The sequence below is a fragment of the Pseudomonas rhizozeae genome, assembly GCF_031583775.1.
Classification (GTDB): domain Bacteria; phylum Pseudomonadota; class Gammaproteobacteria; order Pseudomonadales; family Pseudomonadaceae; genus Aquipseudomonas.
Genome location: NZ_JAVLSB010000037.1, coordinates 115,343 through 229,231, shown reverse-complemented (window position 1 = coordinate 229,231; position 113,889 = coordinate 115,343). Strand labels below are relative to the sequence as shown.

The following is a 113,889-nucleotide window of genomic DNA, read 5'->3' as shown; positions in this document are numbered from 1 at the left end:
AGGCGCCGTAAGGGCGCAACCCTAAGTGGCCGTTACCGCAGCAATGGATATGTACACAAACCACAAACCACAAACCACAAACCACAGCGAAACGCACGAACGATCAAAAGAAACCATCAAGACTTCGCCCGATCCCCCTTAGGCTTGGGAAACAAATTATCCAAAGTCTCCAACAACCTCACGTGATAAATCGGCTTGCGAAAAAGGTCCAGCACCTGCAAGCGCAACATATCACTCACATCCTCCATATCCGCATGCCCCGACGTCACGATCACCGGTAAATGCTGGCGCGAGGTGTGCTCACGCAAACGCCGGATCAACGACATGCCACTCTCTTCCGGCATACGCAGATCGGTGATCACCAGGGCGATATCAGGATGTCGAGTCAAATGATGCAGGGCCAGCTTGACCGAAGTCGCGGTGAAGCAACTGAACCCTTCACCTTCGAGCAATTCGGCCAATTCCAGCAGTGCATCTTCTTCGTCGTCGACCAATAGCAATTGCTGACGGGCAGAGTCGGTCATGGGGTGTTTCCAACTACCGATAATCCAAAGTTAAAACCACCATAGCCGACTCTTGCCGACGAAGCAGGTTTTCTACGGCGTCGGCCGAGTTTGTGCAGCGCCACCCAACCCGGTCGTGATGTTGTTGAACATCGCCAGCACCCGATCACCCAGCGGGCCAACGAATACCAATACCACCACTGCGACCATGGCGATCACGATCGCGTATTCAATCGCTGAAGCCCCTTCAGTGCGATCAAAAAACAGACGAGCCTTGATCCATAAATAGTGAAGGTTCATCAGACTTCTCCTTGCGCCAGAGGCGCTGCTGTAACAGGTTCGCAACAGAATTGCGCTGCGCCACTTCAGCATTGTCAACAAACCCGGGAGCCACAACTGTAAGAACGGATTAATCACAAAGTGTTAGTTAGAAGGTTGACGTCAGAAAACACGCCAAAATCGAAAGCCAAGCTCCTACTTTCGTGAGGTTTTTTGATGCCGTTCATGGCTTTTTGCATGAGCTGGGCTACCTTCAAATAGCGAAACAGTCACTTGTTCATAGCTACCTGATTGCAAAAGTAATCTCGTTGAAAGTGACGAGTTGGAGATGCAGCAGGAAAGGGAGAGCCGTCATGAACAGCCGTTTCACCATGGGATTGGCAGGGTTGCTATTAGTCGGCGCGATCATCGTCGGCTATTGGGGCCTGGTGCTCAGTCGGCAACCGACGCCCGTGGTTGAAGCCTCTCCCCCCTCGGCACCGCTTACTACCGCCAACGTCATCGACAAAACCGTGGCGACCGCTGAAGACCAGACCCGTCAACCGGTGGTGGTGTTGCTGCACGATGTACCGCCCTTCACCCCGCTGACCGCCGCCGACCTGGCCCTGGAGCAACTGCGCGCGGTACCGGCCGGCAGCCTCAACAGCCTTGACCAGGCAATCGGCCGGACGCCGTGGCGCCACCTCAGCGCCGGCACCTGGCTCAGCGATGAGAGCTTCGAGGCCGGTGGCTCGCTGGCGCGGATGATCCGCAGCGACGAGCGCGCGCTGGCCGTGGCGGTGGACGAAGTGACCGGCGCCGGCGGGCAGTTGATTCCCGGTGACTACGTCGATGTGCTGCTGTACTTGCGCCAGGATCAGGACAACCCGCAGCAATCGGCGCAAATTGTAGTGCCGGCGTTGCGCGTGCTCGGGGTCGGCGATCAACTCGGCCTGACCAACGACGGCAAACCCGCTTCACCGGCCCTCAGCGCCGATGACAAACTCAAGCAGGACCAACGCCGCCTCAGCGCGCGCAGCGTGGTGCTGGCGGTGCCCGAGCCGCTGCTCAGCCGGTTGATGCTAGCGACCCAGGTCGGCACCTTGCGCCTGGCGGTGCGCAGTAACGAAGAGCAACGCCTGGCGCGTTATTGGGCGGGTGAAGAACAGGCGCCTCAGCATCTGCAAGCCGTCAATGGCCAACTGTTCCAGTTCAACCAGTTGGCCATGGGCAACGCGCCCAAAGCAGCCGCCAGCGGTGCCGTCAACCCTGCGCCACGCCGTGCGATAGAAGTGATTCGCGGCAATCAAATGACTCAACAAACCCCGTGATCGAGCAAGGATGCTGCTAAATGCCCAGTCGTTACCTGCCGCTGTTTCAGCGATTGATGTGCACCCTGCTGCTTGCTTCGCCTTTATCGATGCAGGCCTGGGCAGCGTCGAGTAATTGCACGGGGCCGTTCGATTTGCCTGCCACGCTGGAGATCGGTGAGGGCCTGCAAACCGAATTGCAATCAAGTGCGGCCATTACCCGGCTGGCGGTCGGCGATCCGAAAATCGCGGACGTACAACCCAGCGGCAACAACGCTTTTCTCCTCACCGGCATGGCGCCCGGCGCCACCAGCCTGATGGTCTGGACCACCTGTTCAAGCAACCCACGGCAAAGCATGGTGTTCGTCCAGGGCAAAGCCACTGCGGCCCTCACCGCTGCAGCACTGCCCTCGGAAGATCCGATTTTGCCGAGCCAGGTGCAAACCGACATTCGCTTCGTCGAAGTCAGTCGTACCAAACTCAAGGAAGCGGCAACCTCGATCTTCGGCACCCGCGGCAATTTCCTGTTCGGTTCACCGCGCACGCTGCCCACCATCGACGGCGTAGTCCAGCCGAGATTGCCGGTGGATAACAGCCAGTTCAACTTCTCCTGGATCGGCGGCAAGACCATGGTGATGATCAACGCCCTGGAAGGCAGCGGTTTCGCCTACACCCTGGCGCGGCCGAGCCTGGTGGCCCTGAGCGGGCAGAGCGCGAGTTTCCTGGCGGGCGGCGAAATCCCGATTCCGGTGCCCAGCTCCGGCAGCGATAACGTGTCCATCGAGTACAAGGAATTCGGCATTCGTCTCACGCTGACGCCGACCATCATCGGCCGCAACCGCATCGCCCTGAAGGTTGCGCCCGAAGTCAGCGAGCTCGATTACAGCAACGGCGTGAACATCGCCGGCACCTTGGTCCCGGCACTGACCGTGCGCCGCACCGACACCAGCATTTCCCTGGGCGATGGCGAAAGCTTTGTCATCAGCGGCCTGATCAGCACCCGCAACAGTTCGCAGGTGAACAAATTTCCAGGCCTCGGCGACATCCCGGTGCTCGGCGCCTTTTTCCGTGACAGCAACATCAGCCGCGAAGAGCGCGAGCTGCTGATGATCGTCACCCCGCACTTGGTGCAACCGCTGGCCGCCAATGCGCAATTGCCGGCGCTGCCGGGAGAAAAACTGCGCAACTACGACCCGAATTTCTACCGCATGTACTTCCTCGAAAACGGCAATTTCGATAAGCGCAGCGGGTTATCGCAATGAGCCAGAGCCTGAGCCAGACCTTTCTCGCCATCACCCGCAACGAGACTGATCTCGAATGGCTGCAAGGCGCTCTCGCGCCCTTGGGCCAAGTGGTGAGCGCCGGCAACGGCAGCCTCGACGAGTTGCTCGCGCTGGTGGACGTAACCTTCGCCAACCTGGTGTTTGTCGGCCTTGATCGGGAACATGTGGTGGCGCAGAGCGCGTTGATCGAAGGCACCCTGGAAGCCAAGCCGATGCTGGCGATCGTTGCCCTCGGCGACGGCATGGACAACCAATTGGTGCTCAACGCGATGCGCGCCGGCGCCCGGGATTTCGTCGCTTACGGGTCACGTTCCAGCGAAGTGGCCGGACTGGTACGGCGCTTGAGCAAACGCCTGCCGCCGGTGACCCCGAACACTCACCTGGGCGGGCTGACCGTGATGTACGGCGCGCAAAGCGACGCCGACGGCGCGCTGCTGTCCACGCACCTGGCGCTGGTGGTGCAAAAGAGCGGCCAGCAAACCCTGCTGCTTGACCTCGGCTTGCCCACCGGCGACAGCCTGGCGCTGCTGGGGCTGGAGAGCTCGTTTCACTTCGGCGATGCCGTGCGCCACTTGCGTCGACTCGATGCGACCTTAATGGACAGCGCCTTCACCAGCACCGACTCCGGCCTGCGCATCCTCGCCTACGCCCGCGATGACGAACCGCTGGAACGCACCAGCGCCGCCGAGTTGTACATGCTGCTCAGCGCCCTGCGCCAACACTTCCAGCACATTGTGGTGAACCTCACCGGGCAGCCCGACAGCGAAGCGCTGCGCACTTTCGTCAGCCATTGCGACAAGTTGCTGTGGTACACCGACCAGAGCGTGCTCGACTGCCGCCGCAACCTGGCGATCCTCAACCTCTGGCGGGAAAAAGGCATGAAGCTGGACCACGCGCGGTTGCTGGTCGACCGCTATTTGCGCAACGTCGCGCCGGACGCCGATGCCCTGGGCAAGAGCTTTGGTCTGGAGGTGATCGCCAGCCTCGCGTTCAGCCCGGAACTGCGCTTGAACGCGAAAAACCAGGGCGTGACCCTGTTCGAACTGGCGCCTCGCGAGGCGCTGACCCAAGGCCTGCGCACCTTGGGTGATCGGTTGGCAAAACGCTCGGAAGGCCTGGCCAAGCCGAAAACCCGTTGGTTTGATCGTCTGCGAGGTGGCTGATGAAAGGCGAAAAACTGTTCGGCGCACCGTCCCGCGGCTCGGCCGGCAACACCGACCACGAAGGCCTCAAACTGGCCTTGCACCGGTACATCATCGACGCCATCGAGGAGTCCGGAAAGAACCTGCTGGAGGGTTCGCGGCAGGTGCTGGCGCAATTCGTCACCGAGAAAGTCGCCGAGTACATCGGCCGTTTGCACCTGGCCATTTCGCGTTATGAGATGGAGCGCCTGGGCGAAGAAATCGTCGATGAGCTCACCGGTTTCGGCCCGCTGGAAGTACTGCTACGCGACCCGGCCGTGACGGAAATCCTGGTCAACGGCCCGCACCGCGTGTTCCTCGAACGGGACGGCGTGCTGCACCAGAGCGATCTGCGGTTTATCGATTCACACCATGTCGAGCGAGTCATGCAGCGCATCCTCGCGCCACTGGGCCGGCGCCTCGACGAATCTTCGCCGATGGTCGATGCGCGCATGCCGGACGGCAGCCGAGTCAATGCGATCATCCCGCCGATTGCCCTCGATGGGCCGTGCTTGTCGATCCGTAAATTTCGCAAGGACATGCTCAAAAGCAGCGACCTGGTCGCGATGCGCACCATCGACCAACCGATTTTCGAGTTTCTCCAGGAAGCCGTCGGCAAGCGCTGCAATGTGCTGATCAGTGGCGGCACCGGCACCGGCAAAACCACCCTGCTGAATATTCTCAGCCAGTTGATCAACCCCCACGAACGCTTGGTGACCATCGAGGACGTCGCCGAATTGCAACTGGTCCACCCGCATGTGGTGCGCCTGGAAACCCGCCCGCCCAATGCCGAGGGCCACGGCGAAGTGAAGGCCAGCGACCTGATTCGCAACGCCCTGCGGATGCGCCCGGACCGCATCATCCTCGGCGAGATCCGCGGCGTCGAAGTGCTCGACGTACTGACCGCGATGAACACCGGCCACGACGGCTCAATGAGCACGGTGCACGCCAACAACGCCCAGGACGCGTTGCTGCGCCTCGAGACGCTGGTAGGCCTGACCGGGCGCACCGTCGCCGAGCGCACTTTGCGGCAGATGATCTGCGCGGCGCTCGACGTCATCATCCAGCTGTCGCGCATGCCCGATGGCCGACGTTGCGTCAGCGAGGTGGTGGAGGTGGTCGGTGTGCGCGATGACATCTACGTCACCAACACTTTGTTCCGGCTCGACCGGCGCACCGGTTTCGGCTTCCTGCGTGAGGCGGTCAACCCCGCCAGCGACAAGTTGCGCCGCGAACCCGGCGTGATCGTGGACTGACCGCCATGTACGCGCCGACCGTCCTCACCGCGCTGTGCCTGCTGCTGCTAGGGCTGTCGATCCGCCTGTTCTACCAAGGCATGCGCAAGAACGATACGGAAAAAGTCCTTAGCCGACTGGCCGAAGGGCAACCGCAATTGGTGGCGGAAAAACCACTATGGGTTGGTCTTGAACGGGCCTTTCTGCGCGCCGGTCTCGGCCGCCCCACTGAACGCTTGGGGCTGTGGTTGATGCTGTGGGCCTTTGGCATTCTGTTGGGTTTTGCCTTGGGCGGCTGGCTCGGTTTGCTGGCGCTGATCATCCTTCCGCCACTGGGCTTGCGCCTGTATGTGGCGTGGCGTTACCAGCGCAGGCTCAAGCGCATGATTGAACAACTGCCGCAATTGCTCGACCACACCGTGCGCAGCTTGAAGTCCGGCCGCACCCTGGCCGATGCCGTGCTGGGTGGCATAGAAAACAGCACCGACCCACTGAAAACCGCCATGGGCCGGGTGCAGCGCAACATGCTGTTGGGGGTCAATCTGCCGGACGCGGTGCATGACTTTGCCGAGCTCTACGACCAAGACGAACTGCGCATGTTCGCCCTCGGCTTGAAGGTCAATCACCGCTACGGCGGCAACGCCAGCGAACTGCTGGAGAACCTGATCAAACTGATCCGCGAACGCGAGCAAGGCGCCCGGCAACTCAGCGCCATGACCGGCGAAACCCGCATGACCGCGTGGGTGCTGGGGTTGCTGCCGGTGCTCCTGGTGGCCTATTTCATGTTGACCAATCCCTCATACATGGTCGGCATGTGGCGTGACCCCAGCGGGCAGAACATGCTGATCACCGCCACTGTGCTGCAGGTGATTGGCAGCCTGGCGCTGTGGCGCATGTTGCGGAGTATTTGAAATGGCGATTCTGGCGAGTGTGATGTTATTGCTCAGCGCGCTGGTGCTGGTGCTCGGCCACTTGCTGCAACAACGTCGCCGCGAACGGCAGATCGCCCAGCGCCTGCAAGGCCACATGCTGCGTGAAAACAGTGTCGGCGACTGGCTGCGGCAATTGGGCAGCAGCCGTTTTGGCCAGCGCTCGGTGAGCATCGACAGCGAAACCCAAATGTTGCTCAGCCGCCTGGGGTGGCGCAAAACCAGCGAGCGTTCGCTGTTCGCCGCCAGTCAGGTCGGCACCCCGTTATTGGCGATGGGCGTGGCGATTTTTGTGCAGCAAGTATTCTTCCCGACGGCGCAGCACCCATGGGTTGCGCCGATGCTGGCGCTGGGCGCCGGCTACCTGTTGCCCAAACGCGCCCTGGCGTTCGCCGCCAAGCGTCGACAACAACAAATCGCCACTGAGATTTCGACCTTTATTCCGCTGCTGCGCATCCTCTTCGAATCCGGGATGGCCGTGGAGCAAGCGCTGCGCGTGCTGAGCATCGAAGCGCAAAAACTGCTGCCGGAACTGACCCACGAACTGCGCCTGATGCTCAGCCGTGTCGACTCCGGCCTGGAACTCGGCCAGGAACTGCACAACACCGCGACGCTGTTGGCGGTGGATGAATTCACCGATACCTGCGTGATCCTCCAGCAACTGATCCAACAGGGCGGCGGCGCGATGAAATCGCTGTTGGCGCTCAAGCAATTACTCGACGACCGCCGCCTCACGCGCTTGCAGGAATACATCTCGAAAATGTCGGCAAAGATGTCGGTGGTGATGATGCTGTTCTTGTTTCCAGCCTTGTTGATTGTCCTGGGCGGGCCGGGTTTCACCGCCATCGCCCGGGCGTTTTCGTCCTAGAGGGAAGCTGATGAAAACTCTATTCGTGGTCGCCGGTTTGCTGCTGCTCAGCGGATGCGCCAGTATCGGCCAGGTGCCTTGGGCCGGGTTGAGTGCCGCCAGTTGCGGCAAGCTCAACCAGGATCAGGAACTGGCGCTGAACCTGGCGGACGACATGGCCAACGACGGCAAACTGCACGCCAGCCTGGCCAACCTGGAAAACCTCCCCGACGACCTCGCCCAAGTCAAACTGCGCAAAGCGCGGGTGTATCGCTTGCTCGGGCGAAACGAGGCGGAACCGTTGTATCGCAACCTGCTGGGCAGTTGCGTGGCCGCCGACGCCGAACACGGCCTCGGCCAGTTGTACGCCGCACGCGGTGACAACGGCCAGGCCCAGGCCCACCTGCAACGTGCCGCGCGCCTGGCGCCAACCAATGAAAAAATCCGCAACGATTTGGGCGTGGTCTACCTCAACCAACTGCGCCTGGACGATGCCCGCTTCGAATTCCTCACGGCCATCGAACTCAAGCAAAGCGATCAATTGGCCTCGGTGAACCTGGTGACCCTGCTGCTGTACCAAAACAACTGGCAACAAGCCGCCGAAGTCGTCAGCCGCGCCGGCCTCAGCCCCCAGCAATTCACCGATGCCCAGGCTCACGCCGAAAGCCTCAAACTGCCGGCAAGACCAACCGCACCCGCCAGCGACAAAGTCGCCGCCGTCGCCGCTCAACCCTCCTCCAACACCCTCAAGGCGCCGTGATGATGAACATCAAAATTTTGTGCGTGCTGAGCCTGCTCTTCACCACCCCACCCGCCCTCGCCATCGACCCCGGCCCGGCCTCAGCACAACAACAAGAAACCGAAGGCTGGCTGCTACTGCAAAGCCGCAACCTGGCCTCCTCCCCCATCCCACAAACCCAAACCGCCACCGAGCGCGAACAAGCCCTCGACCGCTGGCTAAAGAAATACAAATACGAAATCCCGGATTTCTACGATGCGGATGCGGGGGGGAAGGTTGATAGCAAGTGAGGGTTAATCCTGCCGGTAGCCGACGGCGTACATCCCGCACAGGATGAGTCAACTGTGAGGCCATTTTCGTCAGAACGCCGCCCGACGCCAACTCGCTTCCCCATCTTGGTTGGCGTACATGCGACAGTGATGATCAACCGGCAGGGCGCCTTCGCGAGCAGGCTCGCTCTCACATTGGAGCTGGGTTAATCCTTGGGTGATGTATTGGCTGTGAGGACGTCATCGCTGGCAAGCCAGCTCCCACAGAGGTTGGAGGTGTGCGCGGTAATTGTGTACGCCATCAGGTCGAGTGTCAGCTCGCCGCGCTTCTGATCTTGATCTTGCTGTTGCTTTGGCTTTTGATCCACCCGCCCCGTCGGGAGGCTGAGTGGAGGCGTTCATCCGGGGATTGGCGCGCAGCGCCGCACGACTCAGTCGGGCTCATCGCAAGTAGGTGCAGCGAAGCCAACCGGAGGGCGATGCCCCCGGATGAATGCCGGAGCGAAGGTACACCGAGCCTTAGCGAGGGGCCGTACGTCAGGGGCGAGCCTTTTGGGTTACCTTTTTGCTGGGCCGGCACACCGGCGTTTGAAAAAGGTGACTCGCCGTAAGGGCGAAACCATAAGTGGCCGTTACCGCAGCAATGGATATGTACTCAGGCGACAACGGCTAGGTCGCCAGTCACAAAGCCTTCGTCAGAACGCCGCCCGGAGCAAACTCGCTCCCACAGAGAAATGCGAACCCGCGAAAAACTCAGTGCGCCGTCACCCGCTGCTGCCCCCCCACCTGCCGGGGCGACAACGCCAGCGCCAACTGCGTGCGGTTGTGCATATGCGTCAATCGCAACACCTGCGACACATACAACTTCACCGTGTTCTCGGTAATCCCCAACTCACAGGCAATCTGATAATTGGTCTGCCCCTTGCCCACCAACCGCGCCACATCCAGTTGCCGCGGCGACAACTGATGGAAAATATCTGGGATGTCGACCTCATCTGAACCCGCGCCCGCAGAATCCCGCGACACTGCGGCCGGGCTGCGGCGAACCTTGTCGAGGTCCTGGTACAAGTCGTCAATGGAGGAAGAAAGGTCCTGCAACTTCTGGTTCAGATGGCCGAGCTGCACGTTCTTCTGCCGTTCCTGCAACGCGGCTTCCTGGCGCTGCAAACCTTCCAGCAGTTCATCGAGGTCGATGGGTTTTTGGTAGTAGTCGGAGATGCCCGCGCGCAAGGCTTTGATCACGTCCTGCTTGTCCGCGCGACCGGTGAGCATGATCGCCTCGAACGCACGGTGCTTGCCGGCGATCTGCTGCAGCTGCTGCACCAGCTGGATGCCGTCGAGGCCGGGCATGTGCAGATCGCAAAGCACCAGGCCGATGTCACCATCGCCCCTGAAGCGCTCGACCGCTTGCTGACCGGATTCACAGGGCACACAGCGGTAACCGCTGCTTTCCAGAAATTCGCAGAGTTCTTCAACAATCAGCGGCTGATCGTCGACCACTAGAACCTTTACTGCCGATGTAAGCTTGCTCACGCGCCACTCCATGCCTTTGGCCTAAAACTGACTGACCTTCCTGTACCCACAGTCGTGAGTTGTATAACTACTGGTTTGAAAGTAGCTGCACTTCGCCACTCTGTACATAGCAGCGGCGCTGCCCGACGACTAATGGATCCAAGCAAGGGTCAGGATCAGACCGGCCAGCACGAATGGTGCGAACGGTGTTTTTTTTGACAGTCCCGGCGCCATCCAGGCAACTCGCGCCCTAAGTCCTTGACTCATAGACGACCAGACCCTTAACCCCAGCAGCCGCCACAGGACACTTACCAGCCCGGCGCCGATAAAACAGCCGAGTAGATGCACCGGATCGCTGGCAAGACCGATCGTCGCCATGAGCTTCACATCGCCGGCGCCCATCTGCCCCAGCGCATAGCCCGGCAGCGTCAACAACAATGCCAAGAGCAATGCCCAGCCGCCTTGCGCGGCAGTGGCGCCCAACCAAGTATGACCGGTCCATAACATCCAGATAAGCGCCACCAGCCCCACGCCCACGGTCAGGCTATTGGCGATATGCCGCTGCCGCGCATCCTGAATCGCGCAAATCGATAACCAGACCAATAAAGCCGCACTGTGCATGAGGTAAAAAACATCCGTTTCGGCTGAATGATCCTATGCTGATATTAAGCAGTAACTGTCAGGGTAGACGCTCGCATGAAGAACAGCCCCCCACGCCAGCAAAAAGGTGCCGTCGCGATCGAGTTCGCGCTGGTGTTCGTGGTGTTTTTCGCGGTGTTTTACGGACTGGTCGCCTACAGCTTGCCGCTGTTGCTGATGCAGTCGTTCAACCAGGCAACGTCCGAAGCGGTGCGTCGCAGCGTGGCGATGGACCCCAACACGCCGAACTACAGCACGGCGGTGGTCGAGCGTGCGTATCAGGTGCTGGACCAGCAATTGAGCTGGGTGCCCGCGCGTTTCAATCTGGTGCAACGGGTGGATACCAACGCGGTGTACAGCGCCGGCACGCTGCGGGTCAGCATCACCTATCCCAGCGCCAAACTGGCGCAAGTGATTCCGCTGCTGGTGCTCCCCGGCATCGGCACCGTGCCGAATCTGCCAGTGAATCTCCAGGCCCAATCGAGCCTGACATTTTGAGTTCCGCCGACCGATTATTCGCCCGCCTGCTCAAACGGCAAACTGCTCCCCCCGGCGAATGGCCCGACGCCCTGGTGGCGCCCAGTGTCGGGCTGCAAATTCACCTGGACGCTGAAGGTCGAGTGTTGCACCTGGCCGGACCGTTACGGCATTTATTGATGCAGCAGACCACGCTGATCCAAGGTCCGCTGCTGGCCGATTGCCTGGTGCCGGGCAGTCGCCTGGCGATCGAAGGTGTGCCTGCCGACTGGGTGGCGCACAGCCTCGATCTGGACTTCCTCGGCCTCGGCGGGCACGTGCTGCACCTGCGCGGTTGGGTCCAGCCCTTGGCGGATCAGTGGCTGCTGCAATTGCTGGACATCAGCGACTTGCTCTTCGAGCGCCAGCAGACCGAACACCGCGACCAGGCGCAGCGCTTTGCCGCGCAGATGAGCGAGCGTCTGCGGGTCTGCAGCCTGGGACGTTTGCCGGAGGTCACCGGCGAGCAACTGCACGAACTGGCACAGCGCTGGGGCATCCCGTGCGTGGCCCTGGCCCTGCTCGACCAGCAAGGTCACGGCTGGCAGGTCCATCGCACCCACAGCGCCAAGGCTGCGCCGCAATTGTGGCAGCCCGGCCAGCAACTGGGCACCGGCCTCGACAGCCTCAACGGCATGACCCCGGTGCAGTTGCGCCCCGGCGAGCACCCGCGCCTGCAAGGCCTGTTCGGCAACAGCGAGGGCTTCGCGGTGCCCTACAGCAACGATCAGGGCGTTGCGGCGTGGTTGCTCTGCGGTTATTACTCGGCGCGCCAGCATGCGCCGTATCTGGGCGAGCGCGACTGGCTGCAACTGACCGCGTCCCTGGCCGCACCGTTGATCAGTCGGCTGCGTGAGCAACATCACCATCAACAACTCGAACGCCTGGAGTCATTGCAGGAATTGCTCGGCACCGGTTGGTGGGAGCTGTCGAGTGACGCCGGTCATGTGCTGTTGGCACCGTCGCTGGCCAAAGCGCTGCACCTTGAAAGCGCACATCTGTCCCTCGAAGAGTGGCTGGCTCTGGTGCACCCGGCGGACCGTCAGGAATTGCACAGCCGCCTGCACAATTTGCAGCGCGACAGTCAGCCGTTGCAGTTGAGTGTGCGTCTGCATCGGACCGATGCCAGCGCAACGCCACTGTGGTATCGCTTGCAAGGTCAGGCCCTGGGCGTCGGAGAAAAGCGCCGGCTGGTGGGTTTCATGCTCGACATCAGCGACATCAAAAACCAGCAGCAACAGGCCGCCGTCGCCCATGCGCGGCTGGACAACCTGATCGCCAGTTCGCCGGCGGTGATCTACGTGCAGCGCTATGTAGAAGGTGCGCTGCAACCAACGTTTTTCAGTGCCAGCCTGTTACCGCTGCTGGGCTGGACCCTGGTCGATTGCGTCGACGGGGGGCTGATCGAGCGCGTGCATCCGGACGACCGCGACCTGTACTTCAACCGCACCCGGCATTTGCTGCGCGAGGGGTCGGTGCAGGCGCGCTATCGTCTGCGCGATCAGCGCGGCGACTATCACTGGCTGCTCGACGAAGCCAAGTTGCTGCGCGATGACCTGGGCCTGCCAGTGGAAGCGGTCGGCCTGTGGCTGGACGTCACCGAAGCAACCCTCGCCGCCGAGCAGGTCAAGCACAGTGAGGAACGCTACCGAATCCTGGTCGAAGACTCGCCGGCGATGATCTGCCGCTACTTGCCCGACCTGACCCTGACTTTCGGTAACCGTCCGTTGGCGACGTACCTTGAGTGCACGCCCGAACAATTGCCGGGGATCGACCTCGGCCAATGGATGTCGGACGACCAGCGCGCCGCGTTCCACGAGCGCCTGAGCCAGCTGAGCCCCGAGCATCCGGTGAGCACCGCCGAAATCAGCCTGCAACTGCCGGGACGCGAGTACGCCTGGTGGGTATGGTCCGATCGCGGCGTGTTCGACGAGCAGGGGCGTCTGACCGAAGTGCAAGCGGTGGGCCGCGACAACACCGAACTGCGGCGCTCGCAGATGCAGCTGACCCAGAGCGCGAAAATGGCCACCCTCGGCGAGATGGCCACCGGCCTCGCCCATGAAATGAATCAGCCGCTGAACGTGATGCGCATGGCTATCGTCAACGTGCTCAAGCGCCTGAGTAACGGCGAGGTGCAGATCGATTACCTGCAAGACAAACTCAACCGCATCGACACCCAGGTCCAGCGCGCCGCGCGGGTGGTCGACCACATGCGGGTGTTCGGGCGCCGCTCGGAAATCGAAGCGCAACCGTTCAACCCGGCGCATGCGGTGGAAGGCACCTTGTCGCTGCTGGCCGAAGGCATGCGCGGCAAAGGTGTGGAGTTGCGTATCAGCGAGATCGACTTTGAGGTGCAGGTGCGCGGGTTTGCCGATCAACTGGAGCAGGTGCTGATCAACCTGCTGGTCAACGCTCGCGATGCGCTGCTGAGCAAGCGCGAGGCCAACCGGGATTTCAATCCGTGGATTGCCCTGCATGCCGAACGGGATGAGCACTGCGTTCGGCTCTGGGTCGAAGACAACGGCGGCGGTATCGACCCGCGCCTGTTGGAACGCATTTTCGAGCCGTTCTTCACCACCAAACCGGTGGGCGTGGGCACGGGCCTGGGCTTGTCGGTGAGTTACGGCATCGTCGACAACATGGGCGGCCGCCTCAGTGTCAGCAACGCGGCCGAAGGCGCACGGTTCTGCATTGAACTGCCGATTGCGATCGTCGATTAGATCACCAGATACGCTTTGCCTGGTTGGCCGCAACTGAGGTTGGCGCCGACATCCACCGCCATCAAATTGATCCCCAACAGCTTCAGTACGTTGTTCAGTAGCGGGTCGAGCAACGGGCTGAGCAGCCCGGTGATCACCGGTTGCAACAGCGTGACCACACCGCTGATCAGGCCGGCGGCAATATTGGCAATGGTGCCGAACGGATTGGCATTTACCGGCTTGTACGCGGTGACTTTGACCCCGGCCAGGGTGCTGGAAAGGCCGCCGACGATATTGCTGCTGGGGGTCGCGGTCTGGTAACTCGGCGGCTGCTTGAGATTGGGCGGTATCGGAAACGGCGTGACGTTGCTGGAGAACACCAGGTCCTGAGAGGTTTTTACCACGCTGCTGTCCGCCACGATCGCCAGGCCGCCGGCGGCGTAATGGCGGACCGGGTCGCAGTGGCCCGGCAGGACCAGAAACTGGTAGCAAGTCTGCAGGCCGAAATCCACCAGTGGCAGGGGCGTGACCGTGGGTGCCGCGCTGGACGAGAACGCAGCGGCGCCGTCGATGCTACCGAGTTTGATGTCGGCCACCGAGGTGGTGGCGCGCGCGGTCAGGCTTTTGCTGCCGACGTCGTCCACCGGGCAACGAAAATCGGTCACGTAACTGGTGGCCCCACCGGCATCCAGGCTGATGTCAATTTGCGAGGTCGGGGCGATCGCGGTTTTCAGCTGATCGCAGCCGGCGCCCAGCAGACACAGGGTCGAGCTTAAGGTCGCCACCAAGTTCAGGCTCAACAAGCTGCTCAGCACAGGGGTCAGCGGCGCCACCAGATTACCCACTGCCGCGCCCAATCCGGTGATGGCGGGGATATTGACGTTAACCAGGGTGCGTACTTGCGCGGTGCGTACGTAGATGCGGTCCGGGCCCAAGGGGTCGGCCTTGGCCAGGCGCGGATCGCCGATCGCCGACAGTTGCGGCGGCTCGATCACCTTGACCTTCACCGTCACCCCGAGCAGGCCAAGCACGCTCACCGGCAAGGTAGCGGCGGCGGCGTTTTTGTTGTTGGACAGTTGAATCACCGCTTGCACCAGGTCGAACACCGCCACGTTAGCGTCCAGCCCGGTGGTGCTGGTGCCCGTTTGCAGTTTGAGGATGTCGCCGAGCCGCACGGGCGTAGCGTTGGTCGCGGCGATTTGCAAATTGCCGAGGGCGGTCGTGACGTCGGCGGTCGGGCCATTGGCCTGAATCACGGTCGCGGCGGCGTGGATCAATTGGGTGACGGTGGCGGCGGTGTTGAGCAGTTGCGTGTAATTGCCGGCCGAGACGTGCAGGTCGATCGCCAGTTGGTCGAGGTAGCTGAGCAGGTTGATCTGGGTGTTGAGCAAGCCGTTATAACCGGCGGCCGTCAGGGTCACGTTGCCCCCAAGCAAGGCGCCAAGGAGCGGGTTCAGCAGGTTGGATTTGGCGGTGTCGACCACCCCCAAAGTGCTGCGGATGGTCAACTGCGCCAGCGGCGGCATCGGTACGGCCGCCACCGCAACGGCGTTGACTTGCGTGGTGAGGCTGACCGGCCCGGCGCTGAACAGCGCGCCGATACCGCGCGCCACGCTGGTGGCGACCGTGTCGACGACGGTGACCTGGATTGCCGAGAACTTGCTGGGATCGACGGTGAAGGTGCGCAGGTTGTCGGCGCCGGTCAGCAGCGAACCGCAACGGGCCGTGACGGTGCTGTCCGCATCAATCACGAAGCCGTTACGCGCGGCGTTCTGACTGGCGTAAGCAGCGGCGGTCAGGCCTGCCAGGCAGGTGCCGCCACGGCTGACCGCTTCGAGGGCGGCGTTGTCGGCGATCCGCTGCAACTTGCGCTGCTCCAGATACAACCGGCCGCTGTCGATCACCAGCAACATAAATACCAGCGCCACCCCGAGGGTCAGCGCCGCCACCAGGCCAATCGCCCCCCGTTGCCGGGCCGGGCCGCGAAACTGCATTGCCGGGGACATCCCGCACTCCTTTGCCGGCCCGGGGCCGAGCACATCCTCCGTGGGTGAGGTTGAGTGTAGTCAAGGGATCCACACAATCCATTGCGGTAGCGGGGTTGCTCGCGAAAGCGGTTTGCCTGACTTAGCGATGTTGAATGTGCCGACGCCTTCGCGAGCAGGCTCGCTCCCTCACATGTGTATTGCATCAACGCGGTGGATAGTTGCTGAGGATGCGCGCGACGGTTTCGCGGATGGCGGTGCTGCGGTCGTTGGGGTTGGGCGAGCTGCTGAGGATTTGTTCATCGCTGCCGCGCCAGACCAATTTGCCGTCCTTACCGTCGAGCAAGTCGACCTGGATGGTCGCGACTTTGTAGGTGATGTTGCGCGTTTCGTTGTACATCGGCGCGCCCCAATAGCCATTCCACGGGCCGCCCCAACCGCCGCCGTAGTTGGTGGTGACTTGCTGCTGACGGTCCTCGACGATCAGGTAGGTCTGCACATTCACATCACCCTTGGCACCGCTGGCCGCCGGGCGCAGACCGCGCTGGTCGAGTTGATCGGTGACGGCCTGGCGGATGCGCTGCTCGGTGAGGTCGCTTTTGATCCGGGGATCATCCGGGCGGTATTGCAGCGCCGGGTCTTTCCAGCTCCAGCTGCGATACGCCGCGAAATCGCGGCTGGCATCGAAGTCATGGTTGACCTGCTTGCCGGCACAAGCGCTGAGCAGGGCGGCCATGGCCAATAACGCAAAACGGCTGAGCATGATGGATCTCCGGTTGAGAACACGCGCAAACAAGAATGGTTGTTAACTGGGAGGATACGCCGACATGGCTTTTTCCACAGCCTCGCGGATGGCATCGGCGCGATTGCTCTGGCTGCCCTTGGTGTCGGTCTCGGCGCTGGCGCTCCACACGGGCTGACCGCTGCCGGCGTCGAAAAGGTCGACCCGTACCACCAACACTTGCACCTGATAGGTCCGCACGATAGGCACCGAAGCGTAGGCCCCGTAGCCATTGCCATAACCACGGCCATAGCGGTTGTAGCCGCCATAACCACCATAGCCACCGTAACCGTCGTAATAATCATCGCGCACCTGGCGCACGCGGCTTTCGACGCGCATGTCGGCGGTGACAAAGAGGTCAGCCGGGCGATTGTCATGCAGCGGGCGCAAACCACGCTGGTCGAGGGCGCTGCTGACCGCTTCGGCGACCTGCGCCGAATCGGCGAACGCAGTGCCCGGCGGCAGGCGCCCGTCGCGCCAGGCCCAGCTGCGGTAGCGCCCGTAATCACGGGGTGGCGCCGGATAGGCACTGCGATCAAAGACATTCGCCGCGCCCGGCGGTGCCGGTGGCAGGGGTTTGGAGGTCGCGACATAGGGATTGCTGCCTTGGCAGGCAGCCAGACCCAGGCACATCAGCAATATCCCGCAACGACTGTTCATGGTGCGCTCCGATCAGATCGGCCGGCAGATCCAGTGCAAGTAACGCCCAAGCCCGGCAAAGCTTGGGTGACGACGGTGGGCCAGCTCCATTTCCAGCAAGTCCACCAGTTCCGCGCGGGCCTGGAATTCCACGGGCATGTAATCGTGGAAAACCCGCACCCCGCTTTGGCTTTCGACCCACCATAGCCCATCAAGTTGCGCCGCCAGTTCTCGCGGGTCGAGCGGCTGCTGCGGGGTCAGGCTCTGTTTTTCGCCGGCCATGTCGTTCTTGCGCATTTTGCGGAAGTGGCCCTTTAGCAAATTGCGGTAGATCAGCGCATCGCGGTTATAAAACGCCAGGGATAACCAGCCATCGGGCTGAGTCAGTTGGTGCAGCACCGGCAGGATCGCGTGGGGTTCGGCCAGCCATTCCAGCACCGCGTGGCACAGCACCAGGTCGTAGGGTTCGGTGAGTTGGCCGAGCAAATCCTGCCACGGCGCCTGGATGAAGGTCGCGCTCTGCCCGGCCTCGGCAAAGCGCTGGCGCGCGCCGTCGAGCATCGGTTGCGCGGGCTCGGCCAGGGTCACCTGATGCCCGCGCTCGGCCAGCCACAACGACATGTGGCCCAGGCCTGCGCCGATGTCCAGCACCCGCAGCGGCCGATCCGGCAAGGCTTCCGCGAGGTCGGCCTGCAACACCGCGAGTCGGATCGCGCCCTTGGCCCCGCCGTATATTTTCTCGGCGAAGCGCGTGGCCAACTGGTCGAAATGACGGTCGCTCATTGGCTGAACCGCTGTTCGCTGTCCGCCAGTTTGTTGCGCACCACGTCATTCATGTCCAGGCCCAATTCGCTACACAACAGCAGCAAGTACAGGACGATATCGCCCACTTCCTGGCCGGCGTGGGCCAGTTCCTCGGCGGGCAACTGGCGCGACTGGTCTTCGCTCAGCCACTGGAAAATCTCCACCAACTCGGCCATTTCCACGCTGGCAGCCATGGCCAGGTTCTTCGGGCTGTGAAATTGTTGCCAGTCATTGCGATCACGGATGGCGTGCAGGCGTTGCGTCAGTTCTACAAGGTTCATCGGGTTCTCCTGAAGGCCTATAGCTTCGGGGGGATGGCCGGGGAAGGCAAGTGGAGCGGCCGAGCTTCTGTGGTGAGGGGGCTTGCCTGCGCGGCTGCAATGCTGTCGCAAACTCACACGGAGTGTTCTGCATGACGCCGGGAGCGCTTCGCACTCCAACGGGGGCGAGCCCCCTCACCACAAGAAACAGCTCCGGCAAAGGTCTGCGTAAACCCTCTATGCTGTCAGGGAACTTGGCACCTCGATCCATGGCCCAAGCCTCAAGTCCGGCAACTGCCCTCCTTACTTCAGGATCAACACATGCAGGTAGAAAGCTTTTTTGAATGGCTCGGCCAGGCGCTGGGTTCGGTCATCCGTTTTATCGTCGATGGCCTCAGCGGGTTGTTCAATGTGCTGGCCAACGCTGGCGGCAATTTTGTCGAAGGCTTGTCCCGAGCGCTGGGCATGGACACTTCTATCATCAGCATCATTGCCTTGGTGCTTGGGCTGATCCTGTTGTGGTCGGCGATTCGCGCGTTCATGAGTGCGTCGATCGTGATGGGGATTATCTGGCTGGTGTTGGGCTTGTGGCTGTTGAGCTGGATTATTCACTAAGACCGCGCCTCGATCGCCGCTACAATCCCCGCTCCGCCAAGGAGCCCGCATGTCCAACTTGATCGCCGACTGGCGCGACCGCCCTACCCACCGCCGGGTCTGGGCGCTGGCCGCGCCAATGATTCTCTCGAATATTTCCGTGCCGCTGGTGGCGCTGGTCGACAGCACCGTCATTGGCCATTTGCCGCACGCCCATCAATTGGGCGCGGTGGCGGTGGGCGCCAGCCTCTACACTTTTTTGGCCTGGGCCATGGGCTTCCTGCGCATGGGCTCCACCGGGTTCGCGGCGCAGGCCGCCGGGCGTAATGACGGCGCAGCCTTGCGCCAGGTGCTGCTGCAAGGGTTGCTGCTGGCGCTGGGCCTGGCGATCGTGCTTGGCGCTGTCGGGGTGCCGTTGAGCGGCGTGGCCCTGCACTGGATGCAGCCGTCGGCGGAACTGGACCAGATGACCCGGGCGTTTTTCCACACGCGATTGTTCGGTTTGCCGGCGGCACTGGCCACTTATGCGCTGGTGGGCTGGTTCCTCGGCACGCAGAACGCCCGCGCGCCGCTGGCGATTCTGCTGACCACCAACCTGGTGAACATCGCGCTGAACCTGTGGTTCGTGATCGGCCTGGACTGGGGCGTGGTCGGTTCGGCCCGGGCCTCGGTGATCGCCGAGTGGACCGGCGCCCTGCTCGGCCTGGCGCTGACGCAACCGGCGCTGCGTGCTTATCCGGGGCAGATTGCCTGGGCCGCGCTCAAGCGCTGGCACAACTGGCGCCCGTTGCTGGCGGTGAACCGCGACATCTTCATCCGCAGCCTGGCGCTGCAATCGGTGTTTTTCCTGATCACGGTGCAAGGCGCACGGCTGGGTGATGCGACGGTGGCGGCCAATGCGCTGCTGCTCAATGGTTTGCTGCTGACCGCCCATGCCCTCGATGGCCTGGCTCATGCGGTGGAAGCCCTGTGCGGGCACGCCATTGGCGCCCGCAACCGCGACGCCCTGCGCCGCTCGATGGTGGTGGCGTGCGGTTGGTCGTTGCTGGCGAGCGTGGCGTTCGCGGTGGCGTTCCTGTTTGGCGGGCATCTGTTCGTCAATCTGCAAACCGACATCCCGAGCGTGCGCGACACCGCATATGCCTACCTCCCGTACCTGGCGGCGCTGCCGCTGATCGCAGTGGGCAGTTATCTGCTGGACGGCTTGTTCATCGGCGCCACCCGCGCCCGGGAAATGCGCAACGGGATGTTACTGACGGTGGTCCTGCTATTGCCCTTCGCCTGGGCGCTGCGGGAGTTTGGCAATCACGGTTTGTGGATCACCTTTTTGCTGTTCATGGTCTTGCGCAGCCTCACGCTCGGCCTCATCGCCTGGCGCCTGCGCCGCAACGACGTCTGGTTCAGCGGGCATGCTCGTTGACCGGGGTGTCGCGTACGAACGCCGTGACCTGATCCAGCACCGGCCCAAGCCAGCGCAGCGGCCGCGACAAGGTGGCCACGAGCGTCGTGTGGCGGGTGCGGGAGAAATACAGGTCCTGCACTGGCACCCCAGCCTCACGCAGCTTGCGGGCCAGGCCAGCGCTGTTGCGCAGCGGGTCGACCAGTTTGTCTTTCGATGCCGCCATCAACAGTGCCGGCGGTGCCTGGGCGCTGATGTGGTTGATCGGCTGCGACTCCGGCGGCGAATCCGGGAAAAAGAACACCGGCTTCACCTCGGGGTTTTCGATCGGCAAAAAATCATAAGGCCCGGCCAGGCCGATCCAGCCGCGCAGGTCCTTGGGCGACAACCCCACGGCCGCCAGCAAGGTCGGATCCAGCGCCAGCATCGCCGCGTTGTACGCGCCGGAACTGTGGCCCATCAGGTACAGCTTGCGCGGGTCGCCGGAGAACTGGCGAATGTTCGCGTGAGTCCAGGCCACGGCGCGGGCGCCATCCTGCAAAAACGCCGGGTAGCGCACTTGTGGATACAGCCGATAATCCGCCACCACCGCAACGATACCCCGGGACGCCAGCGCTTCGCCGACGAACTTGTAGTCGCTGCGTGAACCGCTGTTCCAGCTACCGCCGTAGAAAAACACCACTACCGGCGCATCCGTCACCGCCGGGCGCGGCGTATAGACATCAAGGGTCTGCCTTGGATCGTCGCCATAAGCGATGCCTTCACTCAGCGCGAAGGTGTCCTCCGGGGTCAACGTGTTGAGCAGCGTGATCGGTGAACAAGCTGCAGTGGCGGCCAGCAGCGCACTGCCCAACGCCAACTTCAGGTATTGCCAGACGGATGTGCGCTGCATACGGCCCCCACTCAGGTTTGATTGTTCTGCCATCGCTGGCGCAGGTTATCCAGGCGCGCCTGTTGGGTCTGACCGGTGAGCGGCGTAACAATTCGACTGGATGGATACTGCAAGCGCAGCCACAACCAGCCGTCCAGTACCGGGCGCTCGCTGAAACCCAATGCCAGGCCTTCCTGAAGGTGCGACCACAGGCTGTGATAGTCCGCGCCGGTCGAACGGCTCCAGCGCCAGGCGTGTTGCTCGAGCAAACACTGCTGGAGCTTCTCCTGCTGCAGCGGGCTCAGGCTTTGTTCGATCGCCAGGGGCTCCACGCTCAGGCCCGGATTCAGCAGTTGTTGCCAGCCAAGGCTGCCGATCGCCCGATCGGCCCAGGTGCCACCGAACCAGCGCACGCGACTCAAAGGCCCGAGCCACAGGCTGAGCGCTCGCGCGTCGCAGGCATCGAAAAAGTAGCTGGCGGTCTGCGGGTTGTAATAGCTGAGCAAGGCTTTGTGGTGCAGGCCCAGGGTGACGGTCAGCAGCCGGCGCAGGTGATCAAGCATGCTGGTCAGCGGTGCCTCGCACGTCAGCAGCAGGCCCGGCCAGGCGTGCGGCTCATGGTGGCAGGCGCGAGCCAGTGCCGGGCTCTGGGCCAAATCGATCAAGCGCGGACCGTGCTCGCGCCACTCGTGCAGCTCGGTGCCTTCGAACAGGGCAATGCTGTTGTCGTCCGCCAGATACCGCCGTAGCTCGGCCCTCGCTGGCGGCGCGCCCGGTACGTCGAGCAGCAGCCATGGGGACTCCAGACTCATGCCGCACCGTTCCCATTGAACGTAGTCAGCATCCGGCAGGTGCACACCGCTTCGCCGCACTGGCTGAAACTGCCGCCACCGGGCAACAGGCATAACAAAACCAAGGGCGGACTGGCTTGCAGCAGTTTCACCAAGGCATCGGGGGCGGGAGCAGTATCGGACGCGAAGGCAGCGGCGGTTGATTCGCACGGCGCCACCTGCTCCACGGTCAACGTGGACGGAGTAGTGAGCAAGCCACTGATCAGCGGTTGATCCGGATCGCCCTCGATAAAACTCACCAGCACCTCGGTGCCCTGATCAAGGGGCAACTGGCCCAGTTCCGGCGCCAGCGGCAACCAGCAATGGCTGCGGGCCGCGCCCTCGCCCTGGTACAACCAGTCGAATTGCACAGCAATCCGTGGCTCGGCGGCGGGTGCAACGTCGTCGTCAACCGCCACCACCCAGGCTCGTTGCAAGCTGTCCATCCGTGGTTTGGCCAAGGGCTGTGCGGCGATGAAGGGGGCATCAGCGGGGCTGGCCCAGAAGCGATTGCGGTAAGTGTCCGGCGAGCCGGAATGCTCGATCCGCGTCAGCAACCAAAGCTGATTCCACTCGGCAATCGGGTGCCCGCTCAGCGCCATCCACTGGCCGCTGCGCAACGCCGCGACATGGCCGCTGCCCTCCGCCATCCGCGCCGGCGGCTGCTCCAGTCCTACCAGCCCGAGGGAACCGCTGACCTGAAACTGGCCCACCGCACTCGGCCCGTCGCCGACCTCGAAACGCACCTGCGGCCCCGGATCAAACGACGCTTGCCCGTCACTCAACACCAGGCAATGACCCTGGCGACGATGGCGGAAGTGGTAATGAATGCCAGCCTGGGCGCACAGGCGCTGGACGAAGGCCAGGTCGGATTCGCGGTACTGGGTGCAAAAGTCCTGGGCCGGGTAGTGCCGCTCCAGTTCAAAACTCCGCGCCCGGCCAACGATGCCGTGTTCGCCCAGTACTTGATCAATGATCTGAGGCACCGAGCAGGCCGTGAACATACGCTGGCTGATGCGCAGCCCCAGACAGCTCAGCCGCGGGCCCAGGCGCACCCGGCAGTGGCGCGCCGATTCGCCGTGCTCGCGCTGTTCCACTTCCTGCAAGTGGCCATGAATGCCCTGCCCCTCGCGCCCGAACGACAACCAGGCCGAACGGTACAACAGGTTGGCGAGGTCGAGTTGCGGATCGGCGATCAGCAGGTCCAGATCAAAGGCGAAGGGTTCGCTGATCGATTCGCTGCCGGTAAAAGCCTGGACTTCAAACGCGTCGGGCTGACCCGCGACCTCCAGACGAAATGACGGCTCGTTGGCTGGATCGGACATCGGCAATTCTCTACGGGAGGGGCGGCTGGGGATTCTCGCCGAGAGCCATGGCCGAGTAGAGGGCCGAAGTACAAGAAAGGAAAGTCCCTACACGAAATAGAGACAAGTTCGGCTGGAGAGGCCGGAAGGAGATTGGTTTCTGTCGAAAAAACAGACACACCGCACCGGTTTATCGGAAAAGTCTGAATGGCTCAGAGCTTTTTCCGACAAACCAGTGGCAGCGGCTATTTACCTCAAGACGAGAGGTAGGAAGAACGGGTCAGGCCCAGGCGCAAGGCGTCGAGGAACTGCGTCCGTTCGGCGACGCTGATACGCGCGCTGGCGCACTTGTCGCGGTAGTGGGTCATCAGTTCTTCCGGCGACAAGTGCACGTAGCGCAGCATGTCTTCTATGGTGTCGTGGGTCTCGATGCCGGCGTGGTACACGCTGCCATCGGCGTTCTGGTAGATGTTCACCGAGTCGGTGTCGCCGAACAGGTTGTGCATGTCGCCGAGGATTTCCTGATAGGCGCCCACCAGGAAGATGCCCAGCAGATAGTCCTCGCCTTCATTCAAGCTGTGCACCGGCAGGCTGGTCTCGATGCTCTGCTCGTCGACGTACTGCTTGATCTTGCCGTCGGAGTCGCAGGTCAGGTCTTGCAGCACGGCGCGGCGCAGCGGCTCTTCGTCGAGACGGTGCAGCGGCAGGATCGGCAATACCTGGCCGATGGCCCAGGTGTCCGGCAAGCTCTGGAACACCGAGAAGTTGCAGATGTACTTGTCCGCCAGCTTGTCGTTGAGTTCGTCGAGCACCTGGCGATGCGAACGTTGGCGCGCCTTCAATGAGTTATGCAGGCGACGGCACACCGCGAAGTAGCACTGTTCGGCCAAGGCTTTTTCCGCCAGGGTCAGCTTGCCGTCAGCGTACTGGGTGGCGACATCGCTCATGTAATGCGTGGCGCGCCAGTAGGTTTCGGTGACCATTTCAATGTCGGTCGGGCCCAGCAGGTCCACCAGCCATTGCACGGTTTCCGGCAGGGCCTCCTTGTTGTCGATCTGCGGCACGTCGTCGTTGTGTTTCTCGACGTCGGTCACCTGCACCACCAACATGGCGTGGTGCGCGGTCAGAGAACGGCCGCTCTCGGAGAAGATGTGCGGGTGCGGCAGGCTCTGCGCATCGCAGAACTCCTTGAGCATGCCGACCACGACACCGGCGTAATCGTCCATGTCGTAGTTGATCGAACTGGCGTTACGCGAGTGGGTGCCGTCGTAATCCACGCCGAGGCCGCCGCCGACGTCGATGTGATCCACCGGCAAACCGAGATTGCGCAGTTCGCCGTAGTAACGGATCGCTTCCTTGAAACCGTGTTGGTAGTCCGCCAGGTTGGCGATCTGCGAGCCCATGTGGAAGTGCAGCAGACGGATGCCCTGGTCGAGGCCGGCGGCACGGAAGCGCTCGACCACCGACAGCAATTGCGCCGCCGACAGGCCGAACTTGGATTTCTCACCACCGGTGTCCGCCCACTTGGACGACGCCAGCGACGACAAGCGCACGCGCAGGCCGACCTGTGGCTTGACCTTCAGCGCGGCGGCTTCTTCGATCACCAGGCCGACTTCGGATTCTTTCTCGATCACGATGAACACGTTGTGGCCGAGCTTCTGACCAATCAGCGCCAGGCGAATGAACTCGCGGTCCTTATAGCCGTTGCAGACGATGGTCCCGCCCTTCGGCGCCAGGGCCAGCACCGCCAGCAGCTCTGGCTTGGAACCGGCTTCGAGGCCAATGGAGACGTTTTGCGTGGCGATAATGTTCTCGATCACCGCTTCCTGCTGGTTGACCTTGATCGGGTACAGCGCGGTGTATTTGCTCTGGTATTCCAGGCGCTCGATGTTGGCGTCGAACGCGCCGGTCAACTGACGGACGCGGTCTTGCAGGATATCGGGGAAGCGCACCAGCAGCGGCAAGGACAAACCGCTTTTACGCAACTGGTCGACTTGCTCGAACAGGTCGATGGACGGGCTGCTCGGGCCGTTCGGACGGACTTCGACGCGACCGGCGTCATTGATCGCGAAATACCCGGCCCCCCAATGGCGAATCCCGTAAACACTGCGGCTGTCCGCGACTGTCCATTGGCTGCCATCGTCTTTGCGTGTGCGTCGTACGGACATCGAAGTCCCCTATAAAGAAGTCATAGTGCGTCGCCTGGATTCAGGCCGGCGCAGTCTAAAGAATGAAAATGACGGTTCGTCAACGAGGGGGTAGACCCCGCTGACCGCAGTGAGTTTAGAAACCGGTCAGAACAGGCTCTGTGAAAACCATGGCGGCGACGCCAGGCCACGAATGCATCCGGTGGCAGCCGCCGAGGGTGGTTTTCACAGAGGCTGCTAGCCGCCGGATTTCTTCGCCTTGAATCCGAGCTTGAGCAGTTCCGCCAAGAGTAGCTCGACGTGGTCGCCCTGGATTTCGATGATCCCGTCCTTCAACGCGCCCCCGGTGCCACAACGCTTTTTCAGCGTAGTCGCCAATTCCTTGAGCGCGTCTTCGGCCAGTGGCACGCCGGTGATGGTGGTCACCGTCTTGCCGCCACGGCCCTTGCTTTCACGGCGCACGCGGGCAATGCCGTCGCCGGCGGGGATCAGGGTCTGTTTGCAGATACAGGCGTCCACCGGTTTGCTGCAATCCGGGCAATGACGACCTGCGTCGGTGGAAAATACCAGGCCACCAAGGGCGGCGAAGGATGCGGCTTTTTTGGCCACCGGCAATCCTCTTGGGAGGACAAAGACTGGTCGCGGCCACAGGGGGGCCATCGACCGCGAAGCCCCACTCAGGCAGGGGCAGCGCTACTGGGCCGGACGTCGCGGGTAAAAGCGGGGCCGGTTCAGCTTGAAAAGGTCGCGCAGTGTAACGACAAAAACGTCGATTGCTAAGAGCCAATCAGCGCCAATTTATGCCTCTTTTGCGACGTCATCCCCACGCGCCCGCAGATAGCGCCTGAGCGCCGCCAGGGAGTCCGGGCAGTAAGGCTTTTGCTCGATTTCCCGCAATACCTGCTCGATCGGGATAAAGCGTGCCTCGATAACTTCCTCGGGCTGCAGAATCAACGGCCCGTCCCACACGGCGGAGAACGCCGAGCACCAGAGCCGGTTGCCGGTGTCTTCGAAGAAGAAATGGTCGTGGGCGACCAGTTCCACGCCGCTCACGCCCAACTCCTCGTGCAGCTCACGGGCGGCGGATTCGGCGTAGGACTCGTCGGCCGAGACCATGCCGCCCGCCGCCACGTCCCAATAACCGGGATAAATCGCTTTGCTCAAGGTACGCCGATGCACGCACAGCTCACCGGCAGAATTGAACAGCATGATGTAAGTGCCACGGCCAATCAGCCCGCGTTCGCGCAAGTCGGAACGCACCAGAGCGCCGAGCAGGTTGTCCTGCTCGTCGACCCAGGCGATGAGTTCGGCATCCGAGGCCGCGCGGTGGGCGGCCTCTTTGGCAGCGTCGGCCATGGCTCAGCCCTGATTGAGCAACTGACGCAGATCGATCACCGCAGCGTTGGCGCGGGATATGTAGTTGGCCATCACCAGCGAGTGGTTGGCCAGCACGCCGAAACCGCTGCCGTTGAGGATCATCGGGCTCCAGACCGGTTCCTGCGAGGCTTCCAGCTCACGGATGATCTGACGCACGCTTACTGTGGCGTTCTTCTTCGCCAGTACGTCGGCGAAGTCGACTTCAATGGCGCGCAGCAAGTGCGACAAGGCCCAGGCCTGGCCACGGGCTTCATAGAACACGTTGTCGATCTGCATCCACGGCGTTTCGACCACTTCTTCGTCGACTTGCGGCACTTCGCCCGGCGCCACGACTTCAGTCTTCAGCGCGGTGTTGAGTTTGACCCGGCCAACGCTGGCCGACAGCCGTTGCGACAACGAGCCCAGACGCGTGCCGACATCGCCCAGCCAGTTGTTGAGGTTGTCGGCACGGGCGTAGAACAAGGCGTTTTTCTGGCTTGGGTCGGACAGGCGCGCCTGGTAGCGGCTCAGGGAGTTGATGCCTTCCTGGTATTCCGACTCACTGGATGGCAGGACCCAGCTGCGGTTATCGAAGTTGAAACGCGGCTCGGCCTTGGCCAGGTCGGAATCTTCGGCCGACTGCGACTGCGAACGGGCGAAATCTTTACGCAATGCGCGGCTAAGGTCGCGGACCTGGACCAGCACGCCGTATTCCCAGCTCGGCATGTTGTCCATCCACAGGCCAGGTGGGAAGCGGTCGTTGGAGATGTAGCCGCCCGGTTTGGTCAGCAGAGTGCCAGCCACGGTCTTCAGGGTCTCGACCGTGGTGTAGCCGATGACCATCTGCTTGCCTTCACGCTCGGCAGCCTGTTGCGAGATCTGTTGCACCGGAAACAACGCCGGCTCCTGGCTCCAGTACCAGCCCAGGCCGATGGTCACCAGCAGGTACAGACCGACCAGCGTGGCCAGCGCCCGGCTGAACAACAGGCCGCCGACGTAACTGCGGGTGGCCGACTTCGGTTCAGCGGCACGTTCAGGCGCGCTGCCCGCGCGGTTCTTCCAGTCCAGCATGGCGATATCCTTTCAATCACTTGAGTTCATCGGTTCGACCACAACCCTACGCCATCGTGCCTTCGTTTGCCGCGCATTCTCCAGCATCAAATCATGGCCACCCAGCGGCGCAATCGAGGCGCCACTATAAATGAAGGCTGGCCGCGAGCCTATGCGACCAGTCGGTCGCAAACTGAATGAGGTCGCTTTGCAGATTATTGACGTGCGACACTCATGCAATCGAAAAGAGGTGCTAGCATAGAGCCACCATTCGATCTCAGCATGCAGTCTCACTAGTAGTCAGGATATGACCGAGCCAGAAGATCCCAGCCGCGAGCGCCTCAAGCACCATTTTGCCCAGCGGGTCATTCATCAAGCACGTCAGATTCTTGAGATATGGCAGCGCCTGCAGCGCAGCGAATGGTCTGCCACCGACCTCAGCGACCTGAGCGAAGCCAACCTGCGTCTGCTGCGCTTCGCCGAGCGCTTTGAACAACCAGAACACACCCAACTGGCGAACAGCATCGGCCTGGCGCTGACCGCGGTCGAAGCCAACCGCGGACGCCTGAGCAGTGGCCTGATCACCGATCTCAACCGCTTGATGCAGCGCCTGTCGCGCACCGGCCTGCGGCATGGCGACCAGCTCGAACAAACCTTCTTGCCGCCGCTGCGCAAGCCGATCTACGTGCTGTTGCAGGATCACGACCGGGCCGAGCGGCTGGCCAAACAGCTGGAATTTTTCGGGCTGAGCGCGCAGTCGCTGGACAGCGTCGCCGCGTTCCGCTCCTCAATGGTCGAGCGCCTGCCGGCGGCGATTGTCATGGACGTCGACTTCAGCGGCCCCGGCATCGGCCTGAAACTGGCCGCCGAAGCCCAGGAAGGTCTCGACCAGCAATTGCCGCTGCTGTTTTTCAGCCTGCTGGAAACCGACACGCCGACGCGTCTGGCGGCGGTCCGCGCCGGTGGCCAGGAATTTCTGACTGGCACTCTTGAAGCCTCGAGCCTGCTGGAAAAAATCGAAGTGCTGACCTGCGTCGCGCAGTATGAACCTTATAAAGTGCTGATCATCGATGATTCCCGCGCCCAGGCTTTGCACACCGAGCGACTGCTGAACAGCGCCGGGATTGTCACCCGGACCTTGATCGAGCCGATCCAGGCGATGGCCGAACTGGCGGACTTCCAACCAGACTTGATCATCCTCGACATGTACATGCCGGCCTGCACCGGCACCGAGCTGGCCAAGGTGATTCGCCACAACGACCGCTATGTGAGCGTGCCGATCATCTACCTGTCCGCCGAAGACGACCTGGACAAGCAGCTCGACGCCATGAGCGAGGGCGGCGACGATTTCCTGACCAAACCGATCAAGCCCCGACACTTGATCACCACGGTGCGCAACCGCGCGGCGCGGGCGCGCAATCTCAAGGCGCGGATGGTCCGCGACAGCTTGACCGGTTTGTACAACCACACGCACATATTGCAACTGCTCGAAGACTGCAGCTTCCGCGCTCGACGCGAAAGCAAGCCGCTGAGCTTCGCGATGCTCGACATCGACCACTTTAAACGGGTCAATGACAGCCACGGTCACCCGATGGGCGACAGGGTGATCAAGAGCCTGGCGCTGTTTCTCAAGCAGCGCTTGCGCAAAACCGATTTCATCGGCCGTTACGGTGGCGAAGAGTTTGCCATTGTCATGCCGGACACCGATCTCGTGGCGGCACATAAAGTGCTCGATGAAATCCGCCAGCGCTTCGCCGAAATCCATTACCCGGCACAGCCGCAAGATTTGTGGTGCACCTTCAGCGCCGGGGTGGTGGAGCTGCGCGAAAATTCCGACAGCCTGATGATGGCCAGCCAGGCAGACGAGGCGCTGTATCGCGCCAAGGACGCCGGGCGCAATCGGGTGCATGTGGCGCAAGACCCAAAGCAAAGTGCCATCTTTTCATCGGAATCCAGCCGATCGGTCATAACCCTGTAACACAACAGCAATAAATTCAGACGCTTACCATTCTGCCGTTGGTAACCACGATGCGCCTGAAACTGCTGACCAATCTCAATACCCTGCTGCTGGTGGCCGTGTGCCTGGCCCTCGGCGCTACGCTGTGGTGGTCGCAAACCGCGCTCGAACGCCCGTACCTGTTGATGGAGCGTTACCTGGGCTTGTCGCAGCAATTCCAGAACGACGTGGCGCGCAATGTCGACGATTACCTCGGCAGCGGCGATGCCTTGCGCCTGAGCAGCGCCACCCAGGGCATCGACAGCCTGCAACAACAACTCGCCGAGCTGCCGCCAGCGCTGGCCGACAGTCTGCGCCCGAGCCTTTCCGAACTCGATAGCTTCAGCAAAACCGACCTGTTGGCCGCCGGCAAACTGGCGGGCGATCCGCAAGCGTTGCTGCTGCAAGCCGAGCGGGAACTGAGCGCCGGCCTCGAACAACTGAGCCAGTACGCCAGCGGCAACGCGAGTTACCTGGGACCGCTGCTGATAGCCTCGCAGCACTTGGGCAAACTCTCGCTGGCCCGGGACAAACTGGTCAGCAGCGGTCGCAGTGAACTGGCGGCGGACGTCGAGCGCGAAGTAGCAAGCATGCGCGCCCAAGCCGAACAACTGAGCACCCTGCCCTTGCTCGGCGTGGCGGAGAAGAATGAATCCGGCAACGACGACTTTGCCGCGATGATGGGCCTGGAGAACAACGAAAAAGCCGCCGCCGAAGATGCCGGCGTCGGTCTCAAGCGCGAGCTGAACAGCCTGCTCACGCGCTACCCGGCGGAGCTGGAGCGCACCCGCGAGCAGATCCAGAAACGCAGCGATTTGAGCGCCGCGACTCACCTGAAAATCGCCGCCGTGCAGCAAGCGCTTGCCGCGCTGGAACCCGTGGTGCGTGCGCAGCATGGGCAAATCCAGGGCGAAGTGCGCCTGATTCAAGGGGTGATGATCGGCCTGATTCTGCTGATCGCGTTGCTGATCGACACGCTGCAACGGCGCCTGGCGCGGACCTTGACCAACCTTGCGCCAGCGTTGTCGACCTGGGCCGAGGGTGACTTCAGCCAGGACATCCAACTGGGCAAGACCAATCGCGAGCTGCACGACATTCAAGCCTCGCTCAATCGCCTGCGGGCGTATCTGGTGGACTTGGTCGGCACCATCCGACTCAATGCCGAACAGGTCGCGGGCAGCAGCCGCACCTTGGCCGAACTGAGCAGCAATCTGCACACCGGCGCCGAGCACCAGGCGGGTGACACCGCGCTGATTCGCGACTCCCTCGGCGAACTGGAAGCGACTATCCAGCAAGTGGCGGGCGACGCCAGCGAAGCCGCCGATGCCAGTCGTCACGCCGGACAGGCAGTGGAGCACGGGCAACGGGTGATCGGTTTGAGCCTGACCGGGCTGCATGCACTGGTGGGCGAAGTGCAAGGCAATGCGCAGATGATCGAACACCTGGCCGAGGAGTCGGCGACCATTGGCGGCGTGTTGACGGTGATCCGTTCGATTGCCGATCAGACCAACTTGCTGGCCTTGAACGCCGCGATCGAAGCGGCCCGCGCCGGGGAGATGGGCCGGGGCTTTGCGGTGGTGGCTGAAGAAGTTCGCTCGCTGGCCCAACGCACGGCGGGAGCCACGGCGCAGATCCAGACCTTGATCGCCGGCCTGCAATCTGCCGCCCGGCAATCGGTGGAAGGCATGCGCGCCCAGGTCGAACACGCCGAAGCCACTGCCAACCAGGCTCAGGCCGCGGACGGTGCGCTGGATAAAATCGTCGGCGCGATCCAGACCATCGCCGACACCGCCGTGCGCATTGCCGACGTCACTGCGCAGCAGAGCGGTGCCGTCAGCGAAATCCGCGACCACAGCGAACGCATTCACCAACAGGGTGGGGACAACTTGCAGCGCATTGGCGAAGGGCGTGAGCAGGGCGAAAACCTGTTGGTACTCGGCGGGCGGCTGCACACGGCGGTGCAGGCGTTTCGCGTGTAACTTCGAGCCTCGCATCTCTTCAGCCGCGCACTGACCAACTGTGGTGAGGGGGCTTGCCCCCGTTCGGTTGCGCAGCAACCGCTAAACCTGCTCACTCGGTCCGCCAGCCGACAGAGAGGGCCCGCTTCGCAGGCCAACGGGGGCAAGCCCCCTCGCCACAAAAAGCGCTTTCGCAGGCCTTTCGGATCATCGGCGAAATCTATTCCGCAGACTTCGTGCCTCCCGGCAAATGACCGGATCTGATGGGTCGGTCACATATTTTGCGCAAACATCGGACATCGTGCTGGCTATTGCAGAGAACTGGACAGTCACAAAGGCTTTGCGGCATAGTCGCCGGGTTCTGACAACTGCACACCGATAACGAAGGAACAGCCGATGGCGACGCTACTGGTTCTGCACGGACCTAATCTGAACCTGCTGGGCACCCGCGAACCCGGGACCTACGGGGCGACGACCCTGGCGCAGATCAATCAGGATCTGGAACGCCGCGCCCGTGAAGCCGGTCACCATCTGCTGCACCTGCAAAGCAATGCCGAGTACGAATTGATCGACCGCATCCATGCCGCTCGTGGCGAAGGCGTTGATTTCATTCTGATCAATCCAGCAGCTTTTACACACACAAGTGTCGCATTACGTGACGCGCTGCTGGCGGTGAGCATCCCATTCATCGAAGTGCATTTGTCTAACGTGCACAAACGCGAACCTTTCCGCCATCACTCTTACTTCTCCGACGTAGCGGTGGGAGTGATCTGCGGCCTTGGCGCCAGCGGTTATCGACTGGCCCTGGAGGCCGCACTAGAGCAGCTTGAAAGACAGGCAACGACTTGAACAACAAGCGTTAAACGCCCCTGACCGACCCTTGGGAGTTGATGATTCATGGATATCCGTAAAGTTAAGAAACTGATCGAATTGCTGGAAGAGTCCGGCATCGACGAGCTCGAGATCAAGGAAGGCGAAGAGTCCGTTCGCATCAGCCGTCACAGCAAGACCCCGGCCCAGCAATACTACGCGCCAGCCCCGATGCAACAGGCACCGGCCGCCGCACCGGTGGCAGCTGCCCCAGTCGCCGCTGCCGCCGCCGCGCCTTCCGCACCGGTCCTGAACGGCACCGTGGCCCGTTCGCCAATGGTCGGCACTTTCTATCGCAAATCCTCGCCGTCCTCGCCGTCCTTCGTTGAAGTCGGCCAGACCGTGAAGAAAGGCGACACCCTGTGCATCGTCGAAGCCATGAAGATGATGAACCACATCGAAGCTGAAACCAGCGGTGTGATCGAGTCCATCCTCGTCGAAGACGGCCAGCCGGTTGAGTACGACCAACCGCTGTTCACCATCGTTTGAACCGCGGAGAGCCAACGATGTTGAAACCTGCGAAGTTGGAAAAAGTCCTGATCGCCAACCGCGGTGAAATTGCCCTGCGGATCCTGCGTGCCTGCAAAGAGATGGGCATCAAGACCGTCGCCGTGTACTCCACGGCCGACAAAGAGCTGATGCACTTGGGCCTGGCAGACGAATCGGTCTGCATCGGTCCAGCCTCGGCCTCCAAGTCTTACCTGCACATCCCGGCGATCATCGCAGCGGCTGAAGTGACTGGCGCCACCGCCATTCACCCAGGCTACGGTTTCCTTGCGGAAAACGCCGATTTCGCCGAACAGGTGGAAAATTCCGGTTTTGCCTTCATCGGCCCGAAAGCTGAGACCATTCGCCTGATGGGCGACAAGGTATCGGCCAAGCACGCGATGATCGCCGCTGGCGTCCCGACCGTTCCAGGTTCCGATGGCCCGTTGCCCGAAGACGAAGAAACCGCTCTGCGCATTGGTCGCGAAGTGGGCTACCCGGTGATCATCAAAGCCGCTGGCGGCGGCGGCGGTCGCGGCATGCGTGTGGTGCACAAGGAAGAAGACCTGATTTCCTCGGCGAAACTGACCCGCTCCGAAGCGGGCGCAGCGTTCGGTAACCCGATGGTCTATCTGGAAAAGTTCCTGACCAATCCGCGTCACGTGGAAGTCCAGGTACTGTCTGACGGCCAGGGTCACGCGATCCACCTGGGCGACCGCGATTGCTCGCTGCAACGTCGTCACCAGAAAGTGCTTGAAGAAGCACCGGCCCCGGGCATCGACGAAACCGCGCGTCAGGAAGTCTTCGCCCGCTGCGTCAAGGCGTGCATCGACATCGGCTACCGTGGTGCCGGCACCTTCGAGTTCCTCTACGAGAACGGTCGCTTCTACTTCATCGAAATGAACACCCGCGTTCAGGTCGAGCACCCGGTTTCGGAAATGGTCACCGGCATCGATATCGTCAAGGAGATGCTCAGCATCGCCGCCGGCAACCCACTGTCGTTCACCCAAGATGATGTGGTCATCCGCGGTCACGCCCTGGAATGCCGGATCAACGCTGAAGACCCGAAAACCTTCATGCCGAGCCCTGGCACGGTCAAGCACTTCCACGCACCGGGCGGCAACGGCGTTCGCGTCGATTCGCACCTGTACAGTGGTTATGCCGTTCCGCCGAACTACGATTCGTTGATCGGCAAGCTGATCACTTACGGCGCCAACCGCGATGAAGCCATGGCGCGCATGCGTAACGCCCTGGACGAAATCGTGGTCGACGGGATCAAGACCAACATCCCGCTGCACCGCGACCTGACCCGCGACGAAGGCTTCTGCCAAGGGGGCGTGAACATTCACTACCTCGAGCACAAGCTGGCGGACGAGAAGCACTAAGCGTCTACCGCGATCAACAAAGCCGCCTCCGGGCGGTTTTGTTGTTTCTGGAGATGACTGACCTATCGAGGCACTCATCATCACAGCAATGCCTGCGGTCACGATCTCGGGCATCCCGGTCGTCTTCTGCCCCGCGCTCGCGTAAACTTGCGCGCTTCTCGCAGCCCGCTAGGCTGCAATCAATATTTTTCAAAGGTGCCCGCCATGCCTTGGCTGCAAGTCCGTCTCGCCATCAGCCCAGAACAAGCCGAAACCTATGAAGACGCGTTCCTCGAAGTGGGTGCCGTGTCGGTGACCTTCATGGACGCCGAAGATCAGCCGATTTTCGAGCCGGAACTCAACACCACGCCGCTGTGGTCGCACACGCACCTGCTGGCGCTGTTCGAAGGTGGCACCGAGGCTGCCAGCGTGCTGGCGCATCTTGAACTGCTGACCGGCAGCCCGCTGCCGGAGCACCACAGCGAAGTCATCGAAGACCAGGATTGGGAGCGCAGCTGGATGGATAACTTCCAGCCGATGCGCTTCGGCCAGCGGCTGTGGATCGTGCCGAGCTGGCACGCCGCGCCAGAGCCGGATGCGGTCAACCTGCTGCTTGACCCGGGCCTGGCATTCGGCACCGGCACTCATCCAACCACCGCTCTATGCCTGGAATGGCTGGACAGCCAGGACTTGAACGGCTGCAACGTGCTGGACTTCGGCTGCGGCTCGGGGATTCTGGCGATTGCCGCGCTCCTACTGGGTGCCAAGGAAGCGGTCGGCACCGACATCGACGTGCAGGCCCTGGAAGCCTCCCGTGACAATGCCGGGCGCAACCATATCGCCGACGCGCTGTTCCCGCTGTATCTGCCGGAAGATTTGCCGCAGGTGAAGGCCGATGTGCTGGTAGCCAATATTCTCGCCGGGCCTTTGGTGTCGCTGGCGCCGCAGTTATCCGGGCTGATCAAGTCCGGCGGGCGTCTGGCGTTGTCAGGGATTCTCGCCGAGCAGGGCGAAGAAGTGGCAGCGGCCTACGCCCAGGACTTCGATCTGGACCCGATCGCCAACAAAGATGGCTGGGTGCGCATCACCGGTCGTCGGCGCTAGAATGGACGCCTGCATAAACCGGATTGCCGCATGACCGATAGCTTCGTCACCCAATGCCCGCATTGCCAGACCAGCTTCCGCGTCAGCCACGCTCAATTGAGCGTGGCCCGTGGGGTGGTTCGCTGTGGTTCGTGTTTGCAGGTGTTCAACGCCGCCAAACAATTGCTGGAGCAACGCGCAGGCAAGGATGACGTGGCGCCCGCGCCAATGCCGACACCGCTTGAACAACCAACCGAGCCGCCAGCCCCTCGGGCGATCAGCCAGAAGCAGTGGTCCGCCACCGAACTGGACCTCGACACCCTCGACCTCGACGAGGAGCTGGCGCGCCTGGAACAGCGGGAAATCCAGCCCACCCAAGCGTTCGGCCAGCGCCGCGAAGACAGCCTCAGCGCGCGCCGCGACCAGAGTACCGACGAAGAACCCTGGTCCGACAGCCTGTTCAGCGAGTCCCCCGCCGACCGCGCCGACCAAGAACAGGAACCGCCCCTGGCCACCGAGCGCGAGTTTTCACCGCTGCGCCCGGCCCGCACCGAACCGTCGGTGACCCTGACCTTGGTCGATCTCGAAGACGAACTGCCGACCCCGCCGATGCGCCTGGACACGCCTTTGGTCAGTGAAGCGCGGCCAAGTCGTCTGTCCGCCAGTGACGAGTCTGACGCTCTTGACGACGAACCGCTGGTGATCGAACCCCCGCGCAAACGGCGCGAACGTAGCGAACCGGGCATGCACGATGGCGCCCTGCACGATCTGACCGATGATCCGTTGCACTTGTATTCGCAGAAACGCCGCTCACCCTGGGGCCGGCGCCTGCTGTGGGGGCTGTTGATCCTGCTGGCGGCCGGCGCCCTCGCGTTCCAGTACGTGGCGTACCATTTCGACGAATTGGCCCGTCAGGACCAGTACCGTCCCTGGTTCCAGCAGTTGTGCCCAACCCTTGGTTGCACGGTGCCCTCCAAGGTCGACATCGCCAAGGTCAAAAGCAGCAACCTGGTGGTGCGCAGCCATCCGGAGTTCAGCGGCGCGCTGGTGGTCGACGCGATCATTTATAACCGCGCGCCTTTTTCCCAACCGTTCCCGCTCCTGGAATTACGATTCGCCGACCTCAACGGCCATCTGATCGCCAGTCGTCGCTTCAAACCCGGCGAGTACCTGGGCGGTGATCTGGAAGGCATGGCCGAGATGCCGCCGCAGACCCCGATTCACATTGCCCTGGACATTCTCGATCCCGGCGCGAAAGCGGTGAATTACAGCCTCAGCTTCCACTCTCCCGAGTGAACCGCTTCAGCCGGACTAAGCCGATCAGCGATTGACGGCGGTTTTCTGACTGTCGGCGACTGAACCAAACCGCTGGCGATAACAGAATAACTGTTCAGATTTTGTTCAATTCAGCCTTTATCCAGTCATCGAGAGCGGGTATCATGCCAACCCTTTTTCGAACTCTCATGATCCGGCCCCACAACAGGGAAGTCCTATGTCGGCGGTACGCATCGGCCCTTATACAGTGCACAACGGCTTGATCCTCGCCCCTATGGCGGGTGTCACCGACCAACCCTTTCGTCAGTTGTGCAAACGTCTGGGCGCGGGGTTGGTTGTGTCGGAAATGGTCACCAGCGACATGAGTTTGTGGAACACCCGCAAATCGCGGATGCGCATGATTCACGAAGGTGATCCCGAGCCACGCTCGGTGCAGATCGCCGGCGGTGACGCGCAGATGCTGGCGGACGCAGCCCGGGCCAACGTGGAACTGGGCGCACAGATTATTGATATCAACATGGGCTGCCCGGCCAAGAAGGTCTGCAATAAGGCCGCCGGCTCCGCGCTGTTGAAGGATGAAGCACTGGTGACCGAGATCCTGCAGGCGGTGGTGGCCGCAGTGGATGTGCCGGTCACCCTGAAGATTCGCACAGGCTGGGATCGCGATAACAAGAATGGCCTGACCGTGGCGAAGATCGCCGAGCAGGCCGGGATTACGGCGCTGGCGGTGCATGGCCGGACCCGCGCCGACCTGTACACCGGCCAGGCCGAGTACGACACCATTGCCGCGATCAAGCAGGCCGTGTCTATTCCGGTCTTCGCCAACGGCGACATAGATTCGCCGGAAAAGGCCCGGCACGTCCTGGACGCGACCGGTGCCGATGGCCTGCTGATAGGCCGTGCCGCCCAGGGGCGGCCGTGGATTTTTCGTGAGATCGAGCACTACCTGTGTACCGGCGAAAAACTTCCGGCACCGGAAATGATCGAGGTGGAACGTATTCTGCTTGAGCATCTGGCTGCACTGCATGCCTTCTACGGCGATGTGATGGGCGTGCGCATTGCCCGCAAGCATGTCGGCTGGTATCTCGCAACCTTGCCGGGCGCCAAGGAGTTTCGCGCCCACTTCAATCGTTTGGAAGATACGGAAGCACAATGCGCCAACGTTCGGGGCTTTTTTGCCGAACGTTACAAGAGCCTGTCAGGGGACGGAGAAGGGGTGGCCGCATGACGATGATGACCGAGACTTTAGTGAGTGGAACAGCACCCGTGAGCGACAACGTGAATTTGAAACAGCACCTCAACACGCCGAGCGAAGAAGGCCAGACCCTTCGCGGCAGTGTCGAGAAGGCGCTGCACAATTATTTCGCCCACCTTGAGGGCGCTGCCGTCACGGATGTGTACAACCTGGTGCTCTCCGAAGTCGAGGCGCCGCTGCTCGAAAGCGTGATGAACTACGTCAAGGGTAACCAGACCAAGGCCAGTGAGCTGCTCGGACTGAACCGCGGCACCCTGCGCAAGAAACTCAAGCAGTACGACTTGCTGTAAGCAATCATTCAAACCAGAAAGGCGCCCGCGTAAAACCGGTCGCCTTTTTTGCTGACTTCCTTTGCTTTTGATGGACATTGAAATGACCGACCAGACTACCCGCCTGCCGATCCGCCGCGCCTTGATCAGCGTTTCCGACAAGACCGGGATCCTCGAATTCGCTCAGGCGCTCGAAGCCCTGGGCGTCGAGATCCTCTCCACCGGCGGAACCTTCAAGCTGCTGCGGGACAACGGCGTGGCCGCAGTGGAAGTCGCGGACTACACCGGTTTCGCAGAAATGATGGACGGTCGGGTCAAGACCCTGCACCCGAAAATCCACGGCGGCATCCTCGGCCGTCGCGGCATCGACGACGCGATCATGAACGAGCACGGCATCAAGCCGATCGACCTGGTGGCGGTCAACCTCTACCCGTTCGAAGCCACCATCAGCAAGCCAGGTTGCGACCTGCCGACCGCCATCGAGAACATCGATATCGGCGGTCCGACCATGGTGCGCTCGGCAGCCAAAAACCATAAAGACGTGGCGATCGTGGTCAATGCCAGCGACTACGCCAGTGTCCTCGAAAGCCTCCAGGCCGGCGGCCTGACCTACGCTCAGCGTTTCGACCTGATGCTGAAAGCGTTCGAACACACCGCCGCCTATGACGGCATGATCGCCAACTACATGGGCACCGTTAACCAGACCGCGGACACCCTCAGCACTGAAGGCCGCAGCGAATTCCCGCGCACCTTCAACAGCCAGTTCATCAAGGCCCAGGAAATGCGCTACGGTGAGAACCCGCACCAGAGCGCGGCGTTCTACGTGGAAGCCAAACCGGCCGAAGTCGGTATCGCCACCGCGACCCAACTGCAAGGCAAGGAACTCTCGTACAACAACGTGGCCGACACCGACGCCGCGCTGGAATGCGTGAAGAGCTTCGTCAAACCGGCCTGCGTGATCGTCAAGCACGCCAACCCATGCGGCGTGGCGGTCAGCCCTGATGCCGAAGGTGGTATCCGCCAGGCTTACGAACTGGCGTATGCCACCGACACCGAGTCGGCATTTGGCGGCATCATCGCCTTCAACCGCGAACTGGATGCCGAGACGGCCAAGGCTATCGTCGACCGTCAGTTCGTCGAAGTGATCATCGCCCCGAGCGTCAGCGAAGAGGCACGCACCATCGTCGCCGCCAAGGCCAACGTGCGCTTGCTGGCGTGCGGCCAGTGGGACGCCAACCGCGCGCCGGCCTGGGACTACAAGCGCGTCAATGGCGGCTTGCTGGTGCAGAGCCGCGATGTCGGCATGATCGGCAGCGAAGACCTGAAAGTGGTAACCAAACGCGCACCGACCGAACAGGAAATCCACGACCTGATCTTCGCCTGGAAAGTGGCCAAGTACGTCAAGTCCAACGCCATCGTTTACGCCAAGAACCGCCAGACCATCGGTGTCGGCGCCGGCCAGATGAGCCGCGTCAACTCGGCGCGCATCGCCGCGATCAAGGCTGAACACGCCGGCCTGCAAGTGCAGGGCTCGGTCATGGCTTCGGACGCGTTCTTCCCGTTCCGCGACGGCCTGGACAACGCGGCCAAGGCTGGCGTGACCGCTGTGATCCAGCCGGGCGGCTCGATGCGCGATGCGGAAGTGATTGCTGCGGCTGACGAGGCCGGCATCGCCATGGTCTTCACCGGCATGCGCCATTTCCGTCACTAAACGCGATCGTCATGTGGGAGCGAGCCTGCTCGCGAAGCGGGCGTCACATTCAATGATGATGTGACCGAACATCCGCCTTCGCGAGCAGGCTCGCTCCTACAGAAAAGCACACCACTGTGCTCACCAGAATTAGCGTCATCCGAGGTTTTTGAAATGAATGTGTTGATCATTGGCAGCGGCGGTCGTGAACATGCCCTGGCGTGGAAAGTCGCTCAGGACCCGCGTGTGCAGAAGGTGTTCGTGGCACCGGGCAACGCTGGCACTGCGATTGAAGCCAAGTGCGAGAACGTCGCCATCGACGTGCTGGCCCTGGAGCAATTGGCCGACTTCGCCGAAAAAAACGTCTCTTTGACCATTGTCGGCCCGGAAGTGCCGCTGGTGGCGGGCGTGGTCGATCTGTTCCGCAGCCGTGGCCTCGATTGCTTCGGGCCCACCGCCGGCGCCGCGCAACTGGAAGGTTCGAAAGCCTTCACCAAGGATTTCCTCGCCCGTCACAAGATCCCGACGGCCGATTACCAGAACTTCACCGAAATCGAGCCGGCCCTGGCGTACCTGCGTGAAAAAGGTGCACCGATCGTGATCAAGGCCGACGGCCTCGCGGCGGGCAAAGGCGTGATCGTCGCCATGACCCTGGCCGAAGCCGAAGACGCCGTGCGCGACATGCTCGCCGGCAACGCTTTCGGTGACGCCGGTTCCCGCGTGGTGATCGAAGAGTTCCTTGATGGCGAAGAAGCCAGTTTCATCGTCATGGTCGACGGCAAGAATGTCCTGCCGATGGCCACCAGCCAGGACCATAAACGCGTCGGCGACGGCGACACCGGCCCGAACACCGGCGGCATGGGCGCTTACTCGCCAGCCCCGGTGGTCACGGCACAGGTGCATCAGCGGGTCATGGACCTGGTGATCTGGCCGACCGTGCGCGGCATGGCCGAGGAAGGCAACGTCTATACCGGTTTCCTCTACGCCGGGCTGATGATCGACAAATCCGGTAACCCAAAAGTCATCGAGTTCAACTGCCGTTTCGGCGACCCTGAGACCCAACCGGTGATGCTGCGTCTGCAGTCGAGCCTGGTGCTGCTGGTCGAAGCGGCCCTGGCGCAAGCCCTGGACAAGGTCGAAGCGCAATGGGACCCGCGTCCGAGCGTCGGCATCGTGTTGGCCGCCGGTGGTTATCCGGGCGACTACGCCAAAGGCGTGGCGATCAACGGTCTCGATGCTGCTGCAGGCCTGGAAGGCAAGGTGTTCCATGCCGGTACGGCGTTGAAAGACGGGCAAGTGGTGACGGCCGGTGGTCGGGTGCTGTGTGCCACCGCCATGGGCGCCAGCGTCGATGCCGCGCAGCAGCAAGCGTACAAGCTGGCGGCCAGGATCGATTGGGAAGGCAGCTTCTACCGCACGGACATTGGCTACCGCGCCATTGCCCGCGAGCGCGGTGAAAGCCCGCAATAAGCAGGCAATCGGCAAGGCAGGGGCGCAGGCCCTTGCCGGACTGTTCCGGGGCCGCGCATAGTTAACACCTGGCATCAACCTACGAAGGGATTTCGCCGTGCGCTGGCTCAGGATTGCCATCAGCCTTACCGTCACTTTGCTGACCTTGCTCTGCATGCTCCCGGCCCAGGCCGCGCCTGGCAGCGGCTGGTCGGTACTGCTCGACGAACAAGGCAGCCTGCAACTGAGCGACATTCGTTCCGCCCGCTATACCAACCAATTCAGCCCCATCGACCTCGAAAAACTTACTGCCGCCAACCCTGAAGGCGCGCTGTGGCTGCGCTTCAAACTGGCCCCCGGCAAACACGAGCAATTGCTGCGCGTGTTCGCCCCGGACCTGTCGCGCCTCAGTCTCTACGTGCTGGACGGCGACACACTGATCGAGCACCGCAACACTGGCACACAACAGCCCCAGGCCGAGCGCCCGCTGCCCAGCAGTGACTTCATGCTGCCGCTGCCGCAAAGCGACAAGACCCTCGATGTGTACGTGCGCCTGGTTTCCGACCATCAATTGCGCCCCTACATCACCCTGCAACCGGCGGTACAAACCGCCGCCAACCAGACCCAGACGCTGGTCTACGGCCTGCTGTTCGGCTGCCTCGCGATGCTGATCCTGCATAACCTGGTGCGCTACGCCTACACCCGCTCACGCAGCAGTGTGTGGCTGGCAATCTGCGAAGGGCTGTTGATGCTCAGCCTGCTGCTATTGCTGAACCTGGCCGGGCCCTGGTTACCGGACTGGCACGCGGTGCAAACGCCGGGGGCCTATCTGGCGCTGCTGATGACCGCCCCTTGCGGGTTGATGTTCGCCTACCGGTTCTTCGCCCCCCTCGGCCCGCACCCGCTGAACAGGCTGCTGCTGGTCAACATCGTGCTCATCACCGTTTGCGGGCTGTTGCTGTTGTTCGTCAACACCCTGCCGCTGAACCTGATCACTTACGGCCTGGTCGCCCTCGCGGGCCTGAGCATGTTGTTTGTCAGCGCCTGCCACTGGCAACAAGGCTACCGTCCGGCGCGGCTGTTCGTTGCGGCGATGCTGGTGTTCAACCTCGGTACCCTGATCATCCTGCCCGCCCTGCTCGGCCTGACCATGGTGGCGCCGCAAGGCCTGATCATCACGTTGCTGGTGTTTATCTGCATCAGCGGCCTGCTGATGAGCATTGCCCTCGGCGAGCGCCAGCGCAGCATCACCGAAGACCGCTTCAGCGTTAGCCGCGACCTGGCCGCCAGCAATGCGGAAATCAACGCCAAGGCCGAGTTCCTGGCCAAGATCAGCCACGAGATCCGCACCCCGATGAACGGCGTGCTGGGCATGACCGAACTGCTGCTCGGCACGCCGCTGTCGGTCAAGCAGCGCGACTATGTGCAAACCATCCACAGCGCCGGCAATGAACTGCTGACGCTGATCAACGAGATCCTCGACATCTCGCGCCTGGAGTCCGGGCAGATCGAACTGGACGACGTGCAGTTCGACCTCAACGCGTTGATCGAGGATTGCCTGAGTATCTACCGCGCCAAGGCCGAGCAGCAGAACGTCGAGCTGATCAGTTTTATCCAGCCGCAAGTGCCACGCGTGATCAGCGGTGACCCGACACGCTTGCGCCAGACCCTGCTGAGCCTGCTGGAAAACGCCCTGAAGAAAACCGATGAAGGCGAGGTGCTGATTGTCGTGGCCATCGACGACCGCAACGCCGCGCCACGCTTGCGCATCGCCGTACAGGACAGCGGCGTGCCCATGGATCCGGAGGAGCGCGACGCCCTGCTGCACTCTGAACTGCACAGCAAGAACTTCCTTTCTGCCACGCCCCTGGGCGGCAACCTTGGCCTGGTCATCGCCCGGCAACTGGTGCGCTTGATGCAGGGCGAATTCGGCCTCAAGAGCGGCGCCAACCAGGGCAGCACCCTTTGGCTGACCCTGCCCCTGGACCCGGAGCGACTGGAACATCCGACTTCCGACCTCGACGGCCCGTTGCAAGGCGCGCGGGTGTTGGTGGTGGACGACAACGACACTTGTCGTAAAGTCCTGGTGCAGCAGTGCAGCGCCTGGGGCTTGAATGTCAGCGCGGTGCCCTCGGGCAAGGAAGCGCTGGCGCTGCTGCGCACCAAGGCGCACCTGCGCGACTATTTCGACGTGGTGCTGCTGGACCAGAACATGCCTGGCATGACCGGCATGCAGTTGGCGGCGAAGATCAAGGAAGACCCGAGCCTGAACAACGACATCCTGTTGATCATGCTCACTGGCATCAGCAATGCGCCGAGCAAAGTCATCGCCCGCAACAGCGGGGTCAAGCGCATCCTTGCCAAACCCGTGGCCGGCTACACCCTGAAAACCACCCTGGCCGACGAACTCACGCAGCGCAACAAAGGCCTGGCGCTGAACCAGTCCTCGGCCGCCGGCACGCCGTTATCGGTCAAGGTGCCGAGCGATTTCCGCATTCTGGTGGCTGAAGACAACAGCATTTCCACCAAGGTCATCCGGGGCATGCTCGGCAAGCTCAACCTGCAACCCGACACCGCCAGCAACGGCGAAGAAGCCTTGCAAGCGATGAAAGCCCAACGCTACGACCTGGTGCTGATGGACTGCGAAATGCCGGTGCTCGACGGTTTCTCCGCGACCCAGCAGTTGCGCGCCTGGGAAGTCGGCAACCAACGGATTCGCACGCCGGTGGTGGCGTTGACGGCGCACATCCTCACCGAGCATAAGGAACGTGCGCGCCAGGCCGGCATGGACGGACACATGGCCAAACCGGTGGAGCTGTCGCAATTGCGCGAGCTGATCGAACATTGGGTGGCCCAACGTGAGCAGCAGACCCGCAATTCGGCTCACACCCCCTAAGCCGACAACCTAACGTTGGCCTGATAGACTGCCCCTCGACTTTTCTCGCCGTGAGCCATCACCATGCTCCACGTGTTGTTCAGCGTTTACCTGAAGATGCTGGTGCTCTATAGCCCGTTCTTCGTCCTTTCCTGCTTCATCAGCCTGACGCGCGGTTATTCGCGCAAGGAACAACGACGCCTGGCCTGGAAAGTGGCATTGGCCACGCTGGTCTCCAGTGTGCTGCTGTACCTGTTCGGGCGAGTGATTTTCAGTGTGTTCGGGATCACCGTCGACGCGTTCCGCATTGGCGCTGGCAGCGTGCTGTTCATCTCGGCGCTGGGCATGGCCCAAGGCAAAGCGGTGGTGCAGACCGACAATGTGCAGCAGGACGTGACCATCGTGCCGCTGACCATCCCGCTGACGGTCGGCCCCGGCACCATCGGTGCGCTGCTGGTGATGGGCGTGAGCCAGCCGCATTGGGATGACAAGCTCACCGCGATCCTCAGCATTGCCATGGCCAGCCTGACCGTAGGCGTGGTGCTGTACTTGTCGAACAACATCGAACGACTACTCGGCGATCAGGGTTTGCAGATTGTCAGCCGTTTGATGGGCCTGTTCGTGTGCGCCCTGGCGGCGCAAATCATCTTCACCGGGGTCAGGGGTTACCTGGTGCCGTGACGGGTTGCCTTGTACAACAAAGCGCCGCCGGTTGATTAACCGGCGGCGCTTTTTTATCGGCTGTGCACGGTCTACGCCGAGGCGATGCTCGCCACCAGCGCCGCCAGCGAATGGCTGGCGGCCTCGGCCTCCAGCGCTGCCAGCAGTTGCTCGAGGCTCAGGCTGTGCCTGGCGCCAAGGACCTCAACGCTGAGGGTCAGTGAATCCGCAACCACCCGGCCGCCGGCGAGTACGTCTCGCAGAATCAGGCAGTGGCCATTGTCCGGATCGGTGAACAGCACATGCTGCTCGACCCGTTCAACCCGCCAGTCATCCTGCGCCCCCGTTTCCAGGCTCAGTGTGCCGGGACGCGGCGCCTCCCCCGCCGGACGCCCATCCAGAACCACGCATTCCAAACGCTGCCAGAGTGCCTTGGACACACGGCAACTGATTGCATCCTGACTGTCGCTCAGAATCAACCGAGTGACGCCGTCCGGAAGCACCCGCAGCAGATCATCGGGTGCGCCCTCGGATTGCAGCGTCAACACTTCGGCGTCCCGGCGTGCAAGGCTGTTCGCCAGCCAGATGTCTTTCGAAGTGCTGTAGGTCAGCCGGCTGGGCACCTCATGCAGTAACGCCACATTCTTGTTACGCACGCCCAGGATCCGCGTCTCCAGTTGTGTGTTGGATTCACCCAGCACGCGATCCAGTTCGCTGACGTACCAGTGATAGCCCTGATAGCCACCCACTTGAATGAAAGGCGCGTGTTTGAACCGATGGGTCAACGCCTGCAATGCCAGCCTGGCGGGTGCATCGTAAGCATGCTGGCTGCCGTTTTTCTTCAGCCACTGCGCCGTGACGCCGACCACCCGCGCCGGTTCGCCCCAATACATCTCGACCTCAACACCGTCAGCGGTGCGCCCGCGCAAGCCGTCCTCATGACCCCAGGCCTGGACGAACGACCATTCAGGCCAGACCTGTTGCGGTGTCGGTAACTGGCCTTGGCCGTGAAGTCGCAGATCGTTGGCAAACGCTGCCGACAGTTCTTCAGGCCCGACAAAGTCCTGGCGATAGATATGCCCGCCGGACACGTCCAGCAGCCACGCCGCCTCCTTGTCCGAGGTCAACGCCAGCAACCGCACCACTTTGCCGCCGCCCATGTCCGCCACCAGCGGCCGGCCCTCGACGTACCAGGCGCAGAGCTTTTCATTGCCCACGCCGTTGCCCAAGCCGATGATTGCCACGCTTGAGGCGTGATGCTTCGTCGCCACGGCGGCGACTTCGGTCCACCACTGGAAGTCGATGCCCAGCGGTTCCCGAATGCGCGCCAGCCAGTCCTCGGTCACGCCGGCCAGGTTCAACTGCCCCTGTTCGTCGATATCGAAATACAAGCCGTCTCGGGTCAATGCCACGTAACGGCCTTCAGTGGCAATCACGTCCATGACATTCGCTATTTCAATGCGCTCGGCCGCGCCCATTGCCTGTACACCCAGGGTTTGCCGGTAGAGGCTGCGGTTGTTTTTGTCATAGAACACAAAGGTGTTGCCATGGCTGGTGGGCGGCGTGAGCAGTAACGGGTTGACGGAACCGCCGGGGCCTTCGACCGCCGCCACGTTGGGCCGGATCAGCAGGCCATCGCGGCTGCGCACCCAAGTGCTGAGAGGTTCTTTCTGGCCCTCACTAAAACGCGTGATCGAAGCGAACGGCGCAGGCTGATAATTCACCACCGGCACGTCGCTGCGCGGTTGCAGTTTCGAGCGGCGTACCAGCAACTCGTAATCCCAGCAGAAGTTCGACCAGGCCAGGCTGGCATTGCCCAGCAAGGCGTTCTGACGCGGCGTGAGTCGCCCGGCCAGCGCCAGCAGCAGCAAGTCGTCGTCCCCCAGCAGATACGTGGCCTCGACCTCATGGCCGCTGCGTTGCGTCAGGTGTTGCACGATGCGCATCGCGCCGTGGCCAAGGTCCTGGAACAAGGAAATCCTTGAGCCCGGCACCGGGTCCATCAGTTGATAGAAGCGAGCTACCTGGCCGGTGACCACATCGACGCGCCACACCAAAGCTTGCGCCGCGGCATAGAAATACGCCCACTGACCCACCACCGCGCCGAGGCTTGCCTCAGCTCCCAACCCAGACGGCAAGTCACGACTGTAGATGAACCGGTCACGGGCCTGCTCGTAATACGCCGTGGTGTGTTGCGGCGCTTCGGGATCCCCCAGCGGCACCCGAAAGTTCTGCACGGTGGTCAGCGGACGGGCCAGGCGTTTGGCCCGGGACAGGGCGCGCAGCAAATCCCGGGTGGCTGGCGTATCGGCGTCCGGTTCGAGGGCCAGGTCATCGACCAGCAGACTGTTATCCGTCCAGTCCACGCGCAGAGTATCGTCCGCGGTCTGAATCAACAGCTCTGGCGTACCCTCGACCTCGACCACCAGCTCACCCAACCGCAGGCGTCCCGGCTCGACGACGATCCCCGCGTCACCAAGCCACAGCGCCCGCAGCGTCCACGAAGAGGCCTGCGCCGCCGCAGCCTGCATCAGATGCACCGCGCGTACGCCGGCGTCGACGGCCAGTACACAATGGCCGCCATTGCCTTCGAGTACATAGGTCAGTTTGCCGTGCAGGGCCTTGGGCAACTCCGGCACCAACAGGGCACGGGGCACCTCGTCGAGACAGACCTTGATTGTCGTCTCAACCTCCACCGGGTAGAGATTGTGCAAGATGTATTCGGTGGGGAACCGATAGAAGGTGAACCAGAATTGCCGGTTGCCGTCGGCATCATTTTCAAGGGCCAACGCAGTTTCAAAGTGCTCGCTGCGCGTGGTCGAGAACGGCAGCGCCGAGTAGTCGAAACCAAACCAGGTTTTCGCCACGCAGGGCAGCACCAGGGTCTGGAAATTCGACACGTCGCCCAGGGCGGCATGTTCGGCCAGCCCGAAGTGCCGGCGAATATTGATGGCTTTGGAGCGATCGGGATTCTGGTTCGGCACGTGCAAGACCGAGTAATCATCGGCGCCGAGAATTTCCTGGCTGCCGAACGTCAGGCGCTTGTTGCGCAAGTCGATTTCTTCAATGTGCGCATAGGGGCTGGGGTAGAAAATCCCATCCTTGACCGAATGGCTGTGCGACTCATAAGCCCGCTTCACCCGATTGAGGTATTTGCCAATCTGCTGGCCGCGTTCGAGTATGCCGTTGAACCCCTCCACCAGCGCGCTGATGCCGATCGCCAAGCCACTGAAGATCACCCCGGCGCCGCCGAAAAACGCTGCCGTTGTACTGGCCCCGGCCAACCCGGCACCGATGCCGGCGGCCGACAGTGCCAGGCCCGTGGCATCGAAGGCCAATTGCGTGCCGTACTGGGCTCGTTCGAAGTCATTGCGCGCGTTGACCAGCAAGTAGATATCAAAGCCGACCGTCGCCAGTTGCAGCACCGTGGCCACGCCATCGCGAGCGATATGACTCAAGGCGTTGACCACCACCGACGTGGTGGTCCGGGCCACCAGTGGCGCATCGCTGAGCGCCACCCGTACCAACGTGACCAATTCCACCAGATCGACCACGTTGCCATGGGCCAACTGGGCATAACTGAGGTAACCGTGCATGCGCACGGCGGTGGTCAGGGCGCGGTGTTCGCCGAAACCGTTGCGTTGTTCATAATCGTGCAACGTCAGTAACAACGCCTGGACGGTAAACGCTGCGTTCAGGGTGTGTATCGGGCTGATGTCCGTCGGGTCGACTACGCCGGGGATTGAAGGCTTGACCGAGAGTGTCTGGAAGGTCTCGGTCAGGAACGACTTGATGCGCGCCAGGGCGCCATCGGTGCTCACGAGCCGCACCGTGCGCTGCGGATCGCCGAGGTGCACCAGGCTGATGTCGTAGTGGCCACCGGGCATTTCCCGCACGCTCTCGAACACCGGCACATACTCGCGGCCCAGTTTGCCCTCGGCTTGCAAGCGCGCCGAACTGCGCTCGATTTGCGTCGCCCAGTGCCGCGCATCCAGTTCGCACAAGCCGCGACCCAGCCGGGCGTTTTCCGATAACGACCGCACGCGCAACCCGGCATGCTGCCGCCACGGTGCCAGGGCCGGACCGGAACCGATCGGGCCATGGTCGAGCAACGCCGCGACGCTGATCTTCGAGGGCAAGCTCAGGTCGGCAATGCCGGCGCCATTGAGGTCGATCACGTTAAACGTCGCATCCACCGAAGGCGCGATGCCGTACAACCGCGCCACTTGGGGATTGCCAAAGAACTGCTCCAGGCCACGGCGCAACCCCTGCATCTGCTCAAAGCCAAAGACCCCGAAATTCGGATCGTAAAAACGGTAGCTGCTCAACTCGCCGTCCATCACTTTCGCCACCAACAGCGAATGATTGTCGGTGTTGAGCATCAGGCTGCCGGTGGTTGTTCTGGCCTCCAGCATTTGCAAAATCCGATCAAGCCGGGCGGCGCCGTGGATCGCCCCGGTCTCGCGCATCGGCACCGTGCGCAACTCGCGCAACGCCCGCAGGAAGGCCTGAGCGTCCGCCGCATTCGGCTCCAGATTGGCGTTGGCCAACCGGCCGCTCAGCGCATCGACCGCCGACGGCCCTTTTTCCAGCGCGGCGGCCATGCTCAACACCAGCGGGTAACAATGCCGCGCCAGGTCGCCCTCGCGGCGAATCAACAAGCCTTGCGGCATCAGTTTCGCAGTCGAGGCCCCCGACTCGATGAAGCTTTCAAGCACCGCGGCACTGCGCGCAAAAATATCGCTGCGTAATTCCCGTTCGGCCTGCTGGCGAATTCGCCCCACATGCTCGCCCCACTGGCGCAGGGTCAGGGGCTGCGCCAGGGCCAAGGCCTTGAGCGCGCGGACGTTGTCGCCGCTGACGGGCTGTGCGGCCTGCGCCGCCGCGAAACCCTCGGCAAAGGCGCGAGGCTGTTGTTTGAGCAACGCTTGCTCGATGCCCAGATAACGTTGGTCGAGCCCCCGCTCGGCGGTGTCCCGCGCCAGCGTCAGGGTGTCTGCCCACGCCGTGGCGAAGCCTGCCTCGTCCAGGCTTTCAGCGCCGAACAAGCCGCCGAGAAACAACCGATGAGCCGGGCTCAACTGCTCTAGCGGCAACGAACCATGGGCGATGCGCGCCAGCACTTCGTTCCAGTTGCCCAGCGGCTCGGCGCCCAGCGACAGCGGCAGTTCGGCGGCCGGTTGCGCCAACGCCAACTGACGGTCATCGAAGGTGACGCGCAAGGGTCTGTCGAACCGCACGTCGCCGCTCAGCTTGTCGTTCATCGCGCGGATAAAGGGCTCGCCCAACTCATCGGCCCAGCGCTGCAGCAAGTCGGCGTGCAGCACCGTTCGGCCTTCGATGACCGGCCAGCCTTTTTCGAAGGTCAGGGTCTGCTCTTTGAGCAGCGCCGTGAAATCCCCGAGGTAATGGGTCCGGTAACGGCCGGCAGCCCATTTTTCCTGCTCCAGCTTCAGCCATTCTTCGGGGGTACCGGCGTTGACGGTCCAGCCGGAAATCTTGTCCTCTTCAGTGGCGTCGGTGAAGCCCTCGTGCAACCTCGACATTTCCCGGGCCTTTAATGCGCCGAGCGGCGACAGCTGAGCCTTGGCGTAGGTTTCGAGGCCGGTCACCGTCGCGCCGGGCCCGGTCAACGCGATGGTGCCACGGGCATCGGGGCGGATGCCGTCCATGAAATAACCGAGCAGTCCGCTGGCGACTTTGCCTTGGAAATCCGGATTGAACCGCGAATTCAGCGGCAGCTTTTCGTAGTGCTCGGCCAGGACCTCGAGGATCACCCCCAGCGTTCCCTCGGAATCAGTGAACCCTGCGCCCGCCGCCACCAGCCTGCGCTCGATCTCCAGCAAACAGTCGTAGTTGAAGCGAATCAGGTCCAGCGTCGCACGCACCGCTCCGCTGCCTGGCTGGGCGATGATGTGCGAATTCATGTCACTGCCCAGTACCCCGGCCAGGCGCATGCCATCCAGTGCGGCCCGATTGTCTTCGGGGGCGACGAACAACCGATGAACACCGGGTTTGCTGTCCGCAAACCGTTGCAAGGCGTCCCGATGCTCCGTCGGTATGTACGGTGTCCGGTCGTCATAGCGCGCCGCGTTGCGACCGGGCAGCAAGCTGTCGTCAGCATTGAGCAACAGTTGCAACACACCGATGCGCGCGCGTTCATCGAAACTGGAAATGTCGACGCCGCCGAGGTTTTTCGACAGGCCCGGCAAGTAGTCCAGATCGCTGTAGCGACCGCCCTCCAGATCCATGGCTTGCAGGCGCACCACGTCGCTGGCGGCGGCGAAGTTGCCACGCAGGGCGACTTCGCGCTCATACACGTCCCACAGCGCATCCGCCCTGAACACCTGGCGAACATCCCGCAGGCGGGTCGTTTGATCGACCATGGCGACGTGGCTGTCCAGGCACTTCTGCCGGAAGGCGATCAGCGTGTCGCGGTCCTTGCCGTAAGCGCGAACCATCAGATCGATCCGCGCGTCATCGGCTTTACCCAGCCATTGTGGCTGAGTGAGGTGGGCGAACATCTGTTGCTTGAGCACCCGCGCCCGATCTTCGATCATGCGCGCCAGTTCGCCAGGTGAGACCGCTGCGGCGCCGCCGGACTGCATCGCATGCACCCGCGCGCTCTCCAGGATCGTGCGATTCATTTCGAAGGCCAGCAACGCATCGCTGTCGTACCAGAGGTTGAACACATGCCCCTGCGGCGCCATGACCTGGCGCCAGATGTTCATGTAATCGCGCTGGATCGGCCCGAATTCGCTGCCGCCCACCCAGACAAAATGCATGATTTTCGGCACTGACGGCGCCACATCGGCCAGCAGGGCGACGGTTTTTTCACAGCGCGCCGCGTACTCCACTACCGACGCCAATAAGCGATGAAGTGCCGCGGGCGCATTGGCACCCAGCGGTTCAATCATCGACGACAACTGCTGTTTGAATAGCTGAACTGCCAGCAACTCGTCGGAGAAAGCCGATGCTTTTCTGGCTGCCAGGTCATAACGCTCCAATGCCGCCAATCCGGAATGATCCGAATACGGTGACAACTGTGCTTTAACGTCGACAATATCAATCGAGGCTGACCACCCCGAAGAGCTCAACTTGATGTCATCCATAACAGGTTACTCACAAAAATATTAAGTCACGTCAAACTGCCGCACCGGATATTCCTTCATCCAATGCGACAGATTATTTATCCGAATACGCCCTTTCGGCGTAATTAATAGACAACAGCGAAATAGCGAATAACTATTATTGGCTTTTTAATGAAGCATTAACGGGCAACAACTGAAGTTGTCGTCGCCCACCCAACAGTGAACTAACGGTATCGCGCGATTGTACGTAGTCGTCTTCTTCTATCACGACGTTGTGCTGGTAAAGGGCAATCTGATCGGCAACCAGGCGCTGACTGAAACACTGCTCTAGCGGCGCGGCGGCGATCACTTCGTCGCTGGCGAAACATATCCATAGCGAACGAATCAGCAAGCCGCGATCCACTACGGCGATGTGTAAACGCACGCCGGTTTTCCCTACAGTCAGGTGTTCCCTGAACAAGCGCATTTCGCTCGTTTCGGCGGCATACCGCGACAACGCCTGCAAGCTGCGTTGCACAGCATCGTGTACAGGCTTCAATGCGGAGCAGGCCACGATCGGCATCAGCAACTGGCTGAGGGTGAAGCCCTGCGGCAGTTCATTCGGTATGTCCACGTGGGCGTCGTCCAGCGGCAGGCCGCCGACGATGCGCATCGCCCTTTTGTACGCCTCGGCCCACAGCGCCTGGTCGGCGAAATCCGGGTGTTTGAGCGAGGCCACGGCCCGGGAATACAGCAAGGCATCCAGGGCGTCTTGTTGTTCAGTGGCGGACAGGGCATCGCTGACCAGCACGACGGCGCCGGCCACCAGCCAGGTCGAATACGTTGAAGCGTCCATGCACAAGTTCCTTGTGAAGACAGGCCGAAGGCCGGTCGCCTCCGGCCCGTGACTGATCAAGCGGCGGGGGAAAATTCCATCTCGATCAACTTCTGGCGCATGGCCGCCAGGCCTTTATTCACAAGGGCTTCAACCGGCAGATAGTCTTCTTCCTCAATGGTCATGGCGCACTGCCCTTCCCAGATTTCAACGTCGGTCGTGGCATATTCCCAGAACAGCACTTTGGTGCTTGGCACACGGCAGCTGTACTGGATGGCCGCAACGGCCAGAGTCACTTCGCCTTCGTGGTCCTGCTGGCAGGTGGTGATGGCGAAATTGCCGCCGTCGGCTTTCTGGGCATTGGCCTCGAACAGTTTCAAGGCTGCGGGATGATCCTTGAGCGCTTTCATCGTGGCCTGCGCCGCTTTGTTCAGCGCGGGGGCAACACCGACGCCGGTCGAGCCGGCGACCACGGTCTGGATGATGTCCAGGGCGATGTTGTCCATGGTGAGGGTTTTGGCCGACGCGTTATAACGGGTGTAAGGGTCTTTCCAGAACATCCAGCCGCAAGCGCGCATGGTCCGGGTGAAGGCGTGAAAGCGCTGTTCTTTCTGGGTTTCCCGGGGAAATTCCATCAACGCTTTCAGGTCGGCGTATTGAAAGCAGTTCTTGGTAATGCGCTTGTTGCGTTTGGTCATGCCGGGATCAAAACCGATGATTCCGGAATTCAGGATGGCCGCGTTCAGTGCATCTTTATCAACCGGTAGATCGCCGTTCAGCGTCATGGCTGCGGTGCGCGGCTGTATGGACGGCAGGCTTTCGCCGAGCAACTTGTTGCACTCTTCAAGATAAGCAATACGGTGTAATACGGATGTTTTGTGTTGAGTCGAGTTCGACACTTTATGAATTCCTTTCAAATTTGCGAGTGGTTCTTCATGAACCCGCCAACAAACTAACCAGCGCCCGAGCGCAATTCAAACGCAAAAGAAATTCAATTAGTGTCGATACACGCTGACATTTTTTATTAACGGCGAGCGCGCGTAAAAGTATGAACAAATGTCATATACAGGTATTTGATTAACTTGCCATAAAACAAACAAGCGGCCATCACTGGCCGCTATTATTCAAGACGCCGGTTTTTCCCCGTACCAGCGCGGGGTGTAGACCCACTCACCGCCCCCGGCACGAGGAAAAGTGCAGGTGGTGGATGAGCCGATCAGCACCATGGTGCGCATGTCGACCTGGTCCGGAGTCAGTTGACCGAGGGTGGTGACCCGCAGTGTTTGCCCGGGGCGCCCGATGTCACGCCCCAGCACCACCGGCGTGTGCGCATCACGATGTTGCGCGACGATCTCCAGCGCACGGCCCAACTGCCACGGGCGGGAGCGGGAAATCGGGTTGTAGAACGCCAGCGTCAGGTCGGCCTGGCAGGCGTGGTCGAGGCGCGTTTCGATGATCGACCAGGGCTTGAGATTGTCCGACAGCGACATCACGCAGAAGTCATGCCCCAGCGGGGCGCCGGCCTGGGCTGCGGTGGCCAGCGAGGCCGAGACGCCGGGCAACATTTGCAGATCGACGTTGTGCCACGCCGGGTCGCTGGAATCGTGCAGCGCTTCGAGCACCGCCGCCGCCATGGCAAACACCCCCGGATCACCGGACGACACCACCACCACCGAACGACCGCTCGCCGCCAGTTCGAACGCATGCCGCGCCCGCTGCATTTCTTCGCGGTTGTCGGTGCAGTGCAGCACCTGGTCGGCGCGGAACGGCCCGGCCATGCGCACGTAGGTTTCGTAGCCCAGCACATCGTTGGCGCGGGCCAGCTCAGCCTTGACCGCCGGCACCATCAAGTCCGCCGCGCCAGGGCCAAGACCGATCACCGCCAAGCGGCCACGGGCGCGACCGATGTGCTGTGGGTCCAGCGGCTGAGTGGCCACGGCAATCGCCAGATCGGCGCTGACGTCGACCGAGGTCAGCAAAGGTTGCGCGCTCTGTTCAGCCAGCGCCAGCACACTGCCGGCGCCGTCACTGAAACGCAGCGGCAGCGCCAGTTCCAACGCGGCGTCGTGCAGCTCCGGGCGGGCCATGTCCGCCGCATCCGCCAGCAGGCACGCCACGGAAGGCAAGGCAATTTGCGCCCCGTGCAGCGCCGCGCGAATGGCGCCGGCGCAATCAGGCCCGTTGCCCTTCAGTGCCACCACCACATTACGCGGATAGATCAGCAGTTCATCGGCGCTGGGCAAACGTTCCGCGTGGCTGACGTGAATCGCCAGGCGTGCCTGTTGGTCTTCCGGCAATTGCGCTGCATCCAGCCACGGAGCGGGGCCTTCGATGCGTACCGACTCGCCGGCGAGCAGGTCCGAAACAAAGCGTTTACCCAGTTCGATATCACCCAAGGCATAGCCTTCCGGCGGATTGAGCAAACAGGTGCCGAAACGCAATTCGCCGCTGGTGGTAATGGCGGCCGAGACCTCCAGCGTTGCGGCGATCTCCCGAGCCATGTCGTTGACCCCGCCCAACCCGCCCAGCAGCGGCACCACGGCGCTGCCATCTTCAGCGACCGCGAGCACCGGCGGCTCGGCGCCCTTCTCCAGCAACAGCGGCGCCAGGGTGCGGATGACGATGCCCGCCGCGCATAGGGCAATGATTGGCGTGTCCTGCTGGTAGAGCTGACGCAGGGTCGTGCCGAACTCGCGGTAAGTCTGGTCGGCGCCCTCGACGCGACCGGCCAGGCCATGAATCAGCGCGCCGGGGTAGTGCTGCTGGATACGCCGCGCGGTCGCCAGGCTGCCCTGGCCGAGAATAACGATCGCTGGCAGCGAATGCCCATTCATCCTTGCCACCGTTCGCCGGGCACGATAATCAGCGAGAAGTACGGCGACGACATCGGTTCGACTTGATCGAGCGGGACGATTTTCTGATTGGCCATGGTGGCGCGTTCGACGTACAGCGCACGCTCGGCCATGCCCAGCTCTTCGAGCACTTGCCGGACTTTCGGAAAGTTGCGTCCCAGCTTCATGATCACCGCGGCGTCGGCATCCGCCAGGCGCCGCTTGAGGTCTTCGTGGGGCAACACGCCGGACAATACCGACAGGCTCTGATTGCGATACACCAGCGGCGCCCCCAGCACCGATGCACCGCCGAGCATCGAGCACACGCCGGGCACCACTTCGGCCGGGTAGCGCGTGGCGAGGCGATCGTGCAGGTACATGTAGGAGCCGTAAAAAAACGGGTCGCCTTCGCAGATCACCGCCACGTCACGACCGGCGTGCAGGTGCGCGGCCAGTTGCTCGGCGGCGCTGTCGTAGAAGTCGCTGATCACTTGCTCATAGGACAACGGCGCCGGCAGCGCCTCGGTGGTCACCGGGTACACCAGCGGCAGCAGGTTCTGTGCGTCTTGCAGGTGCGCTTCGATGATGCCGAAAGCGTTGCCTTTCTTGCCCTTGGCCACGAAGTACGCCACCACCGGCGATTCGCGCAGCAGGCGCAGGGCCTTGACGGTAATCAGTTCCGGATCACCGGGGCCCACGCCGAGTCCGATCAAACGTCCGGGTGCCTGCATCATTCAATCTCCGTGGCGAGGGCGTTGACCGCAGCGGCGGCCATGGCGCTGCCGCCGAGCCGGCCCTGCATGATCACAAACGGCACGCCACGGCTGTCGGCCGCGAGCATCGCCTTGGATTCGGCGGCGCCAACGAAGCCCACCGGGAAACCGAGGATCAGCGCCGGTTTCGGCGCGCCGGCGTCGAGCATTTCCAGCAGGTAGAACAACGCAGTCGGCGCATTACCGATCACCACCACGCTGCCCGCCAGGTGCGGACGCCACAGTTCCAGTGCGGCGGCGGAGCGAGTATTGCCCAGCTCGCGCGCCAGTTCCGGCACGCTGTCATCGCGCAGGGTGCAAATGACTGGGTTATTGGCCGGCAAACGGGTGCGGGTCACGCCTTCGGAGACCATGCGCGCATCGCACAAAATCGGCGCGCCAGCGGCCAGCGCCTCACGTCCGGCGCGGCCGGCACCTTCGGAAAATTGCAGACCGTCGATGGCCTCGACCATGCCGCAGGCGTGAATCACCCGCACCGCGAGTTTTTCCAGGTCGGCCGGGATGCGCGACAGGTTGGCCTCGGCGCGGATGATCGCGAAGGAGTTGCGATAGATCTCCTGACCGTCGCGGATGTAATCAAGCATCAAAGGGGCTCCGTGGGTCGGCGTCTAACACTGCGCCGACCGCTTCAATAGTGAGGTTGCGCGCCTGCAGGACGCCGAATCCGGCCACCCCTGCTGCGCGAAAATACAGGTCGTAGCGACCGGGGGCGACGGCCAGCAAGGTCACCGGCACGACATGCGCCGCCGCGCACGAGCGCGAACAGCCAGAAAGGTGCACATCCAGCCGCTGGCCGTGACGCTGCGCCAGCGCGGCCAGTTGCCGCGCATCGGCCTTGGTGTCCGCCAGGCCCTTGCCACACCCGGCGGAACCGGTGCAGGCCAGCAAATGCGCCAGGGGATCAGCCTGCGAAACGACAAAACCCAAGGCCTGCAACGCGGCGCTGACGTGGGCGGCGTCTTCGGCGCGAAGGTTGGGTAGCAGCAGGCTTTGCCAAGGTGTCAGGCGCAGGCTGCCATCGCCCCACTGCCCAGCCAGTCGTGCGGCGCCACGCAGCATGGCGGGGTCGAGTCGGCCCAAAGGTGGCACCGCACCGACAGCTACCAGGCCTGGTTGTCGCTGGGGATAGATGCCGACATGGGTTGCAGTTGCGACGCGATGCCAGGTCTCGACCGCCACCCAGTTCAAACGCTCGGCCAACGCTTGCAAGACGCGTGCAACCGAAAGGTCGGCCAGCAGATGGCGCATACGCGTCTGCTGCGGCGTGGCCAGTGCCAGGAAAGTCTCGAGTACCGCCACCACCAAGGCATGCCCTTGCGCCAACGGCACCGCGCCCACTGGCGGATCGGTCGGGCACCCGGCCAGGCCGAAGGCAAACAGGGTTTCGCCGTCACGCTGGAACGCGCTCAGCCACACGTCATGGGGGTGTTCCAGCATCGCCAGCGCTTCGCCGCCGTCCAGTTGCACGGCGAACTTGGCCGAGAGGTCATGGAAGGGCCGATGATTCTGCAGGGTGGCGAGGATCTGCCCGGCCAGCGGACGGGTGTCGACGATCATCGCGGGATCGATCCCGGCACTCGGGCTGAGCATCAGGTTGCGCACATCATCGCCGCCCGCCGTGCTTGGCCCGAGACCCGCAGCCATCAGGCCCTCGATCAGCGCGTCATGTTCACCGACGATGCCGCGAATCTGCAGATTGCCGCGATTGGTCGCTTCGATCACGCCACCGGCATGCCGCTGCGCCGCCTCGGCAACGGCCTCGGCCTGGGCGCTGCTGAGCGAACCGCCGTCGAGCTTGATCCGACAGATCCCGCCATCCAGCGCCTGGACAATACGCAGCAACCCCGGACAAGCCGAGGGGCGTAAGGCGTTGGAGATCGGGCGTTGGTTCACGGGGAGACCGGCTGGCTGTGGGCGCATGGATGCGAAAAGCCGCCATTATGCCTGCTTTGCCCGGAGGCATGAAAAGCCTGCCGGTCGGATCACTCAAAAGTCGAGTTCATCCTCGGCGAAATCCATCAGGGCTTTGTCCAACATCGGTTGTCGTTCGACGTAGCGCTGTTTATCCAGCACGAAGTGGGCGATAGACACGGAAAGTTCGGCGCTGCGTTCCGGGATGTCCCAAAACCAGAACTTGTTGGTCCACTCTTTAACGAATAGGTTAACGAAGTGCACATGCAACTCCACTTGCCCGGCGGCATTGTGAACCACCGGCATAATGTTAAAAATTCGCGCTTCTTCGATATTGGAAAAGAACAGACTTTGGCCCGGCGGACTGGCTTCAAAGCGTTTTAAAACTTCAGCCGTCAACGCACGAACTTGCGGATTGACAATATCCCAGGTCGCGTCGCGATAGCCGGTGACCAGACTGCCGCCGAAGTTGCTGCGCACGACTTTGCGCACACTGTCGAAATCCACCCGCCAGCCGACATTCATCAGCCCGGCGGTGTGATACTCGAACCACAGCGGCGCCTGTGTGCGAGAGTCCAGCACCGCGTCGGCACTCAACCGGGCGTAGCGCCCGCTGCGACTGACCATGCGTCGTTCATCCCTCGACAGCGAACCCGCAAACAGGCTCATGGAGCGGCCGCTGATCTGTCCCGCACTGTTGCCGCTGCTTGTTCTGGCGAACGGTTCCTGTGCAATCAGCCTGATGAGTTCCTCATCTTCGATAGTTGTCATGTTCATATCCTTATGACTTGCGTTAACACCACGACTCATTCGCGTGTACTTAAACTGAACGGCACGTAAGTTCATACCTGCATTAGAAAACCGAAGCTAACAGTTATTGTTATTCGAAGCAGTTGGCATCTTGCCTCAAGATACTTCCGCGTTACATCCACCGATGATACTTATAAAAATTCGCCGTTGGCCCCTTCCCCCTTCCCCGGCCGCGCTATCATGCCGCCTGAAAATCCCCCTGATTGAGGAACGGCATGACACCCTGGCTGACCGTAGTAGGTATCGGCGAAGACGGCTTCAGAGGCCTCGGCAAAAATGCGCGGCACGCTCTGCTGCGGGCGACGCGGATTGTCGGCGCGCCACGGCAACTGGCGCTGTTGCCGGCCTGCATTCGCGGCGCACGCGAAGCGTGGCCAAGCCCGTTCTCCCTGGAACCGCTACTGTCTCGCCGTGGCGAGGCGCTGTGCGTGCTGGCCAGCGGCGACCCGATGCTGTTCGGCGTCGGCGCCAGCCTGGCGCGCCAGGTGCCGGGTGACGAGATGGTGATCCTGCCCGCGCCGTCATCCTTGTCACTGGCCGCCGCGCGCATGGGCTGGCCACTGCAGGACGTGGTCACGCTGTCGGTGGTTGCGCGGCCGCTCGCCGCGCTCAACGCGCAATTATTCAGCGGCGCGCGTTTGTTGGTCCTGAGCAACGACGGCCAGAGCCCGGCAGCCATTGCGAGGCTGTTGCGCGAGCGCGGTTTCGGACCCAGCCGCCTGAGCGTCCTCGAACACTTGGGGGGCGACGCCGAACGCCGGGTCGAGGGTCTCGCCAGTGACTGGAGCGATCCGCCCGTGGCCGACCTCAACGTGCTGGCCATCGAATGCCTCGCCGAGCGCGACACCCCGCGCCTGTCCCGTCTCGCCGGTTTGCCGGACAGCGCCTTCCAGCATGACGGCCAATTGACCAAGCGCGATGTGCGCGCCATCACCCTCGCCCGACTCGCCCCGGTCCCCGGCGAATTGCTGTGGGATGTCGGCGCCGGCAGCGGCTCGATTGGCATCGAATGGATGCGCGCGCACCCCAGTTGCCGGGCGCTGGCCATTGAAGCCGACGACGGCCGCCAACAGTTGATCGAGCACAACCGCGACGCCCTCGGCGTACCCGGCCTGCAATTGATTCGCGGCAGCGCACCCCAGGCCCTGCAGGGGCTGGAGCCGCCCGACGCGATTTTCATTGGCGGCGGCGTGACCCGCAACGGAGTCCTCGATACTTGCTGGGCCGCGCTTAAACCTGGCGGCCGATTGGTTGCCAACGCCGTGACCCTGCAAAGCGAAATGACCCTGATGGCCTGGCGCGACCGGCACGGCGGTGAACTGACCCGAATTCACATCGCCCAGGCCCAGCCCTTGGGGGAATTCGACACCTGGCGTCAGGCCTTGCCGATCACCCTGCTCGATGTGACGAAACCGTTCGATGCGTAACCCGATCAAGCCGATCCTGCTGCTCGGTGGCATCACCGAAGCCCTCGCCATCGCTCGCACCCTGGGGCCGCAACACATTTACAGCCTGGCGGGCGTCGGTCGTGTACCGACGGACCTCACCTGCCAGGTGCGCGTCGGCGGCTATGGCGGCGCCGAGGGTCTGGCGCGGTTTATCGGCGAGCACGGCATCGACTTGTTACTGGACGCTACCCACCCGTATGCCGCGCAGATCAGCCACAACGCGGCGACCGCTGCACGCATGACCGGTATCCGTTGCTGGGCTTTACGTCGCCCTGCCTGGCAAGCGCAAGCCGGCGACGACTGGCGCGAAGTGGCGGACTGGAGCGAACTGGTCGACGCGCTCCAACCTTTCCGCCGGCCCCTGTTCACCCTCGGCCGCGAACCCTTGCAACATCTGCACGAAATCCCGCCAGAGCAATTCTGGACCTTGCGCGCCTTGGACGTTTACCCCGGCAATGACCGCTGCGAAGTCATCGGCGCCCGCGGCCCGTTCCTGATCGAAGACGAACGCGCACTGTTCGAACGCCGGCAGATCGATGTACTGATCAGTAAAAACAGCGGCAGCAGCGCCACCGAACCCAAACTCGAAGTCGCCCGCGAACGCGGGGTGCCGGTGTTGGTGTTGAAGCGGCCGGTGTTGCCGGGGGTCGGGCGGGAGTTTCGGAGTGTGAGTGAGGTACTGGCAGCGCTTTCGGTGTAGGAAATTTCCAACAAAGGTGCATTAAGCAAGATTTCTCCGGCCGATTTTCAGGAAATGGCCGGCTGGCGAGCTTGAGCGATGGCCCCCTATATTCCTGCTTATTCATCCACTGCATGCTGCGTTCAAGAAAGCAGGACGAGACCGCTCAAGGAAAGTGCAGCTTGCCAGTTTGTATCCCAAGGAATACGATCCCACATGATCGAAATCAGACGATCTCGCATCTTTGCTGAATGGCTCCACAATCTGCGGGATCCGGTCGGAAAAGCTCGAATCGTTGCCCGGATAAAATCTGCCGAGTATGGCAACTTCGGCGACTTCGACTCAGTTGGTAATGCCATTTATGAGATGCGCGTCCACTACGGCCCCGGTTATAGGCTGTACTTCACTCGAGAACACGAGGTGATTTACCTGCTGCTGGTGGGCGGTGACAAATCCACGCAAACGAGAGACATCCGACGTGCCGTTCAAATGGCACAAAAACATCGGTAATGAGGAATGAATCATGACCGCAGAATTCACCCGCTTCGATGCGGCGGAGTTCCTTAAGACTCCCGAAGAGATGGCGGCCTACCTGGACGCTTGCTTTGACGAAGACTCCGGCGACGGGGTGTTGATCCGTGCGGCGCTCAACGACATCGCTCGAGCCCAAGGGATGACTCAAGTTGCCCGAGATGCGGGCCTTGGTCGCGAAAGCCTGTACAAAGCCCTGAGCAGCACAGGTAACCCGGAATTCGGGACTATCATGAAAGTGATGAAGGCCTTGGGGTTGCGCCTGCATGCAATCGCTGTCTGACGCTGCGACACCACGTCACACAGTGCTTTTTTACTTATCGGCCCTGATCAGGCTAAATAGCCGCGCCTGATCGCCCACCCACTCACCGGACCTGTCCATGACTCGACAACGGCTCGCATTGGCCTGGATTGCCTGCTTTGCAGTGCTGTTCAACCTGCTCGCCATGCCGGTGTCCGGCGCCACGGCGCCCGCGACGACGTCCGCGTCCGAGCAGTTGTTGTGGGGCAGTTTCTGTTCTTCCAATGGCACGAAACTGGTGGCGATTGACGTCGCGGGGCTGGGGCAAAAAGCCCCGCAGGGTGACCCGCATTCGGCGATGCAGCATTGCTGGTGCTGTTCCGGCTCGACGCCGCTGGTGGCGTTGCCCGGACATTCGCCGCAGTTATACGTAGCGCATCGACAGGCCTACCGGAGCCTGGCATCGGCAGATCCGCAACGCCTCACCCCGCGCCAGCAATGGCCCAGTCTCAATCCCCGCGCATCGCCCCTGGCGTGAACTCTTTTCGCAATCGTCCTGCGTTTTGAATCACCCTGGAGTTCTGCCATGTTGAAAAAATTGATGCTGCTGGCCGCGCTGATGCTGCCAACCTGCTTCGCCCATGCCCATGAATACAAGGTTGGCGCGCTGGAAATCGCCCACCCGTGGTCTCAGGAACTGCCACCGAACGCCCCCACGGTCGCCGCTTATTTCGTTATCCATAACACCGGCAGCACTGCCGACCGCTTGCTCGGCGTCGACTCGCCGATTGCCGGCATCGCGCAGTTGCACGAGCACGTCATGCAGAACGACCTGATGAAAATGCAGGAGGTGCCCAGTGTCGAAGTGGCCGCCGGTGGCGAGGTAAAGTTTGCGCCCATGGCTTACCACGTCATGCTGCTGGAGCTTAAAGACCGCAGCCTGCTCAGCGACGGCAAGCGCTTCCCGCTGACGCTGCATTTCGAGAAGGCCGGTGATGTGACCGTCGAAGTCGCGGTGCAGAAAAAAGCCCCGGACGCCGCCGTCGAACACGTCCACGCCCAGTAACTCCGGAGCCTCGCCCCCCCATGCGCGCGCGCCGCGACCGCCCATCCCGCGACCACCGCTCAGTGAACCTGAAGCGCGGTAGCTGGATCAGCCTGTTCGCCATGCTGATGATCTTCATCGGTCCGCTGATTGCTCAGTCGATGCCGATGGATCAACGCATGTCCATGTCCATGCCCTCGAGCATGAGCATGAACATGCCGGGCATGGAGCACGGCGAGCATGGTGCGCAAGCGAATGCCGAACACTGCCCGCCCGCCGAACACCACGCCTTGTGGGAAAAGTGCGGCTATTGCAGCCTGCTGTTCAACTGCCCGGCGCTGACGGGTGGCGCGTCCTTCGCCAACTTCGATACGCCCGCAACGACCACCTTCACTACGCCTTCGCCCCACCTCGGCCACGCCCGCCAAACCATTTTCCCCGGCGCCCGCAGCCGCGCCCCGCCCATCATCGCGTAACACCGCATTCAATCCCTACACGGTCGAGAAGACAGCCGCACGCTGCCGACTGTGTCGTTCTAGTTTTCGCCATGCGGAGCGATCCTGATGCGCACCTCTACACCCCAGGAAGCCAACACGAGCTTCTACAACCTGGCCTGGCGCTGGCATTTCTATGCCGGGCTGTTCGTCGCGCCGTTCATGATCATGCTGTCGCTGACCGGCATGATTTACCTGTTCAAGCCGCAACTCGATTCAATGATGTACAGCAGCCTGCTGAACGTACCGACGGGTCATCACACGGTATCCGCCGATGACTTGCAGAAACGAGTCATGGAAGCTTACCCGCAAGCCACGATCAAACAGTACCTGCCGCCAGTTGCCGCTGATCGCAGCGCGCAATTCGTGGTGCTCAAGGACGGTCAGGAACTCAACGTCTTTATCGATCCTTACCACGGCGACGTCCTTGGTGACCAGGACGCGAAGAACAACCTGCAAGCCTTCGCCCGCGCCATTCATGGTGAGCTGATGATCGGCACGGTCGGTGACCGCCTAGTAGAAATCGCCGCCGGCTGGGCGGTGGTGCTGGTGGTTTCCGGCCTGTACTTGTGGTGGCCGCGGGGGCGCACGGCAGCAGGCATTCTGTGGCCACGCCTGAATAGCCGCGGGCGTGTGCTGTGGCGCGACTTGCACGCGGTCACAGGGTTCTGGGGCGCCGCACTGTTGCTGATGATGCTGCTCAGCGGCATGACCTGGACCGGGTTCTGGGGCAAGCAATTTGCCGACGTCTGGAATACCTTTCCGGCAGCGATGTGGAATGACGTGCCGAAGTCCGATGTCGAGGCCCGCAGCCTCAACAGCGCCACCCGCCAGACTGTGCCCTGGGCGCTGGAAAACACCCCTATGCCGATGTCCGGCGACCATGCCGAACACATGGCCCACGGCGATGCGCACGCCGGTCCTGCGGCGCCGACCATCAGTTTGCAAAACGTGCAAGACATCGCCACCCAGCGCAAGGTCGAGCCCGGCTACAGCATCACCGCGCCGAGCACCGCCACCGGCGTCTACACCATCGCAGTGTTCGCCGATGACCCGCGCAATGACGCCACCCTGCACATCGATCAGTACAGCGGCAAGGTGCTCGCCGATGTGCGCTGGGAACACTACAGCCCGGTCGCCCGCGCCACGGAAATGGGGGTGATGCTGCATGAAGGGAAGATGTTCGGCCTATTCAATCAGATCGTCATTCTGCTGATCTGTCTGATGATCCTGCTCAGTTCGGTCAGCGGCCTGGTGATCTGGTGGAAGCGCCGCCCACAAGGCAAGCTCGGCGTGCCGCCGCTGCGCCACGATCTGCCGACCTGGAAAACCGGGGTGGTGATCATGCTGGTTCTGGCTGGGCTGTTTCCGCTGGTGGGCGCGTCGCTGGTGGTGGTGTGGTTACTCGACCGGCTGTTGCTGTCGCGTTTCACCCGACATGTTGAGCCGGCGTCATCTTGATCATGAAACAGCCGAGATGCGCGATGCTGACAGCCCTGTAGAATCGCGCCTTTTGATCGTTCCCACGTCCGCGTGGGAACCGCCCTGCCAGGATTGCAATGACCTCGCTCACCCTCGCCAACCTCGCCTGGACACCCTTGGGCCACGGCCACTGCCATCACCAGTTTCAACTGCGTGATGCGTCGGTGCGGGTCGGCGCCGGGGAGTTCGTCGGGCTGATCGGACCCAACGGCAGCGGCAAGACCAGCCTGCTGCGCTGTGCGTATCGCTTCAGCCAGCCGGCAAGCGGCGAGGTGCGGCTCGATCATCACAACGTCTGGAAACAGTCGTCCCGTTGGTGCGCGCAACGCATCGCCGTGGTGTTGCAGGAGTTCCCTGACGCCTTCGGCCTGACCGTGGAAGAAGTGGTCGCCATGGGCCGCACGCCGCATAAAGGTCTGTTCGACGGCGACACCCTGGATGACCGGGCGATTGCCGAGCAGGCGCTGGAATCGGTTGGCCTGCGCGGCTTCGAGGATCACGCCTTCGCCACGCTGTCCGGCGGCGAAAAGCAACGGGTGATCCTGGCTCGCGCCCTGACGCAGCAACCGCAAATGCTAATTCTCGATGAGCCGACCAACCACCTCGACCCGCGCTATCAGCTCGAGTTGTTGCAACTGGTCAAGCGCCTGAACATCGGCACCCTGGCGAGCATCCATGACTTGAACCTGGCGGCGGCGTTTTGTGATCGGTTGTACGTGATCAACCACGGTCGCATCGTCGCCAGCGGCACGCCGCACGAGGTGCTGACCGTCGAGCTGTTGCGCGAGGTGTTCGGCGTTAGCGCGCTGATCGATCAGCATCCACTGCACGGCTACCCACGAATTACCTGGATAACCTAACCATGATTTTGCGTTCCCTGTTATGCCTCGCGCTGTCTCTGGGCTGCGCCCAGGCCTTTGCTGAAGCGACGAAATACCCGCTGACCATTCAAAGCTGCAACCGCGAAGTGACCTTCAAGGAGGCGCCGAAACACGCGGTCAGCCACGACATCAACATGACCCAGATGATGCTCGCCCTCGGTCTCAAGCCGCGCATGGCCGGCTACAGCGGGATCAGTGGCTGGAAGTCAGTGACGCCCGAGATGCAGAGCCTGCTCGACGGTTTGCCGGAACTGGCGGCGAAATACCCGTCAGTGGAAACCCTGCTTAACGCCAACGTCGATTTTTTCTTCGCCGGCTGGGACTACGGCATGCGCGTCGGCGGTGACCTCACGCCGCAGACCCTGCTGCCGCTTGGCATCAACGTCTACGAGCTGACCGAGTCTTGCGCCTTTGTCATGAAGCGCCCGGCGGCCACGCTGGAGGACACCTACAACGACCTGCGCAACCTCGGCAAAATCTTCGACGTGCAGGACCGCGCCAACGCGTTGATCGCACAGATGCAAACGCAGGTCGCGGCCATTCGGCAAGACTTGCCGGCCGACAAGCCGAGGGTCTTCCTGTACGACAGCGGCGAAGACCGCGCCATGACCTCCGGCCGCCTCGGCATGCCGCAAGCACTGATCGATGCGGCGGGCGGGCGCAATATTCTCGACGACGTCGAGGCCAGTTGGACCCGGGTCAATTGGGAAACCGTGGTCGAGCACAACCCGCAAGTGATCGTGATCGTCGACTACAGCGAAATCACCGCCGCGCAGAAAGAGCAGTTCCTGCTCGACAACAAAGCCTTGCAATCGGTGGACGCGATCAAGAATCGGCGCTTTATCGTCATCCCTTACGTGCAGGCCACGCCGGGCATCGACAACGTGTTGGCGGTGGAAACCCTGGCCAAGGGTTTCCACGGCGAATGATCAACCGTCGCTACGCCCTGTTGCTGACCGCCCTTGGCGCCCTGTTGCTGGTGTCATGCGTGGTGTCGCTGGGCTTCGGCCCGGCGCGGGTGCCGCTGGACATCGTCTGGCGCATCCTGCTGCACAAAGTGCTGGGTGTCGGCGAGGTGAACTGGAGCGCCGGTCAGGAGCACATCGTCTGGCTGATTCGCGTACCGCGCATGCTACTCGGCGCGCTGGTCGGTGCCGGGCTGGCGCTGATCGGCGCGGTGCTGCAAGCAGTCACGCGCAATCCCTTGGCCGATCCGCACCTGTTGGGCGTGACCTCCGGCGCCACCCTCGGCGCCGTGATCGTGGTGCTGCATGTCGGCGAAATCGTCGGCCGGCTGACCTTGCCCATCGCCGCGTTCATCGGCGCCTTGCTGAGCATGCTCTGCGTCCTGGCGATTGCCAGTCGCAACGGTCGGCTCGACAGTGATCGCTTGCTGTTGTGCGGGGTGGCGGTGTCGTTCGTGATGATGGCAATCGCCAATCTGCTGCTGTTCATGGGTGACCACCGCGCCAGTTCGGCGGTGATGTTCTGGATGCTCGGCGGTTTGGGTCTGGCGCGCTGGGAACTGCTCGCGGTGCCGGCCATCAGCGTATTGCTGGGGTTGGTGTTGCTGGTTGGCATGGCCCGCCCGTTAAACGCCTTGATGGCCGGCGAACAGACCGCAGTGACCCTGGGCCTGAACGCGCGCACCGTGCGCTTGCGGGTGTTCCTGATTGCGTCGCTGATGACCGGTGTGCTGGTCTCGATCAGCGGCTCGATCGGCTTCGTCGGCTTGATGGTGCCGCACATCGCCCGGCGCCTGGTGGGCGCCGAGCATCGTCGACTGCTGCCGGTGTGCGTGCTGCTCGGGAGCATTTTCCTGGTATGGGTCGACGTCGCCGCCCGCACCCTGATCGCCCCGGAAGACTTGCCGATCGGTGTCGCCACCGCGGCCATTGGCGGGTTGTTTTTCATTGGCTTGATGCGGCGTCGCTAAGCCCACAGGTACACCACCGGACCTGCGGGAGCTGGCGTGCCAGCGATGGCGGCGGCACCTTCAGCATTTCCTTGGCTGACTGACCGCTATCGCGGGCAAGCCCGCTCCCACAGGGACAGCAGTCAGCCAGCGCTTCCACGCCGCAATCTGGCGCGCCTTGGCGCACCAACCCGTCAGCAACGTCCCCTCATGGTGCGGCGCTCGCAACGCCCCACCGCTCTACTACGACATTTACGTACGAAAACCCGACCAGGCACAGCCCTTGCTAAAGAGCTTTCAGTAGTCCGTTTCTGCCCACCTAAAAAAATCAAAATGTTCTCGGAGATCGCACAATGAAGCGTCGTAGCTTGATCAAGGCTTTCACACTCACGGCAAGCATTGCCGCGATGGGCATGACCTGGACTGTCCAGGCCGCAGAGACCATCAAGGTCGGTATCCTGCACTCGTTGTCCGGCACCATGGCGATCTCCGAAACGTCCCTCAAAGACATGGCGCTGATGACCATCGACGAAATCAACGCCAAGGGTGGCGTCAACGGCAAAATGCTCGAACCGGTAGTCGTCGACCCGGCGTCGAACTGGCCGCTGTTCGCCGAAAAAGGCCGGCAATTGCTGACCCAGGACAAGGTGGCCGTGGTCTTCGGCTGCTGGACCTCGGTGTCGCGTAAATCGGTATTGCCAGTGTTCGAAGAACTCAACGGCCTGCTGTTCTACCCAGTGCAGTACGAAGGCGAAGAAATGTCGCCGAACGTGTTCTACACTGGCGCCGCGCCGAACCAGCAGGCGATCCCGGCGGTGGAATACCTGATGAGCGAAGAAGGCGGCAGCGCCAAGCGTTACTTCCTGCTCGGCACCGACTACGTCTACCCGCGCACCACCAACAAAATCCTGCGTTCGTTCCTGCACTCCAAAGGCGTGGCGGACAAGGACATCGAAGAGGTCTACACCCCGTTCGGCCACAGCGATTACCAGACCATCGTCGCCAACATCAAGAAGTTCTCCGCCGGCGGCAAAACCGCGGTCATTTCCACCGTCAACGGCGACTCCAACGTGCCGTTCTACAAAGAGCTGGCTAACCAAGGGCTGAAAGCCACCGACGTTCCAGTCGTGGCGTTCTCGGTGGGCGAAGAAGAATTGCGCGGCATCGACACCAAGCCGTTGGTGGGCAACCTCGCGGCGTGGAACTACTTCGAATCGGTGGATAACGCGACCAACAAGAAATTCGTCGCCGACTGGAAAGCCTACGCCAAGAAGCACAATTTGCCGGGCGCGGACAAAGCCGTGACCAACGACCCGATGGAAGCCACCTACGTCGGCATCCACATGTGGGCGCAAGCGGCTGAGAAAGCCAAGTCCACGGACGTCGACAAAGTCCGCGAAGCCCTGGCGGGCCAGACTTTCGCCGCACCGTCGGGCTACACCCTGACCATGGACAAGACCAACCACCACCTGCACAAACCGGTGATGATCGGCGAAATCCAGGCCGATGGTCAGTTCAACGTGGTGTGGCAGACCGAAGGCCCGATCCGCGCCCAGCCGTGGAGCCCGTTCATTCAGGGCAACGACAAGAAGCCGGATTATGCGGTGAAGAGCAACTAAGCCAACACAACTTCTGTGGGAGAGAGCCTGCTCGCGATAGCGCCAGCCCAGCCGCCATTGAGGCTGACTGACACGACGCCATCGCGAGCAGGCTCGCTCCCACAATGTCCGAGTAAGGCCATCAAGATGCCCACTGCCCTTTACCGTTTGATCCTCGCCATCGTCTTGTTGCTGCCGATGGTCAGTCACGCCGGGGACGTCGAAGACTTTCTCGCCGCCAACCCCACGCAGCAGGCCAAACTGCTGGAGACCTGGGCCGCGCAACCCGATCCGGCGCGCATCGAGCTGATCAACGCCTTGCAGCAAGGTGAAGTGACGGTCGACGGCCAGCCGAAAACCTTGCGCCTGAACAATCGCCTGCGGGGTCTGATCGACACCGCGCTGGCCAGTCATCAATTGCTTGCCGCAGACGCCAAGGTCCGACTGGCCGCCGCGCAGCAACTGCAAAAAAGCGCGAAACCGGCGCAACTGAAATTCCTCGACCAACAACTGGCCACCGAGCAGGACGAAAGCGTTCACTCGGCCCTGAGCCTGGCCCTGGCCAATCTGCAACTGGTGGACACCGACCCGGTCGTGCGTCTGGCGGCGGTGCGCCTGCTCGGCGAAACCGGCGACCCGTTGGCCCGCACCCGCCTTGAGAGTCTGCTGGAGCCCGGCGTCGAAGCCGATGCCGGGGTGCGCACGGCCGCGGAAACCAGCCTGGCCCAGGTCAAACGCAAATTGCTGGTGGGCGAACTCCTTGGCCAGGCCTTCAGCGGCATGTCCCTGGGCTCGATTCTGCTGCTGGCGGCGCTCGGCCTGGCGATCACCTTTGGCCTGCTCGGCGTGATCAACATGGCCCACGGCGAGATGCTGATGCTCGGCGCCTATTCCACCTACGTCGTGCAACTGGGCTTCCAGCGGTTTGCCCCGCAAGCCATTGAGTTCTATCCGCTGATCGCCCTGCCGGTGGCGTTTTTTGTCACGGCGGCGATCGGCATGGCGCTGGAGCGCACGGTGATTCGGCACCTCTACGGCCGGCCACTGGAAACCTTGCTCGCGACCTGGGGCATCAGCCTGATGCTGATCCAGTTGGTACGCTTGCTGTTCGGCGCGCAGAACGTCGAAGTGGCCAACCCGGCCTGGCTGTCCGGAGGGATTCAAGTGCTGCCGAACCTGGTGCTGCCATACAACCGCATCGTGATCATCGCGTTTGCGCTGTTCGTGGTGGTGCTGACCTGGTTGCTGCTGAACAAAACACGCCTGGGCCTGAACGTGCGGGCCGTGACCCAGAATCGCAACATGGCCGCGTGCTGCGGCGTGCCCACCGGGCGCGTCGACATGCTCGCCTTCGGCCTCGGCTCGGGCATCGCCGGCCTCGGTGGCGTGGCGCTGAGCCAGATCGGCAACGTCGGCCCTGACCTGGGCCAGAGCTACATCATCGACTCGTTCCTGGTGGTGGTGCTCGGCGGTGTCGGGCAACTGGCCGGCAGTGTATTCGCCGCGTTCGGCCTGGGTATCGCCAACAAAATTCTCGAACCGCAAATCGGTGCCGTGCTCGGCAAGATCCTCATCCTCGCGCTGATCATTCTGTTCATTCAGAAACGTCCGCAAGGCCTCTTCGCACTGAAAGGACGGGTGATCGACTGATGAATCAGCCCTTGATGCTTACGGCCTCGCAAAAGGCCGGACCGAAAGTCACGATCGCGGTGGGCGCAGTGATTCTGTTACTGCTGCTGACCCTGCCGCTGTTGTCGTTGCTGGCACCGGACAACGCATTTCACGTCTCGGCGTACACCTTGACCCTGGTCGGCAAAATCCTCTGCTACGCCATCGTCGCCCTGGCGCTGGACCTGGTCTGGGGGTACGCCGGGTTGCTGTCCCTCGGCCACGGCCTGTTCTTTGCCCTCGGTGGCTACGCGATGGGCATGTACCTGATGCGCCAGGCCTCGGGCGATGGCTTGCCGGCGTTCATGACGTTCCTGTCGTGGACCGAACTGCCTTGGTACTGGACCGGCACCAGCAGCTTTCTCTGGGCCATGTGCCTGGTGGTACTGGCGCCAGGGTTGCTGGCACTGGTGTTCGGCTTCTTCGCCTTCCGCTCGCGGATCAAGGGCGTGTATTTCTCGATCATGACCCAGGCCCTGACCTTCGCCAGCATGCTCCTGTTCTTCCGCAACGAGACCGGGTTCGGCGGCAACAACGGCTTTACCAATTTCCGCACGATCCTCGGCTTCGGCATCACCGAACCGGGCACCCGCGCGGTGCTGTTTTTCGCCACCGTGCTGTTGCTGGTGGCCAGCCTGTACATCGGCTGGCGCCTGGCGCAGAGCAAGTTCGGCAGGGTGCTGACCGCCCTGCGTGACGCGGAAAACCGCCTGATGTTCTGCGGCTATGACCCGCGCGGCTTCAAGCTGTTTGTCTGGGTTTTGAGCGCGGTGTTGTGCGGCCTGGCCGGCGCGTTGTACGTGCCGCAAGTGGGGATCATCAACCCCAGTGAAATGTCGCCGACCAACTCGATCGAAGCCGCCGTCTGGGTCGCGCTGGGCGGGCGCGGCACGCTCATCGGGCCGTTGCTCGGCGCCGGCGTGGTCAACGGCATGAAGAGCTGGTTCACCGTGGCCTTCCCGGAATACTGGCTGTTCTTCCTCGGCGCACTGTTTATCGTGGTGACCCTGTACCTGCCCAAAGGCGTGATCGGTCTGCTGAAAAAAAGAGGTGAATCATGAGAGTCCCGGCCACCGCTCAATTCATGCTCGAACCGGCGTTCTTCCCGCCTCTGCCCGCCAACAAGGATGCCGGTACCAGCCGCGATGCCATCGGCCTCGGGCAGCGTGTCGGCCCCGGCCTGAACACCCGGCACGGGACCATCCTGACCCTCGAAGACATCAGCGTCAGCTTCGACGGCTTTAAGGCGCTGAACACCCTGAACCTGTACATCGGCGTCGGCGAATTGCGCTGCATCATCGGCCCCAACGGCGCGGGCAAGACCACGCTGATGGACGTGATTACCGGCAAGACCCGGCCCAGCCATGGCAAGGCCTGGTTCGGCGAAACCCTGGACCTGACTGCGATGAGCGAAGTGCAGATCGCCCAGGCCGGCATCGGCCGCAAGTTCCAGAAGCCGACCGTGTTCGAAGCCTTGAGCGTGTTCGAGAACCTGGAACTGGCGCAGAAAACCGACAAGTCGGTGTGGGCCAGTTTGCGCGCGCGCCTCAGTGGCGAGCAGCGCGACCGCATCGCCGAAGTGCTGGAAACGATTCGCCTCACCGCCTCGGTCAATCGCCCGGCCGGGTTGTTGTCCCACGGCCAGAAACAGTTTCTGGAAATCGGCATGCTGCTGATGCAGGACCCGCAACTGCTGTTGCTCGACGAACCGGTGGCGGGCATGACCGACGCCGAAACCGAATTCACCGCCGAACTGTTCAAGAGCCTGGCCGGCAAACACTCGCTGATGGTGGTGGAGCACGACATGGGCTTCGTCGGTTCGATCGCCGACCACGTCACCGTGCTGCACCAAGGCAGCGTTTTAGCCGAAGGCTCGCTGGAGCAGGTGCAGGACAATGAGCGGGTGATTGAGGTGTATCTCGGTCGTTGAGACTTGCGAGATGTTTATGCGGGATTGAGGAGATTGAACATGTTGCAAGTCGACAAGCTGCACCAGTATTACGGCGGTAGCCACATCCTGCGGGGCTTGAGTTTCGAGGTGAAGGTCGGCGAGGTCACCTGCCTGCTGGGCCGCAACGGCGTGGGCAAGACCACATTGCTCAAGTGCCTGATGGGTTTGCTGCCGGCCAAAGAAGGTGCGGTGAACTGGGAAGGCAAGCCGATCACCACGTTCAAGCCGCACCAGCGAGTGCACGCCGGCATCGCCTACGTGCCCCAGGGCCGGGAAATTTTTGGCCGCCTCACCGTGGAAGAAAACCTGCTGATGGGCCTGTCGCGCTTCCCTGGCAGCGAAGCCAAGGAAGTCCCGCCGTTCATCTACGAATTGTTCCCGGTGTTGCTGCAAATGAAGCAACGGCGCGGCGGCGACTTGTCCGGTGGTCAGCAACAGCAACTGGCTATCGGTCGCGCATTGGCCAGTCGTCCACGGTTGCTGATTCTCGATGAGCCCACCGAAGGCATCCAGCCCTCGGTGATCAAGGAGATCGGCGCGGTGATCAAGAAACTCGCGGCCCGGGGTGACATGGCGATTTTGCTGGTGGAGCAGTTCTATGACTTCGCCGCTGAACTGGCCGATCAATACCTGGTGATGTCCCGTGGCGAAATCGTCCAGCAAGGTCGCGGTGAAAATATGGAAGCCGAGGGTGTGCGCGGGCTGGTAACGATCTAACCTGTAGCGTCCTGACGATAACCAGAGATTATGAATTCATCTGCCCCCACTGCCCTGTTCACCCCTAGCTGGCACGCCGAACTCGAGTTGGGGTACGCCCGCTTCGGCGAGACCACGCGCCCGGTGCTGCGCCGTCACCTTGGCCCGCTGCGGGTGCAAAAGCACCTGTACGCCGAAGGCCCGCAGGTGTGCCAACACATCATCGTGCACCCGCCCGGCGGGATTGCCGGCGGCGATCGCCTGGACATCCGCGCCAGCGTGGGCACCGATGCCTGGGCGCAGATCACCAGCCCCGGCGCCGCCAAGTGGTACCGCGCGGCCGGGCCGGCCTACCAACACCTGGATCTGCGCGTGGCGGCCGGCGCCACCCTGGAATGGCTGCCGCAAGAGACGATCATTTTCAGCGCGGCTCAGGCCGAACTCAGCACCTCCATCGAGCTTGAAGGCGATGCCCGGCTGTTCTACTGGGATGTGGTGGCGCTGGGCCGTCCGGCCAGTGGCGAGCGCTTCGACCTCGGGCATTACCAGGCGCACCTGAACATCCGTCGCGACGGCCAGTTGCTCTGGCACGAACGCCAGCGCATTGTCGGGGATGACGGCTTGCTGCAATCGCCGATTGGCCTGGACGGGCAACCGGTGTTTGCGACCCTGCTGGTGACTGGCGAGATCGACAGCGAACTGCTGGAGACTTGTCGCTCGCTCCCAAATGACGTGCGCGGGGATTTGACCCAGTTGCCGGGGCTGCTGGTGGCGCGGTGCCTGGCCTCCGAGGCGCTGTTGGCCCGTGGTTGGCTGATTGCGTTGTGGCGGCTGTTGCGCCCGGCGTTGCTGGGCCGCGAGGCCTTGGCGCCACGCATCTGGAGCACCTGAAATGCGATCAAAATGTGGGGGCGAGCCTGCTCGCGAAGACGGCGGTACATCCGCCATTGATGTGAATGTCACGCCACATTCGCAAGCAGGCTCGCTACTACCAGGGTGTTGTGTTCACTCATCCCGAGACCTTTTTTATCTGCCCTTGATGGATTCGAAACGATGGACCTGACCCCACGCGAGAAAGACAAGCTGTTGATCTTCACCGCCGGCCTGGTGGCCGAGCGTCGGTTGGCCCGCGGTGTGAAGCTCAATTACCCCGAGGCCATGGCCTATATTTCCGCGGCGCTGCTCGAAGGCGCGCGCGATGGCCAGACCGTCGCGCAACTGATGCATTTCGGCACCACGCTGCTAAGCCGTGAACAGGTGATGGAAGGCATCCCGGAAATGATCCCCGAGATCCAGGTCGAAGCGACCTTCCCCGACGGTACCAAACTGGTCACCGTCCACCAGCCGATCGCCTGAGGCCACGCCATGAGCTACCACATCCGTGATGCCCTGCACGCCGACCTGCCGGCGATTCGCGACATCTACAACGACGCCGTGCTCAACACTACGGCGATCTGGAACGAACAAGCGGTGGACCTCGGCAACCGCCAGGCGTGGTTCAGTGCGCGCCAGGGCCAGGGTTATCCGATCCTGGTGATTGTCGATGCCCGTGAAGCCGTGCTGGGTTATGCCTCGTTCGGAGACTGGCGGCCGTTCGACGGGTTTCGCCACACCGTTGAACACTCGGTGTACGTGCGCAGTGACCAACGCGGAAACGGCCTTGGCCCGCGACTAATGGAAGTGCTGATCGAGCGCGCCAAAGCGTGTGGCAAGCACGTCATGGTTGCCGCCATCGAAAGTGGCAACGCGGCGTCGATTCGCCTGCACGAACGTTTCGGTTTTCTCACCACCGGGCAAATGCCGCAGGTCGGCACCAAGTTCGGCCGCTGGCTGGACCTGACGTTCATGCAATTAACCCTCAACCCCGGCGCGGAGCCGCCGGTTGCCCACAAGGAGTGACACCCGATGAACGCTGCCCAGTTGCGTCGCGTCAACGTTGAAAGCATTGCGCATTACCGCCAGGGCTTAGTCGACCTGCTGCTCGATGCGGTGGGTTATGGCGCCAGCGTGGGCTTCATGGCCGACCTCGACGCCGCTCAGGCACGCGAGTATTTCGACGAGGTGCAAGCCCAGGTGATCAAGGGCAGCGTGCTGTTGTGGGTGGTGGTCAAGGACGAACAGGTGTTGGCCAGCGTGCAACTGAACCTGTGCCAGAAAGCCAACGGTCTGAACCGCGCCGAAGTGCAAAAGCTGCTGGTACGCGAACAGGCGCGCCGCCGCGGCCTCGGCCAGCAACTGATGCAGGCACTGGAGCTGGCAGCCCGTCAGCACAAGCGCGGCATGCTCTACCTCGACACCGAGGCCGGCTCCCCCGCTGAAGCGTTCTATCGTGCCCTCGGCTACAGCAAGGCCGGCCAGATTCCTGATTACGCCTGCGACCCACAGGGCACCTACCGGCCCACCGCTCTCTACTACAAGATTTTGCAAGGAGCCCAGTGATGATTCCTGGCGAATACCAGATCCAGCCTGGCGACATCGAACTCAATGCTGGCCGGCGCACCGTGAATATCACCGTGGCCAACAGCGGCGACCGGCCGATCCAGGTCGGCTCGCACTACCACTTTTTCGAAACCAACGACGCTCTGACGTTCGACCGCGCCGCCAGCCGTGGCATGCGCCTGAACATCCCGGCCGGCACCGCCGTGCGCTTCGAGCCGGGGCAGAGTCGGGAAGTCGAGCTGGTCGACCTGGCCGGACATCGGCGGGTGTTTGGGTTTGCCGGCAGGATCATGGGCGATCTCGACTGACACTCCCTCGCCACAATGGATCGCGGCTTGCCGCTCATCACCTTCAAGGCACAGATATGAAGATTTCCAGACAAGCCTACGCCGACATGTTCGGCCCCACCGTCGGCGACAAGGTGCGCCTGGCCGACACCGAGTTGTGGATCGAAGTGGAAAAAGACTTCACCACCTACGGCGAAGAAGTGAAGTTCGGTGGCGGTAAGGTCATTCGTGATGGCCAGGGCCAGAGCCAGCTGCTCGCCGCTGATGTGGTGGACACGGTGATCACCAACGCGCTGATCGTCGACCACTGGGGTATCGTCAAGGCCGATGTCGGCCTCAAGGACGGGCGCATCGCCGCCATCGGCAAGGCCGGCAACCCCGACGTGCAACCCAACGTCAGCATGGCGATCGGCGCCGGCACCGAAGTGATTGCCGGCGAAGGCATGATCCTCACGGCGGGCGGCATCGACACCCACATCCACTTCATCTGCCCGCAGCAGATTGAAGAGGCGCTGATGAGTGGCGTCACCACCATGATCGGCGGCGGCACCGGCCCGGCCACCGGCACCAACGCCACCACCTGCACCTCCGGGCCGTGGCACTTGGCGCGGATGCTCCAGGCCGCCGATGCGTTCCCGATGAACATCGGCCTCACCGGCAAGGGCAACGCCAGTTTGCCGGGGCCGTTGGTTGAACAGGTGCTGGGCGGCGCCATCGGCCTCAAGCTGCATGAAGACTGGGGCACCACCCCGGCGAGCATCGACAACTGCCTGAGCGTGGCCGACCAGTACGACGTGCAGGTGGCGATCCACACCGACACCCTCAACGAATCCGGCTTCGTCGAAACCACCCTCGCCGCCTTCAAGGGCCGCACCATCCACACTTACCACACCGAAGGTGCCGGCGGCGGTCACGCGCCGGACATCATCAAGGCCTGCGGCTTCCCGAACGTGCTGCCGAGCTCCACCAACCCGACCCGCCCGTTCACCCGCAACACCATCGACGAACACCTCGACATGCTGATGGTGTGCCATCACCTCGACCCGAGCATCGCTGAGGACGTGGCCTTCGCCGAAAGCCGTATCCGCCGCGAGACCATCGCTGCCGAAGACATCCTCCACGACCTCGGTGCCTTCTCGATGATCAGCTCCGACAGCCAGGCCATGGGCCGGGTTGGCGAAGTCATCACCCGCACCTGGCAAACCGCCGACAAAATGAAGAAACAACGCGGCGCCTTGCCCGGCGACGGCGCAGGCAACGACAACTTCCGCGCCAAGCGCTACATCGCCAAGTACACCATCAACCCAGCGATCACCCACGGCATCAGCCATGAAGTGGGCTCGGTCGAAGTGGGCAAATGGGCCGACCTGGTGCTGTGGCGCCCGGCGTTTTTCGGTGTAAAACCGACGTTGATCCTCAAGGGCGGCGCCATCGCCGCCAGCCTGATGGGCGACGCCAATGCCTCGATTCCAACTCCGCAACCGGTGCACTACCGCCCGATGTTCGCCAGCTATGGCGGCTCGTTGCACGCCACCAGCCTGACGTTCATCAGCCAGGCGGCCGAGGACGCCGGCTTGCCTGAGGCCTTGGGTTTGAAGAAGAAAATCGCCGTGGTCAAGGGTTGCCGCGAGGTGCAGAAAACCGATCTGATCCACAACGACTACCTGCCGAGCATCGACGTCGACCCGCAGACTTACCAGGTCAAGGCCGACGGCGTATTGCTGTGGTGCGAGCCGGCAGACACCCTGCCGATGGCCCAGCGCTACTTCCTCTTCTGATGCCACGCCGCACCTGTGGGAGCCGCGCGCTCCCACAGGTGGGCGTTCAGTCAGGGCGCGGCCGCCACCGTGAACGGCATTTCCACCCGCTCGATTTTTGCCCGATCCATGGCTTGCTGGGTCAAGGTCTCTCGCAACCCATTGATCTGCGCTTCGACGCCCGCAAGTTCGGCGACGTAGTCCTCTTCGCTCATGATCAGCCCCGGGGCAATCGTGCTTTCAGGTTTGCCCAATTCAAACGCCAGCACCCGTAACTCTTCCTTGAGCTTATCCCTGGCCTCGGGTGTCAGGTCGCGACCTTCGGCGCGTTCATCCAGAGCGATTTTGAAAGCAATGGTGTCGGTGTAGCGTTTGCGCAAATCTTTGAAAGACCGGCGGTGGCTGGCCTCGATGTAATCCCTCCAGAACGGCACGTCGATAATCGACTGGCGCAACAGCGGCGCCTGCTCCAGAGTGAGCACGGTGTCGTACGCATCGTCGATCATCTGTTGCGTCACGCCAGCGATATTGCGAAACAGCATTGAGCGTGCCTGCCAAGGCAGGTCGAGGCTATCGGCCAAGGCGACCAGAAAAGCCAGGTGCACTTCCACCACATCAATCGTCCCGGTGACATTGCCGTCGGCGTCCGTTGCACGCAGCCTCTCCCCGGCCGCCAGACGATCGGCCACATGCCGTCGGGCAATCTTGTTCACTTGCTCGATACGCGATTGGCCCTTGGCCAGTTCCACCAGTTCGGCTTCTACCAATCCCGGATTAACCAACGACCGGGCTTCATGAACCAGTACCCGCATCCCCAGTTCATTGAACGCCTGGATCGAGCCATCGCGGCACTGGGTCGGCACGGTGGCCTCGGCAAAGAGCGATTCGCGCAACTCACTGTTCTCGTGCATCGCCTTGAGCATGCGCCAGACCTTGTTGGTCAGGTCCTCCCGATAAGCACCGCCCGACCTGAAGTCAGCCGTCTCGCGCAAATCACCGAGCAAGGAAAAGAACGGCTCGGAGCCGAACTCGTCTTCCAGGTCATCCCAGACCGGTTGCAACTGCTGCCATTGCGCTTCGCTCATGCCCTCGGTCCAATGGACACTTTCCACCGTGCCCAGTGGCGGGAAGGCGCGATCCGGGTCAAGACCAACAGAGACCGTGTACTCGCGCACCCGCTCGATGGCCGCAGCGCTCATGGGCGGTTCCTGCCGGGTCAGATGGGTGCGCGCCAGCAACTCGGCCTGGGCCGAGCCAGGCTCGACCCGTGGCACAACGCTGATGGGGTTGTTGCGCAAGTCCAGGTAAAAGTTGCGCGGCCGCGGCACGCTGAACAGGCCCAGCGGCCAAGTCTCGATTTGCGTATTGGTCAGCACCAATACGTCCAGACGGGACATCAGCGAGATGTCCGGCACCCGGCCAATGGGATTGCCGGCCAGCGACAACGAATGCAGATGCCGGAGTGTTCGCAAGCGGTCGATGGACTCCTGCACCAGGGTGATGTGGTTGCCTTGCAAGGCCAGGTCATTGAGAAACGGCATGCCGCTCAGTTGCGGTGGCAATTCCGTGAGCAGGTTGTTTGCCAGGTCAAGAAACCGCAGGCGACGGAACAATTTGAGCATGCGCATATGCTGACTGATCACGCCCGTGTGGCGCATGCGCAGCGAGGTGACGTGGTCAAAGTTGGCCTCAAGCCGGGGGAAGTTGCTGAGCAGGCGATCCAGCGGCAAACCATCGAAAATCAACGCTTGCGGATGCGCCTGGCCGGGAACCTCGATGCCACGGGGCCCGGTGCGCTGCCAGCATCGCCGCAGCAACGTACCGAACTGGTCGCGGGCCTGCCATTGCTCAATGCCGGGCAGGCTAAAACGCAATGCGTCGGGCGATGCGTCCCGCCAGCGCTGTAGCGTTTTACACAACTGGCTGAACTCCTGTTCGAGACTGCTGACGTAGTTCTCCATCGGGATGTTCTGTCGATAGAGATCGTCCAGCACGCGGTCGATATCGGCGTTTTCGAAAGCGGGATAAAGGCTCTGGATCCGCATGCGCAGATTCGCCTCTCCTGGACTGACGCGATAGAACGGCATGCCGCCCCTTAACTTAATGCGCTGCGGGTCATACGCCGGCTTGCGGATCGAGGCGTCCTGCAACAACCCTGAGAACCGGGATCGCTCAAGGGGTTGTTGTTGTACCCGGGCCTTGAGTTGCGCCTTATGGGCGATATCAAATCCCAGGGCCGAGCGCTCCTGATCGGGCAAGGCGTGCAGCAGTGCGCCGTAAACGTCATCGGCGCCGTGCAGGTGTTGGTCGAGCGCGTCTCGCGCCTCGAAGGTACCGTTATCGTTGAGCACGAGCACCCTGCGAATCGCCGCCTCCGCCGGTCCGACGCTGTCGCGTAGGCTGCCGTTGAACGACAGCTCGCGCACTTCAATCCGCACACTCGCGGACCAGCCCGGCAGCGCAGCGACGCTGTGCAGGGCCAGGCGTTCAGTGTCGGCGCCGGCCAAGGCATCGAGGTACAACCCTTCGTAGGCACGGGCCACGCGCACTTCATGCATCGCCTCGCGCGCTTGCGCCTTGAGCCGCAAGGGCACACGCGATTTTTGATCGACGAACGCCAGGTCTTCAGGGCTGGCTTGCCGCAGAATCTGTTCAGCGAAAGGATCGGGCAATTGCGGGAAGTCACCCTGCAGCAACAACTGTCGGCGGTCGCTGACCGCGGCCGTGGGCCGATAGATCGAGTTGAACACTCGCTCGGTCTGGCGCCCGGCATGCATCGCCAGGCGAGCGCGCAACACCTGCAGGCGTTCGGCCCGGACTGACGACACCCGTTGCCCCAACAGCCCCAGGATTTCCTCTTCGCTCAGCGCATCGAGCACCCGTTCGGCCCACTGCCCCGTGTGCAATTGCCCACGACTGAGCTTGATGATGCTGGCCTCAGGGGCGTCAAGGCTGCCGTACTGGATGGAGGCCCCGGTGTAGCTGTCGTGGTCGAACACCTGCAATGCCCTCGACTCCGGCCAGCGTGGCAACTCGGTGATAAAGCCCGGCATAAAGCCCTCCGCGCTTTCGCCGACCTGGTTGTCGAGGATCTGTTGGCTCAAGGTCTCGACGTCGGCATACACACGAAAACGCTTGAGGGTATCGCTGAGCACACCGGGCGGCGGCTCATGTTCGACGTGCATACGGCGCAACTGGTTGTGATCGACGCCACTGACGATCCGAACCTGAGCCTGGCGTTGCGTCGACAACTGTTCAATCGAGTGCCCGACGCGGCGCCACACCTGGCTTTCGTCCCAGGCCAGCGGTTGCTCCACTTCGCTGACCCAGCCGCCGAGGCCGTTGTGCCTCAGTACCGGCTGATAGGCATTGGTACGCGCGGGATGCTGGATGCGGTGCTGGCCCGTGGCCGGGTCTTGGCCCACGGCGTAACCTTTGTTTTCCAGCACCACCAACGACTGCCCGTCCTGACGGTGTAGCCCCCAGGCATCCGCCTTGGCATCGCGCCGCAAGGGCAGCGGGCGTTCGTAAGGGCCCAGATCGGGCTTCCACAGGCTGGCCGAACCATCGGGTAGTTGCACTTCTTTCAGGCTGTCGAAAAACGGCGATGCCTTGATCGGTACTGGCGTTGCGCCGGGCAGCACATGCCCCGCGCCCATCATTGCCAGTTGCGCGCCGTTGATCAGCACCGAACTGATATGCGCCGCCGCTTCTTCGCGGTCGCCCTTGCTCCAGTCTTCCAGGCCTTCAGCCAGTTCCTCGAGCAACTGCGCCACCATCACCGCGAGCATGGCTTCAGCGAGCCCCGGCACCAGCATCGCGGTGAAGTTGAACACGTTCCATGCGATGTCGAGGTAGCCGGTCAGGCGCTTCCAGCGACTCCGAGCATCCTCGTCACCGGTGGGCACGGCGATCTTGCGTGCGTCGCTGATGGCCTTGCCCCGCCGCTCGTTGTAGAGCGTGACCCAAAGGTCGCCCCTAATGATGTGGGTGAGCGGCTCCGGGTTGGGGTTTTCAGTAGCGGTTTCGCGCCACCAGGGGCCCATGTCCAAGGGCTCGCGATGCTGCCAGGTAAAGGTCTTGAGCCGCTCGTTCACCCGCGCGAAGAAAGTGCCTTTGTCCCGTTGCGCGACAAATCGACTGAAGAACGCCTGATACTGGCTGTCGCGCAGTTGGCCGATCAGGTTTTTCATGAAGTCGGTGAAGGAATCGTACTCCCGCAGCGGATGCTCCGGGTCGTCCGGGATGTAGACGATCAGGGGCCCCACCGGGCGGCTTTGCTGGTAGTGATCCTTATTGCGCGCCATGGCCTCGGACAGTCCATGCGGGCCGTTGGCGAAGAAGGCCTGCAATAACTTGAACCGCTCAAGGTCCTGATGGGGCAGGAACGGTATTTTGTTCGACCAGTCGAGCACGGCTCTCAGGATCGGCGTACTCAGGCGATCGACCGCGTTCTTGGCCCAGCCAGGCTCACCGATAGCACTGAACAAGGTGATGCCCTGGAGCCGGAACCCCATCAGCGTCAGGCGCTGCTGATGCACGGGCAAACCGTAGAGCGTCCCGCCGGGCGCCTCTTCTGCCACCTTCAGCAGCAGGCCATACCCGTGATCGCTGATCTCGCCCTTGAGTAAACCGGTCAACGCAGCCAGCTTGAATGCCTGCTTGTCCCGGGCAATGGTTTGCTGCTGCAACGTCGCTCGACGCGCAGCCGACAGCGGCGTGAGCACACTGTTGATATGAGCCTGGTACATCGCCCCAAGGTCGAGGGTTCGACACAGGCCGACGAATTGCGCGACCGTCATCGAGTGCCGCTGGGCCGCGCCCTCGGCGTCACGGGTAAAAACACCCGAGCCCTCACTGAACGCCGTGGGCTCGGTTTCGGCAGCGTCGAAGTTGTGCAGCGCCGCGTCGAGCAACGTCATGTGCCGGACATGGTCGGCGCCGCGGTCGATGCCGAAGATGATTCTGCTCGGCACGTAGAGGCGCAGTTCGGCGCTGCGAACGTCGAGGTCCACCTGCAGTTGCGCTTTCAATGCCTTGAGCAATAGCGGTTCGGCGAATTCTTTGATGCCCCGCAGCCCGGCCGTCAAGTCATCGACGTTACGCTGGAATAACCAGCGCCGACCGAACAGGTCCTTCATTTCATCCCGGTCTATCTTGCGCGCTTTCAGGTACCACTCAGGGTAGGTAGTGATGGGCGAAAGGGTCGCGAGAAGACCGTCGCGCGGTTTTTGCCACGTGGAGGTCCGCAATTGCTGCTGGATCCGGTCAATGTGTGCGCCGGCGGAAGTATTTGTCGCGCTGTCAGGTGCGCTGGCGGATTTGTCTTGCGGTGTGTCGGGCATGTGGCAACAACCATCCATGATTATCGGACCTTCAGGCTAGCCGTCGCCTTTCATGAAAAAAAGCCTAAAAACCCGGGGGATTCGCTGGAAAATCGCGCCGAAGCTTCAATAATTGCAATCCCGAAAATACATATGTACCACCCGTAGCAGGCTTTTCCTGTTATCGCGCCAGCGGTGTACCCCTGCCGGGAAGACGTTAAGATGCGCTTGGCTTTTCCGCTCATACTGTCCGGGGTTGTGGTTTATGCGTTTAAGCGAATTCATGGTGGCCGAAGTCGAGCGTATCGTCAGCGAATGGGAACAGTTCGCCCGGGTGCTGACCGCGGACGAAGACCTCGATCGCGACACCTTGCGCGACCATGCTCGCGCTATCCTGCTGGCCGCCGCGCGCAACATGAACACCGCGCAGACCGCCCGGGAACAAGTCGCCAAAGCCAAGGGTGAAGGTCCGGAACAAACGCCCAGCCTGAACCGCGCCGCGTCCAGCCATGGCGAACTGCGGCATCACATCGGGTTTGACCTGGTGCAGATGACATCTGAGTTCCGCCACTTGCGCGCCTGCGTGATTCATCTTTGGGTGGGCAGCCTGAAAACCCCGGACCTCAACTACTTCCAAGACATGATCCGCTTCAATGAAGCTATCGATGAAGCGCTGGCGGAATCCACCGCGGCCTACGCCGAGCAGGTCAATCACTCGCGCGACCTGTTTCTGGCGATCCTCGGCCATGACCTGCGCGCGCCGCTGCAAGCGGTGAGCATGTCCACGGAAATGTTGCTGCGCAAAGGCAATCTGGACGCCGACGGGCTGACCTACGTCGCGCACATCAAGCAAGGCGCGCGGCACATGGGCGCCATGGTCGGCGACTTGCTGGAGCTGGTGCGCAGCCGGCTCGGCAAACGCCTGCCGATCGACCCGGCACCCATGGACCTGGCGATTGCCGCGCGCGTAGCCCTGGCCGAAGCCAGCGCCGGGCAACCGGACTGCCGGCCAACGCTATCGGTGCACGGCGATGCCACCGGCCATTGGGATCGCGGACGAATCGATCAATTGCTGCAGAACCTGATCGGCAACGCGTTGCAGCACGGCAACCGGCGCATCGTCACTGTGCAACTCAGCGGTATGGCGACTGAAGTTGTACTCACCGTGCACAATCCCGGCGAGCCGATTCCGGTGGACGCCATCGCGACCATTTTCGACCCGCTGGTGCGCAGCTCCAGCGAATCGCTGAACAATCCGTCCACCAGCCTTGGCCTGGGGCTGTTCATCGTCAAGGAGGTGGCGCAGGCCCACGGCGGGACGGTGGAGGTGAAATCGACGGCAGAGCAAGGGACAACGTTTACCGTGGTGCTGCCCAGGAACAGTTGACTCACCGTCGACTTGCTCCGACCGTGGCAGCGAGCCTACTCGCGAAGCCGGCAGCTATTCAGCCACCAACCGCCCCAAGCGTTGTTTGAGCATGCGGTTCTCGGCGCGCAGTTGCTGCACTTCTTCCAGCAGGTCGAGCGCCAGGGCGACGCCTTCCCATTCCAGCTCCAGATCACGACGCAGCTTGGCTGCACGCTTGGCCACCGCCAATTCATAGTCGTTGAACAGCCAGTCTTTCGGCCGCGCGCCTTCGGGCTCGAGGATGCCGTGCTCGACGATCTCGATCACATACAGGTCAGTCAGGTCGGTCGCCTCGCAGAAGGCGGCCATGTCCAGTTGAACGATCAGGGGACTGCTCATGGTCAGTGTCTCCGTAGCTCTATGGATCAGCGCGCGGGTGGATCAGAAGTGTTCCCTCGGATCGAACGCGGCCTTCTTGGCCAGCTCCTGCCACAACGCCTTGACGCTGTCGTCGGTGTTCTTCGGCATTACGGCTTTCAACTGCACAAACAGGTAACCGCGCTCGCCGGCCTTGTTCTGCAAGCCGTGGCCCTTGGCGCGCATGCGCTGGCCGTTCTGGCTGCCGGCCGGCACCTTGAGGTTGATTTTGCCGGTCAGGGTCGGCACTGCCACTTCCGTACCCAGGGCCAACTCCCACGGCGCCAGCGGCAAGGTGATGATCAGGTTCTCGCCTTCGACGTCGAATTTCGGGTGCGGCGCGAAGCGGATGGTCAGGAACAGGTCGCCATTCGCCCCGCCACCCAGACCCGGCGCGCCCTGGCCCTTGAGGCGAATGCGCTCGCCGTCGGCCACACCAGCGGGGATCTTCACGTTCAGGCTTTTGCTGGTGTTACTGACATGCTGGCCGGCCGCGTTGTACTGCGGCACCTGGAAGGTGACCTTCTTCGATTCGTTCGAGAGGGTTTCTTCCAGAAAAATCGCGAGTTCCATTTCCACGTCTTGCCCTCGGCGCCCGGCGCTGCGAGATTGTCCGCCACCAAAACCGGGGCCGCGGTTGCCGAAGATCGAGCTGAAGAAGTCCGAGAAGTCGCCGGTGTCCTGGCCACCGCCAAAGCCGCCGGCGCCACGCCCTTGCCAACCCGGCGGGCCCTGGAACGGCTGGCCGTGCTGGCCGTATTTGCGCAAGTCGTCGTATTCGGCGCGTTTGTCGGCGCTTTTCAGCGCTTCATAGGCCTCGGACGCATCCTTGAATTTGGCCTCAGCGTCCTTTTCCTTGCTGACGTCGGGGTGATATTTGCGTGCCAGCTTGCGATAGGCGGCCTTGATCGCTTTGTCATCAGCGGTCGGCTCGACACCGAGAATCTTGTAATAGTCTTTGAAGTCCATCGAGGGAGTCACCATCCGTTATCAAATCGCGCAGCCAGCACAGCATGCTCTTGTTTGCAGCGTTTGGATTGACCGATCTCAATTTTGTGACCGGGCGGCGCGTCAGAAGTTTATCGGCAGCGGACGACGGTTCTTGTGACCGTCGGTGGGCTGCCAGGCTCATGCCAGCAAGTTTGGGGCGTCGCGCGATCTTTCAAGGCGCTTATCCCGACGATTTAGCGGATAGTCGGCCTTCGAATCTTCGTCGCGCTGGCATACACTGCGCGGCCGTTTTTTAACCGGAACTCGAAAGACATGAAAAACGCATCCCCAGCCCGTGCCTGTGGCATCGACTTCGGCACGTCCAACTCCACCGTCGGTTGGCTGCGCCCCGGCATGGAAACGCTGATCGCGCTGGAGGACGACAAGATCACCCTGCCCTCGGTGGTCTTTTTCAACATGGAAGAGCGCCGCCCGGTGTACGGCCGCCTGGCGCTGCACGAGTACCTGGAAGGTTACGAAGGGCGGCTGATGCGCTCGCTCAAGAGCCTGCTCGGTTCCAAACTGATCAAGCACGACACCAGCGTCCTTGGCACAGCGATGCCGTTCAAGGACTTGCTGGGGCTGTTCATCGGTCAGTTGAAGAAGCGCGCCGAGGCGACCGCCGGTCGTGAATTCGAGGAAGTGGTGCTCGGCCGCCCGGTGTTTTTCGTCGATGACGATGAAATGGCCGATCAGGAAGCCGAGAACACCTTGGTCGACGTGGCGCGTGCCATCGGCTTCAAAGACGTGTCCTTCCAGTACGAACCGATTGCCGCCGCGTTCGACTACGAGTCGACTATCGAGAACGAAGAACTTGTGCTGATTGTGGACATCGGCGGTGGTACGTCCGACTTCTCGCTGGTGCGCCTGTCGCCGGAGCGGCGCATGCACGACAACCGCCACGCCGACATCCTGGCCACGGGCGGTGTGCACATCGGCGGTACCGATTTCGATAAGCAACTGAGCCTGCAAGGCCTGATGCCGCTGTTCGGTTACGGCAGCCGCATGAAAAGCGGTGCCTACATGCCGACCAGTCACCACATGAACCTGGCGACCTGGCACACCATCAACTCGGTGTATTCGCAAAAATCGACCCTGGCCCTGGGCAGCATGCGCTACGACATCGAAGACACCGGTGGCATTGATCGCCTGTTCAAGTTGATCGAGCAGCGCGCCGGCCACTGGCTGGCGATGGAAGTGGAAGAAACCAAGATCCAGTTGACCCATGCCGAAAGCCGGCACGTACCGCTGGATCGCATCGAACCGGGCCTGAGCGTGGAACTGAGCCGGGCGCTGTTCGAATCGGCCATCGACAACCTGCTGGAGCGCGTGCGCAACAGCGTCACGCAACTGTTGACCGACGCCAACGTGCGCGTCGATCAGGTCGACACAGTGTTCTTCACCGGCGGTTCGAGCGGTATTCCAGCGCTGCGCAGCGGCATTTCAGCGATGTTGCCGAATGCGCGACATGTGGAAGGGAACATCTTTGGCAGCATCGGCAGTGGTTTGGCGATTGAGGCGATGAAGCGTTACGGCACGATGGATTGATCCTAAACCGCATGGCACCCTTCGCGAGCAGTCTCGCTCCCACAGGGAACGCATTTCAAAGGTGGGAGCAAGCCTGCTCGCGAAAGCGTCAGATCAGGCAATACCCATTGACCTGATCAAACCATTCCCACCTGCTTCAACTCGCTTTTCAGGTACGCATAATAAATCGGCCCCGCCACCACTCCCGGCAGGCCGAACGCGGCCTCGAACACCAGCATTGCCAAGAGCAATTCCCACGACTTGGCACTGATCTGGCCGCCGACGATCCGCGCGTTGAGGAAGTACTCAAGCTTGTGGATAAAGATCAGGTAACCCAACGCGGCAACTGCAACCCAGATCGACAGCGACAAACCGACGATGGTGATCAACGTGTTGGATATCAGGTTGCCGATCACTGGCAGCAGGCCCAGCAGGAAGGTCAGCACGATCAGAGTCTTGGTCAGCGGCAGTTTGATGCCGAACATCGGCAGCACCACCGCCAGGAAGATCCCGGTGAAGAAGGTGTTGAGCAGGGAAATCTTGATCTGCGCGAAGACGATATTGCGAAAGGCCTGGACCAGCAAGTGCAGACGATCGAACAGCGCCGCCGCCAGCGGTTTGCGCTTGGTCAGGTCGGGCACGCGCTGCAGGGCGATGATCGCGCCGAGCACCATGCCGATCAGCAAGGTCACGAACATGTGCGCGGCGTCCTTGCCCACCAGTTGCAGATCGCTCAGGTGCTTGCTGACCCATGCGCCGATGGCCACCTGAAACTCGGCTGCGCTGGCTGGCAGGTAAGCGTCGATGAACGGCGGCAACTGGCCTCGCGCGCGATCGACCACGCCCATGAATTTATCCAGCGAGGCGCCGGGGTTTTCCGCTTCGTGCAGCAGGAAGCTAATGGCGCCGGCAAAGAGCAACGCCAGCACACTGACGATCACCGTGCCCAGCAACGCCACCGCCAGCCAGCGCGCGCGGCGCCCCTCGATCAAGCGCTGCAGTTGCGGGGTGAGCATGTTGACCAGCTCGAACACCAGCAAACCGGCGAGCAGGCTCGGCAACAGGCGTAGCGGCAACACCAGCAGCAAGCCGCCGAAAATGATGACCCAACTGACAAACAGCAAGACTTGGCGCTGAGAAAACGTTGGCATACAGCCTCAAAACGAACGGCGTAAAAGGATGGGCAGTCTGCCAGCGTTCGCGGGCCAGCACTAGGGATTGTGTGGGGCGACCTTGGTCGGGTCAGGCCGGGAATGCATCAGCGCAGTGGCCGGCCCTTTCGCGAGCAGGCTCGCACAGGACAAAGGTGGGAGCGAGCCTGCTCGCGAAGAGGTCCGAACAGCCACCGCATCCTCAGCGCCGCTACTTTTTCTTCAGGCAATCACTCATAAAAGCCTTACGTGCATCGCCCTTCAATGCCTGCGTGGTCGCGGTCGCATTGCAGGTTTTCATGCGTTCCTGCGGCGTGCTCGGGGTGTCGTTGGCCGCCGGTGCGGCTTTCAGGCAGTTGCTCATGAAGGCTTTGCGCTCATCGCCCTTCAAGGACTTGGCCGTCGCATCGGCATTGCAGGTGGTCATTTTGTTTTGCTGGGCAGTCGCGGCAAACCCCTGGGAACACAGGAGCAGGCCGAGCAGCAGTAAAGGAACACGCAACATCGTCATGGAGTTTTCTCCTTGTTGCCGCAGCGAGGAGTGCGGCCTCGACTGGAGTGTAGACAACCGCCGTTACATTTCACCGTGGACCGAGGTGGCTGCGGCGATACTGCTCCGGGGTGCAACCGGCCTGGCGTTGAAACATCGCGATAAACGCCGAACCGGTGCTGTAGCCCATGTCGAAGGCGATTTCCTGAACGCTGCGTGCACTGTCCAGGGCCTCGATCGACGCCAGGAAACGCTGGCGTTGACGCCACTCGCCAAAGCTCATGCCCAACTCGCGGACAAATTGCCGGGCCAGGGTTCGCTCGCTCACATGCAGTTGTGCCGCCCAGTGCGCCAGTGGCCGGTTATCGCCGGGGTTGGCCTGCAGGGTTTCCAGCAGGCCAAGCAACCCGGGGCTGCTGGCATAGGGTAAATAGCACGCCTGCATCGGCGCCTGTTGCAGTTGGTCCACCAACACTTGCGCCAAGCGGATGTCGGCGGCGCGCTCGGGGATTTTCACGTCGCGGGCGGCGAAGTCCTTGAGGATCGCTTTGAGGATGTCGCTGATGGCCAGGGTGCACGCCTGTTGCGGCAGCGCCTGGCAGACCTGCGGCGCCAGACACACCGCGCGATAATTGACGGGCTGATCGCTGTAAAAACTGTGTTCGAGGTTCGGCGGCACCCACAGCGCATATTGCGGCGGCGAAAGATAGCGCTGGCCGCCAATCTCCATGTGCAGCACGCCGTGGGACGAATACTCCAGCGTGCCCCACGGATGGGTGTGGGACGCGGCGAAGCGGTGGGCGTCGAAATCGGCATAGCGAAAATACACCGGCGCGGGTAATTCGCTGAAAGCTAAAAGATCGATGGGTTGGCGTGTCATGGTGTCTGGATTCAAGGGCAGGTTGTCTGCTTTGAAGTATAGGCATTCATCCAGACAGAGGATAATCACCGCTCATCACTCTTTTCGGTTATTCCCATGCAGTACGCGTATCCGCTGTTGGCGATCTTTATCTGGGCCGGCAATACCGTCGTTAACAAACTGGCCGTCGGCGAGATCTACCCGGCCGAGATCGGCTTCTATCGCTGGCTGCTGGCGGGATTGCTATTCACGCCGTTCATGCTCAAACCGGTGATTGCCCTGTGGCCGACCATCCGCGCCAACCTGGGCAAGATCATCACCCTCGGCGTGCTCGGCATGGCGGTCTACCAAAGCCTGGCGTACTTCGCCGCGACGCTGACCACCGCCACCAACATGGGCATCATCCTGTCGCTGATGCCATTGATGTCATTGGTCATGGCCATTGCCAGCCTGGGCCAGCGCCTGACTGCCGGGGCCCTGGCCGGTGCGGTGCTGTCCTTTATCGGCGTGCTGTTGGTGGTGTCATCCGGCAGCCTGACGTTGCTGCTGCAACACGGGGTCAACCTGGGCGACGGCATGATGCTGGTCGCGACCCTGGCGTACGCGGTGTACAACACGCTGCTGAAAAAGTGGCAGCTGCGCCTGCCGCCGCTGGTGTTGCTGTATTTGCAGGTGCTGGTGGCGATGGTGGTGCAATTTCCGCTGTTCTGGTTCTCGGCAAAAATCGGCCCGACCTGGCACAACATCCCGCTGGTGCTGTACGCCTGCCTGCTGGCCTCGATGCTCGCGCCATTGGCCTGGATGAAAGCCGTGATGCACCTGGGTCCGAGCCGTACCGTGATGTTTTTCAACCTGTTGCCGCTGCTGACCGCACTGATCGCAGCGATGGTGTTGCGCGAGCAATTGGCCTGGTATCACGGTGTCGGCGGGATGTTAACGTTGGGCGGGGTGATTCTGTCCGAGCGCTGGACGACAGTGCTTGGCCGCACTCGGTTACAGACTAGCGAGCGTTAAATCCCTGCCGCCTTCAACCGGGCGGCATGCTCGACGAACAGCCTGATCGGTTCAGCGCCTTTGCCCACCAGCCCGATCGATTGGTTGACGATGTCGAAATGGTCCAACGGAAACTCATCGCCAATCACCGTCCCCAAGTGTGAGCTGTAGCGCCCGACCATGCCGTCGCAATGCCCGACCTCGCGGACGAAGGTTCTGGCGAACAGTCGGCAGCTACGGTGGGTGCCATCGAACAGGTTGCGCCCGCGATCGGTTTTGCCCGGCTGCAAGGTGCCGGACCACGAGTAATAGCGCACGCCGTCGACTTCCTCAGCGCCCTGCCCGCCCCAAGTGTCTGGCAGGCCCTGTGGATAACGCTGATTGAACAGTGCCACGCCTTCGCTCGTCAGAGATTGATGGCCGGCCGGAATATCCACCGGCAGTTTCGGCCCCCGATAGCCGGTTTCCAGCAGACTCATCAAAGCGCCGACCAACCACAACAACGCAGCAAGCACCCGGCCCTTGGCGCTGTCGTGCGGATAGTGCCTGGCCAAGTAGTCCGCCAGTTCCGAGCCGTGGTTGGGGCCCGCGACCGAGGTGACCGAGGCGACCAGATCCGGGCGTCTGGCCGCCGCGTACCGCGCGGTCAACGAGCCTTGGCTGTGGCCAATCAGATTGACCTTCTCGGCGCCGGTCTCGCGCAGAATTTCTTCGATCCTCAGCAGCAATTGCTCGCCACGCACCTCGCTGGAGTTGAGCGGCGAAACCTGCACCGCCACCACCACTGCACCGCCCCGGCGGAGGGCGTCGACGATGCCGTACCAGTATGGGAACAGTACCAACCGGATAAACCCGAGCATGCCCGGGACCAGCACCAGGGGATAACGCGTCGCGCAAGGGTGTGACATGGGTGAACGTCCTTGTGATCGGGGGCTGACAAAGGCGTGCAAGAGCGCCGCCAAGCATCCTCGGCAAACATGACAAGCCGACGAGCAGTCTAGCCGCGATCAGGCCTCCGCCCGGCGGTGGGCAATTGGATAAAACTTTTTCCAACGGCGCTCACTCACACCTTAAGTAGCGATCGCGTCAGCAGAACGCGGCGCAAACCGGATTAGCCTCAGGAGAATGAAATGACCGAGATGCATATGACCGACAAGCAGACCCTTCGCGACCGTGCGCGCCAGCACGTCGAGAATGGCGCCGTGACGGAAAGCTATAGCGCCAACCGCGAAGAGGTGTTGCGCCTGCTCAACGAATCGCTGGCCACCGAACTGGTCTGCGTGCTGCGTTACAAGCGCCACTACTTCATGGCCTCCGGGGTCAAGGCGCATGTCGCGGCTGAAGAGTTCCTGGAACACGCCAAGCAGGAAGCGCAGCACGCAGACAAACTGGCCGAGCGCATTGTGCAACTGGGCGGCGAACCGGAATTCAACCCCGACCTGTTGTCGAAAAACTCCCACGCCCAGTACGTGGCCGGCAATACGCTGAAGGAAATGGTCTACGAAGACTTGGTCGCGGAGCGGATCGCCATCGACAGCTATCGCGAAATCATCCAATACATCGGCGAACAAGACCCGACTACCCGGCGCATCTTCGAAGACATCCTGGCCCAGGAAGAAGAACATGCCGATGACATGGCCGATATTCTGAATAGCTTGTAAATCGAGCAACCGCTTCGCGAGCAGGCTCGCTCCCACACTGATCGGCGAGATCAAATGTGGCAGCGAGCCTGCTTGCGTATGGCTATTGAGTTATTTGGTAGGTTTGACGGTCACCGGTGCTTTCCCCGCCTTCATCTGTTCCAGCAACGGCGCACACTGGTTTGGCTCGCCGCCACTCGGCGCAACCAGCGCCAGTAACCCGGCCGCAGGCGCCGCGATCACGCCCAGCGCGACCATCCCCGCGCCACGCAGCATCAACGGTACCGCTTTGACCCCGGCATCCGGCTTGATGAACTTGCCGCGCACGTACAACGGCGAGCGCAGGGAAATCAGGCGCCAGCCCTTGGATTCCGGCGTTACCGTGAGGTCGAGTTGCTCGGTGGCCATGTTCGCCGTGCCGTCGATGTAGATGATCGCGTTCTCGGTATCGAACACGAACAGCTGACTGGTAGCGAGGCCGGTCTTGATGTCGAAGTTCGCGGCGGCGCAGTTGATCTTCACTTCCTTGTCGCCGAATACTTTGCCGACCACGTAATTACCGACGTTGAGGCCCGCCAGTTCCATCAGCTCACGGCTGATGGCGCCGTCGTTGATCAGCATCTTCAGGTTGCCATTGGCGGTGCCCAACAGCGACGCGACGGAATTACCGCGACCGCTGATATCGGCGTCGCCGTTCAGCTCACCAAAACTGGTTTTCATCGGTTCGAAGGTCGGGAACAACTGCTTGAGCTTGAAGCCGCGCGCGGTCAGTTTGGCGCGGCCTTCCAGTGGCTCGGTGTGGCCGTTGAGGCGAATCTGCGCATCGAGGTTGCCGCCGGCCACGCCGAAGCGCAGCGGTTCAAGGCTCAACTGGCCGTCGTTCAGCACGACGTGGGTATAGAGGTCGTTGAACGGCAGCTCCTCGCTGTGGACGATACGCTTGCCTGTAAATTCGACGTCAGCGTCCATATCGCGCCAGCGCTCGGTCTTGAACTCTTCCACCGGCAGCACCTTGTCGGCGGGTTGCTTGCTCTCACCGCCACGGGCTTTCTGTTTAGCGTTGGAATCGGCGCCGATCAGTGGCGCGAGGTCGGCGAACAGCAGTTGATTGGAGACCAACGCGCCGCTGAGTTTCGGCCGTGGCTGGCTGGCGACAAACGCCAGGTTGCCATGGATATCACTGGCGCCGATCTTGCCGTTGAACTCCTCATACTTAAAAGACGCGCCGCCGGGCTCGTGCAGCTTGGCAATCAAGTGGCCGTCGGTGGCGTAGGGCGGCGAATCGGGCAGCGTCACGCCTGTCAACGGATACAGATTGCCGAGGCTGCTGCCGGCCAGTTTCAGGCGCAGGTCGAGAGCGCCGAGGTTCAGCGGGTCGGTCAGGGTGCCGGCCAGCTCGACGCTGGTGTCGGCAATCTTCACTTGCGCCTGCAACGGGAACGGCTTGCGCGCGTCCTGCAGGGCGAGCAAACCGCCGACCTTGCCGGAACCGGCGAGCTTCTGGCCGTGATATTGCCCGGTAGCTTTCAAGGCGAAGGCGTAGTCCTGCGGCGTATCGCCTTGCTCCTGGGCTTTCTTCGCGGCTTTGTCACCGACGATGTCGCTGAATGGAATCGGCTTGCCCAGCGGATCGATCAGGATGTCGAGTTGGGTCTTGAGGGTTTGGTCATCCAAGGTGACGTGGCCCTTGTCGAAGCCGATGGCGCCGATGTCCACCACCCAACTCGACGGTTCGGCATTCGGGTCTTTGGGGTCGAACTGGAACGTCCAATTGGCGCGGCCATCAGCCAAACGTTGCAACTGGGCGTTCGGTTCGGTGAGGTCGATACGAGGGATCACCACCCGCTGCGCCAGCAAGGCCAGGGGCGACAAGCGCAGCTCGACGCGTTTGAGGGTGACCATCTGCGGCTGCTTCGACCAGTCCGGATTGCCCAGGCTCAGGTCTTCTGCCACCACGTGCGGCCACGGCACCCAGGAACGCCAGCCGCCCTCTTCAAGCTCGCGCCGCCACACCACGGCCAAGTTGCCATTGATCGCGAATGGTCGGTGCAACTCTTCGGAGACTTTGGCATTGAGCGGCGGTTTGATGCGGTTCCAGTCGAAGAACACGATGACCAGAACCAGGATGGCAATGAGCAGAACCAGAACGGCGAAGGTCCAGGCAGGGATTTTACGAGTGCGCGTCATTGCACAGGGCTCCTGATAACAACTCAGCGCCCGACTTCGACGCCTTGGAAAATTCGCGGGCCAGTAAACGGCCGTAATGAAAGGTACGACTGGCGAAAGGCTCGCAGGTTTAATCCGAATGCCGATTTAGACGCAAAAACCTGGTTTTCCCATCGCTCGTATCGATGATGCGTTACCGCCACCGCACTTTTGTGTAGCGCCAGTGGGTGGAAAATACCCACCTCGGTGCAAAGCGTCTCCCCGCAAAGGCCCGTTCTAGAGCCTTCCACGAGAACAATCAATTCTGTTGATTATTAACATTGCGTTTATGAACTTTTATATCGACTTATCGAGAGTAGCATTGCCCTCGTACCCACTTTATCGCCCTCCTCTGGAGCACCCAATCATGAAAACCAAATTAGCAATCACGTTTGCCCTTTCACTGCTAGCCAGCTCGGCTTTTGCCCTGCCTGCTAGCGAACAAGCAACTCCACAAGTCAAAGACAGCCATTCGGCCTTCAGCCACACCGTCGCCGCCGATGGTTCGGACCGCACCCCAGGCATGATCGTCGCTGACGGCGCCAACGGTAACGGTCGCTTGAAAGACAAAGGCCTGATCACCGAAGACGGTTACGACCAGACCCCACAAGGCCAGGCAGTTGCTGAAAACGGTAACAACCGTCTGAAAGAAAAAGGCCTGATCGTTGAAGACGGTTACGACCAAACCCCACAAGGCCAAGCTGTTGCCGAAGGTGGTGGTGATCGCGTTATCGAACGCAACCGTGCTGTGAGCTGAGCCTGTGATGGCCCAGAAAAAAAGCCCGATCCCTGGATCGGGCTTTTGATTGCCTGATGCATTTGTGAGTCGCCAGCGCAAAACCCCGCCACACCTTCCCCCGATGCCCCGTTCGACGCCAGCGAAGCCGATTTGCTAGAGTGCTGCGCTGTCCCCGACCAGAACACCCATGCGATGCTGCCCCGCGCCGAACAGAAACAACAAACCCGCAATGCCCTGATGGACGCTGCCCGCCACTTGATGGAATGTGGCCGAGGCTTCGGCAGCCTGAGCCTGCGCGAAGTGGCGAAAACCGCGGGCATCGTGCCCACCGGTTTTTACCGGCACTTCGCCGATATGGACGAGTTGGGCCTGGTACTGGTCAGCGAAGTCGGCCAGACCTTCCGCGAAACCATTCGCCTGGTCCGGCACAACGAATTTGTCATGGGCGGGATTATCGATGCATCGGTGCGCATCTTCCTTGATGTGGTTGCCGCCAATCGCTCACAGTTCCTGTTCCTGGCCCGCGAGCAATACGGTGGCTCACTGCCGGTGCGCCAGGCCATCGGCCGCTTGCGCGAGGACATCAGTTCCGACCTCGCCGCCGACCTGGCACTGATGCCGAAACTGCAACACCTGGAACTGGCCGGGCTCAGCGTGATGGCCGACCTGATCGTCAAAAGCGTGTTCGCCACCCTGCCGGACATCATCGACCCGCCGCCGGACGCTCTTCCAGAACACCTGACGCCGCAAGCGAAGATTACTCAGCAACTGCGCTTTATCTTTATCGGGCTCAAGCATTGGCAAGGGCTGGGGAGCACGGAGTAAATGCTCCCACAACGGACACCGGCCAGCGCACCATCAAGGAGCGCATAACGAAGCTGCGCACCAACATCTCCCACATTCCTGCCACATTCCAAATTGCCCGCCCTGTACTGACAGGGATTTCCTACACGCACTCGCGATTGGCAAGCCCCTTGCTCTAGCCCTGATTACTGTTCATTGCTGGAAGCTTGCCCATGTTGGTGATTCATCGCCGAATCGACCCTCAGCCCCGCTGGGATGCCGAGCTGCACCTCAACTTCGAGGCCCGCAGTAAAAGCCGTTTGCGCTGTTTCAGTGCCGAGGGCGAAGACATCGGGTTGTTTTTGGAGCGCGGCCAGTCGCCGCTGTACGACGGTGAATGCCTGCAGGCTGAAGATGGCCGCATCGTGCGCGTCTGCGCCCGCCCTGAACAACTGCTACACGTGACCTGTGCCAACGCTTTCGAACTGACCCGCGCCGCCTATCACCTAGGCAACCGACACGTCGCCCTGCAAGTCGGCGACGGCTGGTTGCGACTGCTCGACGACTACGTGCTTAAAGCCATGCTCGAACAACTCCAGGCCACGGTTGAAAACATTGAGGCGCCGTTCCAGCCGGAACACGGCGCCTATGGCGGCGGCCATCACCATTCGCGGCACGGCGATGAGCATTTCAACTATCCGCCGAAGCTGCATCAGTTCGGCGTACGCACATGAATCCCGCCTGGGCGCTGCTGCGCCTGGCCAGCCCACAGTTGCCGATTGGCGGCTACAGCTATTCGCAAGGGCTGGAAATGGCGGTGGATAACGGCCGCGTCCATGACGCCGCCAGTGCCCGACGCTGGATCAGCGATCAACTGCTGCTCAACCTCGCCCGCTTCGAAGCGCCGTTGCTGTTGGCTCATTGCAGTGCAGCCGCCAGCGACAACTGGAACGAACTGCTACAGCACTGCGAGGTGCATCGCGCCAGCCGCGAAACCCGCGAACTGCATCAAGAGAGCCGGCAGATGGGCTACTCGCTGCAGCAATTACTCAACGGCTTACCGGAATTGGATGACGCCGCGCGGGACTTTCTCGCACAGCGCCCGGAGCCCCATCTGGCACTCGGCTGGGCGTTAGCTGCGCGCGCCTGGGGCATCAGCCCACAGGACGCGCTGGCTGCCTGGCTCTGGAGCTGGCTGGAAAACCAATTGGCGGTGTTGATGAAAACCCTGCCGCTGGGCCAGCAAGCCGCCCAGCGCCTGACCAGCGAACTGCTGCCGCTGCTGCAACAGGCCCAGCACGACGCCACCCGCATTCAACCCGAACAGATGGGCAGCGCCGCGTTTGGCCTGTCCCTGGCGTGCATGGCCCATGAGCGCCAGTACAGCCGCCTGTTCCGTTCCTAGGGCCTTTCAGCTTGGAGAATCACATGAACACACAACCTTTGCGCGTCGGTATCGGCGGCCCGGTGGGCTCCGGCAAAACCGCGCTGACCCTGGCCCTGTGCCTGGCGTTGCGCGAACGCTACAACCTGGCGGTGGTGACCAACGACATCTATACCCGCGAAGACGCCGACTTCCTGGTGCGCAACGAAGCCTTGGCACCCGAGCGGATCATCGGCGTGGAAACCGGCGGCTGCCCGCACACGGCGATCCGCGAAGATGCTTCGATCAATCTGGAAGCCGTGGATCAGTTGAATCGTCGCTTCCCTGGCCTGGATCTGATTCTGGTGGAATCCGGCGGCGATAACCTGTCGGCGACTTTCAGCCCGGAATTGTCCGACCTGACCATTTACGTGATCGATGTTTCCGCTGGCGACAAGCTGCCGCGCAAGGGTGGGCCGGGGATCTGCAAATCCGACCTGCTGGTGATCAACAAAATCGACTTGGCGCCGTTGGTGGGCGCGTCCCTGGAGATGATGGACAGCGACACTCGGCGCATGCGCAACGGCAAGCCCTTTGTGTTCAGCAATCAGAAAACCGGCCAGGGCCTGGCCGAGATCATCGCCTTCATCGAACAGCAAGGTTTGCTGAACGCGGCCTGACCACCGACTTTTTTATCCACAAGGAAGCTTATTCATGACCCTCAAGCGCATCTTTGCTGCGGCAGCCCTACTGCTGGCTCCGACCCTGGCCTTCGCTCACCCTGGCCATGGCGACAACGGTCTGATTGCCGGCATCAGCCATCCGATCGGCGGCCTCGACCACTTGCTGGCGATGCTCGCCGTCGGTTTGTGGGCCGCGCAGCAACAGGGCAAGGCGCGCTGGATGCTGCCGTGCACTTTCGTCGGCACCATGCTGCTGGGCGGCGTACTGGGTTTTGAAGGCTTGAACCTGCCGGCGCTGGAAAGCGGAATTGCTGCCTCGGTGCTGGCGCTGGGCCTGGCGGTGGCACTGGCGGTACGCCCGCCGTTGAGCCTGGCGATCGCTGCAACGGCGTTGTTCGCGCTGTTCCACGGCGTCGCCCATGGCCTGGAATTGCCCGACATGTCGAGCCCGTGGGCCTACGCCGCCGGTTTCGTCGCCGCCACCGCAGCCTTGCACGCCGCCGGTTATGCGCTGGTGCGCGTGCTGCCGCGCGCCGCGGCGCCGCTGGTGCGAGTGGCGGGCGCGGCTTCGGCGGCCACTGGGGTGTGGCTGCTCGCGGGCTGATCCTCAACTCCGGATCATTCCCTTGCGCTGCGTGGGAATGATCCCGACCCGCACTCTGCTACCATGTCGCGCAATCGCCCCTGCCGTGACGACGTCCGCCAATGCCCGATGTTTCCCGCTCCGCTGCCCTGCCTGAATTGACCGCTCTGTTCGCCCGCGTGCGCGCGCATTTCCAGGACATCATCGTGCCGCTCTGGCAAGGCCCCGGCTGGAACGCCGACCTGGCGCTGCCGTATGAAGCACTGGACGCCAATCACCTGCCGTTGCCGCCACAACGTTACCGCGCCATGGCCTGCGCACGGCAGTTGTATCTGTTTTCCAGCCTGATCGGCCAAGTGCCCGGCGCTGACGAACGGGCCGGTGTGCTGTTCGATTCCTTGCAACGGCACTTCCGCGATACCGAGCACGGCGGCTGGTTCTACAGCATCGACCCGCACGGCCAACCGCTGGACACCCGCAAAGACCTCTACACCCACGCCTTCATTGTGTTCGCCTGCGCTCATTACTGGGGCAAGGTGCAGCAGCCGCCAGTGGCAGCGGTGCTCGATGACGCGCTGGACGTGATCAAACACCGCTTCGCCATCGCCGATGGCCTCTACGAAGCCCTGCTGGAGTGCGACTGGCAAGCCCTTGGCGCCGGGCCCCTGCAAAACCCGCTGATGCACCTGGCCGAAGGCTTTCTCGCAGTTCTGGCTGTTCGCGCCGACGAGCCGGTACAAGCCGCACTGTTGGCGTTATGCACAGGCATGCACCACCGCTTCATCGACGCGGAACACGGCTTGCTGATGGAAAAACCGCTAGGGGCTGTGGATAACTGGTTTGAACCGGGGCATCAATTCGAGTGGTACTTCCTGCTCGAATCCTCGCCGCTGTTGCGCGGCTCGGCGCTGCACGGTTCGGTGGATCGTGCGTTCGCCTTGACGGAGCAATGGGGGCTGGAGCAGCCATCGGGTGCAGTGCGAGCGATGCTCGACCCGCAAGGCCAGCACAAGGACGCCACGCAGCGCATCTGGGCCCAGGCCGAATACCTGCGCGCGCTGACCTTGCGCCCGGAGGCCGAAGCGGCAGTGCTGCGCCAGCTTCAGGCGTTGCAGCAACGCTTCCTGCACGACGGCGGGTGGTATGAGTGTCGGGATGAGCGCGGCGACGTCAGCCGCCTCGACATGCCGTCGACCACGCCTTATCACCTGGCGACCTGCTATGCCGGGTTGGCTGACTATTTACGCTGATCGTCAAACCGCTTTCGCGAGCAGGCTCGCTCCCACTATGGAAGTGTCGTCCATGTGGGGGCGAGCCTGCTTGCGAATAGCCGTTACGCGGTCTTACCCCTTGTTGCGCTCAATCGCAAAACCCGCCCAGGTCTGGCTGACTGGCATCAATTCGAGGCTGTTGATGTTGATGTGCGGCGGTGTATTCAGCACCCAGAAAATGGTCTCGGCGATGTCCTGCGGCTGGATCGGCTCGGCGCCGGCGTAGGTGGCGTTGTAGCGCTCCTGGTCACCGGCAAAACGCACCAGCGAGAATTCGCTCTCACACAGCCCCGGCTCAATGTTGCTGACCCGCACACCGGTGCCCTGGAGGTCGCAGCGCAGGTTCAGCGAAAACTGCTTCACGAACGCCTTGCTCGCGCCGTAGACATGGCTGCCCGGGTACGGGTAGTTACCGGCAATCGAGCCGAGGTTAATGATGCCGGCGCCGCGACCATGGGCGATCAGGCGCGGCAACAACAGGCGAGTGCTGTACATCAGGCCCTTGATGTTGGTATCGACCATGGTGTCCCAGTCGTCGAGGTCACACTTGGGCGCCGGGTCGACGCCCAATGCGAGGCCAGCGTTGTTGATCAGGCCGCGCAACGTGGCGAACGACGGTGGCAGGTTGGCGATCGCCTCTTCCATCGCTTTGCGATCACGCACGTCCAGGACCAGGCCATGCACTTCGGTCTGCTTCGACAGCTCCGCGCACAGGGCGTTGAGGCGTTCTTCACGACGACCGGTCAGCACCAGTTTCCAGCCGGCATCGGCGAACCGACGGGCGCAGGCCTCACCAAAACCAGAGGTTGCGCCGGTAATAAACAGGGTGTTGGACATCGTGTTCTCCTTGCTTGGGCTGGCCAGCAGCCAGTGGGATAGAAATCGCCTTGCAGCATGCCCGGCCCGCCTGCGGGCGGCAACCGCGAGATGCTCGATAGGGCACCTTCTGTACAAAAAACAACCAACAGTGCCAATACCTTATACCGCGTGGCCTGCAGCCATGTGCGCGCACCTTATCCACAACCCCATCCACACAATCCGGGGGCAAGTGAAAAAGCTGGAAGCCGCTGTGTACAAGGCTTTGCGGGCCGATTACAAAGTTTATTGCTTGACCCTGAAGCGCCGACTGTGCAGCTGCCGGCGAATTCGCTGAACAAGGGTTTACTGAACCGATGGCTACAGGCCAGTCATTTCGGCCCTCAGCGGGGTCTTTCCAGAGTTTAGTCACAGACTTATCCACAGGCTGAGCAAGCATCTTTGCGATGCTCTTCCACTGCAACAAAAAGGTTGACAACCGGCGCCAGCGATCCAACAAAACTCCCTGTTCAAAAATCGACCAACACTCTACAGCCCTTGATTTAAAAGGCCTCCAGCCAGCTACTCCCACGTTACCCACAGCCGGTTCCACAGCAAACGGGGACAAGTCAAAACTGTGGAAAAACAGCGATTTGCAGCGGCTTTATGTCGCGCTTTGGGAGGTCGTGAGATTTGTTTTCCACAATTTCCGGACGAGGTAAAAAACAGGCAAAAAAAAGCTCCGGCGATCACTCACCGGAGCTTATTTTAGTGCCCTGAGCGGCTTAGTGCCCGCCGAGGTAGGCGTTCCTCACTTCTTCGTTCACCAGCAGTTCCTGCCCAGTGCCGCTGAGGCGAATCTCGCCGTTGACCATCACGTAGGCGCGGTCGGAGAGTTTCAACGCGTGGTTGGCGTTCTGCTCCACCAGGAAAATGGTCATCCCGGTTTTCGCCAGTTCGCGCAGGGTGGCGAAAATCTGCTTCACCACAATCGGCGCCAGGCCCAGGCTCGGCTCGTCGAGCAACAGCAACTTCGGCCGGCTCATCAGTGCCCGGGCGATGGCGAGCATTTGCTGCTCGCCGCCGGACATGGTCATGGCCCGCTGAGTGCGCCGCTCTTCGAGGCGCGGGAACAGCTCAAACATGCGCTGCATGTCTTCCTTGGCATGCTTGTCACCGATCGGAATAGTGCCCATCAGCAGGTTTTCCTCGACGGTCATGTCAGGGAATACTCGCCGTCCTTCCGGCGACTGCGCAATGCCGTTAGAGGCAATGTAGTGCGACGACTTCTGCGTGATGTCCACGCCTTGGTAAAGGATCTGCCCGCCCGCCGCCCGTGGCTGGCCGAAAATCGACATCAGCAGGGTCGACTTGCCGGCGCCGTTGGAGCCGATCAGGCTGACGGTTTCGCCTTCATTGATGTGCAGCGAGACGCCTTTCAAGGCCTGGATAGGGCCGTAGAACACGTCCAGGCTTTTCATCTCGAGGATGGGTTGGCTCATAGCACCACCTCCTCTTCATCCGCACCGAGGTACGCGGCGATCACTTTTGGATCGTTGCGGATGGCCTCGGGGCCACCTTCGGCAATCACCGTGCCGTGGTCCAGCACCACAATGTGGTCGGAAATACTCATCACCATGCCCATGTCGTGTTCGATCAGCACCACGGTCAGATCGTGCTCGTCGCGCAGCAGCCGGATCATCGCGCTCAGCGCTTCGGTTTCCTGAGGGTTGAGGCCGGCCGCCGGTTCGTCGAGGCAGATGATCTGCGGCCGCGTGCACATGGCCCGGGCAATTTCCAGGCGACGCTGCTGGCCGTAGGACAGTTCACCGGCCAGACGGTTGGCGCAGTCCACCAAGTCGACCACTTCCAGCCAGTAGAACGCGCAATCCAGTGCATCGCTCTCAGCCTTGCGGTAGCCCTTGGTGTTGAGGATGCCGGATAGCAGGCTGCGGTTGACCCACATGTGTTGGGCCACCAGCAGGTTTTCCAGTACCGACATTTCCTTGAACAGGCGAATGTTCTGGAAGGTCCGCGCCAGACCCGCGCGGTTCACCAGGTGAGTGCCGCCGAACATTTTGTAGTACAGCCGGCTGATGAAGTTCTTGGGCGACACGAAATCGGTCAGCCTGAACGACTCGCCCAGCAACTGGATGACGTTGGTGTGTTCGCCGCGCACGTTGAGTTCAATCTTGCCGCCAGAGGCTTTATAGAAACCGGTCAGGCAGTTGAACACTGTGGTCTTGCCGGCACCGTTAGGGCCGATCAGGGCGAAGATCGAGTTGCGATGGACCTTGAGGCTGACATCGCTCAAGGCCTTGATGCCACCGAAGTGCATCATCAGCTTTTCTACGGAGAGGACAACTTCGCTCATGGCGCTACTCCCTTACGAGGCGTCACACCGGTACGGCTGATCCGAATCAGGCCGCGCGGTCGCCAAATCATCATCAACACCATCAGCACACCGAACAGCAGTACACGGTACTCGGCGAAGCCACGCAGCAATTCCGGGGCAACGGTCAGCACGAATGCGGCGATGACCACGCCGATGGTCGAGCCCATGCCGCCGAGCACCACGATGGCGAGGATCAGCGCCGATTCAAAGAAGGTGAACGAGGTCGGGTTGACGAAGCCTTGATAAGTGGCGAAGAACACCCCCGCCAGGCCTGCAGTCGAAGCGCCGATGGTGAAGGCCGAGAGCTTGACCAGTACGTGGTTCAGGCCCATCGAGCGGCAGGCGATTTCGTCTTCACGCAAGGCTTCCCAGGCGCGGCCCACCGGCATCTTCACCAAGCGATGCTTGATGTACAGCACGGCCAGGACCACCAGGAACAATACCGCATAGATGAAGTAATACTTCACGTCGGGGTTGTAGGCGATGCCGAAGAACTCGTGGAACGGCACCCCGCCATCCTTCGCGCGCTTGCCGAACTCCAGGCCGAAGAAAGTCGGCAGCGGTGCCGCCATGCCATTCGGGCCGCCAGTCAGCGACAACCAGTTGTTGAGCACCAGACGGATGATTTCGCCGAAGCCCAGGGTCACGATCGCCAGGTAATCCCCGTGCAGACGCAGCACCGGGAAGCCGAGGATGCAACCGGCCAGCGCCGCGGCAATCGCCGCCAACGGCAACACGGTCCAGAAGCCCAGGCCCAGGTACTGATAACCCAGCGCCAGGCCATAGGCGCCGATGGCGTAGAACGCCACGTAACCCAGGTCAAGCAGACCGGCCAGACCGACCACGATGTTCAGCCCCAGGCCGAGCAATACGTAGATCAGGCCGAGAATCACCACGCCCAGCAGGTACGAGTTGGAGAAAAACGGGAAGACCACGGCGATCACGATCATCACTGGAATGATCCAGCGCAGGCGTGATTTGTAATCGGCAGGCAGCACATGAACCCCGGAACCGGTGCTCTCGAAACCATCGAGAATACTGAGGCCCTTGGGCGTTTGCAGGAACAGGCTCAGTGCCAGTCGACCGGCCATTACAATGCCGACAATCCAGGCGACGCGAGTCGGTTCGAGGATGAAACTGTAGCCATCGAGCACTACACCGACGATCGGGCCGAAAACAATCAGCGCGACCAGGCCGGCGAGAATGGCGTCAACCAGGCTTTTTTTGACATCAATGGTTTTTTTGGTGGTTGAGGACATCGTTTATACCTTCGACACAAGAGGACGGCCGAGCAGGCCTTGAGGCCGAAAGACCAGAACAAGTACGAGCAGCGAGAAGCTGAATACGTCTTTGTAGTCGGAGTTGATCAGACCGGAAAACAGCGACTCGGAAATGCCGAGGATAATCCCGCCGAGCATCGCGCCAGGCAACGAGCCGATACCGCCGAGTACCGCTGCGGTGAACGCCTTCACGCCGATGATGAAGCCCGCGTAGAAGTCGAAGGTGCCGTAGTTCATGGTGATCAACACACCGGCGAGGGCCGCCATGGCCGCACCGATGATGAACACATAGGAAATTACCCGGTCGGTGTTGATACCGAGGATCGAGGCCATCTTGCGGTCTTGCTGGGTTGCGCGGCACATGCGGCCGAGCTTGGTGTACTTGATGATGTAGGTCAGCACGCCCATGCCAGCGAACGCGGCGATCAGGATGAAGATCTTGGTGTAGGTGAGCTGCACGAAGCCCGAGCCGACATCGATGCGCAGGGCACCGGTCAACAGGGTTGGAACGCCTTGCTGCTTGGCGCCCTGGGAGATCTGGGCATAGTTTTGCAGGATCAGGGAGATACCGATGGCGCTGATCAGCGGCGCCAGACGAGTCGAGTTGCGCAGGGGTTTGTAAGCGACACGCTCGATGACCCAGCCGTAAACGGCGGTCACCACGATGGTAAAGATCAGCGTGCCAAGCATCAGCAGCGGGAAGGATTCGATACCGAAGTAAGCCAGCAGAGCCAGACTGATTGCCGCGAGGTAAGCGGAAATCATGTAAACCTCGCCATGGGCGAAGTTGATCATGCCGATGATGCCGTAGACCATTGTGTAGCCGATGGCGATCAGGCCATAGACCGACCCGAGGGTCAGGCCGTTGACCAGTTGCTGCAGGAAAATACCATCCATAACGCAATCTCACGCATTTTGAGAGACTGCACACGGCGGGTACGACGGTCTGGGGTTCAGCCCTCCGCGCAACACGGCCGATGTGCAGCTCTACGAGAAAAGACAGACGGGCCTTCTGGCGGATACCAGTCAGCTAACAGTAAACACAATCTTTGCAGCGAGGGAGCTTGCCTCCGCCAGGTCGCGCAGCGTCCTCCAACATCAGAGCACTGCCGCGCAGCCCAGCGGGAGCAAACTCCCTCTCCACAGGCCGGTCAACCGTTCAAATTACTTCTGTTTTTCCAACTGGTGGTATTTGCCGTCCTTGTCCCACTGGTAAACCACGTAGTCGGAGACTTTCAGGTCACCCTTGGTGTCCCAGGCCTTGTCGCCCATGACGGTCTTGACGGTGTTTTTCTTCAGCCATTCAGCTGCTTTTTCACCGCTGTTGGACTTGGCACCGTTAAAAGCGGCAGCCAGGGTCTGCACCGACGCGTAAGCGTACAGGGTGTAGCCTTCAGGCTCGGTACCGGCTTTACGGAACGCGTCAACCACGGCCTTGCTGTCTGGCAGCAGGCGCGGGTCGGCGCCAAAGGTCATCAGCACGCCGTCGACGTATTGCGGGCCGCCAGCGGTGGTGACCAGTTCGTCGGTCACGATGCCGTCATCGGACATGAACTTGGCGTCTTTGAGGCCTTGTTCACGCATTTGACGAACCAGTGGACCGGCTTCCGGGTGCAGGCCGCCGAAGTAGACGACGTCAGCGCCAGCGGCGCGGATTTTAGTAACCACGGCGCTGAAGTCTTTCTCGCCACGGGTCAGGCCTTCATACAGCACTGGCTTCACGCCGCGTTTTTCCAGCTGAGCCTTGGTGGCGTCCGCCAGGCCTTGGCCGTAGGTGTCCTTGTCGTGCAGCACAACGACTTTCTTGCCCTTGAGCACATCGACGATGTAGTCGCCGGCCACGATGCCTTGCTGGTCATCACGCCCGCACATACGGAACATGGCGCTCAGGCCGCGTTCGGTCACGGTTGGGTTGGTGGAACCCGGGGTGATCGCGATGATGCCCGCTTCGTCGTAGATCTCGGACGCCGGGATGGTCGACGACGAGCAGAAGTGACCGACCACGCCGGCGACTTTCTGGTTGGTGAGGTCCTTGGCGACCGTCACTGCCTGTTTCGGTTCGCAGGCGTCATCGCCTTTGACCAGGACGATCTTTTCCCCGTTGACGCCGCCAGCCGCGTTGACCGCGTCGGCTGCAGCCTGTGCACCCTTCATGTACTGCTCGCCGAATGCCGCGTTGGCACCGGTCATTGGACCCGCTACACCGATTTTCACATCAGCTTGAGCAAACGCAGAAACACCCAAAGCAGTTGCCACTGCGAGGGCCAGAAAGCCTTTCTTGTAAAACGTCTGGGACATGAGGTGGTGCTCCAAGGTTTTTTTTAATTGGCACTGCGACTTCAACTGAATGCTCAGAGCAAGGGCCGTGCCATCGGTTTTTTATTCTTCAAAAAGTCGCTGCATTATTGTTATTTCGACTGTTTCGAGCCCTTTTACATGGGGCGTGCAACCGTCTAAACCGCAGAAGGTGAAACCATCATTTTCAATTGGCGCAACCCGCTTGCGCCATCATTGCAACCGCAACACTAAACGGCGTGCAACCAGCCTGTAACAACCTGCGTCACCGAAGTGCACACTGCTGGTGCGGGACTGCTACACCCCCGCACCAATACAGGCTAGCCGCTACGCTGAAAAGCGCCGCTTCCAGCAACAAAATTCAACAATCAAATCACTATGCGCAAGCACTGGCCTGCGTGATACAGGGAAAAGCCCGCCTCGTAAAGACAACTGCGTAAACCGACACCCGCTACGGGCTGCATCGGTGCGAAGGGAATCGGCAGCGCCTGGGCATTTCCATGGCACAGATAGTCAGCAAATGCCTTGCCCACCACCGTGCCCGTGGTCACGCCCCGGCCGTTGTACCCGGTGACTGCCACCAAACCGGGCGCCGGTTCGAATAAACGCATCAGATGGTCCGGGGTAAACGCGATTCGCCCGGTCCAGGTGCACTCCCACTCGACATGTTTAAGGTACGGGAAATAATGCTGCTGCACCCGATCGGCCCAGGCCTTGAGGAACCAGGCCGGTTTCTGATTGCCATTCCCCAGGCTGCCCAACAGCAAGCGCCCGTCCTGATCGCGGCGGATGCTGCTGAGCACCTGCCGCGTGTCCCACGAACCCTGGCCGCCCGGCAGAATCCGCTGTGCGGCGTCATCGGTCAATGGCACCGAGGCGACTTGGTAGTAATAACCGGGAAAGAAATTGCGCCGCAGGTCAGTCCAGTCGCCTTCGGTGTAGGCATTGGACGCAATCACCACTTGTTCAGCGAGCACCGAACCTTGTGCCGTCTGCACCGACCAGCGCGAACCCTGGCGTTCAAGACGCGTGACCGGCGAATGGTCAAATAATTGACCGCCCAAGCCTTTGGCGGCGTTCGCCAGCCCGGTGGTGTACGCCATCGGATTAATGGTGCCGGCGCGACGATCGAGCAGCGCGGCGGCGATTTTCGAGGTGCCGGTCGCTTGCTCGCATTGCGTGCCGGTCAGCAACTCGACCGGTGCACCACGGCGTTTCCATTGGGCTTCACGACTGCGCAGATCGGCTTCTCCACGGGCGTTGTGCGCCATGTGCAGCGTGCCTTCGCGACGCAACTGGCAATCGATGTTGTATTTGTCGACCAGGCTGAACACCAATGCCGGTGCGGCGCCGAGCATGCGGTTGAGCTGGCTGCCCACCGCTTCGCCGAAGCCGGCTTCGATCTCATCTGGTGGAATCCACATGCCGGCATTCACCAAGCCGACGTTGCGCCCAGAGCCGCCATGCCCGGCGCGATGCGCTTCAAGCACGCACACTGATTTGCCTTGTTCCAGCAGATGCACCGCCGCCGACAACCCGGTAAACCCGGCGCCGATCACGCAGACATCCACCGTCACTTCACCAATGAGCGCGGCGTTATCCGGCCGCTGCGGCGTCAACTTTTCCCACAGACACTCTTCGCGTAACGGCATTGCCAGACTCCAAAAGTGAAACCTAACCCATCCCCACAAATCAGTGTGGGAGCGAGCCTGCTCGCGAAAGCGGTGTGTCAATCGCCAAGGCTATCGGCTGACAGATTGCATTCGCGAGCATGCTCGCTCCCACAGGGGTATTACGTGAGCCGATGATCAGTCGAACGTAATGCCCTGCGCCAACGGCAATTCCAGCGAGTAGTTCACGGTGTTGGTCTGGCGGCGCATGTAGGCGCGCCAGGCGTCGGAGCCGGATTCGCGACCGCCGCCGGTTTCTTTTTCACCGCCGAATGCGCCGCCGATTTCCGCACCGCTCGGGCCGATGTTGACGTTGGCGATGCCGCAGTCGCTGCCGACGTCGGACATGAACTGCTCGGCTTCACGCACGTCAGTGGTGAAGATGCACGACGACAGGCCTTGTGGCACCGAGTTGTTCAGTTCCACGGCTTCGGCGAAGTCGCTGTAGCCGACCACGTACAGGATTGGCGCGAAGGTTTCGTGGCGGACCACATCGCTTTGCTCCGGCATCTCAACGATTGCAGGCGAAACGTAATAGGCGTTAGGGAATTTATCCGCCAACTGCCGCTCGCCGCCAAACACCCGGCCACCCTCGCTCAAAGCCTGTTCCAGTGCCTCCTGCATGCCTTCGAAACTTTGCTTGTCGATCAGCGGGCCGATCAGGTTGCCTTCCAGCGGGTGGCCGATGCGCACTTTGGAATAGGCGGCTTTGAGGCGGGTGACGATTTCGTCCTTGACCGATTCGTGGGCGATCAAGCGGCGCAGCGTGGTGCAACGCTGGCCCGCGGTACCCACGGCGCTGAACAGGATGGCGCGCACGGCCATGTCGAGGTCGGCGCTTGGGGCGAGGATCATCGCATTGTTACCGCCCAGTTCCAGGATGCTGCGGGCAAATCGCGCGGCGATCTTAGGCGCCACTTCGCGGCCCATGCGGGTGCTGCCGGTGGCGCTGATCAGCGCGACACGCGGATCATCGACCAACGCTTCGCCGGCATCGCGGCCGCCGATGATGACTTGGCTGAGGTACGGCGGCGCATCGCTGAAGTTCTTCAGCACGCGGTCAAACAGCGCCTGGCAGGCCAGGGCGGTCAGTGGGGTTTTTTCCGACGGTTTCCAGATCACCGGGTTGCCGCACACCAGCGCCAACGTGGTGTTCCACGCCCAGACCGCGACCGGGAAGTTGAATGCACTGATCACGCCGACCACGCCCAGCGGATGCCAGGTTTCACGCATGTGGTGGCCCGGACGCTCGGAGGCGATGGTCAAGCCGTACAACTGACGGGACAGGCCGACCGCGAAATCGCAAATGTCGATCATTTCCTGAACTTCGCCCAGGCCTTCCTGGGTGATCTTGCCCGCTTCCCAGGACACCAGCTCGCCGAGATCGGCCTTGTATTCGCGCAGGATGTCGCCCAACTGGCGTACCAGTTCGCCACGGCGCGGGGCCGGCACTTTACGCCACAGGTCGAACGCATGCTCTGCGCGACTGACCTGCTGCTCGACTTCGGCAGCGCCTTCCCAGTTCACGGAGGCAATCTGGCTGCCGTCGATTGGCGAATGCACCGGCACTTTGCCGTTCTGGTACAGGGCCGGGTTTACACCTAGACGATCAAGCAATGCGGCAACCATGGGTTACTCCTCAAGCAAAAAAACAATGTATAGAGCCGATTCGGGACGGCTGATCAGACCTGTAGTTTTAGCTGGCCGAAGGCTTGTCAACAAACGACGATTAAGCGAGATATCATTCCGTTAATTCATGCAGCGCCGCGAAGGCCTGCCGTAATGCCCGGACCAAAGGCTAAGCCCATGCTCAATAAACGTCATTTGCCATCGATCACCGCGCTGCAGTGTTTTGAAGCGGTCACCCGCCACCTGAGTTTTACCCGCGCGGCCGAAGAGCTCAACTTGACCCAGAGTGCGGTGAGCAAGCAAGTGGCGCAGCTCGAAGAGTTGCTGCAGCACTTGTTGTTCCTGCGAGTGCGCCGTCGTTTGCAGATGACCCCAGCCGGGGATTTGTACTTGGTGGAAGTCCGAAAAATCCTCACTCAGGTCGAGATGTCGACCCATTACCTGCGTTCCTACGGCGGCGAGACCGAAGTACTGCGGGTGTCGACACCCTCGACCTTCGGCGCGCGCTGGCTGGTGCCGCGCCTGAAGGGCTGGCGCCTGCGGCATCCGTCGATTCACCTGGACCTGTGCAACGAGCAGGAAGCCGACGAATTGCTGCAAGGTCGCGCCGACCTGGCCTTCTACTTTGGTCAGGGTTCGCGCCCCGGCACTGAATGCCTGAAACTGTTTGGCGAAGAACTGGTGCCGGTCTGCGCCCCCGGCAGTTTGCCGGACGCACCGTTGACCGACCCACGACAACTGACGGACCTGGTGCTGCTGCAAAACGCCTCACGCCCACAGGCCTGGCACGACTGGTTCGACAGCCAGGGCTTGCAGACTGAACACAGCTATCACGGCCCGCGTTTCGAGACTTTCTATATGTGCATTCGCGCCGCCCAGGTCGGTTGTGGGGTGGCCTTGCTGCCCAGGTTCCTGGTGGAAGAGGAATTGGCCGACGGCAAGCTGATCATTCCCTGGCAGCATGCGATGCCCAGCAGCGACGCCTACTACCTGGCTTACCCGGAACATTCGGCGCAAGTGCCCAAGGTGCGGGATTTTGTTAAATGGATGCTTGAACAGATCGATGGCCTGGACACCGCGCAAGACTGAACTCCCCCCTCACCAACGGTGATTGGTTTCGTCAAAAAAAGCGCTGGCCTAAACGCCCGCTGATATGCGCCACTATGCCTACTCAATGAAATCGCTGGACCCTTGCCCCCTCGGGCGGCGGCCAGCCTGGAGATTCCCGTTATGAGCGAGAGTGTGTTTGCCGATCGCATCGTGCAGAACCTGCTCGACACCGACTTCTACAAACTGACGATGATGCAGGCAGTGCTGCACAACTACCCGAACGTAGAAGTGGAATGGGAGTTTCGTTGCCGTAACAGCGAGGATCTGCGCCCGTATCTGGCTGAGATCCGTTTTCAGGTCGAACGCCTGGCCGAGCTGAGTCTGAGCGCCGACCAGTTGAGTTTCCTGGAGCGCATCAGCTTCATGAAGCCGGACTTCCTGCGCTTCCTCGGGTTATTCCGCTTCAACATGCGCTACATCCACACCGGTATCGAAAACGGCGAATTGTTTATCCGCCTGCGTGGCCCGTGGCTGCACGTGATCCTGTTCGAAGTGCCGCTGCTGGCGATCGTCAGCGAAGTGCGCAACCGCTATCGCTACCGCGAAATCGTCCTGGAACAGGCCCGCGAGCAGTTGTACCGCAAGTTCGACTGGCTGACCGCCAACGCCGGCGCCGACGAGTTGTCAGAGCTGCAAGTGGCGGACTTCGGCACCCGGCGCCGGTTTTCCTACCGGGTCCAGGAAGAAGTGGTGAATGTGCTCAAGCACGACTTCCCTGGGCGCTTCGTCGGCACCAGCAATGTGCACCTGTCCCGGGAAATCGACATGAAACCCCTGGGCACCATGGCCCACGAGTGGATCATGGCGCACCAGCAACTGGGGCCGCGTCTGATCGACAGCCAAATCGCCGCGCTCGACTGCTGGGTTCGCGAATACCGTGGTCTGCTAGGGATCGCCTTGACCGATTGCATCACCACCGATGCCTTCCTCGGTGATTTCGACCTGTACTTCGCCAAGCTTTTCGACGGTTTGCGCCACGATTCCGGCGACCCGGTGGTCTGGGCCGAGAAAGCCATCGCGCATTATCACAAGCTGGGCATCGACCCGATGAGCAAGACCTTGGTGTTCTCCGACAGCCTGACATTGCCCAAGTCGCTGGAGATATTCCGTGCGTTGCGCGGTCGCATCAACGTCAGCTTCGGGATCGGTACCAACCTGACGTGCGATATTCCGGGTGTCGAGCCGATGAGCATCGTGCTTAAAATGGCCGCCTGCAACGGCCAGCCCGTGGCCAAAATATCCGATGAGCCTGGTAAGACTCACTGCAAGGACCCGAATTTCGTCGCCTATTTGCGACACGTTTTCAAAGTACCTGCCGCCCCTACTGGCACTTCCAACAAGGAGTGAATTCATGCAAGCCGTACAGCGTGAGATTGCTGAACAGCTCAACGTTCAACCACCGTTTGCCGACAATGCTGCCCTGATCGCGGAAGTCGCCCGGCGCGTGGCCTTCATTCAGGACTGTCTGGTCAATTCCGGGCTCAAGACCCTGGTGCTGGGCATCAGTGGCGGCGTCGACTCGCTGACCGCCGGCCTGCTGGCGCAGCGGGCGATCCGCGAACTGCGCGAACGCAGCGGTGATGACAGTTACAAATTCATCGCCGTGCGCCTGCCCTACGAAACCCAGTTCGATGAACACGACGCACAAGCCTCGGTGGATTTCATCGACCCGGACGAACGCCACACCGTGAACATCGGCCCGGCGGTCAAGGCACTGGCGAACGAAGTCGCGGCGTTTGAAGGTAAGCATGCGGTGTCGGTGGACTTCGTGCTGGGCAACACCAAGGCGCGGATGCGCATGGTCGCCCAATACACCATCGCTGGCGCCGCCCATGGC

General features: G+C 61.9%; 100 protein-coding genes and 1 pseudogene (1 of these 101 running past the window's edge). 61 read left to right on the top strand and 40 right to left on the bottom strand.

Features of this window, described 5'->3' with window-relative positions:
- Positions 1-116: 116 nt before the first annotated feature.
- Together RG836_RS12585 and RG836_RS12580 are read right to left on the bottom strand one after the other, a co-directional pair.
- Positions 117-524, bottom strand: a complete 408-nt coding sequence (locus tag RG836_RS12585; RefSeq protein WP_310845805.1) for a response regulator — start codon at positions 522-524, stop codon at positions 117-119.
- 72 nt (positions 525-596) lie between these two features.
- A complete protein-coding gene (locus RG836_RS12580; protein WP_310845804.1) occupies positions 597-803 on the bottom strand; it encodes a Flp family type IVb pilin in 207 nt (68 codons plus the stop codon).
- A 332-nt stretch (positions 804-1,135) separates the two neighbouring features.
- On the opposite strand from RG836_RS12580, the gene cpaB reads away from it, so the two are divergent.
- Genes cpaB through RG836_RS12540 form a run of 8 tightly spaced genes read left to right on the top strand, consistent with a single transcriptional unit; the run spans position 1,136 to position 8,575 of the window.
- Entirely contained in the window at positions 1,136-2,092 is a 957-nt protein-coding gene (cpaB, locus tag RG836_RS12575) for a Flp pilus assembly protein CpaB (RefSeq protein WP_310845802.1), read from the top strand.
- A gap of 56 nt (positions 2,093-2,148) precedes the next feature.
- A complete protein-coding gene (locus tag RG836_RS12570) occupies positions 2,149-3,333 on the top strand; it encodes a type II and III secretion system protein family protein (RefSeq protein WP_409078080.1) in 1,185 nt (394 codons plus the stop codon).
- Positions 3,330-4,517: an AAA family ATPase gene (locus RG836_RS12565; RefSeq protein ID WP_310845799.1), complete on the top strand. Its 1,188-nt coding sequence runs from the start codon at positions 3,330-3,332 to the stop codon at positions 4,515-4,517. The genes RG836_RS12570 and RG836_RS12565 overlap by 4 nt, the downstream gene beginning before the upstream one ends.
- Positions 4,517-5,791, top strand: a complete 1,275-nt coding sequence (locus tag RG836_RS12560; RefSeq protein WP_310845797.1) for a CpaF family protein — start codon at positions 4,517-4,519, stop codon at positions 5,789-5,791. The genes RG836_RS12565 and RG836_RS12560 overlap by 1 nt, the downstream gene beginning before the upstream one ends.
- A gap of 5 nt (positions 5,792-5,796) precedes the next feature.
- Entirely contained in the window at positions 5,797-6,681 is an 885-nt protein-coding gene (locus tag RG836_RS12555; protein ID WP_310845796.1) for a type II secretion system F family protein, read from the top strand.
- A 1-nt stretch (position 6,682) separates the two neighbouring features.
- On the top strand, positions 6,683-7,567 hold the full coding sequence (locus tag RG836_RS12550) for a type II secretion system F family protein (protein ID WP_310845795.1): 885 nt from the start codon (positions 6,683-6,685) through the stop codon (positions 7,565-7,567).
- A 10-nt stretch (positions 7,568-7,577) separates the two neighbouring features.
- Positions 7,578-8,306, top strand: coding sequence for a tetratricopeptide repeat protein (locus RG836_RS12545; protein ID WP_310845793.1), 729 nt, complete (start codon positions 7,578-7,580; stop codon positions 8,304-8,306).
- Positions 8,306-8,575, top strand: a complete 270-nt coding sequence (locus tag RG836_RS12540; RefSeq protein WP_310845792.1) for a DUF3613 domain-containing protein — start codon at positions 8,306-8,308, stop codon at positions 8,573-8,575. Before RG836_RS12545 ends, RG836_RS12540 begins: the two co-directional genes overlap by 1 nt.
- A 732-nt stretch (positions 8,576-9,307) precedes the next feature.
- On the opposite strand, the gene RG836_RS12535 is transcribed toward RG836_RS12540, so the two are convergent.
- Both RG836_RS12535 and RG836_RS12530 read right to left on the bottom strand, forming a co-directional pair.
- On the bottom strand, positions 9,308-10,087 hold the full coding sequence (locus RG836_RS12535; RefSeq protein WP_310845791.1) for a response regulator transcription factor: 780 nt from the start codon (positions 10,085-10,087) through the stop codon (positions 9,308-9,310).
- A 129-nt stretch (positions 10,088-10,216) separates the two neighbouring features.
- Entirely contained in the window at positions 10,217-10,687 is a 471-nt protein-coding gene (locus RG836_RS12530; RefSeq protein ID WP_310845790.1) for a prepilin peptidase, read from the bottom strand.
- A gap of 75 nt (positions 10,688-10,762) precedes the next feature.
- On the opposite strand from RG836_RS12530, the gene RG836_RS12525 reads away from it, so the two are divergent.
- The gene (locus tag RG836_RS12525; RefSeq protein ID WP_310845788.1) at positions 10,763-11,203 is read left to right on the top strand and encodes a TadE/TadG family type IV pilus assembly protein; all 441 of its coding nucleotides are present in this window, start codon (positions 10,763-10,765) and stop codon (positions 11,201-11,203) included.
- Entirely contained in the window at positions 11,200-13,941 is a 2,742-nt protein-coding gene (locus tag RG836_RS12520) for a PAS domain-containing sensor histidine kinase (RefSeq protein ID WP_310845786.1), read from the top strand. The genes RG836_RS12525 and RG836_RS12520 overlap by 4 nt, the downstream gene beginning before the upstream one ends.
- On the opposite strand, the gene RG836_RS12515 is transcribed toward RG836_RS12520, so the two are convergent.
- From RG836_RS12515 to RG836_RS12495, 5 genes are all read right to left on the bottom strand, one after another.
- The gene (locus RG836_RS12515; protein WP_310845785.1) at positions 13,938-15,926 is read right to left on the bottom strand and encodes a pilus assembly protein TadG-related protein; all 1,989 of its coding nucleotides are present in this window, start codon (positions 15,924-15,926) and stop codon (positions 13,938-13,940) included. The genes RG836_RS12520 and RG836_RS12515 overlap by 4 nt on opposite strands.
- Positions 15,927-16,110: 184 nt before the next feature.
- Positions 16,111-16,668 (bottom strand): DUF4136 domain-containing protein, encoded by a 558-nt coding sequence (locus RG836_RS12510; protein ID WP_310845784.1) that lies wholly within the window; start codon positions 16,666-16,668, stop codon positions 16,111-16,113.
- Between the two features lie 42 nt (positions 16,669-16,710).
- Entirely contained in the window at positions 16,711-17,346 is a 636-nt protein-coding gene (locus RG836_RS12505; protein WP_310845782.1) for a DUF4136 domain-containing protein, read from the bottom strand.
- Positions 17,347-17,358: 12 nt separating this feature from the next.
- Positions 17,359-18,108, bottom strand: coding sequence for a methyltransferase domain-containing protein (locus RG836_RS12500; RefSeq protein WP_310845780.1), 750 nt, complete (start codon positions 18,106-18,108; stop codon positions 17,359-17,361).
- Positions 18,105-18,410, bottom strand: a complete 306-nt coding sequence (locus RG836_RS12495; RefSeq protein WP_310845778.1) for a MazG-like family protein — start codon at positions 18,408-18,410, stop codon at positions 18,105-18,107. The genes RG836_RS12500 and RG836_RS12495 overlap by 4 nt, the downstream gene beginning before the upstream one ends.
- A gap of 300 nt (positions 18,411-18,710) precedes the next feature.
- Between RG836_RS12495 and RG836_RS12490 the strand changes: the two genes are divergently transcribed.
- Positions 18,711-19,004: a hypothetical protein gene (locus RG836_RS12490; RefSeq protein WP_310845776.1), complete on the top strand. Its 294-nt coding sequence runs from the start codon at positions 18,711-18,713 to the stop codon at positions 19,002-19,004.
- Between the two features lie 49 nt (positions 19,005-19,053).
- Complete coding sequence (locus tag RG836_RS12485) at positions 19,054-20,403, top strand: MATE family efflux transporter (RefSeq protein WP_310845774.1); 1,350 nt, start codon at positions 19,054-19,056, stop codon at positions 20,401-20,403.
- On the opposite strand, the gene RG836_RS12480 is transcribed toward RG836_RS12485, so the two are convergent.
- From RG836_RS12480 to RG836_RS12450, 7 genes are all read right to left on the bottom strand, one after another.
- The gene (locus tag RG836_RS12480; protein WP_310845772.1) at positions 20,384-21,274 is read right to left on the bottom strand and encodes an alpha/beta hydrolase; all 891 of its coding nucleotides are present in this window, start codon (positions 21,272-21,274) and stop codon (positions 20,384-20,386) included. The two genes, RG836_RS12485 and RG836_RS12480, sit on opposite strands and share 20 nt — an antisense overlap.
- An 11-nt stretch (positions 21,275-21,285) precedes the next feature.
- Entirely contained in the window at positions 21,286-22,065 is a 780-nt protein-coding gene (locus tag RG836_RS12475; protein ID WP_310845770.1) for a DUF4123 domain-containing protein, read from the bottom strand.
- Positions 22,062-23,408, bottom strand: coding sequence for a type VI secretion system Vgr family protein (locus RG836_RS12470; RefSeq protein WP_310845769.1), 1,347 nt, complete (start codon positions 23,406-23,408; stop codon positions 22,062-22,064). Before RG836_RS12470 ends, RG836_RS12475 begins: the two co-directional genes overlap by 4 nt.
- A 233-nt stretch (positions 23,409-23,641) precedes the next feature.
- Complete coding sequence (gene speA / locus RG836_RS12465; RefSeq protein WP_310845768.1) at positions 23,642-25,555, bottom strand: arginine decarboxylase; 1,914 nt, start codon at positions 25,553-25,555, stop codon at positions 23,642-23,644.
- Positions 25,556-25,771: 216 nt separating this feature from the next.
- Positions 25,772-26,143 carry a translation initiation factor Sui1 gene (locus RG836_RS12460; protein ID WP_310845766.1) on the bottom strand — a complete coding sequence of 124 codons (372 nt, stop codon included), beginning with the start codon at positions 26,141-26,143 and terminating at the stop codon, positions 25,772-25,774.
- A 189-nt stretch (positions 26,144-26,332) separates the two neighbouring features.
- Positions 26,333-26,890, bottom strand: a complete 558-nt coding sequence (locus tag RG836_RS12455) for an NUDIX hydrolase (RefSeq protein WP_310845764.1) — start codon at positions 26,888-26,890, stop codon at positions 26,333-26,335.
- Between the two features lie 3 nt (positions 26,891-26,893).
- A complete protein-coding gene (locus RG836_RS12450) occupies positions 26,894-27,961 on the bottom strand; it encodes a DUF2333 family protein (protein ID WP_310845763.1) in 1,068 nt (355 codons plus the stop codon).
- Between the two features lie 286 nt (positions 27,962-28,247).
- Here RG836_RS12450 and RG836_RS12445 point away from each other — a divergent pair, with 286 nt between their 5' ends.
- The 13 genes and pseudogenes from RG836_RS12445 (at position 28,248) to RG836_RS12385 (ending at position 45,191) form a co-directional block, all read left to right on the top strand.
- Positions 28,248-29,918: a PleD family two-component system response regulator gene (locus RG836_RS12445; protein ID WP_310845762.1), complete on the top strand. Its 1,671-nt coding sequence runs from the start codon at positions 28,248-28,250 to the stop codon at positions 29,916-29,918.
- Positions 29,919-31,408: 1,490 nt separating this feature from the next.
- Positions 31,409-31,915 (top strand): annotated as a pseudogene (locus tag RG836_RS27320) (methyl-accepting chemotaxis protein); the annotation flags it as partial.
- Between the two features lie 375 nt (positions 31,916-32,290).
- Positions 32,291-32,743 (top strand): type II 3-dehydroquinate dehydratase, encoded by a 453-nt coding sequence (gene aroQ / locus RG836_RS12435; RefSeq protein ID WP_310845759.1) that lies wholly within the window; start codon positions 32,291-32,293, stop codon positions 32,741-32,743.
- Between the two features lie 48 nt (positions 32,744-32,791).
- Entirely contained in the window at positions 32,792-33,253 is a 462-nt protein-coding gene (accB, locus tag RG836_RS12430) for an acetyl-CoA carboxylase biotin carboxyl carrier protein (protein ID WP_310845758.1), read from the top strand.
- 17 nt (positions 33,254-33,270) lie between these two features.
- On the top strand, positions 33,271-34,635 hold the full coding sequence (gene accC, locus RG836_RS12425) for an acetyl-CoA carboxylase biotin carboxylase subunit (RefSeq protein WP_310845757.1): 1,365 nt from the start codon (positions 33,271-33,273) through the stop codon (positions 34,633-34,635).
- 204 nt (positions 34,636-34,839) lie between these two features.
- The gene (gene prmA / locus RG836_RS12420) at positions 34,840-35,718 is read left to right on the top strand and encodes a 50S ribosomal protein L11 methyltransferase (RefSeq protein ID WP_310845756.1); all 879 of its coding nucleotides are present in this window, start codon (positions 34,840-34,842) and stop codon (positions 35,716-35,718) included.
- 30 nt (positions 35,719-35,748) lie between these two features.
- The gene (locus RG836_RS12415) at positions 35,749-36,993 is read left to right on the top strand and encodes a DUF3426 domain-containing protein (protein ID WP_310845755.1); all 1,245 of its coding nucleotides are present in this window, start codon (positions 35,749-35,751) and stop codon (positions 36,991-36,993) included.
- Positions 36,994-37,189: 196 nt separating this feature from the next.
- Positions 37,190-38,200 (top strand): tRNA dihydrouridine synthase DusB, encoded by a 1,011-nt coding sequence (gene dusB / locus RG836_RS12410; RefSeq protein ID WP_310845754.1) that lies wholly within the window; start codon positions 37,190-37,192, stop codon positions 38,198-38,200.
- The gene (gene fis / locus RG836_RS12405; RefSeq protein WP_007921650.1) at positions 38,197-38,517 is read left to right on the top strand and encodes a DNA-binding transcriptional regulator Fis; all 321 of its coding nucleotides are present in this window, start codon (positions 38,197-38,199) and stop codon (positions 38,515-38,517) included. Before dusB ends, fis begins: the two co-directional genes overlap by 4 nt.
- An 82-nt stretch (positions 38,518-38,599) precedes the next feature.
- A complete protein-coding gene (purH, locus tag RG836_RS12400; RefSeq protein WP_310845752.1) occupies positions 38,600-40,207 on the top strand; it encodes a bifunctional phosphoribosylaminoimidazolecarboxamide formyltransferase/IMP cyclohydrolase in 1,608 nt (535 codons plus the stop codon).
- Between the two features lie 153 nt (positions 40,208-40,360).
- Entirely contained in the window at positions 40,361-41,656 is a 1,296-nt protein-coding gene (gene purD, locus RG836_RS12395; protein ID WP_310845750.1) for a phosphoribosylamine--glycine ligase, read from the top strand.
- A 97-nt stretch (positions 41,657-41,753) separates the two neighbouring features.
- Positions 41,754-44,531: a hybrid sensor histidine kinase/response regulator gene (locus RG836_RS12390; protein WP_310845748.1), complete on the top strand. Its 2,778-nt coding sequence runs from the start codon at positions 41,754-41,756 to the stop codon at positions 44,529-44,531.
- Between the two features lie 63 nt (positions 44,532-44,594).
- Positions 44,595-45,191, top strand: coding sequence for a MarC family protein (locus tag RG836_RS12385; protein ID WP_310845747.1), 597 nt, complete (start codon positions 44,595-44,597; stop codon positions 45,189-45,191).
- Positions 45,192-45,262: 71 nt separating this feature from the next.
- Here RG836_RS12385 and RG836_RS12380 read toward each other — a convergent pair whose 3' ends face one another.
- The 8 genes from RG836_RS12380 to RG836_RS12345 all read right to left on the bottom strand — a co-directional run bounded on the left by RG836_RS12380 (position 45,263) and on the right by RG836_RS12345 (position 59,400).
- Positions 45,263-52,282, bottom strand: coding sequence for a TcdA/TcdB pore-forming domain-containing protein (locus RG836_RS12380; protein ID WP_310845746.1), 7,020 nt, complete (start codon positions 52,280-52,282; stop codon positions 45,263-45,265).
- Positions 52,283-52,418: 136 nt separating this feature from the next.
- Positions 52,419-53,096 (bottom strand): hypothetical protein, encoded by a 678-nt coding sequence (locus RG836_RS12375; RefSeq protein ID WP_310845745.1) that lies wholly within the window; start codon positions 53,094-53,096, stop codon positions 52,419-52,421.
- 56 nt (positions 53,097-53,152) lie between these two features.
- Positions 53,153-53,974: a hypothetical protein gene (locus tag RG836_RS12370; protein ID WP_310845744.1), complete on the bottom strand. Its 822-nt coding sequence runs from the start codon at positions 53,972-53,974 to the stop codon at positions 53,153-53,155.
- A 225-nt stretch (positions 53,975-54,199) separates the two neighbouring features.
- On the bottom strand, positions 54,200-55,909 hold the full coding sequence (cobJ, locus tag RG836_RS12365; protein ID WP_310845743.1) for a precorrin-3B C(17)-methyltransferase: 1,710 nt from the start codon (positions 55,907-55,909) through the stop codon (positions 54,200-54,202).
- Entirely contained in the window at positions 55,906-56,640 is a 735-nt protein-coding gene (locus tag RG836_RS12360; protein ID WP_409078078.1) for a precorrin-2 C(20)-methyltransferase, read from the bottom strand. The genes cobJ and RG836_RS12360 overlap by 4 nt, the downstream gene beginning before the upstream one ends.
- The gene (locus RG836_RS12355; protein ID WP_310845741.1) at positions 56,637-57,263 is read right to left on the bottom strand and encodes a precorrin-8X methylmutase; all 627 of its coding nucleotides are present in this window, start codon (positions 57,261-57,263) and stop codon (positions 56,637-56,639) included. The genes RG836_RS12360 and RG836_RS12355 overlap by 4 nt, the downstream gene beginning before the upstream one ends.
- Positions 57,256-58,557, bottom strand: a complete 1,302-nt coding sequence (gene cobG / locus RG836_RS12350; protein WP_310845815.1) for a precorrin-3B synthase — start codon at positions 58,555-58,557, stop codon at positions 57,256-57,258. Before cobG ends, RG836_RS12355 begins: the two co-directional genes overlap by 8 nt.
- A 108-nt stretch (positions 58,558-58,665) precedes the next feature.
- Positions 58,666-59,400 carry a hypothetical protein gene (locus RG836_RS12345; protein WP_310845739.1) on the bottom strand — a complete coding sequence of 245 codons (735 nt, stop codon included), beginning with the start codon at positions 59,398-59,400 and terminating at the stop codon, positions 58,666-58,668.
- A gap of 215 nt (positions 59,401-59,615) precedes the next feature.
- Here RG836_RS12345 and cbiE point away from each other — a divergent pair, with 215 nt between their 5' ends.
- The 22 genes from cbiE (at position 59,616) to ureC (ending at position 78,533) form a co-directional block, all read left to right on the top strand.
- Positions 59,616-60,827, top strand: coding sequence for a precorrin-6y C5,15-methyltransferase (decarboxylating) subunit CbiE (gene cbiE, locus RG836_RS12340; protein ID WP_310845737.1), 1,212 nt, complete (start codon positions 59,616-59,618; stop codon positions 60,825-60,827).
- 4 nt (positions 60,828-60,831) lie between these two features.
- Entirely contained in the window at positions 60,832-61,548 is a 717-nt protein-coding gene (locus RG836_RS12335) for a cobalt-precorrin-6A reductase (protein WP_310845813.1), read from the top strand.
- A gap of 195 nt (positions 61,549-61,743) precedes the next feature.
- A complete protein-coding gene (locus RG836_RS12330) occupies positions 61,744-62,037 on the top strand; it encodes a type II toxin-antitoxin system RelE/ParE family toxin (RefSeq protein ID WP_310845735.1) in 294 nt (97 codons plus the stop codon).
- A 13-nt stretch (positions 62,038-62,050) separates the two neighbouring features.
- Positions 62,051-62,341 (top strand): addiction module antidote protein, encoded by a 291-nt coding sequence (locus RG836_RS12325; protein ID WP_310845734.1) that lies wholly within the window; start codon positions 62,051-62,053, stop codon positions 62,339-62,341.
- A 97-nt stretch (positions 62,342-62,438) separates the two neighbouring features.
- Positions 62,439-62,837, top strand: coding sequence for a DUF2946 domain-containing protein (locus tag RG836_RS12320; protein WP_310845733.1), 399 nt, complete (start codon positions 62,439-62,441; stop codon positions 62,835-62,837).
- Positions 62,838-62,885: 48 nt separating this feature from the next.
- Entirely contained in the window at positions 62,886-63,365 is a 480-nt protein-coding gene (locus RG836_RS12315; RefSeq protein WP_310845731.1) for a copper chaperone PCu(A)C, read from the top strand.
- A gap of 20 nt (positions 63,366-63,385) precedes the next feature.
- Positions 63,386-63,820 carry a DUF2946 domain-containing protein gene (locus RG836_RS12310; RefSeq protein ID WP_310845730.1) on the top strand — a complete coding sequence of 145 codons (435 nt, stop codon included), beginning with the start codon at positions 63,386-63,388 and terminating at the stop codon, positions 63,818-63,820.
- 87 nt (positions 63,821-63,907) lie between these two features.
- On the top strand, positions 63,908-65,299 hold the full coding sequence (locus RG836_RS12305; protein WP_310845729.1) for a PepSY-associated TM helix domain-containing protein: 1,392 nt from the start codon (positions 63,908-63,910) through the stop codon (positions 65,297-65,299).
- Positions 65,300-65,397: 98 nt separating this feature from the next.
- Positions 65,398-66,180 (top strand): ABC transporter ATP-binding protein, encoded by a 783-nt coding sequence (locus RG836_RS12300; RefSeq protein ID WP_310845728.1) that lies wholly within the window; start codon positions 65,398-65,400, stop codon positions 66,178-66,180.
- 2 nt (positions 66,181-66,182) lie between these two features.
- Positions 66,183-67,130 carry an ABC transporter substrate-binding protein gene (locus RG836_RS12295; RefSeq protein ID WP_310845727.1) on the top strand — a complete coding sequence of 316 codons (948 nt, stop codon included), beginning with the start codon at positions 66,183-66,185 and terminating at the stop codon, positions 67,128-67,130.
- On the top strand, positions 67,127-68,137 hold the full coding sequence (locus tag RG836_RS12290) for a FecCD family ABC transporter permease (RefSeq protein WP_310845726.1): 1,011 nt from the start codon (positions 67,127-67,129) through the stop codon (positions 68,135-68,137). The genes RG836_RS12295 and RG836_RS12290 overlap by 4 nt, the downstream gene beginning before the upstream one ends.
- A gap of 332 nt (positions 68,138-68,469) precedes the next feature.
- The gene (gene urtA, locus RG836_RS12285; protein WP_310845725.1) at positions 68,470-69,735 is read left to right on the top strand and encodes an urea ABC transporter substrate-binding protein; all 1,266 of its coding nucleotides are present in this window, start codon (positions 68,470-68,472) and stop codon (positions 69,733-69,735) included.
- A gap of 126 nt (positions 69,736-69,861) precedes the next feature.
- Positions 69,862-71,364: an urea ABC transporter permease subunit UrtB gene (gene urtB, locus RG836_RS12280; protein WP_310845724.1), complete on the top strand. Its 1,503-nt coding sequence runs from the start codon at positions 69,862-69,864 to the stop codon at positions 71,362-71,364.
- Complete coding sequence (gene urtC / locus RG836_RS12275; protein WP_310845723.1) at positions 71,364-72,443, top strand: urea ABC transporter permease subunit UrtC; 1,080 nt, start codon at positions 71,364-71,366, stop codon at positions 72,441-72,443. Before urtB ends, urtC begins: the two co-directional genes overlap by 1 nt.
- Positions 72,440-73,312 carry an urea ABC transporter ATP-binding protein UrtD gene (urtD, locus tag RG836_RS12270; protein ID WP_310845722.1) on the top strand — a complete coding sequence of 291 codons (873 nt, stop codon included), beginning with the start codon at positions 72,440-72,442 and terminating at the stop codon, positions 73,310-73,312. Before urtC ends, urtD begins: the two co-directional genes overlap by 4 nt.
- Positions 73,313-73,351: 39 nt before the next feature.
- Positions 73,352-74,050 carry an urea ABC transporter ATP-binding subunit UrtE gene (urtE, locus tag RG836_RS12265; protein WP_310845721.1) on the top strand — a complete coding sequence of 233 codons (699 nt, stop codon included), beginning with the start codon at positions 73,352-73,354 and terminating at the stop codon, positions 74,048-74,050.
- Positions 74,051-74,080: 30 nt separating this feature from the next.
- A complete protein-coding gene (locus RG836_RS12260; protein WP_310845720.1) occupies positions 74,081-74,920 on the top strand; it encodes an urease accessory protein UreD in 840 nt (279 codons plus the stop codon).
- 162 nt (positions 74,921-75,082) lie between these two features.
- The gene (locus tag RG836_RS12255; RefSeq protein WP_045060358.1) at positions 75,083-75,385 is read left to right on the top strand and encodes an urease subunit gamma; all 303 of its coding nucleotides are present in this window, start codon (positions 75,083-75,085) and stop codon (positions 75,383-75,385) included.
- 9 nt (positions 75,386-75,394) lie between these two features.
- The gene (locus RG836_RS12250) at positions 75,395-75,928 is read left to right on the top strand and encodes a GNAT family N-acetyltransferase (protein ID WP_310845719.1); all 534 of its coding nucleotides are present in this window, start codon (positions 75,395-75,397) and stop codon (positions 75,926-75,928) included.
- 6 nt (positions 75,929-75,934) lie between these two features.
- On the top strand, positions 75,935-76,468 hold the full coding sequence (locus RG836_RS12245) for a GNAT family N-acetyltransferase (protein ID WP_310845718.1): 534 nt from the start codon (positions 75,935-75,937) through the stop codon (positions 76,466-76,468).
- Positions 76,468-76,776 (top strand): urease subunit beta, encoded by a 309-nt coding sequence (locus RG836_RS12240; protein ID WP_310845716.1) that lies wholly within the window; start codon positions 76,468-76,470, stop codon positions 76,774-76,776. Before RG836_RS12245 ends, RG836_RS12240 begins: the two co-directional genes overlap by 1 nt.
- Positions 76,777-76,832: 56 nt before the next feature.
- Positions 76,833-78,533: an urease subunit alpha gene (gene ureC, locus RG836_RS12235; protein WP_310845715.1), complete on the top strand. Its 1,701-nt coding sequence runs from the start codon at positions 76,833-76,835 to the stop codon at positions 78,531-78,533.
- 50 nt (positions 78,534-78,583) lie between these two features.
- Here the strand turns inward: ureC and RG836_RS12230 are convergent, their stop codons facing one another.
- Positions 78,584-83,857: an NEL-type E3 ubiquitin ligase domain-containing protein gene (locus RG836_RS12230; RefSeq protein WP_310845714.1), complete on the bottom strand. Its 5,274-nt coding sequence runs from the start codon at positions 83,855-83,857 to the stop codon at positions 78,584-78,586.
- Positions 83,858-84,101: 244 nt separating this feature from the next.
- Between RG836_RS12230 and RG836_RS12225 the strand changes: the two genes are divergently transcribed.
- Positions 84,102-85,223, top strand: coding sequence for a sensor histidine kinase (locus tag RG836_RS12225; protein ID WP_310845713.1), 1,122 nt, complete (start codon positions 84,102-84,104; stop codon positions 85,221-85,223).
- Positions 85,224-85,277: 54 nt separating this feature from the next.
- Here the strand turns inward: RG836_RS12225 and RG836_RS12220 are convergent, their stop codons facing one another.
- Both RG836_RS12220 and RG836_RS12215 read right to left on the bottom strand, forming a co-directional pair.
- Positions 85,278-85,583, bottom strand: coding sequence for a chaperone modulator CbpM (locus RG836_RS12220; protein WP_310845712.1), 306 nt, complete (start codon positions 85,581-85,583; stop codon positions 85,278-85,280).
- Between the two features lie 42 nt (positions 85,584-85,625).
- Positions 85,626-86,570, bottom strand: a complete 945-nt coding sequence (locus tag RG836_RS12215; RefSeq protein ID WP_310845711.1) for a DnaJ C-terminal domain-containing protein — start codon at positions 86,568-86,570, stop codon at positions 85,626-85,628.
- A gap of 294 nt (positions 86,571-86,864) precedes the next feature.
- Here RG836_RS12215 and RG836_RS12210 point away from each other — a divergent pair, with 294 nt between their 5' ends.
- Positions 86,865-88,139 carry an Hsp70 family protein gene (locus RG836_RS12210; RefSeq protein ID WP_310845710.1) on the top strand — a complete coding sequence of 425 codons (1,275 nt, stop codon included), beginning with the start codon at positions 86,865-86,867 and terminating at the stop codon, positions 88,137-88,139.
- Positions 88,140-88,255: 116 nt separating this feature from the next.
- On the opposite strand, the gene RG836_RS12205 is transcribed toward RG836_RS12210, so the two are convergent.
- The 3 genes from RG836_RS12205 to RG836_RS12195 all read right to left on the bottom strand — a co-directional run bounded on the left by RG836_RS12205 (position 88,256) and on the right by RG836_RS12195 (position 90,639).
- Complete coding sequence (locus RG836_RS12205; protein ID WP_310845709.1) at positions 88,256-89,269, bottom strand: AI-2E family transporter; 1,014 nt, start codon at positions 89,267-89,269, stop codon at positions 88,256-88,258.
- Positions 89,270-89,480: 211 nt separating this feature from the next.
- Positions 89,481-89,780 carry a PsiF family protein gene (locus RG836_RS12200; protein ID WP_310845708.1) on the bottom strand — a complete coding sequence of 100 codons (300 nt, stop codon included), beginning with the start codon at positions 89,778-89,780 and terminating at the stop codon, positions 89,481-89,483.
- A gap of 70 nt (positions 89,781-89,850) precedes the next feature.
- Complete coding sequence (locus tag RG836_RS12195; RefSeq protein ID WP_310845707.1) at positions 89,851-90,639, bottom strand: AraC family transcriptional regulator; 789 nt, start codon at positions 90,637-90,639, stop codon at positions 89,851-89,853.
- Positions 90,640-90,735: 96 nt separating this feature from the next.
- Between RG836_RS12195 and RG836_RS12190 the strand changes: the two genes are divergently transcribed.
- Positions 90,736-91,632 (top strand): DMT family transporter, encoded by an 897-nt coding sequence (locus RG836_RS12190; RefSeq protein ID WP_310845706.1) that lies wholly within the window; start codon positions 90,736-90,738, stop codon positions 91,630-91,632.
- Here RG836_RS12190 and RG836_RS12185 read toward each other — a convergent pair.
- Positions 91,629-92,519, bottom strand: a complete 891-nt coding sequence (locus RG836_RS12185) for an esterase/lipase family protein (protein WP_310845705.1) — start codon at positions 92,517-92,519, stop codon at positions 91,629-91,631. The genes RG836_RS12190 and RG836_RS12185 overlap by 4 nt on opposite strands.
- Before the next feature lie 222 nt (positions 92,520-92,741).
- Here RG836_RS12185 and RG836_RS12180 point away from each other — a divergent pair, with 222 nt between their 5' ends.
- Positions 92,742-93,272: a ferritin-like domain-containing protein gene (locus RG836_RS12180; protein ID WP_310845704.1), complete on the top strand. Its 531-nt coding sequence runs from the start codon at positions 92,742-92,744 to the stop codon at positions 93,270-93,272.
- 90 nt (positions 93,273-93,362) lie between these two features.
- Here the strand turns inward: RG836_RS12180 and RG836_RS12175 are convergent, their stop codons facing one another.
- Positions 93,363-95,438 carry an AsmA family protein gene (locus tag RG836_RS12175; RefSeq protein WP_310845703.1) on the bottom strand — a complete coding sequence of 692 codons (2,076 nt, stop codon included), beginning with the start codon at positions 95,436-95,438 and terminating at the stop codon, positions 93,363-93,365.
- A gap of 385 nt (positions 95,439-95,823) precedes the next feature.
- Between RG836_RS12175 and RG836_RS12170 the strand changes: the two genes are divergently transcribed.
- The 7 genes from RG836_RS12170 (at position 95,824) to RG836_RS12140 (ending at position 100,857) form a co-directional block, all read left to right on the top strand.
- Complete coding sequence (locus RG836_RS12170; RefSeq protein ID WP_310845702.1) at positions 95,824-96,213, top strand: hypothetical protein; 390 nt, start codon at positions 95,824-95,826, stop codon at positions 96,211-96,213.
- Positions 96,214-96,387: 174 nt separating this feature from the next.
- The gene (locus RG836_RS12165) at positions 96,388-97,020 is read left to right on the top strand and encodes a TetR family transcriptional regulator (protein WP_310845700.1); all 633 of its coding nucleotides are present in this window, start codon (positions 96,388-96,390) and stop codon (positions 97,018-97,020) included.
- Positions 97,021-97,211: 191 nt separating this feature from the next.
- Positions 97,212-97,712: an urease accessory protein UreE gene (gene ureE / locus RG836_RS12160; RefSeq protein ID WP_310845698.1), complete on the top strand. Its 501-nt coding sequence runs from the start codon at positions 97,212-97,214 to the stop codon at positions 97,710-97,712.
- On the top strand, positions 97,709-98,383 hold the full coding sequence (locus tag RG836_RS12155; protein ID WP_310845696.1) for an urease accessory protein UreF: 675 nt from the start codon (positions 97,709-97,711) through the stop codon (positions 98,381-98,383). Before ureE ends, RG836_RS12155 begins: the two co-directional genes overlap by 4 nt.
- Positions 98,384-98,406: 23 nt before the next feature.
- The gene (gene ureG, locus RG836_RS12150; protein ID WP_310845695.1) at positions 98,407-99,021 is read left to right on the top strand and encodes an urease accessory protein UreG; all 615 of its coding nucleotides are present in this window, start codon (positions 98,407-98,409) and stop codon (positions 99,019-99,021) included.
- A 34-nt stretch (positions 99,022-99,055) separates the two neighbouring features.
- Positions 99,056-99,628 (top strand): HupE/UreJ family protein, encoded by a 573-nt coding sequence (locus RG836_RS12145; protein WP_310845693.1) that lies wholly within the window; start codon positions 99,056-99,058, stop codon positions 99,626-99,628.
- Positions 99,629-99,729: 101 nt separating this feature from the next.
- Positions 99,730-100,857 carry an AGE family epimerase/isomerase gene (locus RG836_RS12140; RefSeq protein ID WP_310845691.1) on the top strand — a complete coding sequence of 376 codons (1,128 nt, stop codon included), beginning with the start codon at positions 99,730-99,732 and terminating at the stop codon, positions 100,855-100,857.
- Positions 100,858-100,950: 93 nt separating this feature from the next.
- Here RG836_RS12140 and RG836_RS12135 read toward each other — a convergent pair whose 3' ends face one another.
- The 8 genes from RG836_RS12135 to amaB form a co-directional block, all read right to left on the bottom strand.
- A complete protein-coding gene (locus RG836_RS12135) occupies positions 100,951-101,715 on the bottom strand; it encodes an SDR family oxidoreductase (protein WP_310845690.1) in 765 nt (254 codons plus the stop codon).
- Between the two features lie 743 nt (positions 101,716-102,458).
- Positions 102,459-103,175: an ABC transporter ATP-binding protein gene (locus RG836_RS12130; protein ID WP_310845689.1), complete on the bottom strand. Its 717-nt coding sequence runs from the start codon at positions 103,173-103,175 to the stop codon at positions 102,459-102,461.
- On the bottom strand, positions 103,172-104,047 hold the full coding sequence (locus RG836_RS12125; RefSeq protein WP_310845688.1) for an ATP-binding cassette domain-containing protein: 876 nt from the start codon (positions 104,045-104,047) through the stop codon (positions 103,172-103,174). Before RG836_RS12125 ends, RG836_RS12130 begins: the two co-directional genes overlap by 4 nt.
- Positions 104,044-105,327, bottom strand: a complete 1,284-nt coding sequence (gene livM, locus RG836_RS12120; RefSeq protein WP_310845687.1) for a high-affinity branched-chain amino acid ABC transporter permease LivM — start codon at positions 105,325-105,327, stop codon at positions 104,044-104,046. The genes RG836_RS12125 and livM overlap by 4 nt, the downstream gene beginning before the upstream one ends.
- A gap of 3 nt (positions 105,328-105,330) precedes the next feature.
- Positions 105,331-106,245, bottom strand: a complete 915-nt coding sequence (locus tag RG836_RS12115; RefSeq protein WP_310845685.1) for an ABC transporter permease subunit — start codon at positions 106,243-106,245, stop codon at positions 105,331-105,333.
- Positions 106,246-106,512: 267 nt separating this feature from the next.
- Positions 106,513-107,646, bottom strand: a complete 1,134-nt coding sequence (locus tag RG836_RS12110) for an ABC transporter substrate-binding protein (protein ID WP_310845684.1) — start codon at positions 107,644-107,646, stop codon at positions 106,513-106,515.
- A gap of 365 nt (positions 107,647-108,011) precedes the next feature.
- Entirely contained in the window at positions 108,012-109,295 is a 1,284-nt protein-coding gene (gene amaA, locus RG836_RS12105) for an L-pipecolate oxidase (protein ID WP_310845683.1), read from the bottom strand.
- 156 nt (positions 109,296-109,451) lie between these two features.
- Positions 109,452-110,942 carry an L-piperidine-6-carboxylate dehydrogenase gene (gene amaB / locus RG836_RS12100; protein WP_310845682.1) on the bottom strand — a complete coding sequence of 497 codons (1,491 nt, stop codon included), beginning with the start codon at positions 110,940-110,942 and terminating at the stop codon, positions 109,452-109,454.
- A 177-nt stretch (positions 110,943-111,119) separates the two neighbouring features.
- Here amaB and RG836_RS12095 point away from each other — a divergent pair, with 177 nt between their 5' ends.
- The 3 genes from RG836_RS12095 to nadE all read left to right on the top strand — a co-directional run.
- Positions 111,120-112,031: a LysR family transcriptional regulator gene (locus RG836_RS12095; RefSeq protein WP_310845680.1), complete on the top strand. Its 912-nt coding sequence runs from the start codon at positions 111,120-111,122 to the stop codon at positions 112,029-112,031.
- 141 nt (positions 112,032-112,172) lie between these two features.
- Positions 112,173-113,399 carry a nicotinate phosphoribosyltransferase gene (gene pncB / locus RG836_RS12090; RefSeq protein WP_310845678.1) on the top strand — a complete coding sequence of 409 codons (1,227 nt, stop codon included), beginning with the start codon at positions 112,173-112,175 and terminating at the stop codon, positions 113,397-113,399.
- A 4-nt stretch (positions 113,400-113,403) separates the two neighbouring features.
- Positions 113,404-113,889 carry the 5' portion of an ammonia-dependent NAD(+) synthetase gene (gene nadE / locus RG836_RS12085; protein WP_310845677.1) on the top strand. The gene runs 342 nt beyond the window's last position, so only the first 486 of its 828 coding nucleotides appear in the window; its start codon is at positions 113,404-113,406; its stop codon lies off the right edge, out of view.

Coding starts and splice junctions, on each gene's coding strand:
- RG836_RS12585 (WP_310845805.1), bottom strand. CDS start 524: ATGACCGACTCTGCCCGTCAGCAATTGCTATTGGTCGACGACGAAGAA.
- RG836_RS12580 (WP_310845804.1), bottom strand. CDS start 803: ATGAACCTTCACTATTTATGGATCAAGGCTCGTCTGTTTTTTGATCGC.
- cpaB (WP_310845802.1), top strand. CDS start 1,136: ATGAACAGCCGTTTCACCATGGGATTGGCAGGGTTGCTATTAGTCGGC.
- RG836_RS12570 (WP_409078080.1), top strand. CDS start 2,149: ATGTGCACCCTGCTGCTTGCTTCGCCTTTATCGATGCAGGCCTGGGCA.
- RG836_RS12565 (WP_310845799.1), top strand. CDS start 3,330: ATGAGCCAGAGCCTGAGCCAGACCTTTCTCGCCATCACCCGCAACGAG.
- RG836_RS12560 (WP_310845797.1), top strand. CDS start 4,517: ATGAAAGGCGAAAAACTGTTCGGCGCACCGTCCCGCGGCTCGGCCGGC.
- RG836_RS12555 (WP_310845796.1), top strand. CDS start 5,797: ATGTACGCGCCGACCGTCCTCACCGCGCTGTGCCTGCTGCTGCTAGGG.
- RG836_RS12550 (WP_310845795.1), top strand. CDS start 6,683: ATGGCGATTCTGGCGAGTGTGATGTTATTGCTCAGCGCGCTGGTGCTG.
- RG836_RS12545 (WP_310845793.1), top strand. CDS start 7,578: ATGAAAACTCTATTCGTGGTCGCCGGTTTGCTGCTGCTCAGCGGATGC.
- RG836_RS12540 (WP_310845792.1), top strand. CDS start 8,306: ATGATGAACATCAAAATTTTGTGCGTGCTGAGCCTGCTCTTCACCACC.
- RG836_RS12530 (WP_310845790.1), bottom strand. CDS start 10,687: ATGCACAGTGCGGCTTTATTGGTCTGGTTATCGATTTGCGCGATTCAG.
- RG836_RS12525 (WP_310845788.1), top strand. CDS start 10,763: ATGAAGAACAGCCCCCCACGCCAGCAAAAAGGTGCCGTCGCGATCGAG.
- RG836_RS12515 (WP_310845785.1), bottom strand. CDS start 15,926: ATGTCCCCGGCAATGCAGTTTCGCGGCCCGGCCCGGCAACGGGGGGCG.
- RG836_RS12510 (WP_310845784.1), bottom strand. CDS start 16,668: ATGCTCAGCCGTTTTGCGTTATTGGCCATGGCCGCCCTGCTCAGCGCT.
- RG836_RS12505 (WP_310845782.1), bottom strand. CDS start 17,346: ATGAACAGTCGTTGCGGGATATTGCTGATGTGCCTGGGTCTGGCTGCC.
- RG836_RS12500 (WP_310845780.1), bottom strand. CDS start 18,108: ATGAGCGACCGTCATTTCGACCAGTTGGCCACGCGCTTCGCCGAGAAA.
- RG836_RS12495 (WP_310845778.1), bottom strand. CDS start 18,410: ATGAACCTTGTAGAACTGACGCAACGCCTGCACGCCATCCGTGATCGC.
- RG836_RS12490 (WP_310845776.1), top strand. CDS start 18,711: ATGCAGGTAGAAAGCTTTTTTGAATGGCTCGGCCAGGCGCTGGGTTCG.
- RG836_RS12485 (WP_310845774.1), top strand. CDS start 19,054: ATGTCCAACTTGATCGCCGACTGGCGCGACCGCCCTACCCACCGCCGG.
- RG836_RS12480 (WP_310845772.1), bottom strand. CDS start 21,274: ATGCAGCGCACATCCGTCTGGCAATACCTGAAGTTGGCGTTGGGCAGT.
- RG836_RS12475 (WP_310845770.1), bottom strand. CDS start 22,065: ATGAGTCTGGAGTCCCCATGGCTGCTGCTCGACGTACCGGGCGCGCCG.
- RG836_RS12470 (WP_310845769.1), bottom strand. CDS start 23,408: ATGTCCGATCCAGCCAACGAGCCGTCATTTCGTCTGGAGGTCGCGGGT.
- speA (WP_310845768.1), bottom strand. CDS start 25,555: ATGTCCGTACGACGCACACGCAAAGACGATGGCAGCCAATGGACAGTC.
- RG836_RS12455 (WP_310845764.1), bottom strand. CDS start 26,890: ATGGCCGACGCTGCCAAAGAGGCCGCCCACCGCGCGGCCTCGGATGCC.
- RG836_RS12450 (WP_310845763.1), bottom strand. CDS start 27,961: ATGCTGGACTGGAAGAACCGCGCGGGCAGCGCGCCTGAACGTGCCGCT.
- RG836_RS12445 (WP_310845762.1), top strand. CDS start 28,248: ATGACCGAGCCAGAAGATCCCAGCCGCGAGCGCCTCAAGCACCATTTT.
- aroQ (WP_310845759.1), top strand. CDS start 32,291: ATGGCGACGCTACTGGTTCTGCACGGACCTAATCTGAACCTGCTGGGC.
- accB (WP_310845758.1), top strand. CDS start 32,792: ATGGATATCCGTAAAGTTAAGAAACTGATCGAATTGCTGGAAGAGTCC.
- accC (WP_310845757.1), top strand. CDS start 33,271: ATGTTGAAACCTGCGAAGTTGGAAAAAGTCCTGATCGCCAACCGCGGT.
- prmA (WP_310845756.1), top strand. CDS start 34,840: ATGCCTTGGCTGCAAGTCCGTCTCGCCATCAGCCCAGAACAAGCCGAA.
- RG836_RS12415 (WP_310845755.1), top strand. CDS start 35,749: ATGACCGATAGCTTCGTCACCCAATGCCCGCATTGCCAGACCAGCTTC.
- dusB (WP_310845754.1), top strand. CDS start 37,190: ATGTCGGCGGTACGCATCGGCCCTTATACAGTGCACAACGGCTTGATC.
- fis (WP_007921650.1), top strand. CDS start 38,197: ATGACGATGATGACCGAGACTTTAGTGAGTGGAACAGCACCCGTGAGC.
- purH (WP_310845752.1), top strand. CDS start 38,600: ATGACCGACCAGACTACCCGCCTGCCGATCCGCCGCGCCTTGATCAGC.
- purD (WP_310845750.1), top strand. CDS start 40,361: ATGAATGTGTTGATCATTGGCAGCGGCGGTCGTGAACATGCCCTGGCG.
- RG836_RS12385 (WP_310845747.1), top strand. CDS start 44,595: ATGCTCCACGTGTTGTTCAGCGTTTACCTGAAGATGCTGGTGCTCTAT.
- RG836_RS12380 (WP_310845746.1), bottom strand. CDS start 52,282: ATGGATGACATCAAGTTGAGCTCTTCGGGGTGGTCAGCCTCGATTGAT.
- RG836_RS12375 (WP_310845745.1), bottom strand. CDS start 53,096: ATGGACGCTTCAACGTATTCGACCTGGCTGGTGGCCGGCGCCGTCGTG.
- cobJ (WP_310845743.1), bottom strand. CDS start 55,909: ATGAATGGGCATTCGCTGCCAGCGATCGTTATTCTCGGCCAGGGCAGC.
- RG836_RS12360 (WP_409078078.1), bottom strand. CDS start 56,640: ATGATGCAGGCACCCGGACGTTTGATCGGACTCGGCGTGGGCCCCGGT.
- RG836_RS12355 (WP_310845741.1), bottom strand. CDS start 57,263: ATGCTTGATTACATCCGCGACGGTCAGGAGATCTATCGCAACTCCTTC.
- RG836_RS12345 (WP_310845739.1), bottom strand. CDS start 59,400: ATGAGTCGTGGTGTTAACGCAAGTCATAAGGATATGAACATGACAACT.
- cbiE (WP_310845737.1), top strand. CDS start 59,616: ATGACACCCTGGCTGACCGTAGTAGGTATCGGCGAAGACGGCTTCAGA.
- RG836_RS12330 (WP_310845735.1), top strand. CDS start 61,744: ATGATCGAAATCAGACGATCTCGCATCTTTGCTGAATGGCTCCACAAT.
- RG836_RS12325 (WP_310845734.1), top strand. CDS start 62,051: ATGACCGCAGAATTCACCCGCTTCGATGCGGCGGAGTTCCTTAAGACT.
- RG836_RS12320 (WP_310845733.1), top strand. CDS start 62,439: ATGACTCGACAACGGCTCGCATTGGCCTGGATTGCCTGCTTTGCAGTG.
- RG836_RS12315 (WP_310845731.1), top strand. CDS start 62,886: ATGTTGAAAAAATTGATGCTGCTGGCCGCGCTGATGCTGCCAACCTGC.
- RG836_RS12310 (WP_310845730.1), top strand. CDS start 63,386: ATGCGCGCGCGCCGCGACCGCCCATCCCGCGACCACCGCTCAGTGAAC.
- RG836_RS12305 (WP_310845729.1), top strand. CDS start 63,908: ATGCGCACCTCTACACCCCAGGAAGCCAACACGAGCTTCTACAACCTG.
- RG836_RS12300 (WP_310845728.1), top strand. CDS start 65,398: ATGACCTCGCTCACCCTCGCCAACCTCGCCTGGACACCCTTGGGCCAC.
- RG836_RS12295 (WP_310845727.1), top strand. CDS start 66,183: ATGATTTTGCGTTCCCTGTTATGCCTCGCGCTGTCTCTGGGCTGCGCC.
- RG836_RS12290 (WP_310845726.1), top strand. CDS start 67,127: ATGATCAACCGTCGCTACGCCCTGTTGCTGACCGCCCTTGGCGCCCTG.
- urtA (WP_310845725.1), top strand. CDS start 68,470: ATGAAGCGTCGTAGCTTGATCAAGGCTTTCACACTCACGGCAAGCATT.
- urtB (WP_310845724.1), top strand. CDS start 69,862: ATGCCCACTGCCCTTTACCGTTTGATCCTCGCCATCGTCTTGTTGCTG.
- urtC (WP_310845723.1), top strand. CDS start 71,364: ATGAATCAGCCCTTGATGCTTACGGCCTCGCAAAAGGCCGGACCGAAA.
- urtD (WP_310845722.1), top strand. CDS start 72,440: ATGAGAGTCCCGGCCACCGCTCAATTCATGCTCGAACCGGCGTTCTTC.
- urtE (WP_310845721.1), top strand. CDS start 73,352: ATGTTGCAAGTCGACAAGCTGCACCAGTATTACGGCGGTAGCCACATC.
- RG836_RS12260 (WP_310845720.1), top strand. CDS start 74,081: ATGAATTCATCTGCCCCCACTGCCCTGTTCACCCCTAGCTGGCACGCC.
- RG836_RS12255 (WP_045060358.1), top strand. CDS start 75,083: ATGGACCTGACCCCACGCGAGAAAGACAAGCTGTTGATCTTCACCGCC.
- RG836_RS12250 (WP_310845719.1), top strand. CDS start 75,395: ATGAGCTACCACATCCGTGATGCCCTGCACGCCGACCTGCCGGCGATT.
- RG836_RS12245 (WP_310845718.1), top strand. CDS start 75,935: ATGAACGCTGCCCAGTTGCGTCGCGTCAACGTTGAAAGCATTGCGCAT.
- RG836_RS12240 (WP_310845716.1), top strand. CDS start 76,468: ATGATTCCTGGCGAATACCAGATCCAGCCTGGCGACATCGAACTCAAT.
- ureC (WP_310845715.1), top strand. CDS start 76,833: ATGAAGATTTCCAGACAAGCCTACGCCGACATGTTCGGCCCCACCGTC.
- RG836_RS12230 (WP_310845714.1), bottom strand. CDS start 83,857: ATGCCCGACACACCGCAAGACAAATCCGCCAGCGCACCTGACAGCGCG.
- RG836_RS12225 (WP_310845713.1), top strand. CDS start 84,102: ATGCGTTTAAGCGAATTCATGGTGGCCGAAGTCGAGCGTATCGTCAGC.
- RG836_RS12220 (WP_310845712.1), bottom strand. CDS start 85,583: ATGAGCAGTCCCCTGATCGTTCAACTGGACATGGCCGCCTTCTGCGAG.
- RG836_RS12215 (WP_310845711.1), bottom strand. CDS start 86,570: ATGGACTTCAAAGACTATTACAAGATTCTCGGTGTCGAGCCGACCGCT.
- RG836_RS12210 (WP_310845710.1), top strand. CDS start 86,865: ATGAAAAACGCATCCCCAGCCCGTGCCTGTGGCATCGACTTCGGCACG.
- RG836_RS12205 (WP_310845709.1), bottom strand. CDS start 89,269: ATGCCAACGTTTTCTCAGCGCCAAGTCTTGCTGTTTGTCAGTTGGGTC.
- RG836_RS12200 (WP_310845708.1), bottom strand. CDS start 89,780: ATGACGATGTTGCGTGTTCCTTTACTGCTGCTCGGCCTGCTCCTGTGT.
- RG836_RS12195 (WP_310845707.1), bottom strand. CDS start 90,639: ATGACACGCCAACCCATCGATCTTTTAGCTTTCAGCGAATTACCCGCG.
- RG836_RS12190 (WP_310845706.1), top strand. CDS start 90,736: ATGCAGTACGCGTATCCGCTGTTGGCGATCTTTATCTGGGCCGGCAAT.
- RG836_RS12185 (WP_310845705.1), bottom strand. CDS start 92,519: ATGTCACACCCTTGCGCGACGCGTTATCCCCTGGTGCTGGTCCCGGGC.
- RG836_RS12180 (WP_310845704.1), top strand. CDS start 92,742: ATGACCGAGATGCATATGACCGACAAGCAGACCCTTCGCGACCGTGCG.
- RG836_RS12175 (WP_310845703.1), bottom strand. CDS start 95,438: ATGACGCGCACTCGTAAAATCCCTGCCTGGACCTTCGCCGTTCTGGTT.
- RG836_RS12170 (WP_310845702.1), top strand. CDS start 95,824: ATGAAAACCAAATTAGCAATCACGTTTGCCCTTTCACTGCTAGCCAGC.
- RG836_RS12165 (WP_310845700.1), top strand. CDS start 96,388: ATGCTGCCCCGCGCCGAACAGAAACAACAAACCCGCAATGCCCTGATG.
- ureE (WP_310845698.1), top strand. CDS start 97,212: ATGTTGGTGATTCATCGCCGAATCGACCCTCAGCCCCGCTGGGATGCC.
- RG836_RS12155 (WP_310845696.1), top strand. CDS start 97,709: ATGAATCCCGCCTGGGCGCTGCTGCGCCTGGCCAGCCCACAGTTGCCG.
- ureG (WP_310845695.1), top strand. CDS start 98,407: ATGAACACACAACCTTTGCGCGTCGGTATCGGCGGCCCGGTGGGCTCC.
- RG836_RS12145 (WP_310845693.1), top strand. CDS start 99,056: ATGACCCTCAAGCGCATCTTTGCTGCGGCAGCCCTACTGCTGGCTCCG.
- RG836_RS12140 (WP_310845691.1), top strand. CDS start 99,730: ATGCCCGATGTTTCCCGCTCCGCTGCCCTGCCTGAATTGACCGCTCTG.
- RG836_RS12135 (WP_310845690.1), bottom strand. CDS start 101,715: ATGTCCAACACCCTGTTTATTACCGGCGCAACCTCTGGTTTTGGTGAG.
- RG836_RS12130 (WP_310845689.1), bottom strand. CDS start 103,175: ATGAGCCAACCCATCCTCGAGATGAAAAGCCTGGACGTGTTCTACGGC.
- RG836_RS12125 (WP_310845688.1), bottom strand. CDS start 104,047: ATGAGCGAAGTTGTCCTCTCCGTAGAAAAGCTGATGATGCACTTCGGT.
- livM (WP_310845687.1), bottom strand. CDS start 105,327: ATGTCCTCAACCACCAAAAAAACCATTGATGTCAAAAAAAGCCTGGTT.
- RG836_RS12115 (WP_310845685.1), bottom strand. CDS start 106,245: ATGGATGGTATTTTCCTGCAGCAACTGGTCAACGGCCTGACCCTCGGG.
- RG836_RS12110 (WP_310845684.1), bottom strand. CDS start 107,646: ATGTCCCAGACGTTTTACAAGAAAGGCTTTCTGGCCCTCGCAGTGGCA.
- amaA (WP_310845683.1), bottom strand. CDS start 109,295: ATGCCGTTACGCGAAGAGTGTCTGTGGGAAAAGTTGACGCCGCAGCGG.
- amaB (WP_310845682.1), bottom strand. CDS start 110,942: ATGGTTGCCGCATTGCTTGATCGTCTAGGTGTAAACCCGGCCCTGTAC.
- RG836_RS12095 (WP_310845680.1), top strand. CDS start 111,120: ATGCTCAATAAACGTCATTTGCCATCGATCACCGCGCTGCAGTGTTTT.
- pncB (WP_310845678.1), top strand. CDS start 112,173: ATGAGCGAGAGTGTGTTTGCCGATCGCATCGTGCAGAACCTGCTCGAC.